This is a genomic window from Mycoplasma razini (assembly GCF_048076865.1).
In the GTDB taxonomy this organism is placed as follows: Bacteria; Bacillota_I; Bacilli_A; order Mycoplasmatales; family Metamycoplasmataceae; genus Mycoplasmopsis.
The window spans coordinates 461,374-576,716 of record NZ_CP182212.1 but is presented as its reverse complement, the minus strand read 5'-3'; the positions used below and the strand labels follow the sequence as shown (position 1 = coordinate 576,716).

Sequence of the window (115,343 nt, the reverse complement as noted above, 5' to 3'; positions counted from 1 at the left end):
TATTCAATATCGTATTTTTCAATTTCATTAATGAAGTCATAACTATCAATTGAATCGATTGCATCTTCAACTTTAATAGCTTCTTCATCGAATAAAGTGTCAAGATCTTGCATGTTAATTGCATGTCTTTTAGCTGCAACTTTCTTAACTGCTTTAGCTGTTGAGTTGTTTTCAGAAGCTACTTCATTACCAAATTCATCTAGTCCATGGTTAAAGTTGTTAAATAAAGCATCTGTATCAATGAATGAGTCAAGATTGTTAAGCATTTTTGAAGCTTTTGAGCTCTTGTTTCTTTCAGTTGTTTTGAAGTAGTGAGGTTCAAATTCATCAGCTTTTTTGAATTCAAAACCTCTTTCAATTGCTTCACTTGCTTTAATTACTGTAATTCTGCTGTTTGTTAGTTTTGAAGCAAGTTCGATGTTAATACCTTTTTTACCAATAGCAATGTTAATTTCGTTATCACGTGCAATTGCATAATATTTATCAACACCTTCTTCTTTTACTATGATAACATCTAATACTTTAGCAGGAGCTAAGGCATTTTTAATATATTCTAAGATGTTATCTGAATAGTTAATTAAGTCGATTTTTTCTCCACCTAATAAGTCGGAAATAGCATTAATTCTATTTGAATATTCACCTAATACTGTTCCGATAGTGTCAAAATCAAGTTTTCTATCTGGGTTCTTTCTTAATGCAACTTTAGATCTTGAACCAGCTGATCTTTCAATTGCAACAATTTGTAAGTCATCGTTTTGAATTTCTGGAATTTCATTGAATAATAAATCGAATAATTCAGTATTTGAAGTTGTTGAAACTTGAACAATACTTAATTTTGAGTCTTCATTAATTGCATCAATATATACTGGAATAAATTTTCCTGGTTGTAAGTTAAGTTTTTCATTAACTTTGTTTGCTGGTAAGAAAGCTGTAATTTGGTCTTCAAATGAAACATTATATGAACCATTTTTATTTCTTGTTAATACTTTAGCATCAACTTTTTTGCCTAGTAATTGAGAGTATTTAGCAATAATTTTTGCTTTTTCAATTGCTTTAAATTCTTGTTTGTAATCGTTTAAGATTGCAACATTAATTCTGTTTGGTAAGTCTGCAAAAGTAAACGGAATTTTAATTGCATCACCAATTTCTGCTGATGGATTTAATGTTTGAGCTTGTGCTAATGTCATGCAAATTAGTTTTTCCTCAGGTGTTTCTTCATTGAATTCAAAATCATTTTCAACTACTTCACCATTTGTGTTATACATTTTTACTAATTTATTTTCGTAATCAGCTTCAAGTAAAATTTCTGCACCTTTGTCAATATTTTTAACAAAAGCTCTTTCAGTAGCTTGTCTAAAGATTTCCATAATATCTTCAAATAAGAAATCATTGTGTGTAGCAACTTCATTAATTAATCTAAATAATTGAAATTCTTCAGAATTATTAACTTCTGGGGTTGTTTTTTTAGTAGCCATAATGTCCTCTTAAAATTTTATATATTCGCTAATTTCAGATATATTAGCTTTTTCGATTTTGATTTTTCTGATTCTGCCTTTTTGATTTCATTCAACCAAAATATGATCTTCTTCAACTGATAATAATTTAGCAATTAATTCAAGTAAGCCATCAAAAGGTTTAACTAATTTAATGTCTAAATATTTATCAATAAATTCATTGATGTTATCAAAAGTTACAGACAAGTCTGTTCCTTTAGAAAGCACTTCTAAAGAAAAATCATCTGTGAACCAGTTTTCAGATTCTAAATAAGCTGAAATTGATCTTGAAATTTTTTCAACTTCCTCTAAATTTGTAGAATCAACTGTGATTGAAAGTGTTTTTCCAAACACTGGATCACTTGTTATACTTGCGTATAAAATTTTAGGAAACTGTTCTTTTAATTTGTTTTCGTTAAACATTTTTCCTCCTATGTAAATGATAAAGAGTTGCTGAACCAGCAACTCCTTTCTTTAACAATTTAATTTATACATATATAATACAATAAAAAGTAAAAGTTTTTTAAAAATAATTATTTTTTTAAACCTTATTAGGTAGTTATTTTTGATTTTAAAGCTTTTTATCAAAGGTAATAATTTGCTTATTTGCATCAACATGTGCTTTAATTCCTAACGGAATAATACATCTTGGTGTTGAATGTCCTATATTGACATTATATAAAACAGGAACATTGTTAGGTATTACTTCCTTTAACACTGTTTTATACTCTTGATAATAAGCTTCATCTTGAGGTTTACCTACAAGTACACCTGACACTTTATCAAAGATTCCATAAGACTTTAAAGCCTGTAGCATAGTGAAATAATGTTCCGGAGATGATTTGGTTTCTGCTGTTTCTAATAATAAAATTTTATTTTCTCATTGATCCAAAGTTGGGAAGATTTGATACTTAGAAGTAACCGCATAGGCTGGTGAATTAATATTTAAAAAATTGTCATATATTGATTCTATACATCCACCTAAAATTTCACCTTCAAAATTACTCTTTCCTTGCAATAATTCAAATCCATTTTTATTTGATAAAACTTCACGTTTGGTATTTAGCGCGCTAGGACTAAAATCTTTTCTTTCCTTGTGCCAAGTCTTAGAAGGAGTAATTTGACTAATTGAGCCACTTGTAATTAATTCATCAAAATAATGTTTAGAATAAGGCAGCATATTTGGTTCTAGCTCACAAATATCAGTTAAAAAAGCTTGCCCATAAAATGTTTTTAAACCTAGTTTGTACAGTAAAAAATGGTTAATTGTTGTATCAGAAAAACCTAAAAATACTTTTTCTTTTAAGCAACTAGCTAAAGTATTTTGTTCTATTAAAAAAGGTATTAATCTATAGGTGTCAAAGCCTCCAATAGCACATAAGATCATATCCACTTCAGGATCTTTAAATGCTGTGATCAAGTCTTCTGCTCTAGCTTGTGGATTTTTATCCAAGAAGTCAATTCCTTTTAAGGCATTTGGCATAATTTTGACTTTTAATCCCATTTGTTCAAGGCGTTGTACTCCAAGATCTAGTTCATGTTTGGCGAAAGCTTCTCCTAGAATACCACTTGAAAGTGATACTAATGCAATTGTTTTTATCATAATTCTTCTTTCTATATTCTTAAATTATAACAAATATTACATTTATATTTTTCTTTTACTAAACTAGAGGTAAATTAATCTTAAATTTTTAGCTTTTGTTTAAAAAGTTTATAGAAATGAATATTGAAACTTTTAACACTATTAGATAGGAACAAAAGGAAAATATTTATCTAAGTAGCTATATTCATTATGAATATAGGTTTTTTTTGCTAAAATATATACTAGTTATGAAAAAGAGATGAAACAAATTTTTAAAATTAAATAATTTTAAGAGATTGATAATCAGTTTCATCACTATAATCTCAGCAATATTAGCAATCGTTTTTGGCAGTGTATTCTACATTAATAAAAACGTTAATAAATCAATTGAGTATGGTGGAGGAATTGAAGTACTTGTCCAAGTTAAAAAAGATGGTCAGAATGCTGACAATCAACTAACTGAACAAGTTAATAGATCTTTATTTGAACGTTTAACTGGTGGTACTGGGCTTAATGGTATAACAGTATCTTCAGAAGGTGAAGGAAAAATTAGAATCACTAAGAGTGGAGCTATAACTGATTCACAGCGTATTGAATTTGAAAAAGAAATAGTTGATAAGCCTATTTTAACCATAACTAATGCTGACTTGCAACCCTTGTTCTATGATGGCATTTTTAAAGTAGGAAATCCAATTAACTCTCTTAATGCAAATGAAGGAAGTCCAATGAACTGGATCCCTCCATTTAAACAAAATTCAGCAGCTGTTTCTTCAAACACACAAAATGGTAAAACATCAGTTAACTTAAGATTAGCTGATAAAGATGCTATTTTCCAATGAACTAAAGCAACTGAATATGTATCTCAGTTGCAAGATCACAGAATGTTAATGTGATTAAATATTGAAAAGTTACTTAAATTAGCTGAGGAAAAATACCCAAGTGATTGAGAAGCCTCAGGTCACAATTTATGAAACTTTATTCACGTTAATAACCAACCATACAGTGTAATTATGGGGATTAATGGGCAACCTCAAAGAGTACCAAACATTTTAAAGGAACATGAATTTAATGCAAGGGAATATTTAATTTCTGACGCAAGTGTTAATGAACCTTTAAATACAGCTGATGTCCAAATCACTGGAAACTTTACACCACAAGAAGCTGGTGAATTAGCTGGAAAAATTAATTTTGGTCTTAGTGATTATGAATTAAGTGTACTTTCAAACATTTATTTAAATCCTAACTTAAATTCAAATGCATTTAATTATGCTATGTATGCAGGTTTAGTAATCTTTAGTTTAATTTCAATCTTTATGATGGTTAACTATGGATTGCTAGGGGCCTTAAGTACAATTTCAATTGCACTATATATATTCTTAACTTTATTACTATTTACAGTACTTCGTGGTGAATATTCACCAGCTACAATTGCTGCTTTAATTATTGGGATCGGAATTAGTGTGGATGCTAATGTTATTACTTATGAAAGATTAAAACGTCAAGTATACACAGGCGACTCACTGAAGAAATCCTTTAGAAATGCTAATAAACTATCATTATCATCGATTTTAGATGCCAATGTGACAACTATTATTGTTGGGTTTATTCTCTTCTACTTCGGAACTAAAGAAGTTAGAGGATTCTCTGTTACATTAGTACTTTCTATTCTATTTACATTACTAGTTATGTTGCTATTTTCTAGATTCTTAGCAACTATGTTGGTTAACTCTGGTTTACTAGATAACAAACTTTATTTACTAGGAATTAGAAAAAGATACATTAATAATAAAACTAAATTAGGTGTTGCTGTTGAAAACAACAATTACCTTAAACAATCTAAATGATTTGCTTTAGGATCATTAACCTTTATGCTAATTGGTGTTATCGTCTTTGCATCAATTTCAGGAGCCAACAAAGACATTTGAGCAGGATTCAATCGTTCATTAGAATTTTCAGGTGGAACAAACATTACCATTACATCTGATGTTGGTGGACAATTAACTCAAGCTCAGGCTCAAGCTATTCAACAAGCTTTATTAAACAATAGTCAAACTCTAAATATTCAAAATGTAGGCTCAATTATTTCACTGAATAAAGTAAATTCATCAAGTGATAACTGAGCTATCTCAATTAAAACAGCTCAAGAGTTTTCATTAGCTGAATTACAAAAAATTAAAGAACTAATTTTAGGACAAGATTCAGCACTTAAAATCATTGATTACTCAATTTCATCTTCTGAAGCTCAAAAATTAGTACTTAATGCAGTAATTGCCACAGCAATTTCTTTTGCAGGTATTGTACTTTACTTATTATTCAGAATGAGCTGAACTTATTCAATTGCAGCTATTATTGGTTTATTACACGACTTCTTAATGGTTATGGCATTTATTGTTATAACAAGATTACAAGTTTCAACTATTATTGTGGCAGCTATGCTTTCAATTTTAGGATTAAGTATCAATGATACTGTGGTTACATTTGACAAAATTAGAGAAACAATTAAAACACAATATGTAAATCAAATTTTAGGTAAAGCAGAAATTACTAAAATCGTTAACAGTTCAATTGCTGAAACATTGAAGAGAAGTTTATATACTTCAGGAACAACTATTTTAGCAATCATTGTGTTATTATGTTTCCACAATGCAACTGATTTCTCATTTAACATTGTTATGTTATTTGGAATTAGCATTGGGGTATATTCATCAATTTATATTTGTTCATGAATCTGATCTAAACTTGAATTACATCGTCAAAGAGTTAGAGCAAAAAGAATTCAAACTGGATACTGAGATATCAACCATCCAGATGAACAAACTTTTGTTGGAATTAACGACTATATCTAATAAAATCAATGAATAAAAACAGCAGACTGTATTGCTGTTTTTATAATCTTGACAAAAATATATAATATTAACAAATAATAAAAAACAATACATATACATAATTAATCCAAGGAGGGAAATATGGCTAAATTTATCGATGAAGTTTATGTAAGCATTCAAGCCGGACGTGGTGGTGATGGAATGGTCTCATTCCGTAGAGAAGCCCACGTTGATAAAGGTGGACCTGATGGTGGAGATGGTGGACGTGGAGGAAACGTCTACTTTATTGGTGATAGTGGTAAAAACACTCTCTTAGCCTTTTATAAAAATAAACACATTGTAGCTAAAGATGGTATCAAGGGTGGACCAAAAAACTTATATGGCGCTAATGCTGAAGATACTTTTATCAAGGTACCTGTTGGTACATTAGTTTACAATGGTAAAAAATTAATTGCTGATGTTATTGAAGCAAACGTTCCATACTTAATTGCTAAAGGTGGAAAAGGTGGAAGAGGAAATACTAAGTTTAAAACTGCCAAAAATACAGCACCAAGAATTAGTGAAAATGGTATGCCTGGTGAAAAATTTGAAGCTCACATTGTTTTAAAAATTCTTAGTGATGTTGGAGTAGTTGGAAAACCATCTGCTGGAAAATCAACATTCTTAAATGCTATTTCTAATGCTAAAGCTAAAGTTGCTGATTATGAATTCACCACATTAGTACCACAACTTGGAATGGTGCAATTCCATGACGATTCCTTTACTGTAGCTGACTTACCTGGATTAATTAAAGGTGCAGCTTTAGGGAAAGGACTTGGAATCCAATTCCTTAAGCACATTGAGCGTTGTAGAGTTATAGCACACATTATCGACTTTGGTTCTGAAGAAAAAGATCCAATTGAAGATTTTGAAGTAATTAATAACGAATTAAAATCATATAACTTAAAACTTGAAAACAAACCTCAATTAGTAATTGCTAATAAATCAGATTTAGATGCATTTGATGCTCACTTTAAGGCTTTTAAAGCTAAATATCCTAACATTGAAGTTGTTACAATATCAGCTATTTTCCGTGAAAATTTAGAAGAAGTTAAAGCTAAATTATGAGACATGATTACTAAACACAATTACGAAACAATTGAGGAAGAACAAGAAGAAGAAACAGTTATTGAATATGAACCTGACTATGTAATTAAGAATCCATACAAAGGATACTTTGAAATTGAAGGTAAAAAGGTAGAAGAATTATACAATCGTATTCCAATTAATACTTTTGACAATTTAGTTAGATTTAATAATATCTTGAAAAAGATGGGTGTTTGAGATGAACTAGTTCGTATGGGCATTGAAATTGGTGATACCGTAAGTATTTATGGTTTCCAATTTGAATGAACTGATGAAAGATAATTTTAAAGAAGCTAATTTGCTGCTAGTAAAAACTAGCAGCTTTTTTGTTGTATCTTTAAAAAGCAGTAAAAGAAAAAATGTGGAACAAAAAATTTCCATATTTTGCAATATTTGCTTATATCACAAAAATAAATCTATAATTAAGGTAATAAGGAACTAATTATGAATGAAAAAATCACTAAAGTACAAGAAATTTCAAAAGCTTTTTTAGCTGATTTAGAAAAGCAATCAGAAAAAGTTGAACTGTTTCAAGCTGTTGAAACTAGACAATTTGACTTGCCGAAATTAATAACTATTCAAAATGTAAGTAAAGAATTTTCACTACGTCATAATAAGAAGTTTTATGCAGTAAAAGATATGAATTTAACTTTATATCAAGGTCAAAATGTTGCTTTATTAGGTTCAAATGGAGCTGGAAAAACTACAACTGTTGAAATGATTGTTGGGATCTCAAATCCAACTAGTGGGCAAATTATTTATAATATGCAGGAAAATAGCAAAATTAGCAATGCGCTAATTGGAATACAATTTCAAGATTCTTCTTACCCGCAAGGGCTAAATGTTAAAGATGTAATTGTTTCGATGAAAAAAATTTATGGTTCAGCTTTAGCTGATAGTGATATTGAAAATTTGATTAAAATTTTTGGAATAGATGAGTTTATTTATAATAAAGCCTCTGCTCTTTCAGGCGGACAGCAACAAAGGCTTAATGCTTTATTAGCAATTATTCACTGTCCAAAATTAATTATTTTAGATGAATTAAGCACTGGGCTAGATATAAAAATTAAATCTCGCTTAATCCATTTCATTAAAAAGTTTGCCATCGCAAATGAATCTTCAATTTTATTAATCTCGCATGATGTTAATGAAGTTGAAATTATAGCAGATCGAATAGTTATTATGCATAAGGGTAAAATCATTTATGACGCTTTAACCGAAGAAACCATAGAGCAATTTGGATCAATAGCTAAATGTTTGGATAAATATATAGGATAAATATGAAAGCAAAAAGAATTAAATCACAATCTGAAAACACTTTTAATGGAATATTTTCATTAATTAATATTCATTTTTGAAAAGCCTTCGTTGGTCCATTTTTTGCTTTTGGCTACCCAATTATCTTTATTGTTGTCTGTGGTTTGATCTTTAATTACCCTATGATTGCCTCATCTTCATTAACAATTGGCCCAGTAGCCATTGCTTGTGTTTCACTTCCAACTGCTATCTTTGAGTTTAAAAAGTCAACCTTACTTAAAAGAATTGGAGCAACAAAAATAAAGCCACTAGTATTCTTGCTCTATGTGTCTAGCTATTACTTTATTATTATGTTTTTATCCGGCTTATGAACTTTGTTTTTCACTTTTATTATTTTTGGACCAGATTACTTCATTGAAGGAAAAGTTGTATATAGTAAAGTAATAGGAGGCATAAATTATCATGTTTCATTAGCTTCATTAAAAGAAATATTTGCACAAATTGAAGTTGGCGGACTAATTTATTCATTATTAACTTTAACATTAGTATCCTTAGCAGTTGGGCTATTTATTGTTTCAGTTTCAAAATCTATCTTAATGATTCAAGCTCTTGGATCAACGTTATTAATTATTTCAATGTTTTTAACAGGACAAGTATTCCCAATGGTAGCTGTTTCAGAAGTTAAAGGGATGTGATGATTTTCATATATATCACCATTTAAATCATCAATAACTCAAAATAAAATGGCTTTTGAAGGTAGTGCTTATTTAACATCAATTATGCCAGTTGGTGGTAGATACATAAACTTTGCAAGCAAAGATGCTCCTGCTATTTATGCACTAAATGATTACATGTCTTATTTAGAATCAGTAGCTAAATATACACAAGCTTTAAAACGCTTTCCATTACTCCAAGGGAATGAAATTAAACCAGAAATTGATCAATTATTGCATCATATGCATAATATTGCAACTAGTGAATTTCACACTATAGCTTTTGAAAAATATAATATCTTTGATGTTAATAAAACTTATTATTCAGTCAATTCACTTAAAACTATTCAACCTTTAGTAGTGCCTTTTGAATCAGTGCTTACTGAAACAGTTAATAATAGTTTAAAAGACATTTTAGCCAATGGGCAAGGTATGAATGACAATAATATATTGTTTATACAAAACCTAGCATTAGGTGCAAATGCTCCAGTAGAACATCAAGATTCATTTAAACAAGTAATTCAAAATTTAAATGCTAATAATTTAAATGAAAGCACTCATCAAATTGTTGAATGAATTAAACTTCGTGCTGACTTTAGTCATGATTTACATTCATATATCTTAATGAGCAATAAAGCGATTTCTCAAGATGATTTAATTCAAATAGGTTCAAAAGCTGAAAATATTGTAAACTTGATTTTACCTTATGTATGAAGCGTCTTACTATTTGGACTTTCATCTAAATCATTTAAATGATCAACACGTTAATTAAAGTGCTTAGGCACTTTTTTATATAAAAAAACACCAATTAAAATCAATTGGTGCATAAATAGTTCTATTTATTATTGTTTTTGAAGTGCATCAACTAGTTCAACTGCAAATTTAAGTGAGTCTTGTAGTTCATCATTGTCAAGTTTACTGAAATCAACATTTGCAGCTTTTACCTTTTCGTTATCCTTGTATTTATTTGATTCAAGGAAGATAGATGTTGATAATTCCTCAGCTTTTTCTTTATCTGAGTAGTTTTGAGCAATAAATTTTGCAATTTTTTTGTCAATTGAATCCCCATCAACATTCTTAATTTTGGCAACAATTGCTTCAATACTTTCTACTTCCTCAACAGCTGCAAGTTTTTCTTCAGTTATACCTTCTGCAAGTTTAATTTCTTTTTCGCTTTGAAGTTTTAAGTTTTCTTCTTTATAGTGATTGTTTATTTTTTCTAATTCTTCAATTTTTTTAGTTAATTTTTCAAGTTCAATATTGTGTAAGCTTTTAGCACTTTCTAATTCAGCTTTTGAAGATTTAGTTAATTCTTCTTTTTCATTTGTAACTTTTAATAGTTCAGCTTCTTTTGCTGCTTTTTCAACTAAAAGGCTTGATTTTTCTTGGTTTAATTGTTCTTTTTCAGCTTTAAGTTTGCTGATTTCTTCATCTTTTGATTTAGTATCGTTACATGCAACAGCAGCTAATGGAGCTAAAACTACACCAGTAACTAAAGGCAGTGAAAAAAATCATTTTGGTTTTTTCATTTGTCTCCTAGATTGTAATATTTTTAATTGAGATATGTTATAAACCTAAAGGCTCATAACATATTAATTGTATCAATTTAATTAATTTTTTTATGCTTTTTGAATTGAATTGGTTATTACACCTATATTATAGTGTTAATTTCTTTATTTTTTAATTGACTTTTTGCATCAAAAATACTTATAAAATATTACTTTTTATTCATATTAAAAATAAATATTTTTAAATATACAAATAAATTATTGAACACTAAGATTTTTTCTTGTAGATTCTTTTCTTATTGTGTTTAGTTTTTTTATCTTACTTTAGTAAGATATAAACTGAAAAAAGTATTATAATTTCACTAATTTAAGGAGAAACAATGAAAGCAAATAAACTTTTAAATCACACAACAAGTCACTTACTTGGCGCAGCAGTAGAAAAACTTTATCCAAATGTTAAATTAGGATTTGGTCCTGCTACAGATGAAGGATTCTACTATGATTTCGAATTTGAAACACCATTAAGTGAAACTGAATTATCTAAAATTGAAAAATACATGAAAAAACTTGCTTCACGTAATTTAGTTATGAAACAAGTTTCAATTAATGAATATGATTTTACCAATAAACCTTATAAACAAGAATTATATGATGAACTAGTGGCAGCGGGGAAAAATGTTACTTTCTACGCACTAGTTGATCCACTTAATAATGAAACTGTTTTTGTTGACTTATGTGCGGGTGGGCATGTAGAAGACACTAAAAAAATTAAATACTTTAAACTTCTTTCTCTTGCTGGTGCATACTGAAGAGGAAATAGTGATAATATCCAATTAACAAGAATTTATGGTACTTCATGAGAAAGTCAAGCTGAACTAGATGCTTACTTAGAAATATTAAAAGACAGAAAAGAAAGAGACCACAGAAAAATTGGTAAAGAACTTAAACTTTTTACTTTCAATAAATTAGGTGGTCAAGGACTACCATTCTGACTTGAAGATGGAATGTACATTCACAACGAAATTAGAAATCTTGTTCTTAAAATGGACAGAAAATATGGATTTACCGAAGTTTTAACTCCACACTTTGGTGAAGAAGAACTTTATGAAATTTCAGGTCACTTAGCTCACTATAAAGATGATATGTTTAGACCTATAGTAGTTGAAAATGAACGTTTAATTCCACGTCCAATGACATGTCCACACCACATTTTATGTTACAACACAGAAAAACGTTCATATCGTGATTTACCAATTAGATATTCTGAACAATCACAACTATATAGATATGAAAAATCAGGTGCTTTAACAGGACTTGAACGTGTTAGAGGAATGCTTCTTACAGAAGGACACTTATTTGTAAGAAAAGACCAAATCGCTGAAGAATTTAAATCAATGTACCAATTAATTAAAGAAACTTTAGAAATCTTTAAAATACAAATTTCATATGTTTCACTTTCATTAAGAGATCCAGAAAATAAAGAAAAATACTATGAAGATGATCACATGTGAAATGAAGCTGAAAATCAACTTCGTGAAGTGCTTAATGAACTTGGTGTTAAATATGAAGAAAAAATTGGTGAAGCAGCTTTCTATGGACCTAAAATGGACATTCAAATATTTACAGCTTTAGGACATGAAATCACTGTTTCAACATTACAACTTGATTTCTTATTACCAGAACGTTTCCAAATTACATTTACAAACCAAAACAATGAAGAAGAACGTCCAGTTATGATTCACCGTGGACTAATTGGAACATATGAACGTTTTGTTGCTATTTTATTGGAACAAACTAAAGGTGTTTTACCATTTTGACTTGCTCCTAAACAATTTACAGTTATTCCAGCAACTAACAATGCTGAAGATGTTAAATATGCACAAGAAATCAACAAAATCTTATTTAATGCAGACTTTAGATCAAAAATCGATGATAGAGATGAAAGACTTGGTAAAAAAGTTCGTGAAGCTCAAATGTCTAAATCTAAATACCAAATTATTTTAGGTGAAAAAGAAAGACTTAGTGAAACTGTTTCATATAGAGAATATGGAAAAGAAGAAACTGTTACATTACCATTAGCTGATTTCATTTTAAAAATGATGAGATTGAGAGATTCTCGTGGATAAGCAAAAAACTGCCACTAAACATTCTAAAAAAAGAAATTGATATATAACATCATTTTATATTTACTTAATATTATTTAGCTTATTACTAATTTTATCTAGTGGTATTATTATCCCTTGAAATGTCTTTATTACTGATGCTAATTATCATTTACCATTATGAGCAAGAATTATTATGTCATTAGTTTATGGATTTAGTGTAGTAATATTTGGTTTTGCATTAGCTTGAAAGAAAAAGCTATCTATTTATCGCTTTTCAAATTATGTTTTTATTATAGGGATTGTATTAACTTTATTTTGAATTCCACAATCTCATACTATTAAAGGACCAGATAATAAAGAAACTTTTCAAACTGAATGATTAGTATTCCCGTTTGACACTGTTTTGGTTTTCTTACTATGTGCTGTAGCATATTTAGCTGCTACATTCACATTAAATGAAAAATTAATGGATAAATTAAGACAAATGTTTGGAAAACAAAAAACTTTTTTAGAAACTAATAATTCAAATCTTAATAAGCAAGCCACTATATTAAATACTACTCATGATCAGAAGAAAGAACTTATTCAAGAGTTAGATCTTACTAAACAAGAAATAGAAAATACTGATAATAAATAATTCATCCTTCGGGGTGAACCTGAGTTTCAAATACATTCAACACCCTATATAATATTTATATTGGGTGTTTTTTGCTTACTTTTGCCTAAGAAAAACACCCTATTTATTGCAAAACTAACTACTTTGATAATTATTATAAGTGTAATGAAAATTACAAATGATTATCTAAAAAGAGAGCATTGAGATTTTACGCTTCATTAGTCACCTATTCATAAGAGATGTTGTTAAAATGATTAATAGAAATTCCTCAACCATTTCAAGTTAACTAAAGAGTAGCGCTCTATAAAAGTGATATAATAATATGTGGAATATTTTCCATAAGGATAAAATGATTCATATTATTTTGATGTAGGAAATAAAAAACTGTGAATATGCTTGATGCAGATTATAGTAAATATTTTCGAAAAGAATGATGATACACATATGGCATTAGTATGCATGGTACAAGAGTAGCATCTATTATAGGAGGAAAACCAGGTATATATCCTTTTGCTCGTATTATAGTTACTATCTAAATCCAAGGTATAACGGACTTATTGATGAATTAAAATATTTTAAGAATAATGATGTAAATATAATAAATAACAGTCGAGAAATCGATGCAAAATATATAACAAATGAAAATTGCACAGATTATCAAAAGCATAAAAATAATTACCGTGCCAATTATATAAATGAATATATTTATAATTATCCAGAAACAATTTTTACTATATCAGCCCATAATGAAAATAATTCACCTGATCATGGGAGAAATATTTATTCAATGAAGCTATAGCTTATAATACAATTGTTGTTGGCTCACATAGTAAAATGATCAACAATCTTTATTTTCTACATATCTGTCAAAAACAGGTAGAAGAGCCAATATGTAGCAAATGTAGAACCATATCAATTTAAAAAAGAGATGATTCAATAATAAGTATGCACCCTGTTAACAAGTTCTTATAATTTAAGCGAAAAGAATTTAGATGTTTTATCTCATGATGGCACAGGCATTCTTGATGCTAGAAAAATGGAAGAATCTATCCTTTTACTAAAATATTTAAAGTTTACAAAAGAAACTAATCAGCATCTATGGCTAAAAATGAATACAAATTTGTAAAAGAATGACAAAAAAGTTGAAGTAGTTCAACTGGACAAAAATTATATTGTTAGAGTGGGCATTGCATGATTAAAAACCCAAACAAAACAGAAATTGATGATTTTGATTTAGCTATTATCGATGAAAATGGCAATGAGCTTATAAAAAATAACAGAACTAAACAAAATTTAGAATTAATAAAATTCAAAGCTCGAGCCTCTGAAAAAGTACAAAGTAAACATTAGATACTATGAGGAAACAAAATGAAGATATTCATGTATCCTATACAAAAACAATTCAAGGAGAATTAAGTGACTAAGAATATTAAAAAATATATCTTTTTATCTATTTCTATAGCTCTTTATTTTACATTATTTAGTATTTTTGGAGTTCTTGCTAAAGAAGGAACAAGATATGACTTTGATAGTGGTGAGAAAGCTAGAGTAATAGCAACCTATATTATTGTTTCAGGTTTAATAGCAACAATATCAGGTTTCTTGATGTCTCAATATTTATTAAAGATAAGATTTATCAGCAATCTATTTAAAAAAGAATTAGATACACCTCAAGTGAAAAAGACTATTCAAATAACATCATTATTTATTGCGATATTAGTTATTTTAATTATGATAATTAGCATTTGTGTCATGGCATGAACTTTATCAATAACAAGTGTATCTGGTGTTCAGACAACTAAAAACAATAATATGATCGATAATGGTATTGCTAACTTAAACAATTTGATTATTATTTACTTCATTATAAGTTACATTGTTTCATATGTAGGAACAATAATCTCAACATTATCAATCAAATTATTTATTACTACTAAATTAAATTAAAATTCATTTTATATTTAAGTTTAAAGGCTTCAATATGAAGATCTCTTTATTAAGAGGTGCTTTGAACCTTAAATATAGTGTGACACCCTATATAATATTTATATTGGGTGTTTTTACTTACTTTTGGATAAGAAAAATACCCTGTTTATTACAAAACTAACTACTTTATATTTATGTAAGTATGATAATAAAAGAAATGAAATTGACTGTACTATGCCATTTGTGGGCAGAATTTATAGATGATAGACTATTATAAATATAATTAAAATCATAGATATAAAGTACATACTCAAAGCGCAAGGCTGAAATTCAATGGTTAATTCATAACAAGTGTGCTTTTACGATTAGGGTTAGATCACAATCATTAATGGCAGAAGTGAATTTGAGTATTGAGAAATAAACTTAATTATAAGTAAAAAGCGCTAATTCATGATCATTTATTCATGCTAGTGAAATAAGAAATAATATTAATAAAAATGTTAAAAGTGCGTCAAAAAATCATTTGAAATTAATAAAAAATTTCGAAAAGAAAAGCAATAAGCACTAAGCCCTTTTGAAATTTAAATAATAAATGCAAGAAAAAATCTATGCCCTAACAATAGGCATAGATTTTTAGTATTGCACTGTACAGAAGAATACAGTATTCTTCCTTCTGAATTAATTTTTATTATCAATTTATAAAAAACCTATGCACAGCATAGGCAAAAAATTATAATCCTTTTTCATTAAGCAATTGAGCAATTTGTGGGTTTGTTGTATTGTGTAAAATAGCCATGCTATAAGGTTGTTGCTTAATATCGCCATATTTATTTTGCAACTTATCAAAACCTGTATATGGATTTGCTTTATGATCTGGTCATGATTTTTTAGAAAGTTGCAGTTTAATAAATTTGTATTCTAATTGACTAAATGACTTATCATCAAGGGCATTAAAGTATATTTCAGGTGCTTGATCACTAGCTATAAATGGAACTATAAATTCAAATTGTTTTAAAGGAGTTGTAGAAGCTTCGTATAGTGCTTCTTTTGATAATTGATTTGTAGTTAAATCATTGTATAAAGCTTTTGAATATGCTTCTACAGTAGCTTTTTTATTGTTAGAAAATCTTTCAAATTGTTTTTCATATGTATTCTTAAAATGACTTACGTAAGCATCAAATGTTTCAAATAATTCACGCTTATCATCTTGTGCTCTTTTTGCTGGCATATAGTTTATAAAAAGTTTATTATCTTCACCATAAACTTTATAAACCCTTGGAGTTTCATACAAATTAGATACATAAACTGGAATAGTTATTTTGTAGAATTTTAAGGTTTTATTAAAATCAATGTTTTTAATTTTATTAATATCATAATCAAATTTATCGTAATTATCTCCAAAGAAATATTCAAGATCAGTTGTAGCAATAATTGAATTCTTGACTGCATTAATTTCATTTGCTATTATTGTAGGTAGGTCTTTTAGTTTCATTAATTCAGCAAGATTATTTCCTTTTTCAAATGATACTTCTTGAATGGTGTAGTCAGAGATTGCATCAACAGTTTTGCCTTCTTTATTTAGATATGATAATGGTGCAACAAATTCAGGATTTTTGCTTTTTCCTAAATATTCTGCCATATTATTTCATACTGAGTTAAGTCCATTGAATTTTAATGCATTGTAACCATTAATATTTTCTTTCATAAAGGTATCTTCAGCAGCTCAACCATCAAGAAGTTTTCCATTAGTAGTTTGAGATTTTTGAAGTTCAGATAAATCCAATGATTTAACGATGTCAAGTCCATAAACAAGATTATTATTAATCATGTCCTTGTGAATTTTGGCATATGTATCTCAATTTATAGAATTCTTTTTACTTAAAATTTGATCTACTATCTTGATGCTTTTTTCCTTATCCACAGACTTAAACAGTTTAGCTTCGTTAAACACTGGAGACATTTCACTATATAAGCTGTGTGTAATAATTTTAGGCTCAGGAATACCGATGTAATCACTTGATATTTTGTCTTTTACTACACCATTTGCATTTTGCACATCAGTATTTAAATAACTTATATAAGTATTTACTAAGGATAATGCTACTCATGAGTCTTTATTAACTTCTTGATTTTTGTTAAAAGTGTTAGAATGTGCATTAATAACTTTAATTATACTTTGAATAGATTTTTTGAAGTTTGATGCTGTATGTGAGTCTAATCCTTTTAGATATTTTTTAACAGCTACATTTAATCCTTGTAAATCAAAATGTTTGCTTGGATTAATCTTAATTAATTCGTCAATTCCTTCAATTTTAGATAAATTGTCATTTAATTCGCTTTTTTCATATAAGTCCATTTTTTGGTTTAATTTATTTGGATCTTTTTGTTCAGTTTTATGACAAGATACAACTGCACATAATGGTAATAATGCTGTTGCACCTAATGTTAGAAATTTTCAAGTTTTTTTCATAATAATTAGTCCTTTTTCTTTTCTAATTAGATTATAGCTAATAATAATAATAATAATAATAATAACGAGAAAAACAAAAATGTGGAAATTTTATCCTTGTTCCACATTTGCATAAAAAAACACCCCAAAGGGTGTTGTATTAGTTCTAGAATTTATAACCTGTAAAGATATCTTCTAAATCATCTTCATCAAGTAGTTCATCTTCAAAATCTTCATTATTGTATAAATTAGATCCTGAGTTTGCAAAACAGTTTCTAGAGTCTAAGTGGTAAGCTGCTCCGTCATTTTGAATACTGTATTGTATTTTATTTTTTTCTAAAAAGGTTTCTAAAGCAGCTTTTAATGTACCAGTACCATTTCCAGTTATGAATAATACTGAGTCTGTTTTATTTCTTTTTAAATCGTATAAGTGTTTAACAACTTCAATCATCGCTTGTTCAGATGTTAAACCATGTAAATCTACTGTTCTCATGTTTTTATAATTACTCCTGCATTTTGTAAGGCTTTTAAGCCAATTTCAGTATACTCTGTAGCATTATGTTCTTTGCTGTCATATGTGGCAAGTGCATTTTGAAGCACAATAACATTTTTATCTGAGTGAATTTTGTTTAAATATGTTTTTAATGTCACACCCAATTGTAAAATACAAATATCTGTACAGCATCCTACTAAATAAAATTCATCATATAAATCTCAAGTTTTAGTAGGTATATCTCAAAAAGCATTAGTGGTATTTTTGAAAACAATTTCTTGTGCATATGGTGCTAATTCTGGCACTATTTCTGACTCAACATCATTAGCTAAACAATGAATTGGGTACAATTGCATTTCTAAATCGTCTGTTGAATGATGATCACATACAAATAAGTTATGATCAAATTCAGGTAAAATACGAGCAATTTGAGGGACGATTTTAGCTATATTTTGACTAGCTAAAGCTCCGTTATAAGCAAAACCATTTAACATGTCAACTACTATTAGAAGTTTTTTATCCATTTACTTCCTTTTGACAATTTGGACAAAAGCTTGTTCCTCTTCCATTTTGCTTATAATCTAATTTTACTTTTTTTATTAAAGAAAGTTTACATGTGGAACAAAGTTTCCCATCTTTTCCATAAACTTCTAATTTATTCTGATAAGTCCCTCTCTTAGAGTTAACAGATACATATGTGTGAACTGAAGAACCACCATGAGCAACTGAATCATTCATAATATCTCCAGCTGCTTGAAGTAATTCAGCTAATCTGGCTTTTGAAACCTTGTTACATTTGAGCATTGGATACATTTTAACTCGATGTAAAGCTTCATCAGCATAGATATTTCCTACACCTAAAACTAATGATTGATCAAGTAGAATTGCTTTGATACTTATATTTTTCCGTTGCAATTTATTTCAAAGCTCATCAACATTAACTTGATGTGGTAATTGAGCTAAATTTTTGATTTCATAAATTGAGCGTGTATCAGATGCTGGGATGATTTCAAATGATCCAAACATACGTGCATCGTTATATATCATCACAGTGTGATTTTCGAGATAGAAATATATATAGTTATGGATTTCCTGTGCCATTGGGTTTAAACTGTTAACATCAAGCACAAAATATTTACCAGACATTCTTAAGTGAGAAATCATTCGAGAATTGTCTTCAAAAGTAAAAAGAATAAATTTTCCGTAATTGCATACTTCTTTAATTGTTTTGTTTATAAGAAAATTTGAAAATTCTTCTTCTGTAGCATTTTTAATAAGTTTGTCTTTTAAAACTTTAACAGCAATAATTTTATGTCCACTAGTTAGTGAGTTTAAAGTATTTGTTACAACTGTTACTTCAGGATATTCTGGCATTAGTTTCCTCCTTTTATCTTAGTATTCTTTAATATATTTATAACTTGTTGCAAGGTAACTGCACTTTGGCGTTTGTAACCAAGCAACTCTAATGCTATTTTAGCTAATTCATCGTAATTGATTTCTTCATTAAATTCTTTTGCTTTACTAATAAAGTGCATTCACTCATCTGGGTGCAATCATGTGATTTCTCTTCGATCATCATCATAAGCAGTTTTAAAAGTGATTTCTTTATTGTTTTGAGCTGTATTATATGCAAATCCATCAATAATCTTAAAATGAATATTGTCTAATACTAAATCAATATTCTTAGGGTTCTTATAAACTTTAGCAACTAAATTTTTAAGTTCTTTAAGTGAGATAACATTAATGTTATCTTGAAGATATGTAGCTTTATCTTTAATTAAAGTATTCTTTCTCACTTCCTTTAGATTAATCAAAGGATTAAAACATGATTTGAAGTCAGTTTTTGAAACTTGTTCAATTAAATTTTGACTTTGATCTATTTGATTTAAACGAGGTGTTAAGCTTCCTGTAGCTGAAATATGTTTTTGAATAAAATTAGTTAATTGTTCCATTTCAAAGTCTTTATTTTTAAATCAGTCAGTTGACCACATACGATAAATGATTCAACCACGACTTTGTAAAACATTGCTACGTAAGAAGTCACGATCTTTTGCTACTCGTGAGGATGCAAATGTAGTACCATCACATTCTAGACCTAGAACATATTTATTTTTATCTTTATTGTAAATGGCTAAATCAATTTTAAAATCACTAGCACCTACATTAGTATGAATGATATAACCTAAATTAGTTAACTCTTGAGCTAATTGAGCTTTAAATGCTTGTGTTATAGAGTTATTGGTATTAACGCTTTTAACTCCTAGTTCAGCATTTTTTAATAAATCTTTTAAGAAAGCTACACCACGTGCAGGTGTTTTAGTAGTATCAATATCACTATATTTTAATGAAGAAACAATAAACATTGCTTCTTTAGCCCGAGAAGCAGCAACATTTAAACGTTTATGTCCTGCATCTTGGTTAATTGCACCAAAATTATGAGAGATTCTGCCTTGTGAGTTAGGCCCAAATCCAATAACAAGAATAATAATATCTCTTTCATCACCTTGGACATTTTCGATATTCTTAATAAAGAATTTTGTTTTAGATTTTGGATTTAAATATGCTTGATATTTAGGATTTGAACTTAAGAATTTATTCAACTGTTTATCTAAAAAGTTAGCCATTGTGATATTTAGAGTAATAACACCAATTGTTTTATTTTCACCAAACTTATCAACTATTTGAGCTAATTTTTTAATTGTAGCATCTGCATCAAGTAAATTTTGTCTATCTTCATAAATACCATTAGTGTAAATAAATTTTAATCCAGTAAAGCGATCTCCTGTAGAAGCATTTGGAAACGAAACTAAATTATTTTCATAAACATTAGTATTTGAAGAATAAATAAGTGATTCATATTTTGAACGATAGTGTCATCTTAATGAAATTGATTTAAGGAAAGAAGCACCAGCAGAAAGTACTGATTCATATGCATCTAAGTCGTAGAAGTTTTCGTCATCAGCTTCATCTAAATCGGATTTTTGCTCAAAGAAACTAGTTGGTGGCAATTGTTCAACATCACCACAAATAATATATTGATGAGCTCTAAATATTGAAGTTAAAGCATTTTCGGTTTTTATTTGACTAGCTTCGTCAATTATCAAGACGTCAAACATAGCATCCGTGTCTTTTAAATATGTTGAAACTGAAAGAGGAGACATCATTAAGCAACGCTTCATTTCTAAGATTGCATCACTTGCTTCGGAAATAACACTTTTAACTGATTTTAGTTTCCGTGATTTAGATGCTTCAGCTTTTAGAAGTAAATAACTGCGCTCAGTTCCTAAGAAATTTGGCACTTGTTTACTGCAAGCTTCTAATGCATTAGCATAGGCATTTTTGTTTAAAATAGCAATATCATTTTTATATCTTTCATGCAAGTCTTTTAACTTAACTAGATCACTTGCTAAATTATTACGAACTAATATGTTTTTAATATTTCAGTTAGCATATGATCATTTAAAAGTGTTAACAAATAAGGTAGTATAATGACCTGAATTTAAAAAGCTTAAATAATTTTCAAGTCCAAATTCAACAAGTTTTATTTCTAAATTATTTTTAGTTACAATTACAAAACCATTGTTTTGCTCATTAAGCAAGCTATCAACAAAGTTAATAATCGCATAATAATTTTCAGCATCTAATTCCACATTAAAACTACTAAATAAATGATTGTAATTACTACTAATATCAATTATCATTTCTTGTAGTTGATCAAAAGAGAAACGAGCTACTGGAGCAACTTCTTTTGTATAGTTTACAGCAAAGCTAAATTCTGAATCTGTAAAACTTTTTGATAAAGTTTCAAAGTTTTGAATTAATATATCAACTAGCATAATATCTTCTATGCTAAATTGGAATGTTAGCGATGGAAGAATGTCTTGAATTTTGTCAAAAAGTTTTTGAGCTTTTAATGATGCTTTATAAAGTTTTTTAGCTTTCTTATAATTATTGATTTTTGCCTCAAAACCAAAATCATTAAGGGATAAAGCTTCTTTATTTTGTTTATAGTGCTTAGAAAATGATCTAAAGAAAATATTTTTATTATTTGCAAGTCACTTTTGCAAGAAATCTAAATTAGTTTGATTCATTGCGACAGTGACATCGCTAAGATATAAAAGCTTTTTAATTTGACTATAAATTTTTGAAATTTCTTTTAAAGTCTTAAGTTCTGAGCTAAAGGTAAAATTGTTTTTCTTGTTCCATGTAGTTTTGGTTAAAATAAAAGTGATGTTTTTAACTTTTTCAATTTCACTAAATAATTCATTATTTTTAATAAAGATATAATCACTATTACCAAGTAAATAATTTAACTGAGATAAGTTATTTTTTAATACATTTAAAGAATTTATAACTTTATTAAAATCAATCTCACTAGTATGCTTTATTGCAAATCATTTTGAATAATTTATTTTAGTAAATGAATTCAAGATTCCTTGATAATTTTTTAATAAATCATATATATCCCTAAGTTCTTCTTCAGAATAACTTCTCATAAAGTTAAATGACTCTGAAATAGGTAAGTGATCAGTAATTTCAAGATAATTATTAAATAAAGTGAATAAAGGGACTTGATTTTTATCAGTTTCAACAAGCACATTTTCATAATTATTTATTAATCTAACATATTCAGAAATGTTCCGATTCATTTCGTCTCTAAATGAATTATTTAATTTTGGATAAGTTTTAGTTTCCTCATAATCAGCAAGCAGTTTTTTAGCAAACTCTTTGTTATTATCATCGCTGTGTAATCTTAAAATAAATTTTTCAAATCCTTTTGATGCTAATGTATTATAAACAACATCAACAGCAGCTGTTTTTTCAGCAACAAACAAGATCTTTTTACCACGAGACATTAATTCGGTAATAATATTACTAATAGTTTGTGATTTTCCAGTTCCAGGAGGACCTTGTAACACAAAACTATGACCTTGAATAGCAGCTTGAATTGCTTTTTCTTGCGATCCATCAGAATCTAAACAGTGGTAATAATTTAAGTAATCAATTTTCTCGTCAATATCTTTATCAGAAATCAACTCGAAATTAAAGTTTTGCATTTCGCCATTTAGTTGTTTATAAAAAGGAGAAATATCTAAACGTTCTTTATTTTGAATTAAGTCATTATAAATACTAATTTTTGAATATGTAAATACCCCAAAATACATTAAATTTGAGATTGAAATTTGGTCAGAATCCAATTTTAGAGCACTAAGTAATTGCTCTTGTAAACTAGTTAAGTTTGCTAATACTTCATTAAAATTTGAATGTGACTCTAAATATTGTTGCAATATAGTAAGTAAATCAAAATTATAGTCAGTTTTAAATTTGAAAGCCAATGTATAATTTGGCTCAATATTTGGAAAAGAAGCATTAATATAATAATTATCTTTTTCGTTATTTAATTCACAATTTACAGTAAATAATGGTGAATTAAGCAAGTTATTTTCACGATCTTTTCATCTTAAAATTCCTAAGGTTAAATTTAAGATATTAATCCCGGTTTCTTCAACTGATAAACGATTAAATTTGATGAATTTATCAGCCATTTTAGCAAGTTCAATATTTGGCATATTAGTATACATAACATTTTGCTTAGGTGTTGCTAGTTTAATGTTATTTGTTAATAAAAATAAGCCATCACTAGTTTCGTTAATTGAATCAATAAGTAAAAACTTTTCAGGCTTAATTTTTACTAAATTATTACGCAGTGAAGTATCAAGTAGTTTATTTAGAATGTTTCCGAACATATGTCTCCTATTTTAATGGGGTTTTTATTTAATTACTATGTAATTAAAGTTTATCAAACTTTAGACCTTTTATCGAAATTTTAGTTAAAAAGCTAACGTATTCCATAATTTCCACAATTATAACTATATTACATTAAAGCAATAAAATAAAATTAAAATAGAATATAATATTACCTATGAAAAAACTACGTAATTTATTATTAATATCTGGTGTTGCGCTAGGTGGACTATTGTCAATGGTTTCGTCCTCTTGCGATATCTTTGAAACAAAAGAGTCAGAAACACAAAAACTACTTGATAAAATTAATAAACTTGAGCAAGACAATAAAACTGCTCAGGATGCTTTAAATGCGCAAATTTCAAATTTAAATAATGCAAAAAAGAGTTATGAATTGCAAATTGCTCAAAAAAATAATGCAATTCAAAATTATGAAGCAAAAATTACAAGTCTAAATGAAGAGCTAATTAAACTAACTAATCAAAATAAAATCGTCATAACTAACTTAGAGCAAAAGATTAAGTCATTACAAGACGAAATTAAAAATATGAATGATGCTAAGCTAAATTATGAAAAGGACATCAAAGTTAATGAAGTCCAAATTTTAGATTTAAAAAATTCAGAGAGTGAAAAGCAAGCTGAAATTCATGCACTATCAGAAGATAACCGAGCGAAAAAACAATATGTCTTCGAATTAGAAGAACATCTTGCACATCTTACTGATCATTTGGAAGATCTAAGAAACAGAATTGATCAAAAAGATGAACAATTAGCCAAAAAGCAAGAAATTATCAAGCAAAATGAAGAAATAGTGGCTGCTTTAAATGCTCAAAAAAATGATTTAAATAAACAGATTGGTGAATTAAAAAACCAAAACATGCGTTTAATATTAAATCATCAAAACGAACTTGCGAAAAAGAATGAGCAAATTAGTTCATTACAAGTTTTATTAGCTGAAAAAAATAATCAACCTGATCATTTAACTACAAATGCTAATATTTTAATCAATATTTATGATAGAAATTCTGAGTTGGAACAAGTCTATACATCTGAATTTAATGCCTTAAAGCAGGCACTAAAAGATTTTCAAGACGACAATAAAAGCACTGATAAACTTCATGCATTATCAACTGCTTATTCAAATGCAATAACTTCAGCTATTAGCTTATATTCAACTGCCATTAGAAAGCTAAATGTTATTAATGCTGAATTAGAAAGTCCTTTAATTCCTTTACCAACTGATAACTTAAACAATTTAACTGAATATTTAAAAGAATTAATTTTACTAATTTCACGTAATAAAGCACAAGTTCTTGAACAATATAATACAAAATTAGAAAGTTATGCAAGGGCATTTAATTTAATTTCTAGGTATCAAATTCAATATAACCCAATTAATAACGCCGAAAGCTTAAACTTAGCAGAGTTAATTGCTAAAACAAAAGACCAATTAAAATCTAATATCTGGCACTATATTAGTGAAATTATTAATCATTGTGATGAAATGAATATTTCAGGTGTTGAGCCTGCAATTAAATCAAAATATCAAAGCCTTAAAAACGAAATTACAAAAGGGAGCTACTTAAATTTAAGCTTTGAATATTTATTAAGTTCATTACAAGAATTGATTAAATTTGAAAATCAATTTAGCGTAGTTAGTGCAGAAGTGAAAAAGCAAGTTTATGAAAACAAAGCAAACTTATTAAAAGCAATTAAAGAGTTTGAGGATCAAAATTCTGATTTTAAAAATTATGCTAACTTCTTGCCAGAGTATAAAGAAATAATCAACTTAAAAGATGCGATTACAAAGAACAAAAATAATTATGAAGAATTACTTGACCTTATTAAAAACGCAAATAACAAGTTAAATAAAGTAAAGAGCGAAGTAACGAACTTTAAAATTCAATATAATGGGCTAAAAACTCATTCAGAGCATATTTTAACTAAATTAAAAGAGCTAAATAAGCAATTATTAGAAGCGAGCCAACAAAGCACTTATTATAAGCAAAATCCTGAAATACAGGCACTTTTGGAACAATCCAGTGAATCAATTCAAGTTTTAAACTCTATAAGTTGAACAAATGAAGATCTTTCTAGCATTAATTCCAAAGTCAAAAAAGTTGAGCAAATTAATAAGAATGTAGAAAAATTATGAGCTAAATTTGAAAGCAATATGAATGCTATTCGAAGTGGTGATGAAATAGACAGTTTTTACCAAAATAACAGTGAGCTAGTGAAAAAACTTTCAATTCTTAATAAAGGATTTCGCAATACTGCATTAAGTAACTTTGATATTTATGATTCAATTTTTAAACGTACTTTTAAAATTGTTTTTTGGAATAGAGATGACAATAAACCACGTGAATATGTAATTTCTTCTGGTACAGCTTGATTATTAGACTACGCCAGTTTAGGAGATAATAAATATCGTTTATATTTAGCAACTAATGCCCATGTTGCAGCTTCAAATATTAATCCAGATGCTTATTCTGATGTCAAACAAGTTAATAAACTTAAACAAGGTTCTCATACATTTGATTACTTTATTGGGTTTGATCCAAATTGAGCTAATCATGAGAATGAATATTACATGTTTGAATTTAGCAAGCAAGTAAAAGAACATGAAAAATACATACCAAAGAATTTTTATGTAGCTAAAAATTTCATGTCAGATAAAAAAGTTAATGGCCCAGTTGCAGCTGATTTTGCTGTCATGGAGTGATATGTTGATTTAAATGAATTTGCTAACTGAAACTATAATAACTTTATAAACACACTTAGCTACTATAAGCCAGGTATAGATATAAGTAGTGATTACAAAACACAAAATGAATATAGCACATTAATTAGAAGAAAAACCTTACAGGCTGCATTTGTGCAACATATCAAGGACGCAATAGAAGAAATAGATAAGAGCAAAAAGTCAATTAGCAGTAAAGAAATAGCTAACTTTAATACTTCTTTACCTTACATCTCAGTTGATTATATGTCTACTAAAAAGATTTTGCGTGAATACAATTTAATGTATCCAAATAACAGAATAAACGACTATACTAAACCTTTAAATTATAAATCTGCTATTTATTTAGATAGTTTTATGAATACTAAACTTGGAAATTCTAAATTTAATGAACAACCAAACAATGTTTTTATAGCAGGATACCCAGCTAAAGGTGGTGAAAAAACAGAAATTAATGGTGACTGAAGTAAACTATATGAAGCTAAAGATAATATTCATAATTATAATTTAACCGATACTATGGCTAAGTATGAAATAGGTGTAAATCGTGGATATAAAATTAATTATGATAATGTAGACTATGAATCATACATGCTTCAATTTTATGTTTCTAGTTCCAATGATCTAACAGGTGGAGCTTCAGGTTCACTTGCAGTGAATGAAGATGGCTTACCTGTAGGAATAAAATGAGGTTCTACTATTGATGGTGATAACAAATATTATGATAGTAGTAACCAATTAGTACATAGTTATAGAGATGTTGCTCTTTCATTTGTTAATACTTTTGATGTACCTTTAGCATATACTAATATTTCTGATAAACTTTATGCATATAATTTAATAGATGGTACCGATAAAAGCAAATATCCTTATCAAGTTAGTTCCTATCGTCATGCTTTAATCAAACATTATGGTCCAAAATATAAAACAGCTTTATTTAATAAATAATTACTTTCACTTTATAGCACTTCTTTGTTTGAAGCAATGAGGTGCTTTTTTATACCTATCACAATGGGATAAAAAGTAAATATAGTCAAAAGATATATAAAAAATGCTCAAAGTTGAGCATTATTTTTTTACTTAAATTCAATTGAAAAAGCTGAATTAGGATCACTAGTTTCTAATTGTTTTGCTAACTTAGCAATTTTATCCTTTTCCTCTTTAGTTAAAGGTTCATATGCTTTAGCAACATTTTTAGTTGAAGCAATCAATTGTGCTTTTAATAATTGTATTACTACTTTTATTTGTTCATTTGCTGCTTCAGGATTTGTACCTTCAGGAAGTTTATCTTTTGTAATTTTTGAATACATATCTAAATAATAATCGAATATTGAGTTAATGTAATTTTCAATAGTTAGATTTTTATCGATAGTTAATTTTAATTTAACATTTAAAGCTAATTTTATAATGAATTTCTCTGTTTTAGATTCGGAAGCAAATGCTTCTGTCACTTTATTTGTAAAATCTTGATAAAGTTGAAGTGCTGAATCAATTGTTTGTTTAGTTACATTTCCTAAATCTAAGTTATATGTCCCTAAATTAATGATTTGAGCCTTGGCAACAAAATCAGCATCAATTGGTGAAGCATTAACAAGATCTCCAATCATAGATATTAGTCATTTTAAAATAACAGTATTATTGTCAACTTTAACATTTAATAAATCAGCTGGAATAGTTAATAATTTGCTGTATAGTGCATTAATTTTTGCTAAGTCATCCTCTGTTACATCATTTGCTGTTGGAAACATACTATTGATTCCATTACTTAAAAGGGCAGAGCTTTTAAAAATGCTCATTGAATCTGCTTCCACATTTTTATCTAAGGGCGTTTGGAATTTCAATGCTACATTAATATCAAAAGTTTGTTTCTCTTGTTTTTGATCTAACATAAAGCCATCAACTTTATTTGTTAGAGTTACAAGTCCACTTTGACTTTTGCTTTCATTTGCATTTCTGTTTTCTTCTTGATTATCTGTTGTACCACATTGAGCAGCTACTAAAGGAATTAAAGTAGTACTTGAGAGTGCTCCAGGTAATAGTAGTTTAGTTAATTTTTTCATTTTGTCCTTATGAGTTTGCATTTATTTTATTAAAAATTAGAGTTCTTATAATCCGAGCTTATAGTAATTGTTTTACTTGTTAATCCACGTAAACATCCAGGGCAGCAGCAATTAATAGCATTTGGAATGTGAGTTGCATTATTTTGTTTTGTGACAGCGCTAGCTGAAAAAGCTATAGCTGTATAAACCAGTGGAATAGCTATAGCACTAGTTGCTAAAATACTAAGTAAAACTTTATTTTTTATTCGCATCTTGTCTCCTTTTTTAACATAAAAATTATATAAAATTTGCTATTTATTTAGAAATTAAAAGCAAAGATTTTAGATTGAATTTTTATCGAAAAATTAAAATAATTAATTTAGCAAAACTGTTAAAAACTATTTTTATAGCTAAATTATAAAGCTCTTTACCTTTTTGATATATTTAGCCTTATTTATTAATAAATAATACTTTTAATATATAATTATCATGATAAATACATCATAAGTATTTTATTCACACATTTCAAAAGATAATAATTAATTTAAATGAAACTATTTTTTCATTATCTTAATTTCACATAAATTTAAGGAGCTATTATGAAACAGAAACAACCTACAGAAATTTTTGCTCTAGGTGGTGTTGAAGAAATTGGTAAATCAACTTTAGTTGTTGATCACCACAATCACTTATTTATTATAGATTCAGGAATTAAGTTTGCTGACACATTTAACACAGGGGTTAAAGGAATTATTCCTGATTATTCATACCTTAATAGACCAGAAAAAAAGATTGAAGGTTTATTTATCACTCATGGTCACGAAGATCACATTGGTGGAGTTGTATATTTAGTTCAACAAACAAGAGTTAAAAAGATTTTTGCCCCAAGAATTGCAATTCAGTACTTAAAACTTAAATTCGAGGAAAATAGAATTAAAAAAGATATCGAGTTTATCGAAATTGAAAAGAATGAAGTTTATAAATTCCCTCTTGGATGTCGTGCAGACTTTTGAACAGCTCAACACTCAATTCCGGATGCTTTTGGAGTTAGACTAACTACTCCTAATGGTTCAATTATGTGTACAGGTGATTTTAGATTTGACTATACACCAATTGGAAACTATACTGACTTTGCAAGATTGGATGAAATTGGAAAAGAAGGTTTAACAGCTTTACTTTCAGATTCAACTAATGCAATGCGTCCAAATCACTCTCCAAGTGAATCTGATATTTTAACTGACATTGAACGTCACATGCGTTCAGCTAAAAAGAAAATTATTATTACTGCATTTGCTTCAAACCTAACTCGTGTTAAAGTAATTATTGAGCTTGCTGCTAAATTGAATAAAAAAGTTATTACTTTTGGACGTTCAATGATACAGGGAGTTAAAATTGGTCGTAAATTAGGGTATATTAATGTTGGTAATGATGTAATTATTGATAAAAAAGACCTTCCAAATGTTAAAGATTCAGATTTAGTAATTTTAACAACTGGTTCGCAAGGAGAACAGCTTGCAGCTTTATCTAGAATGAGTTATGGGAAACATGCAACAATAAAAATTACTAAAGGAGATTTAATCATTTTCTCTTCTAGTCCGATCCCTGGGAATAGAATGGTAGTTGAACTACTTGTTAATAGACTTTACAAATTAGGCGCAATTATTAAAGAAAATGGTGTAGATGGTTATTTACATACATCAGGTCATGCTTATCAATGAGAACATGACAAAATCTTTACTTTAACTAAACCTAAATACTTTTTACCATATCATGGTGATTATAGAATGTCATTAGTTCATGGTCAAACAGCAGTAGCTAATGGTGTTAAAAAAGAAAATGTTATGATCCCTCAAAAAGGTCAAATTTTCGAAATGCTAAATAATGTAATTACCCCTACTGATCGTTTTGTTGAATATGGTCCAATTTATATTGATGGTAATACAGTTTTAAGTGTTTCTGAACATATTTTAGCTGATAGAGCACAACTAAAAGATTCAGGATTTGTTAACATTATTTTCTTATTAGATAAAAATAAAAATGCAATTTTAGCTCGTCCTCAAATTGTAACTCGTGGTAGTTTCTTTGTTAAAACATCAAAGGAATTAATTGAAGAAGCTAAAAGAGTTGCTCATGGAGCTGTGCTATATCACATTAAAAATAATGAAAACTGAACAACACAAGAACTTGAAGATATCGTTCGTGAGCGTTTAGCAACTTTATTCTATAAAGAAAAACGTAGAGAACCAATAATTGTTCCAACAATTATTTATACAGATGAGCCTCAAGATCCAAAATTAAACAGAGCAAAAATTAAATTCCTTAATAATAAAGAAGAAGTTGAAGCTGAAGGTGAAAATAATGGCAAAAAACTTCGTAAATCACTTGCTCAAGAGCTTGAAAAAACTAAGAAGTCAATCTTTGGTGAAGTTGAAAACGATGAACTAGATATCGATGAAGAAGATGAAATTTAATCACTTATCCATACTTAAAAAAGTATGGATATTTTTATTTTTACCCCTTAATATTAGGACAAAAACACATAAAGTAAATAAAATAAACACTGTATAATATAAATATGTTAAATATAGTATTATATCAACCAGAAATATGCCCTAATACAGGGAACATTATACGTACTTGCTTCGCTTTAGGAGCTAAATTACACATCATTAAACCAATTGGATTTGACTTGCACCCAAAATGATTAAGAAGATATGGTGCAGGTAGAATGCTTTCAGATATTCCTCATGAAGTACATAAGTCTTATGCAGATTTTGCAGCTAAATATGGAGATAAAAGAATTTTTTACATTACAAGATATGGACTTAAGTCATATACAGATGTAAACTATAAAGAACAATTTGAAAATAGTGGTGAAATCTGATTAATGTTTGGAAGAGAATCTACAGGAATTGATAAAAAAGTATTACAAGATCATTTAGATGATTGCTTAAGAATTCCTATGGTTTCAGCTATGCGCTCAATTAATCTTGGAAATTGTGTTAGCATCCTTGGATTTGAAGTGATGAGACAACTAGATTTCCGTGATTTATCACTATATGAAGTTGAAAAAGGAAAGTATTTCTTAAGAGACTATGTTGAAGAAGATCACAAGTAAAAGCAATCCAACTATCAAAGAATTAAAAAAACTACAAGACAAAAAGTATCGTGCTAAAGAAGGAAAATTTTTAGTTGAAGGTTATCATCTAGTTTATGAAGCTCAAGAAGCAGGATTATTACTAGAAACATTTGAAAGTAATCCTGAACATGTGCAATATCCAAATTCGACATTAGTAACTAATGAAATCATTAAAGAGCTTAGTGACACTAATACTCCTCAAAGTATTATTGGAGTATGCTCAATTCCTACTAAAAGTACAATTGGTCAAAAAGTTTTATTTTTAGATGAATTACAGGATCCTGGCAATGTGGGGACAATTATTCGTCTTGCTAAATCTTTTGATATTGACACAGTAATTATTAATAAGTTTGATTATTTTAATCCTAAAACTATTCGTTCATCTCAAGGAGCTTTCTTTAAAACTGATTTAGTCTCAACAAAAGATGGTACAAAGGTGTTGGAAGAATTAAAGTCTCAAGGTTATTATGTCTATGCCACAGTTTTAAATACACAAGCTAAAGAACTAAATCAAGTTGTGTTTGATAAGGAAAAATTTGTTTTAGTAGTAGGGAACGAAGGAAATGGAGTATCAAATCAAGTTCAAGATTTAAGCGATGAATTTATTTATATTCCGATTTCATTTGAGAGTTTAAATGTAGCTTGCGCAACTGCGATAGTGTTAGATAAAATCAGAAATAAAGGATAAAAATGAATAATAAAGTAAATGACTTATGTGAAAAAATTAAAAGTCAAACTTTTAGTTTAAATCTCGAAGGCTATAATAAAAAAGAAGTTGATGATTTTATGCAACTGATTTTTGCTAATTTAATTGATGAGCAAAGTCAAAAAGAATCCTTAGTTGCTGAAGTAGAAAAATATAAAGAGCTTTATAAAGAAGAACTAGTAAAAAATCAAATGCTTGAACGTGAAAATGATCGATTATCAAAAGAGGTGGAAAAAATATATGAATAATGCTGATAATGAAAATAAATACCAAAATCTAATTCAATGATATCCTGGACACATGGCAAAAGCTATGAAGGATTTAAAAGAGAATGCTAACTTAGCAGATCTCTTTATAGTTGTACTTGATGCTAGATGCCCAATTAGTTCATATAATGAAGATTTTGATAAAATTGCTCCACAAAAACCGAGATTATTTATTATTACTAAATCTGATTTAATGGATAAAAGCAAAAAAGATAAAATTCAAGCAAGATTTAAAGGCGAAAACTTATTGTGATTAGATTTAAGAAAGCAATCTTCAAAGAAAATAATTTTAAATAAAATTCAAACTGTTATGAAGGAAAAGATTGCTCGCAATCGTGCTAAGGGAATGTTGATTACCAGAATTAAATCATTTGTAGTTGGGGTTCCAAACTGTGGTAAAAGTACTTTAATAAACCTAGTATCAGATAAGAAAACGCTAAAGGTAGCTAATTATCCAGGTGTTACTCGTGAAAAGAAATGAGTGGTAAATGGTGAATTCTTATTCTTGGATACACCAGGGATTTTACTACCTAAGTTTGATAATCAAGAAAATGCTATTAAATTGCTTGTTACCGGAGCTATTAAATTAGAAAATTTCCCACAAGAATTCTGTGCCACAAAGATTTATGCTTTAATTTCTGATTATTATCCTGAAAAAATTCAAGCCTTAGGATTAGTTCCAAGTCAAAATGAAGTTGAAATTTATGCTCAATTCCACCAGTATGCTACATTAAATAATATTTTTAAAGATGGTGGAAAAGTTGATCTTACACGAGCTTATACATTATTTATTAACTGAGCTAAAAATTTAAATGATGTAACTTATGATTAAACAACCTTTGGGTTGTTTTTTTATCTTAATAAAAAAATATCTACACTTATAGTGCAGATATAAAAGTTTGAAATTAAAGTTTTTCACCTTCTGTGTAATAACAAGCAAAAACCTTAGCTTTAATCACAATAAGCTCGTCTAAGTTTTGAGGTGGATTTTCATAAATAACTTTAATATTGTTGTTAGAAGCTAAATTTATAATGTTGATGCAGTCAAAATACACTTTTGTACTATTTAAGTTTTTTGTTACTTTTTCGCCTATGACAATGGCTTTTAATTTTGTATCATTAATAATATTAATTAAAGCTTTATCAATTTCATCAATATATAAAGCTGTTGGGATTGAATTTCTAAAATTATCCTCAATTTTACGTTTTAGCTTTAAGTGATCAAAGACGTTGTTATATGCATAAATTAAACAAATTGGTGAGTCTTTGGTATTGTTTAATTCTTTATTTAAATAAACTTCTTGACTAATTTTGACTAATAAGTTATTATTAGCTTTGTCTGAATTCTTTTCAACATATTCATATCAATATTTTTCATATTCATAGTTTAAAATAGGGATGTTTCTATAGAAGTTATTTCACTTATTATCATTAATATCATATGAGTCATTTGAGACAGAAGCGATGATTAAATTGGATGATTTTTGTGATTTATAGTTTTTGATTGGAAAGAAATTAATATGCATATTATTTAAGTCTTTATTTAAAAGCGAATTTTCATTCCGATATCTAATTAATTGACTATTAAACTCCTTAAATTCAGAGGTATTGATAAAATCTAATGATAAGTCAATATAGTTAGAATAATTATTGAAATCATTCAAGATGTTAAATAAAGAGTATGCAATTTTAGCTAGCAGCATTTCACGAGAAAACTCAGTAGCAAGTTTTGCATTTTTAAATATAGTTGCAGCAATAAAACATTTATTAAAGTTAATATTGTTATTAATATTTTGAATTTTGTTTAAGTAATTGTTGTAAAGGTGTTTATTTTTATCCTTGACAATAATGAATAAAAATCCATTTTGTCTAAAAATTGCTGTCTTTTTTGGCGAGAATTCAAATTGATTATATAAGTCTTCTAAATATTCAGGTTCAATATTGCGTGTAATGTAATATGGTTTTAAAGCAAAAGCTATAACAATACTGTTATCTTGCTTAAATTCGACTTCAAAAAAGTCATTTTTATCATTTAACAATTGTTGATTAATTCAGTTAAATTTGTTATTACTTTTTTGTCATGAAATGGTGCAATTATATTGACCATTCCCAACTGGATAAATTTTCAAGACATAAGAACTTGAAATTTTAGCAATGCGATCAAATCAATGAATTAAACGTTCAAATGGTGTTAGTACAGATCTGATATTTGAACTAAATGTAAATGGTATTTCTTGTTTTCTAGTTAAGCCCTCTTCTATATAAGATTCAATGTATTGTTTAGTTTCGCTATCTAAGACATCTAAAAGTGCATCTTGTGGAATGAACTTATATTCTTGAAATTTTAATTTTTTAGCGTCAAAAATAGTTGAAAAAGCATAGTTTTTTTCACTAAGACGTAAAACACGCTTGTTACTTGAATCTAGCATGAAAAGTATAATTCCGGATGAAGAACGAGCATAAAAGAAATATAAAGTTAGAATAAAAAGGAATGTAAGTAGGATGATTGCAACAAAAACACCTATTACGACTCCGATAATAGATGATGTTGGCATTATTTACCTATAACCTTAATTGCAGAGTGATTTTTATTTAGTGTTCTAACTTTTTTGTCTTTAATAAATTCAACCACAATTTCACTTGGCATGACTTCTAAGACTTCACCTTCTCCAAACATGATGTGGCTAATAATATCTCCAACTATAATGTGGTTGTTGGTGATGTTTTCTTCTTCACTATTAAAGTTATTGTAAAAACGATTTTTAGCATTAATAATAGTTTCGTTTACATCTAGACCCATTTCAGTAATAAATCTAGAAGGCACTTTATCAATGTTAGTTCCAATTATTTTTCCACTAGAATCTGAAATGAAAAGTTTATTTTTAGCTCTAGTTACAGCTACATAAGCTAGACGTCTTTCATCTTCTAATGTATTTGAATATCTTCCTTTAGCTGAGAATTTAGAATTATTATCACTTTCTAATGATCTTCTGTTTGGGAAGATTCCTTCTGACATACCTACAATAAAGACATTATCAAATTCTAACCCTTTTGCTGAGTGAATAGTCATTAATGAGACATAGTTAGGTACATTATCATATTCATCTGAAACAGACATTAAAGCTACCATGTTTAAATAGTCTGAAACAGTTTTGTCTTTGTTTTTTTCTTCTCAGTTAGCAATAGAGTTGATTAATTCTTTAACATTATCTTCAGCTGATCCACGTAAGTTTTCGTTTAAAGCAATGTGTTCATAGTATTTAATTTCTTCAAGGAATTTATTTAAAGTAACACTAATTTTGTTATGTTGGAGAGCTTTAGCATACTTAATTACTAAAACCATAAAAGGATAAATTGATTTCACAATTTTTTCGTTTGATACAGGTAATGTTCTAATATCTTCTTGTAAAGTTCTGAATAATGATTTACCTTGTTTCTTAGCATATTCTTTTAGCTTACCTAATGTGACATCACCAATTCCACGATTAGGAACATTAATGATACGTTCTAGTGCAATGTCTTTTTGTTCAGCAATAACTCTTAAGAAAGCTAAAGCATCTTTAACTTCTGAACGTTCAAAGAATTTTGTTCCATTAAATATTTTATGGTTAATATTTTCTTCAATTAAAGCTTCTTCAAATGGACGTGAGTAGTAGTTTGAACGATATAAAATAGCTATTTCTTTTAATTGATTTTTTTGCTTTTTAAGTTCATTAATTTTTTGAATAACTCATCTAGCTTCAGCTTCTGGAGAGAATCCGTGATAGAATTCGACATCATCTCCTAAATCATTGGCTGTAACTAAATCCTTATGTAATCTGTTTGTATTTTTAGCAATTAATTTATTGGCAGCATCAAGAATTTTTTGAGTTGAACGATAGTTAATATCGAGAATAATAGTTTTTGCATCTGGGAATTCTTTATCAAAATTTAAAATTAAATTAACATCTGCTCCCCGTCAGTTATAAATTGTTTGGTCCGGATCACCAACAATTGTAAAATGAGTATTTTTACCAACTAAAAGTTTGATTAAGTCATATTGAATACGAGAAGTATCTTGAAACTCGTCAACTAAAACATATTCAAATTGTTTTTGATAAATAGCAGCTACTTCAGGGTGAGTTTCAAGAAGCATCTTAGTTAAAGCAACCAAATCATCAAAATCCAATGAGCCTTTTGACACTAACTCATTTAAGTATTCTTGATATACGTCAGCTATAGTTTTTGAATATTCTAAACTTTTGAGTTCATCACGTAATTCTTTGTATGTAAGTTCCATATTTTTAGCATATGAAATGTATTCAATCATACTTTTATAACTAATATCATGGACTGAAATCCCAAGTTTATTATAAATATTACCTAAGATTTGAATTTTGTCTGGTTCATCAATGATTAAGAAATCATTATGAAAGCCAAGTAATCTAATGTGTTTTCTGAGTAATTCTGCGCAGAAAGAGTGGAATGTGGAGATCTTTAACTCATTTTTTAAACTTTTACTGGTGTATTGTAGCACCCTTTGTTTCATTTCATTTGCAGCTTTATTTGTAAAAGTCATAGCTAAAATGTTTTTAGGTCTAACACCTAAATCATTTATTAAGTAAGCAATTTTCCGAGTTAGCACTCTAGTTTTACCGGAACCAGCTCCTGCAATAATCCGTAAAGAAGTATCGAAATATTCAACAGCTTCACGTTGGTTTGCGTTTAAATCGCTAAGTAAGTCAGCTTTAATTAAGTCCATAGTTAATCTCCTTGTGTTTCGTTTATTTCATTGTAGTATTTAAATGTTCTTTCTGTGTAGTAGTAAGGAATTAAGATAATATCCTTACTTGCAATTATTTCAAGGTATTTATCTTCAACAACACGTGAAGAAAATGCAATGTCAATAATTGTTAATCTTTTTTTGTAAAAGATTAACAAGACATATCCTAGTGTTTGAAGTAAAAATCAAGTTCCCATTAGTGCAGTAATAATTGCAGTGATAATTTGAATATTTACATTTTCATTAGCTTGTTTTATATCTTTAAACTGATTTAAATCAATAGAAGCAGTAGCTATAAGAACAATAATAAAATTTAATGTGACAAATAAGCAACCTAAGATGTTGCGTTTTAAAATTAAGGTGTAATGAAATTTCTTATCTACATTTGATAGTAACTTTAGATTAAAGATTCACATGCCAGGAGTTTTACCTCCAATTAAAAATGGAAATAAAATATAGTAGCAGTTTAGTCAAATCATAATTAAGATCATAGAGAGATAGTAGTATTTAGAATTTGTTGTTATGTCATTTGGTTTACCAATGAAGATAATGGCAATTGCAATTGCTATAAAAAGAACAAAATCAATTAAATTCGAAAAGAATCTTTTAAAGAACCCTGCATTTTTATACATTATTCTAGATTATCCAAAATTTTAGTTTTAATTAATTTACTGTAGTTTTCTCTTAACATGCTGGTTTCAATATTGTCTACAAGCATATACATGTTTGTGGTTAAAAATGTTTTAAAATCAGCACTGTCTTCGATTTTATTTAGCATTTCATCATGCTTTTGAATTAGCAACTTACTTCTTTTTTCTTCAAGTTGTTCCTTATCATTTTTTGAAAAATGTCTATATACAAAATATGTTTCAGAAAGGAAACCTGTTAGAAGTAGTTTAATGAAGTAGTATTTAGCATACTTTAATTCTTCTTGAATTTTAAGATTGTTACGTTTTGCATTATCTTCAATCACTCTAAATGAGTCTAATGCAGTTTTAGTATTAAATCAAGTGTCAGAAGAAATAAATTCACGAATAATTCTAAAGTCTAAATATTTATATTTTTTAGCTTCCATCATTAGAAGGTAATTGATTTCAAGACACATAACTGTATCATTTGAAATTCTTGGCTTATATTTAGCAACTTTCTTAACTAATGATTTCTTAAAAATCTTATTGAAGATAAAAGGGAAAGTGTAAGCAAGTACATTAGGATTTTTAGCAATCTCAAGCACTTTATCAAATTCACCTCTTTCTTTAGGTTTAAAGCGCACAGTTCCAACTAGTCTTGGTTTGAATTCTAAAATGTCAACATTAAAACGTTGAGCATGTTCGATCATATCTCCAATAAAATATCTTTTAATACTTGAATCAGAATTAATTACAGTAACATAATCACCTTTAACAATTCTAAAGGCACTAACTAAATTGTGTTGGTATGAATTATTTTTTGAGTTAGTAACTAAAACTAACCGACTACCGAAAAATTCATAATATTTTCTTGCAACTTTGAAGATATTTTTAGCTTCTGAGTTTTTATTAACACATAAAATAACTTCAAAACTTTGTGTTTCTTGTTCTTTTAATGAAGCTAAAAATGTATCAACATTAGCTGCATCATCCCCAACAAGAGAAATTATTGATAATCTCATATTTTTACTCCTTAAATTTATACTTAAATTTTATCATATTTAAATATTTCATATTTAAACTATTTCAAATATAGTATTTTTGGCAGTTTACTTGCAATAAATTAACCAAATAAAGCAAAAATTCTAATTAAAGTATTCATCTTGTTTTCCAAATTGAATAAAAAAGGCAAAGGTGTAAAGGAATTTTTATCCATTATACCTTTGTCATAGGGATATTAGTTTAACGATTAAAGAACATCAAGAATTTTATCTGTTACATGTTCTTTTAGTTGATCTGGTTTAATATCAGCAGTTGGTTTAACTTTTGTACCATATCATTTAATGTGTTTAACTTCTTGTGCTCCTAAAAACTTAAATGTACCTTCAAGTCATGAAGCATGTGCTCCTCATGGGTATCACCCTTCTGGAGCCCCTTGAGTAGATACAACAATAACTTTTTTAAGGTTAGTTAATAAACCAATTGCGTCACCTTTATTAGAATATTTGTAACTAAATGTTTTGTTAGCTACAGAAATTGAATCAATAAAGTTTTTAACAATAACTGGTGCAGAGAAGTTAATCATTGGGTTTGAAATAACTAAAACATCAGTGTTTTTTACTAATTCAATCCATTTATCTGATTCTACATCTTGTCAGTATGTTGACATGTTATCACTAGTCATGAAAACTTTAGATAAAATTGTTTCATTTAAATCGATTCTAGTAATTTCGTTGTTTGAATCTTTTTGGTATTCTTCTTGTACTAAGTCAAGTATTTTGTGTGATATTGAGTTTTCTTTAGAAACCACGTGTGCATCTAAAAGTAGTATTTTTTGCATATTTTTACACTCCTTTTTAACTTTTTAATAATTTTACATTATTTTTTAATTTTTCCAAGAGTAATAAAAAAGCAAGTAAGCTAGCAATGAAATTAATTTTCAATACTAATTTTCTTGCGAGCTTAAATGCCTTTCTTATTTATATGTAATAAGATTTGAATTGCTTCTATAACTACGACCTTCTTTAGCTTGAGGTTTACCATTTAAAATGGTTGCATCAGCAGAAAAAGAATTATTTAATTTAAAGATACTTTGTCCAACTCCATAATAATCTACTGGGACATTTAATTCTTCAAACATTTGTATTTTTTCGGCATTAAACCCTGAAGATACTACAATTTTATAATTCTTAGCACCAGCTTGATCTAGAGCTTTTCTCAGTCTAAAAATTTGTTCAGGATTTACTCCATATTGAGGTTCTTCACCATCAAACATGTGGTCAACCATGTTTTTAGAAGTGTCTATTCTAACACCTCAAACCTTATTCCCAAGTGCGTTTCAGACTTTTAAAGCATCTGTTATCACATCATTATGATAATCGATTAGAGCAATAAGTTTATTATTTGGGAAAAGTTCATGATATGCCTTAGTAGCTGCAACTACATCTCCATTAAACCCTTGAATTAGAACGTGAGGCATTGATCCAAAAACTGCTTCTTCTTTAATTTGAGGGTCTTTTTGAGCTAAGGTTGATACTAAAGTAATTCCACCTACTCGTGCTGCATAGCCATCAATTTCTTGGTTTATATAATGGTCAGCTCTATCTCCCATGAAAATGACTTCTTTTCCTTTTGCAGCTTGTACACAGTGGTAAGCGTTTGTAGCAATTGAGGTATTACGAGTTAAAATACCATCAATTAAGCCTTCTCAAATTCCGAATTCTTGATATTGACCTTCTAATTCTAGAACAATATCTAAATTATTAATGTGGCTTCCTTCTGGTAAATATCTAATGGTGTATTTGCTAGTATCTGTTTGAGCTTTTAAAATATCTAAAACTTCATTGATTCCACATAAAATAGCATTGTCTTTACGTTGGAAAAATTGCATTACTATCTTATTTTGTGGTAATTTAGTTGCAAGGATATCTTTAGTTTTTTGAAAATATGAAGCAATATATTTTTCTTTTTCTTGCATAATTCTCCTATTTATAGTTATAGAAAACAAACTAATGAACTTAGTTTGTTTGATCTTGATTATTATCTTCAAGAGTTGCAGGAGTTTGATTTATTTGACTACCTGCAAGTATTTTTTGATTCTTTTTATCTAATTTAGCTTGTTTAATTTCAGCTTTTTGTTTTGCAATAGCTTCTCGTGACTCAGGACGAATAAAGTAGACTTTTCTTGGTTTCTTTTGTCTAGGTAATAAGATTCTTAAGACCTTACGAAGAGTAAACCCAATAGCTGGAGCTGTAAGTATAGCACATAATACCATAATGACATCTAGCACTATAACTACAAAAAAGCTATCACCTTTGTAACCAATTGGGTGGTAGAAGGAAACAACACCATAAATTGTTACACCTCTTTGTAATTCAGTTCCTCCAAATGGAGCCATAAATTTATATCCTATAAAATAGATTGCTATTGTAAATAATAAATAAGCAATTGGTCAAGCTGCAAAGAATCAAATTGATCGTGTAGAAATTCTAATTCTTTTACGTTCATAGGCAAATAATGTAAATAAGCCTAAAAATGGTGCACCAGCATGCATGATTAATGTTTTAATCATTTCAAATGGGCGATTTTGAGTGATGATGCTATTGTCAAAAATAACACCTCCTCAGTAACCAAGCATAACAATGATAATATATACCATTGAAGCAAAGTAGAATGTTTGAGCTCTACGTGACTTTTGGTAAAATGGGTAAATAAACAAGGTTACACCCATTAAAACGTTTGACATAAAGGTAAATCAATAAGTTGATCCACCTCAGAATAAATAAGTAGCATTTGGGTATACTAATTCATTTATTACACGTTGCGCATTTGGATCAGCTGCATTATAAATTTCTTTTATATCATCAAGAATAGTTTTGCCACCTGGACCAATAATTTTATAAGCCTCTAATACTCAAAGACTTCTGTAGTGTCACTCTAAAACAGTGATAGTTATATATGTAACAATTAAAGTAAACCCAACTGCACAAGTTAATCAATCTTGTCACTTAAATGTGCCAAATAACCTTGAAAAATATTTTTTAAGACGAGTATTTTCCATAAAACTTCTTTTATAGCAATATAGCAAGCAGAATAATAGTAATAATAACCACTAAAAAGATAATTCCAAATAAGATTGCTCATGGACGATTACGTAAAAAAGCATGCTCTCTTTTTAATCTTTTAAATAGCACTTTGTTTGGAATTAAATCATTATCAGCAATTTTATGCTCGCGTAATTCAGTTAGCAATTTATTAATTTGATCTAAATATTTATCAGTTGCCTTGCTATATCTTGATTTGTTTAATTTTGTAAATTTATCTATTTCGCTTTTTACTTCATTGCTAAAAAGCTTTCGGTAAAAAGACATTTTTTCTTTAGGAAATTCTTTGCGTTGCATTTTAATAAATGTCCATTAAAACAACTTGCACATTTTGGGGTTTTTTATCAATTAGACTCTTAACACTTTCTTCAATTTTATATGTTAATTCTTTAATTATCGCATATGGATCAATTTCGTTGCTTTGTGCTCCACGAATTTTAACATCTATGTAAATTTGTACATTAGAATGATCATCGTCAAAGCTAAGTCTCATATTTGAGAGATTGCTTTTAACGTATTTTGTACTTTCTATGGCGTTAGATACAGCATCTACAATAGCAGATTCCTGTACGATATAACTTTGATTAGAATTGTACGGTACTGTAATTCAGTTCATTATTTATTTGATTTTCCAACGTATTTTCCAGAATCTGTTGAAACTGAAATAACGTCACCTTCTTTGATGAACATAGGTGTTTCTAATTCAAATCCTGTTTCAACTGTAACTTTCTTTTGAGGGTTAGTTGTTGTATTTCCTTTAACAGCGTCAGGTGCTTCTGTTACAAGTAAGTCAACGTTTGCTGGTAATTCAACGTCTAATACTTCTTCTTGGAATTTTCTAATTTGTACTTCTTGTCCTTCTTTTAAGAAGTTTAATTCTCATTCAACATGTGAAACTGGAATTTCAACTTGTTCAAATGTTTCATTATCCATTAAAATAATGTTTTCACCATCTGAGTATAAGAAATTCATCCTTCTTTTATCGATGTGAGCAGGTTTAACTTTGTCTCCACCTGTGAATGATTTGATTGTAGTAGAACCTGTTCTTAAGTTTTTAACTTTAGCTTTAACGTTAGCTTGACCACGTCCTTGTTTTGAGTGTTGTGCATCTAAGACAACAAAGATTTCACCTTCATCTTCGAATGTGATACCTGGTTTAAATTCGTTAACATTAATCATTTTTTTCTCCTTTTTTGACTATTTTAGCCTTGTTATATATATTTTTAATTAAATTAATCTAATTATATAAAAATTGGTTTATTTTTTATAAAAAAATAAGTCTAATTCTAATTATTTATTTTTGCAGGTAAAATGAATTAGCAAAAAATGTTTTTTCTGTAATTAAGTATAACAAAAATGAAAATATGGAAATTTCCACAAAATGTGGAAAAATGTGGAACAACTAACAAAATAGACAATAAACTTGAAATCTTATTTATAATAAGTATGTAAGGTGCAAAACATCTTACAAACAAATTACAAAAACGTGTTTTTAGTATGACAATAAAATACTAACTATTATTATTAATTTACATAGCTAATGTTACTTAGCAATTATTATTTCAACATACTAAAATACAACACTTTATCCGTCCATTTGATAAAGTATGATAGTCTCGTCAACTATCGAGTTTAGTAATCATCCAGATTTTGTTGTTTTTTATTTAAAAAAAGATTTAAACTTTTACGCACGAAAGTGCGTTTTTCTATGATGGTAGAATATACTTAATGAACAAAGAGGTATTAGTATTATGCAAAAAAGTAAGTTTAAAAAACTATCAGTAATTTTTACATTAATAGTACTTGCACTTGGTATAGGTGGTGTTACTTATGGTGTAACAGTAGGTATACAAAATTATGTTCGGGAAAATAAATGAGAGCGCCAAAATAATGCTAAAATCCTCGCCATCAAAAATAAATATGTTCAAATTTTAGCCAAAGCTAAAGAAAGCAATTATAGTTATATGGTTCATGAGATGGATAAATTGATTTCAGAAATTAACAAAATGATTAATGACACAAAATTATTAAGATACATAAACCCAAGTGGGTCATATTTTGATTTCTATGAAAATATAACAAAAATCCATCAAGAAGATCTTGATAATTATATTGAACATGATAAAAACACTCTCGAGCAAAAATTGCAAATAGTTAATCAATTAGAAAAATGAGCACATAAGCAATCAAAAGAATATAAGGCTATATTGCTTAATAGTGAATTTTGAACTAAAATAATTGACTGAAAAGAACATATCAATAATTCTTCTGCTAAGTGAGCAATTATTAAAACTTATTTTTGATATAAGCTTCCTGATATTTTGGTTTTATATATAAATAATAACGAAAAACTTGATGTTAATATTTATAGTGAAGTTTATCAAACAGTTAAAAGTCGAAATAATATTAATAATGCAAAGGGTGGAAGTGATATAAAAAATAAATTGCAAAAATTTTTAGACATTATGGAATCAAAAACAAAACTTACTAGCCTTACTCAAAGTGATTTTGATGAGTTTATTTCTGCTGCATTATCATATTTAGAACTATATAAAACTTCAAAATAATTCTTATTTGTGTATTTGATTTAATTAAATAAAAAAGAAACAATTTAATATTCATTTTTTTCTTATAAAAACATATAGCTTAAAGGCAATTTAAAATAATATAACCACATTATGTGGTTTTTATTTTGCTAAAAATAAAATATTTAAATAAAGTAACTAGAATGTTAAAATTATTTAAAGGATAAATATTAAGGAAAATATATGAAACGATGAAAATGAGTATTAGGATTAATGAGCACTTCATTATTAATTCCATTAACAGCTATTTCTTGTAATGATGATAAGGCTCAAATAGCTCAAAAAGATCAACAAATAGCAGACTTAAATATTAAAATTAAAGAGTTAAATATTGCTTTAAATAATAAAGAATCTGATTTACAAGCTCTTAATGGCACTTTATCAAAAGTTAGCAGCAAAGTAATAAATTTACAAGCAAAATTAAAAGAATCTGAAACTACGAGTGCTAATTTAAACTTGCAAATTCAAGATTTAAATAGTCAGAACACTAAATTAAATGCGCAAATTCAAGCTAATTTATCTGCAATTAAGACTTATCAAGATAAAGCAGCTAGTTTAGAAGCAGATTTAAAAGCCCAACCTACCAAATATGAACTATCTCAGCAAAAAGAAAGAATTAAAGCTCTTGAACAAGAAAAAACAAAATTAGAACAAGAACTTGCGCAAGCTAGAGAAAGCAATCAATCTAATGAAGCAAAAATTGCTCAACTCAATGAACAAATTTTACAAGTAAATAATAGCAAACAAGTCTTGCAGCAAGATTTAGAAGATAAAAACAATAAACTAACTACAGCGCAAAATCAATTGCAAGAATTGAAAAACCAGGTGCAACAACTTACAAATACAAATGAACAATTAAATACTACCATTGCTGCTAATAATGAAACTATTGGCAAAAATCAAGCAACCATCACTTCTTTAAATGAACAAATTTCTACTAGCCAAAAAGCTTTAAATGACTTGCATGCGGAAGAAAACAAATTAACTCAACAAGTAAAACAACTTTCAGAGCAATTATTAAATGCTCAAGCTGCATTAAATAATGCAAACAAGACTAATGCTGATTTAGTCAAGCAAAATGAAAAATTACGAGAAGAAATAGCTAAACTAAAGCAAGAATCTTCAGGTTCTTCAGATGATAAGGAGCAAAATAAAGATAAGGTATTATCTACTGCTGAAATTGAACAATATTATCTAGATCACCCTAATTTAAAGCAATTTAAGCTTGATAAACAAACTCAAGGCAAACTTGAAAATAATAAAGCTTACATTAATTCATTATTTAATCGTACATTCTCATTAATTTGAGATTTTGATGATGGAACAAATACAGCAGGTACAATTTGACTACTAGACTACCATAAAGAATCCAACAATAAATATAAGCTATTTTTTGCAACTAATTATCATGTTGCTGTTGAATTATATTCTGATAAAGATTTTGACTTTAATGCACAGCCAAATCGCACTAAAAAAATTACTAATATTCGTTTAGGAGCAGTTAAAAATTGAACAAATCAACGTCTTGAGTATAACTATAAAAGCTTAGAACGCACGATGTGACCTAAAAATTTATTCTTGGGACATAATTTTATGGATCAAGAAGTTTCTAAATTGTATAATGGGCGCTATTATACAGAATTCTCAGTAATTGAATTCGACTATGATATAGAACAATTCAATCAATTACCAGCTTTGGATCCAAATTTAAGTGAAGGTGAAAGAAGAGTTCGTATCGAGCAACTCAAACAAATGCGTAAAGCAAATAGTGCCCTAAGTTTGCAATTAAATTTAGCTATTGAGGAACTGAATTCTTCAATTGATAAATTTAAGCAAGGTAATTATGCAATGCAAAATTCCACATTACCATATGCTGGAGTTGATTATGGATCTGTTACATTGTTTATTAATAATGTTTTAGGAATAGAAGAGGATGATACTATTAAATTACCAAACACAATTAATAAAATAAATAAAGTAAGTAATGATATTGAAAAATATTTTGGCAATTCAAAATTACAAAGTCAACCTCAATGAGACTTTTTTGCAGGTTATCCATTTGTTAACCGTAGCAGAAATCAACTCTTATATAATGTTCAAAATTCTATGCTTGGTTCAAGTCAAGGACTTATGCCAGATATTGATAAAAACTATTGAAGAACGATTGATTGGTATAATGGTAGTGCAATAGCAGATCATGGTGCTGAGTTCAATAATGAACCACGAAGCAAATTTTATGGTTTAGCTTATGAAAATTTAGTACCAAATGATGTTATTGGTGGTGCTTCAGGTTCTTTAGTAGTTAATGAATCTAATTTACCAATCGGATTACTATTTGGACATAGTGGTAAGCAACCTTTAATTAATAATAAAAATGTTAGTGTTTCATTAGAAAAAGCATTAACTGTTGGATATGCTTTAAATATGCCTTTTTACTCAAGTAAAATAAATGGTTATGTCCAACCTTATAACATTATAGATGGTAGTGATAAGGACAAATATCCACACCAAGTTAATTCATATCGTGAGACTCTAGCAACAGTTTATGGTCCAGAATATAAAACTGCTTTATTTAAATAAAAAATGCCCAATTTCATTATGAAATTGGATGTTTTTTATTTATCAAAAATCATTTTTTTCTCAGCTATCTTAATGGTTTACTAATGCAATTGTTAATAATTGGGCTTTTAAAGTTCATGAAAAGAATTTCTTTCCAAAAATTTTGATCCTGCATTTAGTATATTTTGGATTAAAGTCATTTTCTGATAATCCATTTGCCCTTAATATTGTATGAATAATTACTTTATTAACTATTAGAATAGAAAATCCAGCTAGAATTAAAAATAATAAAATCAGAAATAAATAAGTTATAAATGAATTGGAAAATTGATCATTTGCAACAGATTTAAAATTAATCCTAATCCTGTCAAAATTAAAACTAAATTAAATATTGGTAAAAGATTAATAATACTTGCCATTAATTTCTGATTAGGTTGTTTTAAAACAGTAATTTCATTTTCTAAATCATAACTTGGTTTAACATAAATGTTCTTATATAGAAATGAAAGAATTTTACTTTTTTGTTCTGGAAAACGATGGATTGGTTCATTGCTACAGATAAGTACCCTAATTCAAAAGTTAAAAGCAAATTTTAACACTGAAAAGAATAATAATTGCGCAATTAAAATCATTCAAACTGCATAAAATATTACTGTCCCTTTAAAGAATGTTATTTCATCTGGATTTTTTATATCTATCATAAAATCATTTAGGATATATAGAAGAAATAAAATTATGATGAGAAATCTTTTAGCTAACTATAAAACAGAATTTATTTTCACATTTTTTCCCATTTGTAAAAAAATATTATAAAAATCGATTTTTTTCTTTACTCTTGTATGCAATAAGCATAAATTTTTTTATTATGCTGATTTATATGAAATACTTTTTAGAAACATTTACCCCTATGAGATAGTAAAAAATAGCAATATAAAAATATCTATTTTTTAGATTATGAAATCTAAAATAGGATAAAATTAAATTAATATTTTAAATAAGGAGATCTTATGTTTGAAAACATAAAAAATAACGAAATTAGTCAAAAAGACTTATGCAATTTAGCTGCTATTATTGATGCTTTTGGTGGCTTTGACAATATTTTAGCTTTTAACAACTCAGTATCTCAATTAAGATACGATGTTAAAAATATTGCATTGGTAAATGTTGAAGAATTAAAAAGACTTGGAGCAAGTGATATTAAAGTATTTGATGCTGCAAGACACGTGCAAGTATCTTTTCCATATGCTGAAGAATTAAACTGCCTTATCAAATGCAGTAAAGAAGAATTAAAACCTTTATGTTCATCAGTTGAAGCTAACAGCAATAACCACTGTGGTTGTGCAACTAAAAATGATTCAAATGCACAAGCTGTAACTGAATTAGAAGTATTAGCTCCTGTTACAGGTACTACATTTGCATTAGAATCACTAAAAGATGGTGTATTCTCTAATGGACTAGTTGGTAAAGGATTTGGAATCAAATTAACTAATGAAACAAAAGCTGAAGTAGTTGCTCCATTTGATGGAAAAATTGCTATGATGCCAGCTAATAAATCTCAAATCATTTTATCTAACTCAAGCAATGGTGTAGAAGCTGTGATCTTATTTGGAAAAGATAGTTACAAACTTGATGGAATTGGATTTAAAGCTTTTGTTGCTTTAAATGATTCAGTTAAAGCTGGGGATAAATTATTTGAATTAGACTTAAACAGATTCAACAACGAAAACATTAATAAAGATGTATTATTTGTATTAACACAAGATTCAAAATTCCAAGAAATTACTAATTTAGAAGCTAAAGCAACAGTTGGAAAGAAATTATTTACTTTAAAATAACTTACATTTAATAATCAACACAGGGCAACCTGTGTTCTGTATTCTTATGTATAGCGCAACATTAAAAATCTATGCCTATTATGAGTGCATAGATTTTTTACATTTCTTATTTAATTTTATTAAAGCACTTGCTTTGGTAATAAGCTGGGTTCTTTTTAAACAAGAGTAAACAAACACAGCATAAATATTATATAGGGTGTTACATTGTATTTAAGAATGCAAGAGCCTTATTTTAAGGCTTTTTCTTTATCGTTTTAATAATTTATATTGAAAAAATATTAAAAAAGCATTTTTACTTCATTTTTAGTTCAATAAAAAAATTATTTAGCGCATAAAAATAGGGGAAAAAGTTTCATTTAGCTAAAATTTGTGAAATATGGAACAAAAATAGACTTATTTCCATATTTCTGATTTTAAGTCTTCTAATTCTATATAATAATAGTGAACAAATTAGTACTAATAAAAATCAAAAGTGCTTTGTTCGGAAATTAATTAATTAATTATATATCGGAGAATTATGAAAAAATTTAAATCATTATTAATGGCCTTTGCCGGAATCTCAGCAGCTGTATTACCTATTGTAGCTGCTTCATGTGGTGATAACCACCCAGTTGGTTACATTAAAAGTTCAGACCGTGTAGGTGCTGTAAAAACTGATAGCAATCTTACATATAATACTTTACAAGATGCTGTTTCTAAAAACAAGAAAGTATTATCTGTAAAAGTTGTTACTGATACAGGATTTGTAACAGATAGATCATTTAATCAATCAACATGAGAGGGAGCATTAACATTAGCAGACCAAATTCAAAAAATTAATGATGCACAAAAAGAAAATAAAGGATTCAAACCAATTGAATTCAAATATTCTAAATTAGAACCTGGAAAAAATGGAGCTTCAGAGGCTACATTCAAGACATTAGCTGCATCATCTGATACTGTTTGAATATTATCTGGTTTTACATATGCTAGTCCATTATCATCTTATTTGGCTAATGAACAAAATGTGAAGGCATTAAATGATAAAGGTGTAGTTATTATTGGTGTTGACTTCGGAATGACACCAGAAAGCTTACATGGATTTAAGAATTTCTATGGATTAGAATACATCGCAGGACAAGCTGCTTACGTTGTAGGTCAATCTGTTGCTGAAGTATATACTAATAACAAGGCAATTACAAACAAAACTGTAGCTGCATTCGGTGGAATGGATATCTTCCCTGTAGATTCATTTATAATCGGTTACTTACAAGGTATTCTAGACTATAATACTAAAAATAATAAATCAGAAGTTAAAGTTAAAACAACAAATAATGGTGGTATAAATTTAGATGCTACATTCGCACCTGGAAATGACATGAATGCTGCTGTTAACCAAACAATAGGGCTAAAGAGTCAATCAATTATGCCAGTAGCAGGATCTGGAACATCAGTATTACTTAATGCTTTAAGTCAAGGAAACTATAGTCAAACTGTTATTGGTGTTGATGTTAACCAAGCTTTAGCTTTCCCAGCACACAGTGGTAGATTTGTTACATCAGTAACAAAGAATATTACACAATCAGTTTACGATACACTTTTATATGTATTATTTGGATTAGATAGTAAAAATGCATTCGCAAATAGAGTAGAAGGTCAACCACTCAATGTAAAAGGAACTTTAAAAATGGATTGAGTAGGTACTTCACAAAGTACATTAACTGATGCTGCACAAAGAGAGGCTATAAATACAGCGTTAGCAAAATATACAGCTGAATTTAAGGCTTTAAATGATGAAGAAATTAAATATATTGGAACATTCCAAGCTACTAAATCTAGTGAAGCTGATAAACAAGGAAGTGCAACACTTAAGACACTAGCAAAAATGATTAACGATGGTGCTGCAAAGACAACAACTGATGGTGCACAACCAGCTGCTTCTACCGAAGCAACATCTTCAAAATAAAAACTTTAACAATACTTAAATTTAATATAAAAACATAGCTGATCGCTATGTTTTTCATTTTTTATTACATAAAATATAGTAAAATAAAAGTGCTTAAATATTAAGAAAACTATTTATATAGTTTATCAAATTTTTTATTTTATAAAAATAAAAAAATAGAAGGAAAATATGCAAAAAAAGAAAGAAAATGCAATTGAGTTTATTAATATCTCAAAGTCTTTTGGTTCTATAAAAGCTAATAGAAATATTAGTTTTGAAGTTCGGAAAGGCACCATTCATGCTTTAATAGGTGAAAATGGTGCAGGAAAAAGTACGTTAATGTCAATACTTTTCGGGCTCTATGAACCGGATGAGGGTATTATTAAGGTCAATGATAAAGAAGTGTTAATTAAAGGACCGAATGATGCTAACAAGCTCGGTATCGGTATGGTACATCAACACTTCAAACTAGTAGATGTATATTCGAACTTAGAAAATATTGTTTTAGGTGATGAAGATTATAATTCAATTTCTAGAGTTATTGATTACAAACCTGCTATTAAAAAAATTAAAACTATTCAAGAAACCTTTGAATTACATTTTGATTTAAACAAATTAACTGGTAAAGAAACAGTTGCAACTCAACAAAAAGTTGAAATCATGAAGATGTTATATCGTGATTCAGAAATTTTAATTTTTGATGAGCCTACTGCTGTTTTAACTGATCAGGAAATTCAAGGACTTCTTAATACATTTAAGCTTTTTAGAGAACAAGGTAAAACAATTTTGTTTATCTCTCACAAGCTTGCTGAAATAAAAGAAGTTGCTGATAATGCTACTGTAATAAGATACGGTGAAGTTAAAGGTAATTTTAAAGTTGCTGATGTTTCTATTGAAGAAATGGCAAATAAAATGGTTGGTGGTGAAGTGGAGGTTGTCAGAAATGAATATACTGACACATCTAAAAATCCAGTTATATTTAGGCTGGAAAATGTAACTACAAACGGAGAAAAGCCTTTAAAGAATGTTTCTTTAGATGTAAGGGCTGGGGAAATAGTTGCTATTGCCGGAGTTGAAGGTAATGGTCAACACGATCTAGAAAAAGTCGTCAGCGGGATGATAAAACCTGTGACAGGAGATGTTTTTTATAAAAAAACTAATTTTGTGAAAGAAAGATATAATTGAATCGCAAAATCACAAAAGATTAAAAATATTACATTATTTTTACTTACTATATTATTTATATGAGTATCTATAGTCTTGTATACAGCCCCTACTTATGAAAAAGATAAATCTGCAATTTACTTAATTTTAGGTATTTGCTTTGATATATTTGCTTTTGTGTCATTTATGGTGCTAAATGTATCATTATTTGGCTCAAACATAAGAGAGTATATAACAAAACATAAAGAACCTATAAAGAAAGAGTTTAATAAGAGCGAAAAGAAAGTTTCCAAACTGTTTTTATTTAGTGTTCTAATAACAAATATTATATTATTTGGATTAAGTTTTGATGTGATGTATGCTCAAGAATATGTTTTATCAGTTTCTTGATGAGTATCATTGGCATTCTTTGCAGTTCAATTAGTATTATTTAGTTCATTTATTATATATATTGTTAAAAAAATAAAATTCTTTTTTGATAAGAAAAATAAAAACTTTTTAAGAAATATAACTTTTATAATTTTATTTTCAATAACAATCTTATTAAACATATTGACATTAGTATTTTTTAACTTTATTATCCCATTAGTTTCTCTAATATTATTTGCTTTTATGTTATTAATATTTTTTGCTATGACTAAAGAAGAAGAAAGTGTTAAAAAAGATGTAAACGATGACTTTATTAAGTTAAATGATCTAAGTGTATATGAAATATCAAAACTCGGTTTATCATTTATCCCTAGTGATAGACATAAACATGGTTTAGTACTAGACTATAATATTAAGAATAATACAATTCTTCGTAGATTATGAGATAAAAAATATCAATTTTTTGGCATTATCAAAAATAAAAATGTCATAAAAGAAAATAATGAAATTATTTCAAAATATGATGTTAGAGGGGCAAGAAAAGGATATTCAATTGCGCGTTCTTTATCAGGTGGTAACCAACAAAAATTCATTGTTGGACGTGAAATGAATTCACCTCATGACTTTATTTTGATCCTACAACCAACTCGTGGATTGGATGTTGGTGCTATTAAAAACATTCACGAAAGAATTCTTGAAGAAAAAAAACAAGGCAAAGCTATTTTATTAATTTCATATGAATTAGATGAAGTTTTAGCATTAGCAGATAGAATTGCTGTATTAAATACAGGAGAAATATTAACTGTTAAAGATGCTAAAAACTTAACTAGAACCGAAATTGGTATGTACATGGCACATAAAGGAGGCAATAATGATGGAAAGTAATACCAAGAAACACGATTCCACATTTATCAAAAAAACAGTCTCAATAGTAGATAATACTAAGAAATTCCTCATGATGGATGATAAACGTGTTTCAAGAAGAAAATTATATTCATCTATTTGAGCTGTAATTTTTGGCCTTATATTTGCGTCTATTATTTATGTCATAATGGGTGCAGTACAAAATAAGCCTGTTGGTTTCTTTGATTTTGTACAAAATATTTTTGCTTTTGGATTTAATTCCGAAAAAATAGATACATCTGCAATATTCTTTATATTTTTTGGATTTGCTGGACTTGCTGTAGCTATTGGTTTCAAATCAGGACTATTTAATATCGGTATATCTGGACAAATGACTTTTCCAACCATTTTGTTTTTTGCGATATTAATTCTATCAGGTCAAGATACAAAAAACATTAGTTCATCATATTTCATTGGAATGTTTATTATTTTTATAATGGGTGGAGCTATTATTGGTTCTATTTCAGGTATATTAAAAGCATTCTTTAATGTGCATGAAGTTATTTCAACGATCTTCTTAAATTGAATATTAGTTTTTGTTTGTGCAACATTGTTTAATACATCAAAAGGTGCTTTCCCACTTGAAAAAATTCAAGTCTTAGAAGCAAATGGTTCAATTGTAAATGGAAAATTATCTGAAATACAAATTGATAAAATGCTAGAGTATAATTTCATTTACTTTGGAATAACATTATTTATAGTTATTGCTATTGGAATGTGATTCATTTATTCAAAAACTACATTAGGTTATAAAATTAAAATGGTTGGGCTAAACAAAACAAATGCTAAGTATGTAGGTATTAATGAAAAACTTGTAACTATAGCTGTTATGTTTTTCTCAGGTGCTTTAGCTGGTATTGGTGGTTTCTTCTACATTATATTTAAATTAAAGACACCAAGCATAGAAGAGGCACCATTAGCAATAGGTTTTGAATCAATAGCTATTGCTCTTATTGCTTTAAACAACCCAATTGGAATTATCCCAACAGCTGGTTTATACGGACTTTTATATTCATCTCAAGATTTATTCTCAATAGGGCTAAATAATACTCCTGAGTTAGATAGTAAATATTTCCCAATTGTAACCGGAATTATCATTTTTATGACAGCGTTATCTATAGTGTTTTATAAATTTAGAGTAATTGACGGAATACGTAAATATTTAGTGCTATTTTTACATAAGGAATATTGAGAAAACTTTAAGATATATCACAAACTAACATTGAAAAATAAAAAGCAAAAAACATGATCAAAAGAAAAAGCTTTATTTAATGCACAGTTTATCTCTAGCCACGATAACAATGATGCTATTCTAAAAACAAAAGAATATAAACAAGCATTAAGAGATTATAAAAAAGATTGATTATCTAAATACAACATAGAAAAGAAAAATAATCTTGCTCAAATCAAAGAGCTTCAAAAACAATATCATGATGAATTATCTAAATTAAAAAATGATTTTGAACAAAATGTTTCATCAATTAACAAAGAAGCTCAATCTGAAGAATATTATTCATATTGAACTGAATATTTATCAAGTGTAAATAATTTATCATCTAATTTTAATGATCAGTATTTTGAACTATATAATAAGTTCCATACAATGTCTCACAAGAAAGAACTTTCAATTGTTAAAAAAACTTTAAAACCAAGACGTATTGAATATAACTACTATAAAAAACAATATGATACAAAAGTTGCTAAGTTAATAGTCGAAAACAAAACATCAGATACTAAACAATTAATGAACATGTATGATGAAATTTCTAAGTTAAAATTTGATCTTCAAAGAAAAAGAATTGAACTTGGATTAAACCAATATCAAGATTTAATTAATAAATACAAAGCTCAATCTAAGAATGCTAAGATTGTATATAGAACTATTAAAAATGATATTTTTAACAAATTTGAAATTAAATATTTCAAAAATCCATATCACAATTTAACTGTAAAATATACACCAATACTTAATGAGAAAGGGGAAGAAATCTAATGAATGTTCTTACTCAATTAGAACCCATTATAACATTTGCTGTTTTCTACTTCTGCATATTAGTATTGGGTTCAACCTCTGGTATTTTCTCAGAAAGAGCCGGAATAGTTAACATTGCTATTGCTGGTTTTATGGTTTTTGGTGCAACAATGTATTTATTATCAAGTTATGTTGTATCAAATGTCATTTTAGATCAAGATGGTGGAAGTGAATGACTTCAAATTCCTCTAACCATTGTCGCAGTTCTTCTCACAGCACTATTTTCTCTACTATTTGGATTTAGTACTATTAAACTAAAATCTGACCAAACTATTTCTGGTTTTGCTATCAATATTTTAGCTACTGGTATTGCTACTTTAATGATGTTTGTACTAGTAAGCTTACAAGGTAGTTTCTCATTTGAATTATATGGACGTAATGAATTGGCCTTAAGTGGTTCACCAATGAAATTTGGTAATATCTTATCATTTAAAACTTTTGTTACTGTTCTCATAGTGTTTTTCTCATGATTCGCTATAAGAAAGACTCGCTGAGGGCTTAGATTCAGAGCTATTGGTGAAAACCCTCAAGCAGCTGACGTTGCCGGAATAAACGTTAATAAAATTAAATGAGAAGCAATTATTATTGCAGGTTCAATAGCAGGTACAGCTGGAGCATTCTTTGCACAAACTCAAACTGCTATTTTCTCAAACACATATGATACTAATGGATTTGGATTCTTAGCTCTTGCTATTATGATTACTTCTAGATGAAGAGTTTCATTGTCTGTAGTTATTTCCTTAGTATTTTCATTCTTATTATCATTCTCATTTAATGGTAATAATTTATCTTCAAATCAAGCGCTATTGGGATTCTTAAAAGTTATTCCATATGCTGCAACACTAGTGATAATGGTTCTAACTTCAAAAAATTCTGCAGGTCCTGCAGCTGCCGGAATTCCTTACGACAAATCAAAAAGATAATTGCCGTAAAGCAACCACACTATTATGCACACAGTGCAACACTAAAAATCTATGCTTATCATTAGCATAGATTTTTTTCTTGCATTTATTGTTTCGCTTTATTATAGACAGTTGATAAATACATCTTTTTGGACTGTTTTAAAGAGATCTAAACTTTATTTTAAGTCAAATTTTACTTAGTTGAAATTGATTTATCTATAAATTAGGACATTAATGCCAAATGCAATTTTATTTATTTTTAACTTTGTATGATTTGCTTGTATTCAAATTAATACTCTTGAATTTAGCTCTTTTGAAATGGCTTTGGGTTTGACATATACTTCTAGCAATACCTCTAATAATAGGTGACTAGTAATGTATAAAACCTTAATATTTTTTCTATCTTATTCAAAGAATGGTTGTTTTTTTATCATACTTATTTAATTTTATTAAAGCACTTGCTTTGGTAATAAGCTGGGTGCTTTTTAAGCAAGAGTAAGCAAACACATCATAAATGTTATATAAGGTGTTACGCTGCATTTAATAATGGATGAAATAGTAAGAGATGTTTTCTTGCTATTTATTATTGTTTCAAGAGATTCTTTGCTTATAGTCGAATTATTCTAAATTATATTAGAAACTGTTGCTGTTAAATTAAGTGTGCTTAAGATTTTATCTTGCATATATCATAATAAATATTACATTTTATAAATTGTAAAAATATTTAACTGCATTAATTTTGTTTATATAAAAATCCACTCAAAGAGTGAATTAGTTAAATGATACAATAGCAAAGCGATCTTTACCTGCCATATCTTTATGTATTTCAATTTGATATTGATTTTTAAGTTGATCTCAATATTGTTTGTGAAATGGGTTAATTTCAAAAAAGATTTTTCCACCTGGGTTTAAGTAGTTTTGACCTTGCTTAATAATTGTTTGATAAAAGAAAAAGCCATCTTGTGGAGCATATAAAGCATGTAAAGGTTCAAAATTAATAACACTAGCATCCAGCTGCTCGCTTTCTTGAATGTAAGGTGGATTGGATACTATTACATCAAATTTTTGAGTTATATTATTAAATAAATCACTTTGAATGATCTTAATGTCTACTTGATTATTTAAAGCATTTTCTTTACTTTGTGCTATAGCTTCTGGATCTATATCACTAGCTGTTAGGTTTCAAGTTAAATTAGCTTTTTTTAAGGCAATAGCAATGAAACCTGAGCCAGTACATAAATCTAGCACTTGCAAGTTTTTTACATTTTTGTATGCTTGTTCTACAAGTAAAATTAATTCTTCCGTTTCATAACGTGGAATAAGCACTTTATGGTTAATGTTAATTCTAACATCATGCATATCTACATATCCCATAATTTTTTGCACTGGCATTCCTTGCTCAAGGAGCTCTAATTCAAAAGAAGATACAGTTTGAGGCAAACCATATCTTCTTTTTTCAAGTAATAAATCAGCTTTTGTAGGCATTAATTAAATTCCTGCTTCAGCAATTTTTTCATTTTGCTCTTCAGCAAGTAGTGCATCAATAATTGAATTCAACTTACCTTCCATAACTGGAAGTAAGCTAGTTGAATAAGAAACTCTATGATCTGTAACTCTATCTTGTGGGTAGTTGTATGTTCTAATTTTTTCACTTCTAGCTCCAGAACCAGCTAATTTACGGTATCCTGATTCTTCAGCTTGTTTCTTTTGAAGTTCAATGTCATATAACTTAGATTTAAGCACTCTAAAAGCAATGTCTTTGTTTTGAATTTGGTTTTTACCTTCTTGACAAGTAACAACAATTCCAGTTGGTAAGTGAGTAATTCTAACTGCTGAATCAGTTGTGTTAACTGATTGTCCACCATTACCACTTGAACGATAAACATCAATTCTTACGTCTTCTGATTTGATTTCAATATTGATATCATCATCAATTTCAGGCATAACTGTAACTGTAGCTGTTGAAGTATGAACTCTTCCTTTAGTTTCAGTTACTGGAATTCTTTGTACTCTATGTACCCCTGATTCAAACTTAAGTTTTGAATAAGGTTTGTCTCCTTTAACTGAAAAGACAACTAGAGTAAATCCACCAGCTTCAGCTGCAGAAGATTCAAGTAAAGTAAGTTTCATATCATTTTGCCCTGCTCATTTTGAATACATTCTAAATAAGTCTCCAGCAAAAATGTTAGCTTCATCCCCACCAGCTGCTCCACGGATTTCAACAATAACGTCCTTATCATCGTTTTCATCTTTAGGAAGAATTAAAATCTTTAATTCATCAGTTAATTTTTCCATTTTGCTTTCAGCTTCAGCAATTTCCATTTTAGCTAATGAAACAAGTTCATCATCATTTTCTTTAAGCATTTCTTTAGCATTTTTTAAGTTGCTTTCTGCTTCTAGATAGCTATTAAAAGCATCTACGATATCTTGAATTGAGTTAATCTCCTTATTTAACTTTGTGTACTTTTTAATGTCATTAATAACTTCAGGATCTTGAAGTTGTTTTTCAAATTCTTCGTGTTTTTGTTTGATTTGCATCAATGAGTTATACATAGTTGTTTCCATAATTGTATATTTTAACATATAGCTTAATTTTTAAGACTATTTTTTGCACCTATTATATAGAAAGTGAGATAAAAATCTCTTTGCAGTTAAATGTTAGACATTTAAACAAATAAAAAATATAGCTGCTAAAATAGCAACTATATTAACAAAACATTTTTTCTAGTAATCCTTGTTTGATATTGTTTAGTTTTTCAAGTTTTGTTTCTTGAGCAGTAATGAGAGTGTCTATGCTATAAAATAGTTTTCCAATTAATTCTCTTTCATTACCTTTGGATGGTATATATATTTTTGTGTTTGAAATGATAGAAATATAATGTCTAGCATGACCTTGATTTTCGAATGTTGTTTTATTTAACAAACAAAAATAATAATAAAGATTATCCGATTTGCTTTTTGGTGTAAGAATTTTTATAGCTGATGATGCTACCATAAATGGAAAGTCTACATATTTTGAATCAAGTGTAAAATCATCAAATATTATGCATCTGCCTTTATTATATTTTTTCTGATTTTCATTAGAATAACCTAATATAAATGACTTATTCGCTGTTAAAACTGGAATTAAGCCATGCTTTTGTAAGGGCGAATTTTCTATGTATTTATCAGGTCTTTCATATTCTAAAATATTTTTTAATGTTACTAATTCTAATTGCTCATGAAATGCCTTAAATCTAATTTTAGGAACTTTTTCATTATTAGAAGCAAACATTTTATCTAATAATGATTGTTTTACTGCTTGAAGTTTTTGGAGTTTTAATTCTTGAGAAGTGATAAGAGAGTCTAAGCTAGAAAATAGTAAGCCTATTTTTTCTTGTTCTTTTATAGAAGGATTCTTAATTTGGATTATATCAAGTGCACTTGCATTTAATTTCGATCTATCTCCACCTGTGAGCAATGGTTTAAAATTAAAATTTTTAATAGCAAAACTTAAAAACTTATTATCTAAAATATTTTCCTTACCTTGAATAACATGCACATGATTATTAGCTCAAAATTTACCATTTACATATTTGGAAGGATAATTATTTAAATCATTAGCACCATCTTCAGCAACTAAAACAAATTCCCCATCATGAGTGTATCCAGATACATAATCTTGAATTCCATTAGCTCCATAATAAGGAATGTCTCCAGCTTTTCTTAGCTTCTCAGATACTGGAATTCTTAAATTATCAAATTTATTTGCTAATTCATTTAAAATTTTATATCTTCACTCTTCTTCAAAACCTTTGAATCTAATTTGAGGCACTAACTTCTTTGCATGCATAGACTTATTCCATTCCTTTAAAATTGTTTTATAAATTAATTTTATCATAGCTAAATAATTAGTTAGCAAAATGTAGCAATTTTATGTCAGAATGCTATTAAGAAATAATTTTGTAATATAATTGTTTTAATACTTTTTTATAAAGGAGTTGAAATGAAAATTTTAATTAAAAATGCAACAGTAGTTACTATGGAGGAACAAAATAAAGTTATTCCGCATGGTAATGTTTATATTCAAGATAAATATATAGTAAAAGTAACTTCAGATTTAGATCCTGAATTTGTAGCTGATAAAGTGATTGATGCTAAAGGGAATGTTTTAATGCCTGGATTAATTAACTGTCATACACATATTGCAATGACAATGTTAAGAAATCATGCTGATGATGTTAATTTGGAAGATTGATTATTTAATAACATTTTCCCAATTGAAAGTAAAATGACTCCAAAGGATGTTTACTATGGAGCTAAATTAGGAATGCTAGAAATGATTTCTAGTGGAACTACAACCTTTTTAGATATGTACTTTTATGAAGACCAAGTAGCACGTGCTGCTAGTGAAGTAAATATTAGAGCTTACTTAGGAATTGGAATTACTAAAGATTCACTTCAACGTAATTTAAAAGAAACTAAAGAGTTATATGAACAATATAAGGATAATGATTTAATTCAAGCAGTAGTAGCTCCTCACTCAGTGTATACTAATGATGAAAGTGATTTAGTAGCTTGCGGTAACTTACATAAAGAATTACAAAACTTACATACAATTCACTTAAATGAATCTAAAGCAGAAGTTCAAAATGCTATTGCTAAATATGGTATGAATTCATTACAAGAAGCATATAAGACAGGTAACTTAACTAGTCAAACAGTAATTGGACACGGGGTACATTTAACTGACCAAGATATTGAATTAATTAAAAAAGTTGGTTGCTCAATTGCTCATAATCCATGTTCAAACTTAAAACTTGCTTCAGGTGTTTTACCAGCAAGTAAATTATTAGCTGAAGGAATTAATATTTGTTTAGGTACTGATGGCGCAGCCTCAAATAATAATTTAGACATGTTTGAAGAAATGAAATTTGCTTCATTAATTCAAAAAGGTGTCTATGATAATCCAATTAACTTACCAGCTTGAGAAACATTAAAGATGGCTACAGTTAATGGAGCAAAAGCTTTACATATGCAAGATAGATTAGGAAAAGTTAAAGCTGGATATTTAGCAGACTTAATTTTAGTTGATATCCATAACATTAACCACACACCAAGTGCTAATGTTATTAACTCATTAGTTTACTCAACTAATAGTAAAGATGTTTATACAACTATTATTAATGGAAAAATAGTTTATGAAGATCATCAATTCAAAACAGCTAATGCTAATGAATTGATGTCTCAAGTCAATGCAGTTTATCAAGAACTGATTAAATAAATGCTTAGTAGGCATTTTTCTTTATCTTTTTAATTATTAAATAAATAATTAAGGGTAAAGATTTTGAGAAAATCTAAAAAAATATTTATAAATTTTAAAAAATAAGGGTATAGTTATAAATAATTATGGGAACAAAAAATTTAATTATTGTCGAATCACCTAATAAGGTAAATACAATTCAAAAATATGTTGGAGATGACTTTGAAGTTATCGCCAGTGTAGGTCACATTTTAAAAATGAAGACTACTGGGACTTATGGTTTTGGAATTGATATGGAAAATTGAGAGCCTGAATATAGTGCTGACTCAACAAAGAAAAAAGTAATTTCACAATTAAAAGCTGCAGTTAAAAATGCTAAACACATTTATATTGCAACTGACCCGGATCGTGAAGGGGAAGCGATCGGATATCATCTGGTTGAATATTTAAAGCTACAGGATAGATATTCTCGTATTAAATATAATGAAATTACTAAAGATGCAATTTTAAAAGCTTTAGCCAAACCTCAAGAGTTAGACTACAACTTAATTGATGCTCAAAAAGCACGTAGAATGCTTGATAGAATTATTGGGTTTAGACTTTCTAAACTAATGCGTACTAAATTAAAACAAGCACCAGGAACTCCAACTGCTGGTAGAGTCCAAAGTATTGCTTTAAAATTAATTGTTGATCGTGAAAATGAAATTAGAGCCTTTGTGCCTGAAAAGTATGCAACTTTAGCAGCTAAATTAGGATCTGAAAACTTAGCTTACTATTTTGATCCAGAAGTTGTTGGAGATAGAAAAGACTGAATTATTGGGGACAAATTAGATCAATTTAAAGATTACTTTAAAACAGCTAAAAAAGAATTAATTGTAACTGATATTAAGGTGACTGAAAGAAAAGTGCCTACAATGCAGCCATTTAAACAAGCTGTAATTTATCGTAAGTCACCATTATCTTCACAAACTACACAATACGTCTTACAAAAACTTTATGAAGGATTTGGTGATGGTGGGTTAATTTCATATCCAAGAACCGATTCTACTCGTCTTTCTCAAGACTTTATAGACCAAGCACATAGTTATATAGCTCAAAAATGAGGTGCTAGTTATATTGCAAGTGAAGTTAAAGGATTTAGTGGAGATCAAGATGCCCATGAGGCAATTAGACCAACTCGAATTGAGTTAACTCCATCAGCAGCTAAGGCCTTATATAATTTAACTGAGTCTGAATTTAAGATTTATAAAATGATTTATGAAAACACTTTACAAGCTTTAATTAAACAACCAATTAGAGAAGTAACTTCATATACTTATTTAAATGGAAGCCATAATTTTAGAAATTCATATTCTAAAATTAAATACGATGGATACTATGTGGTAACTGGAAAAGAATTAGAAGATGTAAATCCAAATTATCAATTAAATCAAGTTATTCCAGTAGAAGAATTTGTTTTTGAAGATCATGAAACTAAACCAGTTGCAAGATACAATGATGGGTCTTTAATTGAAGCTTTAGATAACATTAAAGTGGGTAGACCTTCAACATTCGCTGCTACTGTTAAAATTGTTAAAGATAGAAATTTTGCAATTAAAGAAGCTAATGCTTTAGTGCCAACTCAATTTGGTGAAATTGTGCTTAAAGATTTAATTTCAGGATTCCCAACAATTATTAATGAAGATTATACAGCGAGAGTTGAAGGGGAATTAGACTTAATTGCTGAGGCACAAATTAGTAAAGATGTTGTTATGCAAGACTTCTGAGATAAGTTTGTTACTGAATTTGAAGAAGCTGATAGCAAGATTGAAACTTATACATTCCCATTAAAAGAATTTGACACTCCTTGTCCTGAAGATGGAGGAGTATTAGTTCAAAGATATAATAAGAAAAATCAAGCCTTTGTTGCATGTAAAAACTTCCCTAAATGTAAATATACAGCTAGCTTACCTGAACAAGATAAAGATGATGAAGATAGTGAAGAAGCTACATACATTAATGATATTGAGTTAGATTAAAAAACACCACCTGTTAAAGTGGTGTTTTTTTATTTATTTTTTCTATGTTTTCTTGCAGCACCAAATAAACCACATATTGCAGTAATTGTTGCAATGATTAAAGTAGGTAATCAATATCAAATTGATGGACCATAATCAATTTTATTAATAATAATATCTGGTTGCTTGGTTGTGGTATTTTTATAATTTTTTAATAAGTTATTTAAGTTGTAAGCAGCTTGATTGATTTTAGCTGACAATCCTGACAAATTCTTATCTTGCTTAGTTAATGTTTCAACTTGATTATAAGCAGCTTCAATTGTTGATATTGTTTTATTATTTGCTCCCTCAAAGGCATTAATGCTTTGCATGCTTTTATAATTATTCATAGACCCAAATGCATTGTTAAGTGCCACATAAAGATTAGTTGCTTGTCCTAAATAAGTTTCGATATCTGAACGATCATAGTAGTCAACAGAACGGATAGTTTTTTCAAAATAATCCATTTGATTTTTTGTTAAATAGTTAAATGTTTTTATCTTATTAATTGCAAGTGATTGCATATTTTGTAATATTCATGTTTCTAATTTGCTATAAAGTCTATCTAAATCACCAGTATTAACATTAATTTGAAGTTGATTTGATCCATTTAAAATGTTTTTAGAAATATTTTTAAGTATGCCATTTAACTCTTCTTCAGATGCTTTTGATGCTAAAGGATCTTTTTTCGCCTTATCCATAAGGTCTATTAGGTATTTAGTTTTATATTGCAAATTATTGGTGTAATTCATTATGTTTCCTAAAAAGTTATCACCTACAGTTATTTCTTTTATCATTTGTTTTAAAAGTTCATTAGATAAATTTGGATATTTTTGTTGAGAAAATAATGCTTCATAATAATCTTTTGTAATTGTGTTAAAGCTATCTAAAAAAGCATAATAATAAGGTGCTGTTTTTAAAGACATAGTATCAGAATATTTCATAATATCATCATTTAAATTATTAATTTTGACCATTATTGTTTCGTTTCCATATCTCTTAAGTTCATTTATAGCTAGCGCAACTAAACCATTTAGTCCAGTTCAAAGACCACGTAAATCAGTATTGTTATTATATGCTGTTGTAACATGATTTATAAAGTCTAAAATTTTATTTGCATTAGCCACCTTAATTTTTCTTATGCTTGGATCGTATATTGCATTATATTCGGGTGCAAATTCGCTTATACTTTTTTTAGCTCAAGAGTAAGAGTAGGATTCTGATAAACTTTTTTGATATTGAGAATAATTTTCATATCCTGCAACATCAAACATTGTTTTATAATCATAATTACTTATTTTTTTAATGGTTTGATAAATTCCAGTATTAATAAAATTATTAAATTTTGTAATGGCTGAAGACAGATTATAAATTTCTTCAATAAAGATTTGGGTTTGGTCATAATCTTGTAAATTGTTTAATCTTTGTGTTAGTTCTTCAATTGAACTATCAATTAATAATCCATCAAGGTTCTTAATTGATTTTTGAATTTGTTGAAAAACTTTTATTCCATTTAAACCATTAATTGCCATAATTAAATTAGAATTTAATTGATTCATAACGCTGCTTGAAAAGCTTGTTGTGGCATTGTTTTGTATTCCTGAGATAAAATTTTGTACATCGTTTCTAGCATAAAGAAATTCAGTTTGCTTATTGATTGAAGATAATTTGAAATTTAATTTCAAATTTTTATTTTCTTCTAATTCCTGTGTGCTTAAGTTTTCAGGTGTTGTATTAATTGTAGTGATTAATAATTTCTTTTTTAAATCATCATAAGTTTGAAATAAAAGCTTATTTGCTTTAATTTGTTGATTTACTTGTTGGCTTCATTTTTGAGCATTAGCTAATTCAAAATTAGGAATTGAATTCATTGAATTTTGATATGTTCAATTAATTGCATTAGGATTTGAAGGATTTTGAGGAAAAGCATTTGTTAAAATATCACTAGTTACATTTTGCAATGATTGCTCTAAATTATTTTGGTATTGAGTAATTAATTCAAGAGCATTATTTGCGTTTGGATCAACGTCCTTATATTGATTATATTGCTCTTGTAAAGCTTTATATGAATCTTGGCAGTACTCAATTAAATCTTGTTCTTTTATGACATCTAGAAATTGAGCAATATTCTTGATATATTGTATCCCTTGATAAATTGCTAATAATTTATTATATGGCGTATAAACATTTAATATATCTGTCAATGAATTAGCATGAGTTATTCATTTTTCTATAAATTCATTTGCTATATTTGCGGAATAAATATTATTTTGAACTTGTAAGTTTACTGCAAAAGTTAAAAATTTTTTAGCTGCATCAATTGTATTAGTGATAGCAGTTGCTATATTTTCTTCAATTGATGCTATTTTTTGAGCATTATATTGTTCGGAACCTGATGGGAATGAATTACTCAATGTTTGAATTGCATTATTTAATTCAGCAGCTTGTGAACTTGAGTCTAAACCAGGATACATAGAATTGTTTGTTAACATAATTGAAATTCGAGGTTGGAATACACTAAATTCTTGACTTTGATTATTCATTAATGATAAATTATTATAGGTATCAACAAATTGTTGAGCACTCATTGGTGGAACAGCTAATCATGAATTTATATTTTGAAAAATATTATTATTTAATCAAGGTAAACTTTCAGAATTTAGTGTTCCCATAGCATTTTGCATATATTGGCGAAATTCATTTGCTTTTGGATTAAAGTCATTTTGCACGAAATTGTTAATCTCATTATCAAGATTTGTCACTGGTGCATTATTAAATTGACTTAATGATTGGTTGATTGCATTATAAAAGCTGTCAATCTTTTTGTTTATTTCAGGTAAATATTGGCCTGTAATATTATAAAGTGCTCTAGATTTATATCATGCTATTTTGCGTGCTAGGCCCAAGTCATTTTGAATTACATTAGAAATTTTATCAAGTTCTTCATCAGAAACATTTGGTATTGAGTTAATGGCTTTTTCAAATGCTGCAATATCAATTGGGTATTCTTTTAGATCGACATTTTTTAAAGTTTGATGTCATTGCTCTTGGAGTTTTTTAACATTTTCACTAGGATTATTATTAATTTCAGAATTTGTAGTAGCAGAAATAATGCTTATTGGTAAAACGATATTTAAAGGTAAAAGACCAGATAAAATTAAAATATTTTTTGCTTTCATTTTCAATCCTTTCATATATATCTCTATTCTACTACTTTAAAAATATAAAAATCTGGTAATAAATTTAAAATTCTTTTAAAAATATTCTTTTAATTGTTCACTCGATAAGGGCAAATTAATGTTAATAAAAAATCAAGCCCGAAGGCTTGAAATTATTGTTTAACAGTTTGACTAAGTTTCATCTTTTCTTTGATTTTATGTGAAACATTATATTGATATCAAGCTTTCAATATAAATCCAAATAAAACAAAGACTAAGTAAGAAACAAGTGCCACAGTGTTTTTAATTCCTCAAGTGTCGCCAATAATTCATGGACAGTAGAATAATACAATTAAGAAAATAATCGCAATAAGATCTAAACCATAAACAATTTTCTCTCAGAGTGGGATTCTTGGAATACGTTTTTTGCGTTCAAGAACAAAAGCTGTATTAAAGGTAATAATATCTTCGATAAATAGAGCTGTTGAACAAGCAATAATGGTTCCATCAAAGAAATCGCTCTTATCTTGAGGATTGGTCATAATTGAAGGTATTATTCATAAAATGACCATTGAGACTAAAATAATAACTGTAGTAAATACAATTGCATTTTTAAATTCATGATTTTTATTTCTTTTAGCAAGTGAAGCTGGGAAATATCCATCTTCAGCTAAAGGAACTACCCGACGAGCTGTTGAAGCACTTTGGAATAGTTTAAAGCTTAAATCATTGCATAAAAATCCAATAACAAAGAGTATTACACCAGAGCTTCCGAGTCCATAAGTATAAATTTTTGAAATACTTGAACTAGAGCTATCGGTTAAACTTTTTAAATTTGTTGGTAAGAAGAGATACAATGAAAAGAATACTAAATAAAAGGCAAAAATTACAGCAAATGAAATTAGCAGAATTTTTCTAAAATTCTTAAATTTAACATCTTTAACCATTGCAGAAACATCTTCTATTCCAGCGAAAGCGTACATAAAGAGTAAAGTGTTAGAAATAATTAATCTAGGTGAAATAACGTTTAGTTTAGGATCATCGCTGATTGCTAAAGTTGGATCACTTGGCTCTTTTGTAACTGCAATTATCATAATAATAAGGGCTAAAATTAGAATAAATCATTTAAAAGATGAAGCAATTAAAATGATTTTTTTATTTGTTTTCAGTCCAATTGTTGAAATTGCCACAATTGCAATAAATAGTGCAATTGAAACACCACGGGTTATTCACATTACTAAATCGTATTGTGGAAAGTTCTCTGGTGCAGGTAATAATAATTCAATTGCATCAACAAGGAATAAAGGTGCAATTGCGGATAATAAAGGCATCTGAATAAATTGATTTCAACCAACAAAGAATACTAAGTTATCTAAAAGTTTATTTTTAGAACGGGTAGCATTCTTTTTTGCTACTTGATCATCAATATGACGAGCAAAAGAATATGAGCCTCCATAATGATCATTATAAGTGTTGGCTAATCTTGAATAAGCTAAAGCTATTCCAAAGACACAAAATCCAGCTAGTAGTAAAACTAAATAACCTCAGTAGGAAATTTTGAGTACAGTTGAAATAGTTGTGATAAATCCAACACCAATAACAAAATTAATTGTAAAAAAGGTGAAACTTTTCTCTGTGAATTGTTTTTCCATAAAAATTATTTATTAAAAGTGATAATTTCTTTTGGTTCTTTTCCTTCAAAAATGACTGAATAAATTTCTTCATAATTTTTAACAGGAATATATTCTAATTTTTCTTTAATTTCTAAAGGAATGTCTTTTAGATTTTTTACATTTCCAGCAGGAATAAAGATACGTTTTAAGCCTTTAGATGAGGCTGCGAATGATTTTTCTTTTAAGCCACCAATTTCTAATACTTTACCACGTAAGGTAATTTCTCCAGTCATACCAATTTCGTTTGAAACTGCTCTTTTAGAAAGAGCTGAAATAATGGCAGTTGTAAAGGTTACTCCAGCTGATGGACCATCTTTTGGCACTGCACCTTCAGGTACGTGGATATGAATTGTGTTAGCTTCGAAGTCAAAATTATCTATACCAAAATGTTTAGCATTAGCTCTAACATATGTTAATGCAATTTGTGCTGATTCTTGCATTACTTCTTTTAAGGAACCAGTTAATTTAATTTCTGATTTTCCTTCATAAGTTGTAACTTCAATTGGAAGTGTTGAACCACCATATGATGTATATGCTAAACCTGTAACAATACCTGGTAATTGATCTTCTTCTTTTTCTTCGTCTTTAAATTTGATTACACCAAGTAAATCTTCAAGACCTTTAATTTGAACTTTAAATGATGTTAGTTTAGGGTTGTTTAATTTTTTAAGCACTATTTTACGTGCAATTTTATCTAGAATACGTTTAAGTCCACGCACTCCAGCTTCCATAGTGTAATGTTTAATAATGTATTCTAAAGTTTGTTCATCAATGCTAAACATTTTTGCATCTAGACCTGCTTGTTGTAATACTTTAGGTACTAAGTATTTCTTAGCAATATTTACTTTTTCACTTACTGTGTAAGAAGAAAGTTCAATAATTTCCACTCTATCTACTAATGCAGGTGGTATGTTTTCAAAATAGTTAGCAGTTGCGATGAAAATACATTTTGAAAGATCATATTCATGTTCTAAATAGTGATCTTGGAATTTTGTATTTTGTTCAGGGTCTAATACTTCTAGCATAGCACTAGCAGGATCACCTTTAAAATCAGAAGCCATTTTGTCAATTTCATCAAGTAAGATAACTGGGTTTGAAACACCAGCCTTAGTAATACCTTTAATAATTTTTCCAGGCATTGCTCCTACATATGTTCTTCTGTGACCTCTAATTTCAGATTCATCATGTACCCCTCCAAGTGAGATTTTTAAGAATTCTCTGCCTAAAGCTTCAGCAATTGCTTTTGAAAGAGAAGTTTTACCTGTTCCAGGAGGACCAACTAAAGTTAAAATAGGTACATTGTTATATTTTTCTTGTAAATTCTTACCATCTTCTTTGAATAAGTCATTATCGATTAAGTATTTATCATCGATTTCTTCATATTCGTCTTTATCTTTGTTTTGTTTTTTAACATTAATTAAAACTGCAAGATATTCAAGAATTCTTTCCTTGATTTCGTCTAAACCATAGTGGTATTGATCTAAAATTTCTTTAGCATGTTTAATTTCTAATAATTCACGTTGAACTTTTCTTCAAGGAAGTTTCTTTAAGATGTTTGTATAGTTTTTAGAAATAGCAGCTTCAGGAGATGCAGGCATCATTTCTGAAGATCTTTTTTCTTCATCAGCAATTAATTTGATAACTGATTCAGGGTAAATTTTTCTTAATTTAGTATTTTTAAGAGTTTTAGTGTAGTCATCATCTTCAACACTTCCACCCATTTCTTCAAGATATTCTTGTAATTGTTTGATTTTTTCTCTAACAATAAATTCTTGTTGTTGGCGTCCTAATTTTTGAGAAAGGCGACCATCAATATCATTATTTATCTCTAGTTGCATTGTTAGCATATGGGTTAATTGAGAAATAATGTATCTAAGTGGAGTTTCTCTATCTTGCATATATATGTCAAGTAAATCATATTTAATAGTGAATGCTTCACAATCTAAGAAGTTAATAATAGTTTCTAATAATTCATAAGTATATTGAGCTGATAATTTAGGAATTTTTGGATCAACATATTTTGAAAATAGCTCTGCAACCTCAACCATTGTAAATCTTTTTCCGTTAAGGTGTTTTTTCAAAGGTACAAAATTACGATCAATTGGACTAAGTGGATCTTCAACTACACCATCAGGTAATTTACCACCAGGTTTGCTCATTTCAACTAGTGTATTAACAAAGTCAGCAGTATTTTGTACATCATCAGCTGTAGTAGCGAAATTGTCTCATGGTAAGATAGCAGGGTTTTTATAAGCACCTGTTGCAATCATTTTTGGTAATGGGTAATTTACGCCATCAATTTTTAATTTATCTACATCAATTGTTTGTAGAATTTTAAAGTTTTCTAAAGGTTTGTAGACAAATCTATATAGTGAATTTTCTTCATCTAGTTCCATGTTAAGAGGTTTTACAATAACTGTTGGACTATCAAAAGGTTTCATTGAAGCATTGCCTTCTTGTCTTCAGTATTTAGTCATGTCATAACAAATTACAATATTATTTGCATTGTCATTCATATCAACATGTTGGAAGAAATCATAAAGTCTTTGGAATTGAGGATCATTAATTGAACCTTCAATTGCAGCTACTCCATCAATAGCAGTAATGTTTTGTTCATCAGATCACAAGACAAAAGCTCTTGTAATTTTTTGGATACTTAATGGATCAATACTTTCAAAATCGATATCTTTGTCGTATTTTTCAAAGAAGTTATTCTTTTCTAAGGTATTTAAAATTTCCTTAGCAGAATGTAATACAACTTTCTTTGTTGTGTTTTCTTCTGGGTTTGATTTTTTTGGCATTATTTCTCCTTTATTTAATTACTAAGTTAACAATTTTGCCAGGGACAAAAATTTCTTTAACGATTTCTTTGCCTTCTAGTCATTTTGCAACAATAGTTTTGGCTTGAAGTAGAACTTCATCCTTACTTGCAGTTTTATCAATTTTTAATTCTGCTCTAACTTTTCCATTAATTGTAATTCCGTATGTTACTTCATCTAGCTCTAAAGCTTTGGCATCAATACTGAAGTCTTTTAAGTTTTCTAAGTTAAAGTATTTATCAGAAATTTCTCATGCAAAGTGAGGGATAAATGGTTCAAGAATGTTTAATAAGACATAAAACATTTCAGTAATTAAAGCTGGTTGTTTAATTTGATCATATTCATTTAATGTTTCCATAGTTCATGAAACTAAAGTATTAAATGAATAGTTATTACTTCTATCTTCAAAAGTAGCAATTTGTTTTTGCATACCTAAATATAGTTTGTATCTAGCTTTCTTTTCTTCACTAGTTAAAGTAGAAGTATCAATATTTTTATAGTTTGAATTTACATCAATTTCTTTTGAACGTTCGAAAAGACGATTGATAAATTTAAAGCAACCTACAACACCTGAATCACTTCATTCAAGTTCTTTTTGTGGTGGAGCTGCAAATAAAATAAATAATCTTGAAGTATCAGCACCATAAGTATTGATCATTTCACCAGGTTCTACAACATTACCTTTTGATTTTGACATTTTAGCACCATCTTTTAGCACCATTCCTTGAGTAATTAAGTTATTAAATGGTTCTCTAAAACTTACAAGTCCTACATCTGCTAAAGCTTTGGTAAAGAATCTTGCATAAAGTAAGTGTAAAATGGCATGTTCAATTCCACCGATATATTCATCAACTGAATTTCAGTAAGCAAGATGTTGAGGCTCAATTGCATAATCTTGTCTTAAGTATGTTGGGGTAGTGTAACGCAAGAAATATCAACTTGATTCAAAGAAAGTATCAAGCGTATCAGTTTCTCTTTGTGCATATTCTCCACATTTAGGACATTTAACTAAACGTCATTCTTCATTAGTGTTTAATGGATTTCCTTGACCTGAAAATGTTACTTTTTCAGGGAGTAAGACTGGAAGCGAACTTAAAGCAACTGGGTGAGTACCACATTTGCTGCAGTTTACAAGTGGAATTGGTGTTCCTCAATATCTTTGACGTGAGATACCTCAGTCTCTTAAGTTATATTTAACTTCAGTTTCAAGCATTGAAGCATCTACATCTGGATTTATTTGAAATTGGTAAGCTAAATTATTAAAGTCCATAAAAGTTTTTTGAGTTTCATTAGTTGCTGAAACTAAACTAACTTCTTTATTTGGGTTATTTGATGCAAAGTCTGAAATAATAACACTAATTTCTTGTTTAGAAAATGGGTTAATAACTACAAAAGGAGTTGCTAACATTATTTTTTTAGAAAAATCTTTTTTAACAAAGTTAAGGTTGATTTCTTCAAGTAATGCTAAGTCATTGTCGCTAAAGTAGTTAGCTTGTTTTAGTTCTTCAACTAAGGGGTGTTTATTTGAAATAGCAATATAGTCAATATTAGATATTGTGCTTAAATTGCTTTCGTAAGCTACCAATGAGTTTACATTTGTAAATTTGTTAGCTTTTAGTTCAAATGTAAGTTTAAAATCTTCACTTCTTCCAATTCAGTTCTTTTGCATTGTTAAAACTTGTTGTGGTCAGTGCCCTTCAAGTTTTTCTAAGTCAGCTAATAATTCATCTGCATAAGCTGTAATTTTTAAATAGTAAGTATCCATTTCTTTTTGAATAACTTCACCATCACATCTTCAACATTTGTTATCAATAACTTGTTCATTAGCTAAAACAGTATTATCATTTTCACATCAGTTAAGTTGTGATTTCTTTTTGTAAATTAAACATTTTTCTCATAGTTTAATAAAAATAAATTGTTCTCATTTTGTGTAATCATAATCTGCTGTGATACATTCATAATTTCATGCAAATGAGATCCCTAGTTTTTGAACTTCCTTATCCATTGATTCAATGTTTTCATAAGTCCATTTTCTTGGGTGAATTCCGTGCTTAATAGCTGCATTTTCAGCAGGCAATCCAAAAGCATCCCAGCCAAATGGGTGTAATACATTGTATCCTCTACGGCGATAGTATCTAGCAATAGCATCACCGATTGAATAGTTTCTAACATGCCCCATGTGTAATTTACCACTTGGATATGGGAACATACTTAAAATGTATTTTTTAGGAAGAGTAAAATCTTCTTTAGGTTCAAAGTAATTTGATTCTTGTCAATTATCTTGTCATTTTTTATCGATAAATTTAAAATCAAACTTGTCCATTTTAACTCCTTTTGTTTAATAAATATTTTTATGGCTAATTTTATTTATAAAATTAGTCTTATATTCTCATGTAATAAATATATAAATTATAATGCAATTTATTAATATGTTTGCTAAATTAAAAATAAAATATAGTGTAAAGGATCCAGCGTAGTAATTTGGTATACCAAAAAAGAATCCTTTAAAACTTGTTGGATAACGAGTGACGATTTCTTGTAAGCTTATTGAGTTAATTAAGCCTAAAATTTTAAAATAAATTAGGTTAAAAAGAAATGTGTTCAAAAGAGGCATAATAATGCTTACTGCAAGAGCTGAAAATATCATTGAAAATAGGATTTTCAGTAGTAATGAATTGATTTGAAGCTTACTAAACCCTCTATATAATAAATAAAAAAATACTAAAAAGAACAATTGTGAAACAAACACAATAAAATTCCCTAAATATTCAACAGCAAGTCCCGCATTTAAGGAAATTGCTGTTGATATAAAAGGCATAATTAAAAAGCGAGATACAATTAGTAATAAAGCATAGTTTAATCCCATATAAGTAAAAACTAAAAAAGCAGGAATAAGTGAAAAATTAAAACTTAAAAATGCATTAAATTTCAAAAATCCACTAAGTATAGAAAAAACAATTGCTAGCGCTAACATAATGCCAGTAAAAGCAATTTTATAGGTTGGTCTTAAATGTGTTTTTCAATAAAAACGATCTCATTTTTGATTTGCTAATTCTGTATTTTGATTTAAGTTGTGTGTCATATTTATCCTTATTTTATATTAAGTTAAATTATAACTTTAATTCTTTAAAGCTGACTAAAAAAATAAAAAAGTTGATTATTTGCTTGAAAATTAAGCATTTTTGCTACTTTTTAGTTAATTTTATTTACTAATATTATAAATTACTAGAAAGTAATATAAAAGTTCAAAAATTATGATATAAATTATTTGCAAGTATAAATGTAAAATTTAGTAAAATTTTAGATATTTTCAATATTAAAATATCAGAGGTTAGTATGAGTAAAATCACAAGATACGAAAATAACAAGCCTGTTTATGACAAACAAGCAGCTCTAGAATACTTAGAAGTTATTAAAAATTTCTTACAAGACTATTTAGCTAAGTCAAAAGCTGAAGGCTTTGTAGTAGGTATATCAGGTGGAATTGATTCAGCCTTAGTTTATGCTATTGCTAAAAATTTGATGCCTGAACGTACATTTGGAATTGTTATGCCAGTTGGACAAATGCTTGAAAGTGATCTTAGCGATATTGCTAAATTAGAAGCAACATTTTATGACAAATTTGAAGTTGTAGATCTTTCAAAAGCATTTAATGCTATGTATGAGGCAGTTTCAGTAAGCAATCCACTTGCAATTGCTAATATCAAACCAAGATTAAGAATGACAACTTTGTATGCTAAAGCACAAGACAAAAATGCTTTAGTGCTTGGAACTGATAATTTAGATGAAACATACATTGGTTACTTTACAAAATATGGAGATGGTGGAGTTGATTTGCTTCCTATTTCTAGATTAACAAAAGGTGAAGTGCGTTTTATGGCTCAATTATTAAATGTACCAAACGAGATTATCTCAAAAGCACCTTCTGCAGGACTTTGAGAAAATCAAACTGATGAAAGTGAACTAGGATTTTCATACGCTCAACTTGATTTTTACTTAGATAACATTGAAAATAAGGAATTAATATCTAAAGTTTTATCACAAGATACAATTGATAAAATTGAACACAAGCACAAGATCTCTCAACACAAAAGAGATGCTATATATAAACCATCAGAAATTAAATAAAGGAGAAATTATGGCAGGACACTCACACGCAGCCAACATTATGCACCGTAAAGGTGCCCAAGATGCAGCAAGAGGAAAAGTATTCCAAAAATTATCAAAAGAAATTTATGTAGCTGCACAAAAAGGGCCAGATCCAGAATCAAACCCAGCTTTAAAACTAGCAATCGCAAAAGCTAAAGCAAAAAATATGCCAAAAGACAATATCGAAAGAGCTATTAAAAAAGCTGCCGGAGATAAAAACTCAAATGCATTCGTTGAAACAGTATTCAATGCAACAGTTAGCGGTGGAGCAACATTTATTGTTGTAACACTTTCAGATAACTTAAACAGAGTTAAATCAAACATTCAAGCTTACTTTAACAAGCAAAATGCAACACTAGGAAAAACTGGACAAATTCCATTTGCCTTTGACAAAAAAGGAATTATTGAAATTTCTAAACAATACGTATCAGAAGACGACATCATGATGGTCGCTCTTGAAAATGGAGCTGACGATGTTGAGGTTGCTGAAGAATCATTCGTTATTACTACAGCTCCTGAAAACTTCTCAGACTTAAAATCAGCTATCGAATCTTCACTTGGTGTTAATGAATACCTTCAATGTGAAGTTACTTATTTACCAAATATGTATGTAGAATATGATGCTGAAAAAGAACAAAAACTTCTTGATTTTGTTGAAAAATTAAAAGATGATGATGATGTTCAAGATGTTTATCACAATATTGATGTTAAAGAAGAATAATGTCTCTACAAGATTTATATCTTAGATTAACTGATTCTGTAGGAGGAAATGAAAATGTAGCAACATTTATAGTAGTTTTGGTAACATTATTAATTCTACTTGCTATTCCTACATTGCTTTCATTCATTTTACCCCTATTTCACAGACTCAAAGATCGTAAATTTAAAACTTTTACATTTTACTTATATGCATTTTCAACAGGCTTCTTTATCGCACTAGCTTTATTCGGGTTCTTACGTGAAAGTATTGAAACTTCTAGTCATGGTGCAGCTGATAATTTTCCAGGTGCATTAGAGAATAAAAATATCATTTATGGCTTAAACATAGCCACAGTAGTAACTGGACTCATTGTCGGATTACTCTTTTCATTCACTTTAAAATTTGTGATTACTTATCGAATTAATAAAGCCTTAAAGAAAGATAAAGCTATGAGTATATTTGTTCACGAACATGGTGCTCATGATCATAACCATGCTGGCGGGCATTTACACTCTAAGAATAATGCCAAAACATTAAAACTTGAAAGTAAAAATAGTTTATTTAAGGATAAAACACTATACACAGGTGATAAATACATTCATCACCACGATCATGATAATCACCATCATGATCATTCACACCCAGACTATATTTTTGGCCAAGAAGAAAATTTAGCACAAGCAGAAGAAGCAATTATTTATAAAACATCACCTAAAATGAAGGTTATTGCTTTACTTTTACTACTTACACATAGAATACCTGAAGGAATTTTACTTGGATACAACTTATCCTTAGCGATGGCTGGAAGATCAAATAATCTTTCAACAGCTTACTTCATTTCATTAATCCTTCACCTATTCCCAGAAGAATCAATTTTCTACTTCAGATTAAGAGAGGCTGGATTTGGTAAAATTAAGTCCTTATTACTCTCATTTTTAGGACTATCACTCTTTTTACCATTTATGTTAATAGGTGCTTATGCAGGTGTAGAAATTAACGCATTGTGATGATTAAAAGCTGCTATGTTTGCAGCAATTGCAGGTATTTTCTTATTTACTTCAATTGTTGAATTTATTCCAGAGTTTTATCACAACCACATAGAAAAAAGAAAATGATTCTTTATTCTATTTTCGTTATTTATTGGAATCATTGTAGCAGTGTTTATTCTTTCATTCCACTCTCATTAGAGTGGATTTTTTGTACTTTTTTTACTTAATTAACCTATGGTTAATTGTAAAAAAAGATTAAAGTAATTTGCCCCTTTAATTAGAATTAATTTATAATTTAAATAATTGAAAGGAAGCAATGCAAAAGAAACAAAAAGTTTGAATTTATTCAGGATTAATAACATTATTTGTTATTATGTTTATTCTCTTAATTTGAGCATTAGTTAATCTTCATACTGATAAATTGACAGGTATCTTGACAATTATTGGTATGTTTGTGGTGCTTGGAATTGTTATTATGCTGCTATATTTTGCAGTTTATAACTTTGCAAAGTCCAGAGAACTGATTAATAAATCGTTTAATGGATTTCTAGAAAAAATTATGACTAATAACAATATTGGTTTAATTATTTATGACATTGATCAAAATATTGTTTGAACAAGTAATTTTATTAAAAACAAGTTTCATAAAGACTTTATTAATGTGTCTGTTAATGAGTTTTTCCAAAAGATAGACAAAGGATACAAAAAAGAAGTTGATATGAACCAAACTAAGATTGAGTTTGAAAATAATAAAAATATTTATGAAGCTCAATTCTGGCCATTATCAAATACCATTGTTATTCGTGATATAACAACTGAGCACTTATTTAAAGTGGAATCATGAGAACAAAAACCAGTAGTAGGGGAAATCGAAATTGATAATTATCAAATGTATCAATCAATTTTATCTGAAGAACAAATTTTCTTAATTAATAAAATTGTTATCGATACTATTAAAGAGTATATGGAAAAATACAACTTGATTTATCGGCAATATACTAATGGAAAATTTGTTGTTATTACTAATGAAAAGTCATTAAATGAAATGTCATTAGACCAATTTAGTCTATTTACTAATATCCACCAAAATATTACCGATCCTTCAATTAATAAACTATCATTAAGTGTTGGTTTTGCAAGGGGATGATCTTCATTAAAAGAAAAACTTGAACAAGCTAAAAAAGCTTTAGTGCAAGCGCAAAACAGAGGTGGGGATCAAATTGCAATTTTTTCAAACACTAAGCCTGCAGTTTATTATGGGTCAAATAGTGAAATTATGGCAAATAATAATCGAACTAAAATTAAATCAGTTGCTATTGAATTTGCTAAACGTCTAGAAGAAGAAAACATTACACAAGTTATTGTTTATGGACACCAATTAGCAGATTTAGATGCTTTAGGTTCAGCCTATGCAGTAGTTGAAATTGCTCGTAGCTTTGGTAAGAAAGCTTATATATGTAATGTAACTTTTGATCAAACAACTGAAAAATATTTAGAAGAGCTCAAAGCAAGTGGATTTGATGAAAAAGTTTTTATCAAACCTGCATATGCAACTAAGATTACAGATGGAAATACGCTAGTTGTTTTAGTTGATAACAATGATGTAGCTCGTACTGATAATAAAGATGCAATAATTAATGCTGCTAGAAATAATATATTTATTTTTGACCACCACCGGGTAGGTAAAAGTATTGACTATTGTCCAATTACTAATATTTATATTGATACCACTGCTTCCTCAGCTTCAGAAATTGTGACCGAAATTATGACCTTTATTGAATATCGATTAAATATCAGTCAAATTTGTGCTCAATTGCTTCTAAGTGGTATTTTCCTTGATACTGCACAATTTTCAAAATCAGTTACAACACGTACTTTTGAAGCTAGTGCTTGGCTAGAATCAAAAGGTGCTAATGTTATTAAATCAGGTAACTTACTTAAAATAGATGATGAAACTGAAGAGCAAATTCAAGAAATTTTAAGTAATACTCAAGAAGTTAAAAAAGGTTACTTCCTAGCCTATAGTGATTTAGAAGTTCCCAATGATGTTATTTCAATGGCAGCTAATGAAATCTTAAAAATTAAAGGAAGAGTAGCTAGCTTTGTAGTGGCTAGATTAAAAGGAACAAAATATTATAAACTTAGTGCTAGAGGAATTGGTACTAACGTGCAAATAATTTGTGAACAAGTTGGAGGTGGAGGACACTTCTCAACAGCTGCAGCTGTCTCAGATGAAGAATTAGAAACATTTGTTGACAACATAAGACATGCAATTATAACTAGTGAAAGAGAGATTAGAGATGAAAGTAATATTAATTAAAGATTGTAAAGATGGAAAAGCAAATACAGTAGTAGAAGTATCAAATGGATACGGATCTAACTACTTAATTAAAAATGGTTTTGGTGTCCCATACAATGACCAAACTGTACACCAATTAAATAAAAGATTAAATAATTTAGTGGCAAATGAACATGAACATAGAACTAATGCTTTAGAACTTAAAGAAAAACTTGAAAAGTTAGTTCTAAAATATACTTTGGAAGCTAATACTGATGCAAATGGGAACTTAAATGTTCATGGTTCAGTATCAACTAAGGATGTAGATAAAAAATTAACAGCCTTAGGATTTAAATTAGACAAACATGCTTTAAGTAAAGTACGTTTAGTATCAGAAGGCCCACATGATGTAGAAGCTGTGCTTTATAAAGATATTAAAGCTAATATTAGAGTAGAAATTACTATCCAACATGTCAAGAAATAGACGTTTTTTAGAAGATAAACCATTTCGTAATATTTCTAGCGATTTAGCTCCACTAAAAGATACTTTATTTTATAGTGAAAGCATTGAGAGAGAAATATTAAGTAATATATTAAATGATTTAGATAAACAAGGTTTAGCATTTGATTATCTAACCCCACAAGCCTTCTTTAATCAAGCATACCACCAATTATTTAAGCTTATTAAAACTACTCGTAATGCTTCAAATAATAAAACAATAACATTTGATTATAATGATGTTAAAAAATTAATTGATGATCACAATACTGAGTTTGAATATAGTGCACTATCTTTAGCTGTACTAAATAAAGTAGCTTCTTCATTCTACAATGATGAGAACTTTGTACCAAATATTGAAAAGTTAATCGAGTTGCAAAAGATGCGTAACTTAGAATCATTTTATGCTGAATATGTTAAAGTATTTGGACATAATAAAGACATTGATTGAGATAGTAGTATTCAAGATTTACAAAATTTCATTATTATGAATAATAATATGTCAATTAAGAATTCTGAATTTATTCCACTAGATCAAGCAGCTTTTGAACTAGCAGAACACATTAATTCAGTTTTACAAAACAAAGACCACCAAGACAAATTTTTATACACAGGATTTTATTCAATTGACAAGTATGTCAAAGGGATTAAGCCTGGGCAATTAATTATTCTAGCTGCTCGTCCAGGAGTTGGAAAAACTGCTTTAGCCTTAAATATAGCAAAAAACATCATAGATGAAGCTAATATGAATGGCGAAGTGAAAAACGTTGCTTTTATTTCACTTGAAATGCCAACTAGTGAACTTACTAGTCGTTATTTATCCACTTCAAGTGGAATTGAACTTTATAAGATTCAAAATCCAAAACTAATTAGCAATAGTGATGAAGCATTAAAACTATTTCATACAATTGAAAATATGAAAAAAGAAAGTGTTGTTTGATTCGATGATGAACCAAAAAGCAACATTACTGAAATTATCTTTAAAATTCGTCACTTAGCAAAGAATCTTGAAGGAAAACTTAATTTAGTCGTAGTTGATTATTTACAACTACTTTCAGCAGGTGATACTGGAGGAAATAGACAACAAGAAGTTGCAACAATTTCACGTTCATTAAAAACACTTGCATTAGAACTTAAAATCCCAATTTTAGCACTTTCACAGCTATCTCGTAATGTTGAAAATAGAGAAGACAAACGTCCTCAACTAAATGACTTACGTGAATCGGGACAAATTGAAAACGATGCCGATGCTGTTATTTTCTTAAATAGAAAACCTCTAAAAAAGGGAGTATCAGAAGAAGAAAATAACACAAATGAACATATTCCAGTGGTTGTTACAGTTGCTAAAAACAGAAATGGGCAACCTGGTAGCGATACTTTAATTTATACTGGTAAATATGTTAAATTTACAGATGAAAATGAAGGGAACAGATATTAAACCATGGACAGTTATTCCAGTCTTATAACTAATTTACAAAAAACATTAGAAACAACAACTAATAATGATGTCAATAAGCCAGTTATCACTGGTATTGTGGCAGCTGTATTAATTTTATTGTTCTTACTTAGCAGCATTTTTTCTGGATCAGAAACTGCTTACAGCACAATTTCACCAGCCAAATTGCATGATATGCAAGATAAAAAGAAAAAATTTGCTGAATTAATTAACAAACAAGTCAAAAAATACAATCAGCTTCTTAGCACAATTTTAATAGGAAATAATTTAGTTAATGTTGCATCCTCAGCTTTAACTTCTTATGTACTTTCACTTTATTTTACTGAAGGTGACCCGATGACAGTAGTAATCTCTACAGTAGTTGTTACACCAATTTTAGTTTTATTTGGAGAAATAACCCCAAAACTAATTGCTAAAAGTAACCCAGAAAAATACCTAACAATCTTTTGTATCTTTAATGAAGTGATGTTTTGATTATTTTTCCCACTTACATATCCAATTAGTAAGTTGTCAAAAAATGTTTATGTAACCAATTCAGAGGAAGATATCAAATCAATGCTTTCTTTAGCTCAAGAAGAAGGGGTATTGCAAACCGGAGAAAGCATATTGGCTCAAAATGCTTTAGATTTAGATTCAACTAAAGTTTCACAACACTACATCAGAATGAAAGAAGTAACAACTATTTCATCAAAAAGTAATATTGCAGATGCTTTAGAAATTTTTAAGGAAACTAATTATTCTAGAATCCCGGTTGAAAAAGATGGGCAATTAATTGGAATTGTGCTTTTAAAAGATATCTTTAACCTGAAAAAAGGTCGGATCATAGATTATATGAAACCTGTGCCTTTAATTTCAGCAAATTCAATTTTATCTTCAGCTCTTGAAAAAATGCGTTCTGCACGTGCACAAATGGCTTTTGTGGTTGAAAACAACAATAGTACAGATGTTTTAGGAATTATAACTATTGAAGATATTATTGAAGAAATTGTTGGTGAAATCTATGATGAGTTTGATGATGATGAAGAAATTTATGAAGTATCTTTAGAAAAAGCTAGAGTACAATCAAACGTTAAAATGAGCGATTTATTCAAGCAACTTGAAATTGATGATGAACTCATTTCACCAGAAGAAGAAGATATGGATTTACGCAGCTTTTTACTCAAACGTACTGGGACTAAACGTCTTTACAAGAACTCTCGTTATACTCTAGATGATGAAGTGACTTTTAAGGTTGTTGAAATTGTTAAAAACAAAAAATTCTCTGCATTCATTGAAGTAAATAAACTTTAAAAAATAAAAAATGTACTATTTTAAGATAGTACATTTTTAATTAGGCTTTGCAATTAGAAAATTAATATTTTTTCCTTTTGCAGCTCATTTTTGTTCATAACCTGTAGCAATGTTTTCACTATTATATTTAGAAGCATGTAAGTCTCTGGTGTAGTCTAAAACAGTTCAATTATTTGCTTGTAATGATTCAAGTGAATAATCAAACAATTTATCATTATCAGTTTTAAATTTTAGTACACCATTGCTTGATAAAATATTTTTATATTGCTCTAAAAAAGTTTTATATGTTAGTCTTCTTTTTTCGTGAGCATTTTTAGGTCATGGATCAGAAAAGGTTAATCAAATAGTATCAATCTTCCCTGTAAATAATTCATTTAAGTTAGCAGCATCTTTAGTAACAATGTATAAATTGCTTAGATCCATTTCTTTTATTTTTTTCAGAATCTTATTTGCTACTGTTGGATACTTCTCAAAAGCAATATATCTAATACTTGGATTAGCTTTGGCCATTTGAGTAATCATCTCTCCCTTACCAGCTCCAATTTCAAGTACGTCATCATTTCTTAAACTAATAGGGAATTGTGTTATTAAATATTTTGAAGCTGCTAATTCAGCTTCTGCATTTTTATCAAATCTAAGTCTCATAGTAATTATTATATAAGGAAATTACATTTTAATCCCGTGAGAAAAAATATTTTTTAATTTTGATTTTTTTCAAAAAAGTGTATATTTTAAATAAATTATGCTGTTTTCAGCTACTTTTTCTTTTTTATAGTCGAATGGAGAAACATGAAGAAAAAAATTTTAGTTAGTATTTTAATGGCAGGATCTCTAATTGGGATTGCTGCTCCTAGCGCCTTAATTTCAGCTAGTACTGAAGCAAATGTTGCAGGCGACAATTTAGAACAACAAAAACAAGAACTTATTAATTATCTAGAGGGATTAAAATTCAAATTCGGTGTTGGTGGTTTTAGAAATCGTGACATTCCTGAATTAACAGAAAAAATTAATTCAGCTAATAGCGTTCAAGAATTACAAAGTGTTAAAGAAACAATTGACACATTTTATGGATATTTAGTTAAATATTATAATGCGGAACAAGGATATGCCTTTGGTGATCCTTATTTATTTAAAGGGATTGATACATTGAACTCTACTCACTACAATGGTGGAGTATGAGGTAATCTTGATGATATGTATAGTCGAACAGCACTTAATAATTCATATACCGATATGGTTCGTTATTTTATCAAATTTTATTACCCAGACTCAACAGATCGTATTTGATGAGGAGCTGGTGAAAAACAATTTATTGATAAATTCAAACAATACAAAAAAGATGCTGATAATGCATTAAGAAACACACCTATGTGATCAAGATGGTGAGGTGATAAATCATATCAAAGTTTAATCACTCCAATTAAGAATGTTAATACACAAATGGATACACCAAGCATGGATCTAGACAATATAACATACACGCACATTGGTCCTATTACTGTTTTCTTTACAGCAATTGCAGCACCTCATGGTAACGTAGGTGGTGGAGGTGGTGATACAAACGCCAGCCCAGCAAGTAGAGATAGACTTATTAGAGGTGTTAAGGAATATAAAAAGTTATTCCAAAAAATACTTGACAATGTTAATAGTTTGGATGATTATCAAAATTCTGATTTTTACAAAAACTTGAACAATAATGATCAAAGAAACAGATTAGCAGATGTTATTGGTTACTATAAGTGGATGATAAATATGAACAAAAATATCACAACTTTAAGTACAGGTATACATAAGTTATTAGGATACACAAGTGGACAAGTTCCAAACCTTGTTTCTGATTTATTTGGTCTTGATAATTTAAGCCAATCAGAAAGACAAAGTAATCCAGAATTACCAACAATGTCAAAGGTTAGAGAAGTATATAACAAATTCCAAGTTACAGCTAATGATGCAAGAGTGAATTTTGACCGTGCAAGAAATCACACTCAACCAGAAGCTCTTGATACCGTTAGAGATTTAGTATCAAGTGATGTTTACTCTCAACTTGAAAGTGAAATTAATGCAAAAACAAACTTTACTGACATTACTGCAAACGCGGATAAAATTAAAGCATTTGCTACAAAAGTTAGTGAAATTAAACGTGAGTTAGATGCATACAACAGTAGAAAGCAAGACAAGAATTATTTAAAAGCTGACCCTGAATTAAAACAAGCTTATGATCAAGCTGTGAGCGCATTTGAAAATGCTTTCTTAGATCAAGAAGGTAAAGCTAAAGTTGCTCAAATTAACGAGGAACAATTAGCTCAATTAAAACAAGAAGTTCAAAGAGCTTATGATGCACTTAATGGAACAACTTTAGAAACCGAAGCTTTAGGAAAACTAGAAAACAACCCTGAAGATATTATTTCAACACAAGCTATTGAAACAATTAGAAATAACATTAATACAAATGATGCAAATCATGATGTTTTAACCAATGTTATTAATGATTATGACAATTACTTACAAAATGCTCAAAATGTTTTAGATAAGTTAAATGCAATTTCTACTGATCCGGAAGCTAGAAATCTAGAAAAATTAATACCAAATCCAGAACAAAGAGCTAAAGTTCAAAAAGCTTTACAAGATGCTAGAGCTATTACTAATGAAGGTAAAATTACAAGTGATAATTTTGCAACTGTTAATTCAGCTGCTGATGCATTAGAAGAAGCAAGCAGAATTATTGAAGATAACAGATGAAGAAGAAATGATGAAGAAGAAAAACTTTATCAACAACTTTTAGCTAAAAAGAATCTTGTACAAAGTATTATTGATACAGAAGATAAATCATCAATGGTTCCAAATAATTTAGAAGCCTTAAGAAAATTAAATAACGACTTTGATAATAAAGTTTATAAAGCTGATAAAGCAAAAATGCAAGAAATGCTAGAAGAATACAATAAAGCATTAGAAAAAGCTAAAGCAGAAGCTATTAAACCATTTAATGATAAACTTCAAGCAACTGAATTACCTGAAACTGTTAAAACTAAAGTTAATGAAGAATTTAACAAATTTACTTTTGAAGGTGCAAATAATTTACAAAATGAATTAAATAAAGCTAATGAATTAAATTCAACTTACAAAGCTGCTAAAGCATATAAAGAACAACTTGAAGCAAAATTAAATACAGCTGATTATAAATTAGCTTCAAGTAACTTACAAGAAGCTTATAAAGCTGAAATTGAAAAAGTTAACAATTTCATTAATAACTTTAATAATGACAGTACAGAAGAACAATTAAATACATTAAAACAATCAGCTGATGCAGCATTTAAAAATTTAGATGGTGATGTTAAAAATCAAGAAATCACTAATGCAATAAAAGGATTAAACTTAAGTCAATCAGTTAAAAGTGAATTAACTACAAAACAAAATGCATTAGAAAATAGAACTCAAGCTGATGAATTATTAGCTCAAATAGCAGAATTAAAATCATATCAAACTCAAATTAATGCCTTGGAGAATTTAACTCCAGAACAAAAGCAACAAGAAATAAGCAAACTAAGAACGCGTTCTCAAATTAGCACAGTTAAAGAAGCTTTTGAAGAAAGTAAACTTTTAGATAAATCCATGAAAACATTGCGCGATGTTTTACATGATTATGAATCAATAGATAAAAATTCTCCAGCATATAAATATGCTGATGAAGCTATAAAAAGTCAATTGTCTATAGAAGCATATGCTGCAGGAGTTATATTAGACACTCCTGGAGGCGTTCATTATAGAGCTTTTAATTCCGTGGCAGAGAATATAAAATACTTTATTTCTGAATTAAATGGAGAGACAAAACTTGTAACTTATAAGTCAGAAGCTAAAAGAGAACTTTTAAATAATAACAGTGGCGATAACGCTTTAAGTGAAAAACAAATAAATGATATTGATTCAATTTTAGAACCATTAAAATCTAAAGAAGAAGTTGATGCAATTAAAAATAAAGCAAAAGAACTTCAAGCAGCCTTAGCTGAAGCTAAAAAATATCAAAAAGAACAAAACTCAGCTAAAACAGGAAATAACTATATCCTATCTGAAAAAGATAAGAAAGACACTTTTGACAGCAAGCTTGATGAATTAACTAAAGCAATTACTGAAGTTCAAAATGCTCCAATTCCAAATGCTAATGCTATTGATGAATTGATTTCAAAACTTAAAACTGCTCAAGCAAACTTAAAACAAGCTGCTGATGCTTTAGATGGAGATTCTACATTAGATCAAAAGAAACAATCTGTACGTGATGCTATTGATAAGGCTCAGAATTTATCTCAAGAATATAAAGATGCATTAAAACAACAAGTTAATGATGCAACTTCAATTGAACAACTTAATAATATTGCAACTAAAGCTAATACATTAAACCAAAAAGCTGGTGAGCTTGCTGAATTAGAGCAAAAAATCAATGAAGCTATTGCAAATCCAATGCATCCAGCTTTAACATCTGGTACTGCTCAAAAACTACAAGAAGCCAAAGCTAAAGCAGAAGAATTATTGAAAAATGCTTTACTAAAAAACAATGTTGAAGAATCAACTTTAAATCAAGCTATTGAAGCAGCAACTGAAGCTAAAAACAGTTCAGATCGTGAATACATGATTTTAGATGCACTTAAAGCAACAGCTAAATCATTAATTAATAATTCAGAAAACTTATCTACTAGTCAAAAAGCAGCTTTAGTTGAAAAACTACAAAAAGCAACTTCATATCAAGATATTACTGCTGTACAAGATCAAGCTAATGAGTTAAACCAAGCTATGGGAGAATTACTTTCATCAGCACAAAAAGCAAAAGAAACTAAAAATACTAAGAATTACTCTCTTGCTGATCAAGAACCAAAAGCAAACTTTGATCAATTAACTACTCCAGAAGCTTTACAAGCCCTTGAAAAAGAAAATGTCACAACTTTAGATGTTAATGAAATTAAGTCTAAATCAGGTGCTTTAAAAGGAGCAATTGCTGCATTAAATGGTGATGCAAACTTAACAAAAGCTAAAGCTACTGAATTAAACAACTTATCTCAAGATCAAAAAGCAGCATTAACAAATGCATTAGAAAGTGCAAATAATCTTGATGAATTAAACAAGACTGCCCAAAATGCTAAAAAATTAGATACAGCAATTGAACAATTAAATCAACAAGCCAACAATGCAAATACTACTGCAAAAGGTGATAATTACTTAAAAGCTTCTCAAGATAAAAAACAAGCTTTTGACCAAGCTAAAAATGGTATTGATACTTTAGTAGCAGATTTAAAAGCAAAAACAGACTTTAATAATTTAGATGATAAATTAGCACAAGTAACTACAGCTGCAACTGCTTTAGAAACAGCTACAAACCAATTAGATGGATTAGCTAATATTACAGCAGATCGAGAAGCAATTAAGGCAAAAATCGATCAATTAGCAACATTAAGCCCTGCAGTAAAAGATATTTACAAAGCTCAAGTTGATAAGTTAAATGATAAACAAGCTATGGAACAAGTATTAAACATGGCAACTGAACTTAATACAGCTGCAAAAGAATTACTTGATCAAATTACACCAGTTAATACAATCTTAACAAGCAAGAAAGCTAACTACATCACACCAGCTAATAAAGCTCAATTAGATGAAGTAGTTGCTCAAATCAATGCTAAAATTCAAGACAACTTATTGACTAGTGATTCTACAGCTCAAGCATTAAATGAATTAAAAGCTCAATTACAAAATGCTTTAACTCCTGCACAACAAGATATTGCTCAAATGGAATCTGCTATAGCAGAAGCAATTAAACAAGTTCAAGCACTTTCAGAATTAAGTGAAGAACAAAAAACAGCTGCAATTAACAAAATTCAAGCTGCTACAACTCTTGCACAAGTTAATGCTAATGTAAATGATGCTAAAGACTTAAATAGCGCTATTGCTCAATTAAAACAAAGTATTAAACAAGCAAATGAATTAATGCCAAATGCTCAACAATACAAATATGCTACTCCAAATAAAGCTAATGATTTTGCTAGCGCATTAACACAAGCAAACAAAACACAAAATGATTTAAATAAATATTCAGCTGAACAAATTAAATCAATGACAGCTCAATTAAATAATGCTTTACAAGCTTTAGATGGAACAAACAACTTTAATCAAGTAGTTAATAATGTTAAAACAAATCTAAATTCATTAACTCCTGAAATTAAAGCACAATTAGTTGAACAATTAAATAGTGCTCAAAACTTTGCACAGCTACAAGAATTAAACACACAATTTACTTCTTTAAACACACAAGCAGGTAACTTAGTAACTATTAATAAACAAATTAAAGATGCATTTAATACAGATACAATGCAAAAGAATATTAGCCCAGAAGCTAAAGAAAAAGTTAAAGCAGCATTAAGTGATGCAAATAATGCTTTAGCTCAAGATCAAACATTAGTAAATATTTCAAACCAAAATGAAGTAGAAAAACTTATAAAAGAATTACAAGACGCACTTCAAGCTGCAAAAGACAGTATTAAAGAAAATTCACCATACTGATGATGAATTGCTGTCTTAGTTCTTTCAGTTATAACATTTATTTCTGGTCTTGGATTATATATTTCTAAGAAATAAGTAGCATAAGCTACTTTTTCTTTTATCTTTTTAGCTTGAAAGTTAAAAATTATTATTTTATAGGGCTAGAATTTTTGATTTTATCCTAAAAGATAAGTTAAAAGCTATATAATAATTTAAAGGAGATAAAATGTCAAATTTATTTAATAACTCAGAAGTAAAAAATCCACAAGGATTAGAACCAGTTGCTGACAATACACCTGTTACAGCAACAGCATCATTAGGTGGGAAAATAGTGATATATGCATCATTTATTCTTATTATTCCACTTGTTTGATACATTATACGTAGAAACAATTTCCTTAGAATGCAAAATGATATCAATGAAGCTGCATCAGGAATTGACACACAACTACAAAAACGTTCAGATACTTTAAACAAGATTGTAGCACAAGTAAAATCTTACAAGATCCACGAAGAAAAAGTATTTGAAGATGTTGCTAAATTACGTGCTTTAACTTTATCTGGAAACACAGCTGCAAATAGCCAAGAAATTGAAAGTTTAAATAACTCAATTTTTGGACGTTTAATGGCTGTGGGTGAAAACTACCCAGAACTTAAAGCTGATAGTTTATATAAAGAATTAATGGAAGAAACAGTTTATCTAGAAAGAGAAATTGCTGCAGCCAGAAGATTATATAACTCAAAAGCAAATGCATTTAATATGCAAATTATGACTTGACCAGACAATGTTGTTTCATCAAATATGAAATTAACAACAGTACCTCTATTCCAAGCTTCTGCAAAAGCTAGATTAGATGTAAATATGAATGATTTAGGATTATAGAAATATATGAAACGTGTAGCTGACTTTTTAAACTATACAGACTTTAAAAGTGAAGCTGATAACAAAGTATTCCCTACTATTAAAAAAATAGTAGATGATGCTTTTAAATTACCCCTTTATGATCAATATAAAAAGAATAAGAAGCTTTTTATAATTGTTGCATCAATTACATTAGCATTGTTTATTATTACATTAGCCATTATTATTCCTTCTGCTTTTAATGAAAGTGTTGCTGGATTAATTGTGGGTGTAATTATTGCTATTTTAAATCTTCCAGTCTTTATTTTTGCTTGTGTCTTTTTTGGAAAAGCTGTAAGCATAGCAAAAGATATCTCAAAAATTATTAAAGAAAAAACGTCAAAAGCTGACTTATATAAAGCTGCTATTGGTATTTTACAGCCTAACTGAAATTTTGAGGGACAAAATTATGATACCACTTCAGCAGGAATCAAATATTCATTTGATCCTCAAACACATGTATTTACAATGGCTGAATATAAAAACTGTATGCCTACATCTATTCCAAATGGATCAAGATTGGTGCAAGCAAAGCCTTGTCAAACTTTAATTATTGATGAAAAATACCCAACACACTTTTCAAATACCCATTGAATTCACGAAACAACTTATACAGATTCAAAAGGTAATGTACATCACAGCGAAACTCATTATTATGCTACATTATTAAAAATTGATGCCAGAGCATTAGATTCAAAACATTGAACATCATTCACATTTTTTGAATCATTTGCTGGTAGAATGAAAAAGATTAAATTAGAAAACCCAGAATTTAATAAGATTTTTAAATTAAGATGTAATGATGAATTAAAAGCTCGTATGATGTTTACCCCATTAGCAATGGAAAATTTAACTAAAATGTGAAATAATAATTATAAGTTAACTAATACAAAATCTATAAACCTAGAAGCTGATGATGATTTGATCTATATGTCATTTATTTCACCTGAAGGTTTTGGTTTAATTGATGTTCCTTTATATGCAACAAAGCCTGAAAAAATTACAAAAGCAATTTATAATGATATTTTAAAGGATATATTTTCACTTTACTTCTTACTTGAACTAGTTTATATTCCTAACTATTTATACTAAAAATATAGCTGTAAAAAGCTATATTTTTTAATTTATTTTACTCAAAATAAAATATAATTTCAAAAGATAACATAGAGGAGATATCGATGAAAAAAACAATTGATGACCTTAATTTAAAAGGTAAAAAAGTATTAGTTAGAGTTGACTTTAACGTACCAGTTAAAAATGGTGTTATTACATCAACAAAGAGAATCGTTTCAGCTTTACCAACAATTAATAAAATTATTGCTGAAGGTGGAAAAGTTATTTTATTCTCACACTTAGGAAGAATTAAATCAGCTGATGATTTAGCTTCTAAAACACTTAGACCAGTAGCTGTAGAACTTGCAAATGAATTACAACGTCCAGTTACATTTGTGCCTGAAACAAGAGGTGAATTATTAGAAAAAACAGTTGCAAACATGCAACCTGGTGATGTTGTTTTAGTTGAAAACACACGTTTTGAAGACTTAAATGACAAAGCTGAATCTAAGAACAACCCAGAACTTGGAGCTTACTGAGCTTCTTTAGGTGATGTATTTATTAATGACGCCTTTGGAACAGCCCATAGAGCACACGCTTCAAACGTTGGAATTTCTTCAAACATTAAAGAATCTGCACTTGGTTACTTAATGCAAAAAGAAGTTGAATCACTTAACAAAGTGATCACAAACCCAGAACACCCATATGTTGCAATTATTGGTGGAGCTAAAGTTTCAGATAAAATTCAAGTACTTGAAAACTTAGCAAAAATCGCTGATAAAATGATCATTGGTGGAGCTATGGCTTACACATTTATGGTTGCAAGAGGAGAAAGTGCTGGAACTTCATTAGTAGAAAATGACTATGTAGAACTAGCTAAAGAATTTTTAGCTAAATATGGTGACAAAGTTATTTTACCAGTTGACCATGCTTGTGCTAAAGAATTCAAAGATGTTGAACCTGAAATTCAAGAAGGATCAATCAAAGATGGTTACATGGGACTTGATCTTGGGCCTAAATCAATTGAGAACATTAAAAATGCATTAAAAGATGCTAAAACAGTTGTTTGAAATGGACCTATGGGAGTGGCAGAATTTGTTAACTACGAAAAAGGAACACTTGCTGTTTGTGAATCTATTGCACAACTTAAAGGTGCTTACTCAGTAGTTGGTGGTGGTGATTCTGTTGCTGCTGTTGAAAAATTAGGAATGGAAGATAAGTTTACACACGTGTCAACAGGTGGTGGAGCTTCACTTGAATTACTTCAAGGACTTAAATTACCTGGGGTTGAAGCAGTTCAAGACAAATAATTTTGGTAAGAAGCGTAAGCTTCTTATTTTTTTATTATTCAAAGTTTTTATTTACATATTTATAAGAAAACAATATAATTTTTTTAATTAATTTAAAAGGAGAAATAATGAAAAAAACTGTACTTATAGTTATTGATGGATTAGGACTTAGAGCTGAAAAACAAGGTAATGCCTTTGCTTTAGCTAACACTCCTACTTTTGATAATTTACTTGCAAATTACCCTAACTCAGTGCTTCAAGCTTCTGGTGAATATGTAGGGCTTCCAAAAGGACAAATGGGAAACTCAGAAGTTGGGCACTTAAACATTGGGGCTGGAACTGTTGTATATACAGGACTATCTTTAATTCAAAAAGCTTTAGATGATGGTACATTTGGCGAAAACAAAGCCTTTATTGAAGCTTTTGAAGCTGTTAAGAAAAATAATAAAACATTACACGTAATGGGACTTCTATCTCCTGGTGGAGTTCACTCACTTGAAAATCACTTATTTGAGTTGCTAAAATCAGCTCATGCTCATGGAGTTAAAAAAGTTGCAATTCACGCCTTTGGTGATGGTCGTGATGTTGCTCCAAGAAGCATTAAACCTTCATTTGAAAAATTAGATGCTTTATGCAAGGAATATGGTTACAATGTAGCTTCTATTTCTGGAAGATTTTACGCTATGGATAGAGACTCAATGTTTGATAGAGTTGAAAAAGCTTATGAAGCTATTTTAGGTAACTCAGATCACACATTTAATACACCACTTGAATATGTTGAAAACCAATATAGTCAAGATATTAGTGATGAATTCTTTGTCCCTGCAATTAATGCTAACTTAAGTAAAGAAGATTTTGTACAAGATGGAGACTCAATTATCTTCTTTAACTTTAGACCTGACAGAGCAAGACAACTAACTCACTTATTTATTGGATCACCATTATATGATGTCAAACCAGTTCGCCCAAGAAACATTGATAAATTTGTTTCAATGATGAAATATGAAGGAATTAATACAATTATTGCTTTTGATGAAATGCAAATAACAATGCCAATTGGTAGAGTACTTGAACTAGCTGGCTTAAAACAATTAAGAATTGCTGAAACTCAAAAATATGCTCACGTTACTTACTTTATGGATGGTGGTAATGATATTGAGTTTAAAAATTCAAAACGTATTATGGTTGATTCTCTTAAAGTTGAATCATATGCAGATGCACCTCAAATGTCTGCACAAGGAATTACTGATGAATTACTTGCTAACGCGCTTGATTTTGATGTAACTATTATGAATTATGCTAACCCTGATATGGTTGGTCACACCGGAAACTTACAAGCTGCTATTAAAGCTGTTGAATTCTTAGATGAGCAAATTGCTAGAGTAATTAAATGAGCTCAAGAAAACGATGTAACAATCTTTATTACAGCTGATCACGGAAATGCAGAAATCACTGAAGATGCAAATGGCAAACCAGCAACAAAACACACTTCAAGTCCTGTAATGCTTGTATGTAGTGATAAAAGTGTTAAATTAGCAGATGGTAAGCTTGCTAATGTAGCTCCAACTGTATTAGACTACATTCATGTAGCACAACCAAAAGAAATGGATGAACCATCTTTATTAGTTAAATAATATATATTTCGCCTATAAGGTACATTTTCTATAAATGCTTTTTGTGAATCTGTGAAAGATTTAAATGAATATTTAAGCCTAGATGTAGATATTCCCAATAATATTGAATGAATATCTTTTGTAGGTAAAAATAGTAAGCATTATATTGTTAAAATTTATACACCAGCTATAAAAAAATTAACGAAGCTACGCGCTAGGTAGTTTCGTTTTTTCTTTGCTTTATTAAAATTGAAATTAATGATTTAGATCATTTATCATTCGAACATATCATTTAAAAATCTTATTAAAAGTTCATTAATGCGCTTATTTATTTTACTTGCTTTCTAAGTTTAAAGTATTTAAAGCTCAGAAATCTGAAAAAAGGAAAAAATGTGGAAACTTCCACATGAAATCAAATTCTATAATGTACGTAAGAACATTAGTCTATAATTATTGTATATACATTTATTTTATGTACATAAATTAAAGAGGTGAAATGAAAAAAACATAAATCATTATTATTACTTTTTGGTGCATTAATTACAAATAGTATGGTAGTTGTGCCAATAGTATCAACTAATACAGCAAAATCGACTGTTAATGATGATAATATAATAAATATGAGTTTTGGTCCACAAAATATTTTTGAAATGAACAAAATTGATTATTTAAATTGAAGAAATATAGAAGATAATTTTATAGAAAATATAAATGAATCTGATTCGTGAAAATATATAGTTACAGCAGCTGACAAAATTACTCCAATTATAAATAATATGAGAACAGATAAAATTTATTTAAAAAAATTAGCAGATAAGTATAAAAATATATTCTATGCACTTGAAATTATGAAATTAGCCTCAGATGATAATTTACTAAAATTGAAAGGGTATAATGAATTAATTGAAGAATATGCAACTAAGTATGGGATGATATTTGTAAAGGCTTCAGGGAATGAAAATGATTTTAGAAAGATTCTTAATGATACAATCAATTACATAAGAAATATAAACTATGAAGAATTTAAACAAGAGATGCTATTGCTATACAACTACTTATGCAAGGACGATCGTTATTCAGGATATTTAGTTCATGACATTTTGAAAAATTTGGATAAAGAATGCTTACAGCAATATAACGAATTGAAATATGCATTAATTTATGCTCATCATAATAATCAAATAGTTTCTGACTTATTTAAAAATATAAAATCTAATATTTTCAATATGTTAAAAATGATCCATGATGAAAAAATAAAGACAGTAAATTTATCTCCAAATAAACTATCAAATATGATAGGTACAGGGTACAATTTCTTTACAATAAAACAAGATTGAGATCTTAAACATATTAAGCACATAGAAAGATTAGATTATAAACTTGCTTTTAAAACACCTTCACTGCATACTCTTATTGACTTTTTTGAAAAGTGAAGTGCTGAATCCGGCAATAGTGTAAAAATTAAAGCAGTTAAATCAATATCTGGTATATTGACGGAGTATCAAAGCAAACATAATAATAAGGATTTTGATAATTTTGCTGATATAGCTTCTACATTATATTTAAAATTTGGTGATGATAAAAGAACTCCTAGATATAAGGAAAGCACAGCATTTAATGCGCCTGTGGAAAATGTATACTATGGAGAATACGAAAAAGATGGCTTAGAATTAGAAGTGATGTTAATTATGAAACAATATGGTGCTATGCTTGAGGCATTAGAAAAGGAATATCTAAATTCATGATATGGCTCTTGAAAAGCGATTGGGTATCCTGATTTAGCGACATTAAAATCTGTTTTTAAGGAATATTATTTTAAATATATAGATGAAGTTGCTGAAGTCAAATATATTCTAAAAATAAACGAATAGAAAGGATTAATGTGAAAAAATATATAAAGTTAACATTATTTGGCCCAATATCCTTTTTACCATTTTGCTCACTTGTATCATGCCATCAAACAGAAAAAAGTGAATTGAATGATAATTTGAATAAAATTAAAGGTATTAAAGAATTAATTTGAGTAAATCCAAACAAAAGCTTTGATCTTGATGGGCTAAATAAAGCAGTATTAAAATTTATTCCAGCACAGGATCATGAAATTTACTATCCTTCAGAAACCTATTTAAAGTCGCTTAATTTAATTATTCAAACCATAAATAGAAATCCAAAGATATACAACAATGATGGAACAATAAATAAAACAGCTTGAGTAAATATTAATTTAGTGAATAATTACTTAAACTATATGAATAGTTCTGATTGCTATTTTATAAAAAAAGAAGAGAAAAAAAGTAAACCAGGAGATATGGTGCCAGCTGTTTATATAGCATATAAGAATATCACTATACCTTTATATAAGCAAATGGATTTATTAAATAAAGATATTGGATTTTTTGCTCCTATAGGAGAAAGCAAAAACATAAATTTTTTACAAAATATTTTACAAAGTAAAAATAAAATTAATTTAGCTGAATATAGCAATGAACACAAGAAGCTTGTGCAGGATAATAGAAAATATGGACTAGATTTGGTCTCTTCTCTTAGTCTTGTTCAATTAGAAGATAATCAAAAAACAGAAATGATACCTGCTTGAAATGTTGAAGAAGAGATTTTTAATAAGCTTTACCCAAATTATGAATTTAATATTTCAAGTTTTTTAGCACAAGCGTGAAATAACAAGCTAGAATTTAGTGCTAAAAGTAAGGACTCAGAGTTTAATGCCCCTTTATCATACTTAAATAAAGATAAACTTGTGCAAGCTATAAATGGTTATACAGTACAAGAATTGTCATACGCAAATAATAAACTATCTACATTATTGGAAGATAAGAAACTATCAAACAGCATGCATGAATCATTAGTTGCTTTAAAAAACAGTTTTTTATCTAAGTATGATTTAGCGTACTTAGATAACGATAAACTATATATCGACTATAAGCCAGAATTTGAAAAGAATAAATTAGAGGAATTAAATCCTAATGTACACTTTTATAAAATTTCTATTCCTGTAAATGTTCAACATAGCAAATTTAAGCCGGAATTATATATGGTTTATGGTATAACAAATAAGGTTTTTATTAACTATCAGCCAATAAAACATGTACCAGCAAGTCATGCATATACACATAGCTCTTTTGAAAGTTTTAAATTATATTATCAAAAAGTCTTTAGCGATCAATTTGATAGATATCAAACAAAACCAAGTAATGAGCAAGCTTACATTGATCAATTATATGATTCAATAAAAGGTGACCAACTAAGCATGGATATACAAAATACTATAGCGAATGAAACAGTTGAAACATTTGACTTCATTGTCCCACTAATCTTACAAGATAATGAACCTGAATTTGTTATAAATAAGGTTCCAAATGATTTTATTACAAGTCTAGTATATAGAACTTTTGATTACTTTAAACTTGATTCTCGTTTAAAATGACAGCCACATATGGCTATGACTGTAGATGACTTTGATAAACGCATTAATAAAACTTATTTAAATGAAAATCCTTATGACTTAGCTACATTGTATAATTTATCAATACCTGAAATTGCTGCTTTATTAAGCAAAAAATAATTGCAAAATGCTCTACTTTACAGTAGGGCATTTTTTAATTAAAATATTATAAAACTAAGGGATAATAAAACAGCCTAGGTATTAGCTAGACTGTTTGACAAGGAAAATTGTTAGTTACTTCAAGTCTTCTTAACATCGACTATTTTGAAATAAATCAACTAGTTTCTTCTTGTTCATCTGTTAATGAAGTTTCATCAATATCAAAGTATGAGTTCAATTCTTTTGTTTGAGCATATTTAACTTCCTCAGCAGCATGTAATAATGCATTAGAGTCAGCTTCTAAAGTATTTTTGATCATTGTATTATTTTCTTCTTGTTCAAGCATAACTTCTTCAGTATCTTCAATTTCAGGTTGCAAGTCTGTAATTGAATCAATCTTAGAAGCTGGTTTTTCTTCTTGCACATCAGCTGTAGTTGCATCTACACCTGAGGCAATAATAGAAACTTTGAAAATTTGTTTGTTATCTTCAGTTTCAACGATTTCTTGACCAATTTTGCAATCATTGATAAAGCCACCTTGACCTGAAAGAATTTCATGTATTGCAGAAACTGCATTTCTAATTTCTTTATTTGTCACTAATTTGTCATGTTGAATGTTGATTAAAAGCTTAGATGCATGTTTGATATCATATTCGTATAAGTTTGTTTCAAAAGCTTTTTTGACAGCTTTTTCAGCACGATTTTCACCAGTAGCTTGTCCAATACCAACAATAGTTAGTCCTGAATCTTTTAGTGTGTGCTTAATGTCAGCAAAATCAATATTGATTGTGCCAACACGATTTAAAACATCATGAATTGCCATAATAATATTTTTTAAGGTTACGTTTGATAATTTAAGTGAGTCAGCAAATGGAACGTCTGGATTTTCATCTGATAATTTTTCGTTTGAAAGGACAATATATGAATCAACAGTTTGTTTAAGCTGTTCAATACCATTTTGTGCAACAAGCATACGATTAACACCTTCGTAAATAAATGGAGTTGTAACCAGACCAATAGTTAATGCTCCACTTTCTTTAGCGATTTGTGCAATTTTTGGACTGGCACCTGTACCGGTTCCACCTCCAAAACCTGCAGTAATGATTACTACATCAGCGTCTTTTAAGGCTTCTTTGACTTCTGTTGTAGATTCATCAACTGCTTTGGCTCCTAGTTTAGGATCAGACCCTGCACCAAAACCACGATTTTCTTTACCTAAAGCAACCTTATGTGTACATTTACTTTTTTCAAGTGATTGAAGATCTGTATTGGCAACAATAAAATCTACATTTGGTAAATTTTCATCAAACATCATGTTAACTGCATTGTTTCCTGCACCACCTACCCCTATGACCTTTAGGGAAATGGCTGTTTTGTATGATGCTGCATTGTTATCTAATTCGTTATTCATTTTGTCTCCTATCTTAAGTTAAATCTACTAAATAATTTGCTTAAAAGATTTGTTTTAGCTTTAGGGTGTGTGTAATCAATTTTGCTTAACACAGTGTTGTTTTGTATTGTTTCAGCCTTATTTTCATTAGTTACTAAGACAACTTGTTCTAAAATTGAGTCATCTAAAGTAAATAATCTAAAGTTGTTATCATTATTAAGACTTTGAATAGTCATGTTATGTTCATTAAAACGAGAGAAGAACATTTCTTCAATATCCTTAACCATTCATGCAAGTTGACCAGTAAATGCAATGTGGCTTAGTTGTGTTATAAGAGGATTTTTGAAACTTATCATAGTGTATTTTAATAATTCATTAAGTAAGGAGTTTTTGAACGCACTATATTGCTTTGAAATTCCATTAAGAGTTGGAACTAATGAAGGTTCTTCCTCTAGATCGTTTTCATTTATGAACTGATTTTTTACTTGATATTTAATAATTTGAAGATTATTAAATTCATTATCATTATCAAGCATGTTGTAACCAAAAGGCATTTTTTTATAAGTTAAAATTGCCCCATTTTTAACTACAAAGAAAGTAATATAGTCAGCTTGTAAATCCACCACTAGGCTTGAGGTAGGAATATTTTTCATACTTGCTGCTAAGATTTGACTTTGTAAAAAGTAGTTTGTTTTGCAATTTAAGATGTTAGCTGAAAAAATTGCTTTAAAATCATTGAGTGAAGACAAAGGTAAATTTGTTTTGAAAACTGATAAGTATTGGGTAATTGTTTCAGCTATACGATTTTTTGGAATATCTTTATATTCCTTAATGATTTCATTTTTTTGCATAGTGTAATTGATTGGAAAATCATTTAAGAAATCCTCAATTACATGAGCTTTTATTAATGTGTCATTTTTTTGAGTAAATAATTCTGAAAGAATTTTTGAATCATAACTTGTGTTTTGACAATTTAATTTATTAACCATGATTTTTTGCTCTAAATTTGGGAATAAATTATCATCAAAAACATAGTTTAATGTCACATTGTCTTTTTTGACAACTTCTTTTACTTGAGTTAGAACTTGTTCATGTCAAGTTAAAAGATCGCTAGGGTGTGAGTAAGAAATTTGATTTTGAGCAGCTAATTTAACATTTAAGTAGTTATCATTGTAATTATTTACAAAAGCAAAAGAACATTCATTGGTACGAATGTGAAAGTTTATAAAATACTTTTTCATAACTACTCCTTTATTAAGCATACTTTGCTAAATTAATTTCTTTATTACACGTAATTTTGCGCTACGAGAGCGATTATTTTCTTCAATTTCTTGTTTTGAAGGTTTGACCTGTTTAACTAGGAATTTTTTCTCTTCCATAACAGGCATTTTGCTTGGCAAGTCACTTTTGGTTAATTCTTTGATAAAGTCTTTAACCATTTTATCTTCAAGTGAGTGAAAAGTAATGATACTTAATGTTCCATCCTTATTTAATAATTCAGTTGCATCAAGTAATAACTGTTGAAGCGAATCAAGTTCATTATTAACTTCAATTCTGATTGCTTGAAAGATTGCTTTAGCAGGATTTTTTTGTCTTAATAAAGCTGCAGGATAGGCAGATTTGACAACATCAACTAACTGCATGGTGGTTGAAATTGGCCGAGCATTCACGATGGCTTTCGCAACTTTTTTGTTCAGTTTTACATCAGCGTATTTTCATAAAATGTCAGCCAATTTCTCTTCAGAGTATGAATTTACAACATCATAAGCACTTAGCTCTTGTTGCTGATTCATCCGCATATCTAATTTAGCATCTTTGTTATAACTAAATCCCCGCTCAGCTTGATCTATTTGAGGTGATGAAATTCCTAAATCAGCAATAATACCATCTACCTTATATATACCTAGTTGGTGCAATTTATCTTTAATATCTTTAAAATCGCTTTTAACTAGAATAAAGTTTGAAGCAATTGCACTTAATCTATTTTGAGATTGTGCTAAAGCATAATCATCTTTATCAAATGCAATTAATTTTCCATTTGGTATTTTAGCTAGAATGGCTGAAGAGTGACCTCCCATGCCAACTGTTAAATCGACATAGATACCATCAGGTTTGATGTTTAGTGAATCAACAGTTTCTTCTAGCATAACTGAGTAATGTAATTTATTTTGAGACATCTTGTGACAAGAATTGTGCTAATTCTGCCATATCCTCCACTGTATATTGATTTTGAATTTCATCATATTTTTCTTTAGCTCAGAGTTCAACAATTGAACCAACTCCGATAAAGAGCACTTCTTTTTGGATAGTTAATTTTTCAATTATTGGTTTAGGTAAAGGTATTCTGTTTTGGTTATCAAGTACCACTTCGAAAGTGTTTCCAAAAATATATCTAGCTAATGTTCTGGTTTTGACATCAAATCTAGATTTGTTTTCAATCATCGCAATGTATGATTGAAAACCTTCTTGAGAACGAATTTCAGCATTACCATCAAATCCGATGGTAATGTAAAGTTTGCTTCCGAGTTCATCTCTAAAAACAGGTGGTAATACTACTCTGTTTTTATCATCGATATTTCGTGTTTGTGATCCGTACATTTTTACCACTTCCTCCCACTATCCACCATAATTCTACCATTTATTAATACCACAAAACAAAAAAAATAAATTTTTTCTTTTATTTTTATTAATTACATCTTATAAGCACCTTGATTTAATAACATTTTTATATTTTTATAAAAGTTTAATATACAAAAATCTAGATTATTCTTTTATTTGCCCATTATATTTTTGATAAGTTATGAAGAATATTTTTATTCTTCATAATAGAATGTTTGGTTGTGATATGTAGTAAAATACTTTTATCAAAAATTAAGAAAAAAATACTCAAGATAATTTCTTGAGTTTAAAAAAATGTATTAATAAAATATTATTTGAATATATAACTTTATTTACTAAATCTTTTAGAAATATAAAATTAAAATAAAATCTAACTTTTGTCTAAATTCAAGATTTTATGATCAATTTTATGATTTTTAATTTCAACTTCATAATTAGTAGTTATAGAATATATTCTCCATCTATTATATTAATATAGATAGACAAGGACACATAATAATAGAGGAGAAAGAATGATTTTAAAGAAGTTACCAAAAACCAGTTATGATAATTATATCAGCGGTTGAGAAGCATTAAATCTTAATTTTAATCGATCAAGTAATGGTGCTGATTGACATAGTAGTGAATTTTTCTATGATAATAAAATCAGTTATCTAAAAACATATGAGAAAAATCCAATTTTAAAAAATCTTGGAATATCAAAACAAACAATTACTTGAGATAATAATAAAGTTGAAATTTATGTGGCTAATTACGGTCGGGCAATTTATGATTTAATTCACTTACAAAGCGAAAGATTATTTAATATCCATTGAATTAATGACTTTTGTTTAAATCAAATCAATTTAAATAATCTCAAGCGTTATTTATTAAAATGCCATTGCGATAAGTGTAACTGATATTTAGATCATTTTAATGAATTACAAAACTTTAAAAACATTTAATATAGAGGAGAAGATATGACTAATATAGAAAAAACAATTAATGATTATAATGATGAATATTTTGACTTTGAGGTGTTACCTGAATATATTTGTGTAACCTTTTTTCAAGATAAAACTAACCAAAGAACCATTTTTGAATTTTCAATTGATGATATTAATTTAGACCAAAAATTGTTCCAGTTTAAAAATTGAATACAAAATACAAGTGAGAACAATATTTTCATCGGATGAAATGTTTTCTATGATAAAACAATTTTATATCACATTTTAGAATTTGCTAAAAATCGTCGTAGTAATAATAAATTAATCATTAACGATGCTAATTTTATAAGAAAAAATAATCAACCATTTTTTGACCAAATCTTTAATATATCCAAAAGTATTGTTAATGATACTTATCAAGGGTACCCAAGGTTTGATAAAAACTTTATTTTTTACGATGCTTCAAAATACAGATTACCAGTATCCCTAAAAGTTGCTGCTGGTGAAATGGGACTTAATATTGAAGAAAGTAGTGTTCCCTGAGATAAGAAAAACTTAACTAACGTCGAAAAAAACGAACTTTTAAAATATAACATCAACGACGTGGATGTTTTATATCGGATTAATCAAAAATATTATGAAGCATTTAATATTAGAAAAGAATTAGTTAATGAGTTTAGTAGTAATTATCTACCAGCGGTAGAATATAAAAATAACTACTTCTTTAATAAAATCTTTGACTTACAAGGTAATAAAAAACCTGAAGTTGATGAGCAAGATGATCAAGAGTTTAATAACGGATTAAAAGGTGAGTATAATTTTTATGAAAGTGTCAAAGATAATGAAAAATACGTTCAAGCCATTGAATACTTTTATAAAGATAAACCTAATTTAAGCCCAGAATTAAAAGAATTATATGATTTATTCTTTATCAAAAAAATTAACATCCCTCTTGATCCTGCTAAATTCAAAGACCCACGGAGTGTTTTAAAACCCAAAAAAGGAATCACATTTAAATATTTAAATATGGATGTAACTTTTGCTTTAGGAGATATTTATGAATAACTAGTTGAGTGTCCCCGGGATTTGTCATAATAGCGCTGTTTTTAATATGGTTATATGAAAAAATTGCTACTAGCACAATAGCAAGATTAGCAATAACACAAAGAGATGATAAAACTAACGTTGCAATTCCTAATTTTCTTGACTTCATAATAATTATCTCCTTTCTTAATATAATCATATCATAAAATTAATAAAAAAGCAGTATTTATACTACTTTTAGATACTAAAATGAATACGACTTTCAGCAATAAAATTATCAATAATATTTAATGTTAAAAAGTCAATGTTTTTATTTTCTCCATTAGCAATTGGTAAAAAAATTTTATCAAAATCCCCTTCTTCTCAGAAATGAGGTGTTTCTCACATACCTTGTTCTTTTAATTCTTGAACCATTGCTGGTGAGTAATTTTCTTTATTGTAAGATGATTTAAATGAAAACCCTGTAGTAAAATTATTTAATTCATCTTGGCTAACTCCGTATTCTTTATTTTTTAATAGTTCAACATATAATTTAGCCATGTTTTGAATTTTAGCAACATCAACATGACCACCAGGTTGAAAGTTTTTAATCATGGTGTATAAAGGTTTGGTTATGTTATCACCAATATATTTTCTAAATTCAAACTTAGATTTAAATTCTGGTATAGTATTTTCTTTAATTTCTGGATTTACTTTTTTATCAGTTTCTCCTTTATCATTTGGATTTTTATCATCCTTGTTTTCATTTACGCAAGACATTGCTACTAATGGTAAAATACTTGTTGTAGCAATGCTTCCTAAAGTAATAAATAATTTATTAATTCTTTTCATAATTTTCTCCTATATATGAATATTATATTACATTTTAAAATAAACAAATAATGGTTGACAGAAACTCTACAATATACAGCTATGTATATTGTAGAGTTTCTGTAGTATAATCTATATCAAACTATTTAATACTTGAAATATATTTCTTATTTGATTATAAAATCATAAAATAAGAAATATATTCCAAAATTTTAGAAGTGTATAAATCGATTTAATTTTAAATTAATAAAACTGCATCAGCAGTAATTTCATATGAATGATCTAACTATTTAATTTAAAAACAATATAAAAATAGTAAAGTTATTATATCCAAAAATATGATTATAATATATTGCACTAGGATTATAAAATAATTAATAAGAAGTGTATTTAATAAAACATCAATAATTATTTCAATCATTCTGAACTAGTGCAAGAACAAAATAATATGAAAATGAATTTTTGTTTAAACTAGTAGTCAAAGTTTAAACAAAAATTTTAATATTAAAATTAAGACATGTAAAATTGCAAATAAAACTAAAAAACATAAATAAAAAAGTAATAATAAGTCGGATAAAAAAATGCTGAATTAATGGATTTTCACTATTATTAAAAATGATAAAATATGCCTATTTATTAATACCATATTCTGATTAGAAGAATCCAGTAACTGTGATATTTAGTTTTATGTGATTTTAATGAAATAAATACTTTTAGAAAACAATTTTAATGTGCATAAAAAACAACACTTTTATTATTTGATAATAAAAGTGTTAGATAAAAACCTTGATAATGAAAAAAGTATATTAATTATATTATTTTATTTATTTTTTATATCAAGATTATAGTGCTAAGGTGATGAAATATTTTTATTACTTCACACAAAATTTTATAAAGTAAATAATTATTTAAATAATAATTTGAAAATTTCTTCATAATTTTTAACAGAATAGATTTTTATTTTATCTAATATTATTGAGTCAATTGTATTGATATCTCTTTTGTTTTCATAAGGAATTATGAAGTTTGTTATTCCATCTTCAAATGCTGCTTCGATTTTATCTTTAATTCCACCAACAACTTGAACGTTACCTTTTAAATCTATAGAACCTGTAATAGCTCAGTTTGATGGAACTTTTTTATTTAATAAATCTGATACAATTGCGGTTGCAAAGGCGATTCCTGCTGAATCACCATCGCTAGGAATATAAATTTGATCAAATGAAATTGTAAATAGTAAGTTTTGTGTTTCGGTATTTATTTCAAATAATTCTTTATTAGCAAGAACATATCTTAATGCTATTTTAGCAGAATTTAGTGTAGTTGATGATACTTCCGATAAAAATTCGATATGTGGTGTATCAGTTTTTACTATTGAATGAATACAAGTTATATTATGAATTCCTGAATGGAGCTTATAGCTTGAAACAGCTAGTCCATTAACCATGCCGGGAAATTTTTCTTTATTTTTATAAAGTTTCTTGTAATATTTGTAATCCTCTAAAAATTTAGAATAATATTCTCTCAAATTTGCTTCTTCTATATTTTTGATGTTATGTGATATTGCGTAAAAAATCAATGATTCAATTTCTTGTTTTAACTTTCTAACACCCGATTCATTTGTTATATACATGATAATAATTTTTAAGGCCTCAGGGCTAAAAGTTACATAATTTTTTTCAATGATGCCATATTGGTTTTGGAAATCTATTGCTATATTCTGGGCGATTTGAATCTTTTCATCAATGGTATAAGGATTTATCTGTAAAAATTTAACCCTAGATATTATTTCGCTAGGTAAATTTTGAAAATAATTACTAGTTCCAATAAAGATAATTTTCGATAAATCATATTCTACATTTAAATAGTTATCATAAAAATGATCATTTTGTTTTTTATCTAATATATCGAGTAACTCAGCAAATAAACTTGGATGAATTTTGTCAATTTCATCCAATAAAATTACCGGATTAGAAACTCCTACTTCTAACAATTTTTGCAGAATAATGCTTGGCCCATTACTATTACCTCTAAAATATCCTATTTCTGAGAGGTTCCCTAAGGAAATCTTAATAAACTTTCTACCAATTTTATTGGCTAATTTTTCAGCAAAATATGTTTTTCCAGTTCCTGGTTCACCATTTAAAATGTATAATGGTGCTTCTATGCTTTTACTTGTTAATTCACTGAATGCATAATCATCAACAACTATTGATGCAGAATTATATAATTCATTATTATTTTTACGTTGTTTTGTTAAAGTAGTTAATGTCCCAATATAATTATAAAAATCTTTATAAATTGGACTATATGTGGAATTCATATCACTAGAAGTTATATTTGATTTTACCAATTCATTTGTTATTTTTTTTCATGGAAGCTTTATCAAAATTTCATTACGTTTGTTTAACTCTTCCATAAAGGGCTCAAGATTTCCGTTATTAATAGTTTTATTAATTAATATGTTTACTTTCGTTCTTTTATATCTTTCTAAGATATTTTCAGGAATATTTTTAAATTCAGAATAATTTAGATAAGATAAATGTGAATCTAATTTATTTTTAAGTTCATTAAGCTGACTATAAATAGAGTTATTTACAAAGTGATCTGAATAATATTTGATGTTAAAAAGGTTAAATTCTGTATTAACTTTTTCTATAAGATTTATATATTTATCATATGTTACAATCGTTTTTGGAAATTTGATATCACTTTTTAAATCATCTAATAAACAATTTATATCAGTTACAACTTTGTGAATTGATTGTGTATCATTTATCTCATATTTATTTAAAGGATGAAATAATACTTTATAAAATATATTGTTATTAGTAAAACCTATAATTTTTGCGTTAACTTTATAAAGGAAAGTGTTATTGTCGTAAATTTCAAAAACGATACTAGAATTTATTTCCGGTTTTTCTAAAAATGTATAAGAAAACTTAGAACCTCTATAAATAAATTTTTGTGTTTTAATTATATTCATGGTAAACCTCAAATTGATTAGTTTCAAAGCTAAAATATGCTTTAATAGTTTTAATGTTATCAGTAATATCTTTTGCAAAATTATAAAAATGTGAATTCATTAATGAAATATAATATCTCAAAGTATTATATGGATCTCCAACTTTAAATAATGATTCTATATATTCATTTTTATTAATTAATATAATGTTGTAATTTTTAGATAATTCATCTAATTTTAATAATAAAATGTCTTTTAAATCATATTTTCTTAATGGGTTAAAGTACACAAATTCATCTAGATTATTTATAAAATCATTTCCAAAATATGAAGATAATAATGAAAATATTTGTTTATTATTAAATTTGTACTTTGTTAAATCCGAACTATATAAATTGCTTGTGAATGAAAAAATTGTATTTGTAATTTTTAATTTATCACCAGCAATAGAAATAATTTCTTTGGTGGATAACATCGAACCCAAAAATGTTGCTTTAGATAAATAAGCTGATTTTTCAATTTCATCAAACAACACAAAACAATTTGAATTATTTTTTAAATAGTTAAACAAGCTCCTTGAATTTTTTGGATCATCATCTATGATGAAATTCACAAATGATTTATAATCTTGTATTTTTGTGCAATCTATTATTAAAAGTCTATTATTATAAAATGTTTTTGCAATTTGTTTGGACAATTCAGTCTTTCCAACTCCACTCTCTCCTAAAAATAAAAAAGAATGAGTATTTATATAATAATTATTCAAGTTCAAAAATAAATATTTTGAAATAATATTAATCACTTCTTTCTGTGACTTTATATTTCTATTTAGTAATGATTTAATTTCTTCATATGAATATTTATTATTGTTAACAGCAAAATATCGATTTAACTCTTTATTCAGTTTTGAATATGTTAAATCAATTGTTGGATCAATTAGCTTTTCACAATCACGATAAATGGCAGTTGAATATTGTCTTATGTATTTAGTTGTTAGTTTTATATTTTTGTCCGATTTGATCCTGATTTTGCGAGGCAAATTAAATTCAAAAAACTTGTTAATGTTTTCATCTATATTATCAATGATTGATGGTACAGAAATTTTATCGAAGTATGAAAATATTTCACATTCTTTAGCAAATAAATTCATTGCATGATCTGTTGAATATATGATTATTTTAATATAAGGATTGTGCAAAACTTGTTTTATTAATTCAAAATTTCCATAATTAAGAAATCCATTGTTTGAATTGGTGAAACTTAAATCAAAGAAATTTTTAATTACTAAAACTATATTTTTATTTGATAATGAAATGAAATTTAAATATGTCAAAAATTGTTCAATTACATCTTCATAATCACCTCATTTATTTGTTTTTTCTATCTGATAAATTGTTTTTATATCAAAAGTTATGAAATTATATTTATTTTTTTTACTTAGGTTAGAAATAATTTCTTTAATTGTGTTTGAGTTTATTGTATTTAGGAAAACATTTTTATTATTTCTAAAGGATTTCTCTATTTCTTTTGTAGTAGAAAAATATTTTGGAAATTTATATTTTGAACGACTACTTCAAGAGCTAAAATTAATTAGGAATTCATTATTTATATCGAAATTTATTATTTGAGATTTTTTATGAACTGAACCTTCTAAATTTAAAAATAGTAAATCGAATTCTGTTAAACTATCGAAATTAATGTCATTATTCTTTTGGATAGATTTATTTTCATTTTTTAATAAGATTTTTTTATAAAGATCTTTATATTTGTTGAATAATATTAAATCCGTTTTATTTTGCATGTGTATCTTCCTTTTTTTCATACTTAATTCTTATGTTTCCGTATTCGCAAAAAATAATTATTTTACCAGTATTGTATTTGATTAAAAATGGATGCATTTTTTTTAAAATTTCAAATTTTAAATTATTTAATTTCGCATCAGAATATAAATAATTGCCAATATTACGTTTAATTGAATCATAATTAAAAATAATTTTAATATCACTTTCATGTTTTATGCTTTGAATAAAATCGTTAATAAATTTATCTACAACAGGTATATCTATTTCACTATCGTTTAGTATAGTATCTGTAAATCTGGCAATAAATTCTGGTGGGTAAAAATAAGTTAGGAAATCATTTAAAAAACAATTATTTTGAAGATTAAAAGCTTGAATTTTATCATTATCAGAATCGATAAGTATAAATGTATTTAAATAGCAATAATATTTTTGATTATTATTATCAACTAGATAACCTTCATCTAAAATATTTAAGAATTTATTTATTACTGATTTTGGCGCTTTTTGAATGTTGTTAAAACATATAATTGCATTAGGATGATTCTTTATTATATTTATTAGTGAATCCGAAATAAGTGGATTTGAATCAAAAAGAGCTATTGGATTTATTTTATCCAAATCAAGTTCGTAAAAAATCTTATAATTTGATATATTGTTAAAAATATTAGTATCTATATTATTGCCCAATACCATTACCGAGTAAGGTTTAGTTTTTTTTATTTTTTTAGGATCATTAATAATCAACAATGCTTTTGAGATAATTTTTCGAAAATTTTCATTCATATTTATATTTTTCATATCGTTGATTAAATTTGGTATTTTGATATCTCCAAACTCATTATTTAATTTATTTATTAGGAAGGTTGTATATTCATTTTTTTGACAATTATATTCATTTAAAATATCTTCTAATAAAAAATCAGAAAGATAATCATTGCAGAATTTAATGAATGGTATAGTATCATAGATTGGTAAATTTATTTTATCAGCAATAGAATTAGCAATTTTATCAATTGGGATTTCATTTAAATAAATATATTCACAATCACTCGAATCTTTATAATTTATAATATTTTTACAAAAGTTAAATAATCCAACCTTCATTCATATTATATTCGAAGCTTTATAAAACATTTTTTGTGATAACATTTCATCAAAAGTCTCGCTTGTTAGTTTAGTATCATTGCTTGTACCAAAAAATATTATTGGCTCTCAATTTTCAAATCAATAGCATACTTGTTCTTTTGTGGTGAATGAACTTAGCATTTTTTTGAGCTCAATAACCAATGCACCTGTTCTGCCGATATTTTTTGATTCAGTCATTGTTAGAAGCGCTTCAGAACTATGCAATTTAAGATTATGAATGTTATTTATGTTTAGAAAATTATTTATTATGCCTTGCCATATATTCTTATGCAAATTATTATCATAAATGAGTACCAAATTCTTTTTGCTTTGTAAAGCATTAAAAATTTTCTTTAATATTTCATTATCTACATTATTAGAATCTATATTGAATTTAAATTGGTAAAATTCAGTAAAAAGCAATTTAATAAATTTAAAGAAGAATCCCGAGCACTCTTTTAAAACTTCAGCATTTTTTTCTAACGCAGAAATTTTTGAATTTTTATTTATATCATCAATTTTTTTTGAAAAATCAAAATCATATGTTGAATAAAAAAGTCTGTTGCTATAATCATCAGATTGTGGGCGAAAAATATCATCTTTCTTCAGAAATGATAAATTCAAAAATTCTTGATCTAATTTAAATTCACACATTTCATCTTCGTAATCATGTTTTAAAAATAAATAAAATAATTCACTTTTAAAAAAATCATCACGATCATCATTATTAAACAAATTTATTTCAATTTTTTTGGTAATTTTTTCTAGATTTAAGAAGAAGAAAAGAGTTAAAATTTCATTTGTTAAAATTTTATTTTCTAGTCCTTGATTTTTAATAAATAATAAGATGTTATTAATTTGTTTAGTGGCTTGCATAGGGTAAAAACGATCTTCGTATACTATATTTGAATTAATTTCAACATTATTGATGCTATTTATTAATGTTTTTTTAAATTCATTTAATGAACTTATGTATTTTTCTATATCTGCATAAATATTGCAAAATTCTAAAAAAGAAATTTTTTTATTTAACATTTGTCCTCCAAAATACAATTTAATTATATTTTTAATTTTTTTCATAAATACTTTATATCTTCGGAACCAAATATACAAAGAATTATTGATGATAAATATTGAGAACATAGTTCTTCATTATTCATTGTAAATTTATATTTAATAATTAGATTAAGTCATTCTATAATAAAATTATGTAATTTTGAAAAATTTAATGCTTGCATATCACTAATATGAAGTAACTTAAATAAAATACATGAATCTATAGAGTAACTATACTGTTTTATATTGTCATTATATTCTGCTGATAAGAATTTGTTATATTCAATTAAATCATAATCAACGAATAACAAAAATGTTTCTAAATTATCATCTATACTGTTTACTATATTTTGATCAAAATCGTTAGTGTTAAACTCTTTTATTAAATTTTTTAATTCTTTTTTATTTAAAAAAGTCATTTTTTTCTCATTTTTATTAAAGTTAAATATTTTATAGGATTTTAATGAATCCAATATAGATAGAACTGACTCATCACCTGTATATTGGTCTCAAGTTGTTCAAAATTTATCTACAGAAATAAAAAGACTTTTATAATTTTCGATATTTGTAATAAATAAATACATTGATGTTATATTAAGACAATTCAATCAAATTTTAAATAATTTTTCAATTATCTGGATTATTTGTTCTAAGTAATTTAAATATTGATTATATTCATTTTTGTAATTTATTTTATTAATATAAGTTGCGATATCATCTTGTATCTTTTCCATTTCTAAATGAAAGTCTGTTGATATCGATTCTTTAAATTTATTTATTTTTTTTAATAAATTATATGCTTCACCTCTCTTATTGATGAAGTTATTTCTTGTTTTAATTTCAAAAAGGTCAAAAGATTTTTGAAACAAATCAACAATATTTATTAAAAGTGGGGGTTTGCTTTCTGTTTGTAACTCTTCTTTGCCTTCAATTTTTTTTGCTAAAAATAGCGCAATATCTTTATTACTATCAGTTTGGATAAGCTCATTATTAAGTACATAATTTTCAAACTCTAAATATGAACGATAATCATTTATATTTTTAACAATATAATTAGATAATTTATCCCAAAGCATTATTGTAGGTCTTTCTGTCTTTAAATTTGGGATTTCAGAAGAGTTATTATCTAAAAATGATCTAATATTTTTCACCAATTCTTTGTCTATGAAAGCATTGTGCAATCTAGAATTATGAAATTTTAAAACTATATCAAAAAACTTATTTTTTTCATTTTTGTTTTCAAATACACTATCGCTCATAACATAGATAAATTTTATTTGTTTATTTTTCATTTTTAAACTTTTAGAGTTTTCAAGGTATAAATTTAATTCATAGTTTAATTTGTGTAATGAGTTAAATATATTTTTATTTGATAACCTATCTAAGTCTTCAAAAATAATGATTTCTGATTTATTCATTGAAATTAAAGAAAAAATAGTGTGTTTTTGAATTTCAAAAGGTGTTTTTTCATTTTCGGATTCAAATGTAGCAAATGAAGTACCGAAACTTTTTAATTTTATTTTTAAATATTTTTTATTTCGTATGAAATCAATAAGTTTTACAAAAATAAAAGCAATCAATACAAAAAATGTTATAAATGAAAAGATATAAAATGCCATTACATAATATTTAATATTAGGGTTTATATCATTGTCGATGATTACTGAACCCAATGGATTTTTGTCAGGATTCAAAATGGTAATGTTTTGCGATTCACTGCCAAAAATATCCATAGGTATATTTGCTATTTTTAACGCTATGAAGCCTATAATAGAAATAACAGTACAAGAAATTATTATTGATATTATTAGGGCTTTAATTCATGATTTTGTTGTAGCTGTGTTAGAAAAAGTATTTTTAAAAATATTTTTATTTGTTTGGTAGATTAATGAATTTAATATCGTTTTTTGAATGTCAACTTCTGAAATTGTTGTACGTCTCTCTTCTGTCGTGATGGATTTGAATTCTGGAGTAGAAATAAATAGTGGTAGTTTTTTAGTAACATTAGTTATAGCTTGTATTAATTTGGAACATATATATAAATTAGTAAAAATATACTGTATGTTTTTTTTATTTTTAAATAAATCAAGCCCATTTTTTTGACCAAATATTTTGGTGAAATTTTCAAGTTGGATGTCATCATCATCATTATAAAAATTCTTCTCTATAAAAATGATTAATTTCTTTCTTAATAAGAAATTTTTTAATAAAGGATAAAACTTTTCAAAAATATTTTCATTCAGTTGATTATAATAGAATATTTGATTCTTATACTCTTTCTTTGATTCTACCATATCTGCTGTTAATGTTTCATCATCGTAATAATCTTCTTCTTCATCATCATCATTATTATGATAATGAGTAATCTCAGGATTTAGACTCTCATTATTTTCTAAATCTTCTCTATATATAACTTCATCTAAGTATTTTCTAATTCAAGTATCAAAAATTTGCTTTGGAACAATTCTTTTAAATTCATTATTTATATAGAAAGTATTTAAAAATGAAGATTTACCAAACCCAAATTCTGAAATAAATGCCACATTTTTAATATATCTGTTTTCTTTGATAATGCTTTTTGCGTTTTCAGAATTTTCTTCAAAACTAGGAAATGTTTCAATGAAAGTATTATATATATCTTTAATTACATTAGGACTTAAAAACATGGAAGATATATAATGATTTAATTTAGGATATGACTTTGCACTGTATGTTTTTTGATTATTCATTTAATCTGTCTCCTGTAAAATTTCTATAATGTTTTTAGCTATTTCGGAATCTTTATATTTATTTTCTAAAAGGTGAAATTGGTCATATAAATATTTAATAATAGTTATTGGCTCAGAACAATTATGATTTTGCAACAAATACTGATCCAATGTAAAAATATTATTTACTTTACCGCAAATTTCTCTTTGTAAATCTGAAACAAAAGATAAATAATTTTTTATTATAAAAATTAATAATTGAGATTTTAATAATTTATAAAGAAAGTAATAAGTAAATATTTTTGGTTTGCGGTAGGTTAGTTTATATGAATTATTAATTTTGCCTTCAAATTCATACATATTAAACACTAAAAAATATTCTTTATTATCATTGCTTGAATATAATTCAAATAAATTAGGTAAATAATAATTTGTACTTAGTTTAAAAATAAAGTTAGTATTTTCTTTAGTAAAGAATTCACTTAAAGATGGGTATAAATCTTCATGTGTTGAAAAAAATGGCACTTTATTATTTTCATCGATTGAAAGTCAGTAATTTCAACATTCAGATGCTTCATCTAAAAGTTCTCATATTGAATTTGCATATTTTTCATATTCTTTTTTTGAGTTTGAATTTAATAGATTTTTATTGGACGTTGGAAACATTTTTTGGCTTGTACACATTTCACTTGAAATATAATACTTTTGAAAATATGTTAACTCAGAAATATATTTAATATTTAAGAACAATGATAAAAAGAAATAATTATTTTCATTAAAAAATATTAAAAAAATATTATTTTGTTTATCATCTTCATCGATTTGCCAAGAGAAATAATTAAATGACTTAGTATTCATTATTTTTTCATAAATAGCAGAATTATGTTTTTTTATAAAATTATATATTTGTGAATTTTGTTCATTATTTTTAGACCTATATTTATCATCAAGACAAATAAAAGGCATATTATCATTTGCAGTGATATCTGGAGAATCAATTTGATTTATACCCCTCATATCTATATCATTTAATTTTAATAAGTGCAAAATATTAATGGATTTACTATTTCGCATATTTTTTAATAATTCATCTGAAATTAATATAAATGGGTTAATATTGCATAATGAATCTGTATTGTTGTGTTCTATCTTTAACGAATTATTATTAATAAAAGACCAA

General features: G+C 27.8%; 80 protein-coding genes (2 of these 80 only partly in view). 39 read left to right on the top strand and 41 right to left on the bottom strand.

Annotated elements, in window-relative coordinates:
• The 3 genes from ACM0L0_RS02260 to ACM0L0_RS02250 form a co-directional block, all read right to left on the bottom strand.
• On the bottom strand, positions 1 to 1,475 hold the 5' portion of the coding sequence (locus ACM0L0_RS02260) for a NusA N-terminal domain-containing protein (protein ID WP_416738361.1). It extends 205 nt beyond the left edge of the window; 1,475 of the gene's 1,680 nt are visible here — the first part of the coding sequence; the start codon lies at positions 1,473 to 1,475; the stop codon falls past the left edge of the window.
• Between the two features lie 9 nt (positions 1,476 to 1,484).
• Positions 1,485 to 1,916: a hypothetical protein gene (locus ACM0L0_RS02255; protein ID WP_416738360.1), complete on the bottom strand. Its 432-nt coding sequence runs from the start codon at positions 1,914 to 1,916 to the stop codon at positions 1,485 to 1,487.
• A gap of 148 nt (positions 1,917 to 2,064) precedes the next feature.
• Positions 2,065 to 3,096 (bottom strand): S66 family peptidase, encoded by a 1,032-nt coding sequence (locus ACM0L0_RS02250; RefSeq protein ID WP_416738359.1) that lies wholly within the window; start codon positions 3,094 to 3,096, stop codon positions 2,065 to 2,067.
• A gap of 227 nt (positions 3,097 to 3,323) precedes the next feature.
• Between ACM0L0_RS02250 and secDF the strand changes: the two genes are divergently transcribed.
• The 4 genes from secDF to ACM0L0_RS02230 all read left to right on the top strand — a co-directional run bounded on the left by secDF (position 3,324) and on the right by ACM0L0_RS02230 (position 9,763).
• A complete protein-coding gene (secDF, locus tag ACM0L0_RS02245) occupies positions 3,324 to 5,921 on the top strand; it encodes a protein translocase subunit SecDF (protein WP_416738358.1) in 2,598 nt (865 codons plus the stop codon).
• A 120-nt stretch (positions 5,922 to 6,041) separates the two neighbouring features.
• Entirely contained in the window at positions 6,042 to 7,307 is a 1,266-nt protein-coding gene (gene obgE / locus ACM0L0_RS02240) for a GTPase ObgE (RefSeq protein WP_416738357.1), read from the top strand.
• A gap of 162 nt (positions 7,308 to 7,469) precedes the next feature.
• Positions 7,470 to 8,303, top strand: coding sequence for an ABC transporter ATP-binding protein (locus ACM0L0_RS02235; RefSeq protein WP_416738356.1), 834 nt, complete (start codon positions 7,470 to 7,472; stop codon positions 8,301 to 8,303).
• A gap of 2 nt (positions 8,304 to 8,305) precedes the next feature.
• Positions 8,306 to 9,763 (top strand): hypothetical protein, encoded by a 1,458-nt coding sequence (locus tag ACM0L0_RS02230; protein ID WP_416738355.1) that lies wholly within the window; start codon positions 8,306 to 8,308, stop codon positions 9,761 to 9,763.
• Between the two features lie 74 nt (positions 9,764 to 9,837).
• Here the strand turns inward: ACM0L0_RS02230 and ACM0L0_RS02225 are convergent, their stop codons facing one another.
• Positions 9,838 to 10,524, bottom strand: a complete 687-nt coding sequence (locus ACM0L0_RS02225; protein ID WP_416738354.1) for a hypothetical protein — start codon at positions 10,522 to 10,524, stop codon at positions 9,838 to 9,840.
• Between the two features lie 359 nt (positions 10,525 to 10,883).
• Here ACM0L0_RS02225 and thrS point away from each other — a divergent pair, with 359 nt between their 5' ends.
• From thrS to ACM0L0_RS02205, 4 genes are all read left to right on the top strand, one after another.
• Complete coding sequence (thrS, locus tag ACM0L0_RS02220) at positions 10,884 to 12,629, top strand: threonine--tRNA ligase (protein ID WP_416738353.1); 1,746 nt, start codon at positions 10,884 to 10,886, stop codon at positions 12,627 to 12,629.
• Positions 12,622 to 13,245 carry a hypothetical protein gene (locus ACM0L0_RS02215; RefSeq protein WP_416738352.1) on the top strand — a complete coding sequence of 208 codons (624 nt, stop codon included), beginning with the start codon at positions 12,622 to 12,624 and terminating at the stop codon, positions 13,243 to 13,245. Before thrS ends, ACM0L0_RS02215 begins: the two co-directional genes overlap by 8 nt.
• Before the next feature lie 1,170 nt (positions 13,246 to 14,415).
• On the top strand, positions 14,416 to 14,574 hold the full coding sequence (locus tag ACM0L0_RS02210; protein WP_416738351.1) for a hypothetical protein: 159 nt from the start codon (positions 14,416 to 14,418) through the stop codon (positions 14,572 to 14,574).
• Positions 14,575 to 14,640: 66 nt separating this feature from the next.
• Positions 14,641 to 15,171, top strand: coding sequence for a hypothetical protein (locus ACM0L0_RS02205; protein ID WP_416738350.1), 531 nt, complete (start codon positions 14,641 to 14,643; stop codon positions 15,169 to 15,171).
• Positions 15,172 to 15,880: 709 nt separating this feature from the next.
• On the opposite strand, the gene ACM0L0_RS02200 is transcribed toward ACM0L0_RS02205, so the two are convergent.
• The 5 genes from ACM0L0_RS02200 to ACM0L0_RS02180 all read right to left on the bottom strand — a co-directional run bounded on the left by ACM0L0_RS02200 (position 15,881) and on the right by ACM0L0_RS02180 (position 23,839).
• On the bottom strand, positions 15,881 to 17,620 hold the full coding sequence (locus ACM0L0_RS02200) for a hypothetical protein (RefSeq protein WP_416738349.1): 1,740 nt from the start codon (positions 17,618 to 17,620) through the stop codon (positions 15,881 to 15,883).
• A gap of 145 nt (positions 17,621 to 17,765) precedes the next feature.
• Positions 17,766 to 18,092 carry a Smr/MutS family protein gene (locus ACM0L0_RS02195; protein ID WP_416738348.1) on the bottom strand — a complete coding sequence of 109 codons (327 nt, stop codon included), beginning with the start codon at positions 18,090 to 18,092 and terminating at the stop codon, positions 17,766 to 17,768.
• Complete coding sequence (locus ACM0L0_RS02190) at positions 18,080 to 18,616, bottom strand: cysteine hydrolase family protein (RefSeq protein ID WP_416738347.1); 537 nt, start codon at positions 18,614 to 18,616, stop codon at positions 18,080 to 18,082. The genes ACM0L0_RS02195 and ACM0L0_RS02190 overlap by 13 nt, the downstream gene beginning before the upstream one ends.
• The gene (gene mutM, locus ACM0L0_RS02185) at positions 18,609 to 19,466 is read right to left on the bottom strand and encodes a bifunctional DNA-formamidopyrimidine glycosylase/DNA-(apurinic or apyrimidinic site) lyase (RefSeq protein ID WP_416738346.1); all 858 of its coding nucleotides are present in this window, start codon (positions 19,464 to 19,466) and stop codon (positions 18,609 to 18,611) included. The genes ACM0L0_RS02190 and mutM overlap by 8 nt, the downstream gene beginning before the upstream one ends.
• Entirely contained in the window at positions 19,466 to 23,839 is a 4,374-nt protein-coding gene (locus ACM0L0_RS02180) for an AAA domain-containing protein (protein WP_416738345.1), read from the bottom strand. Before ACM0L0_RS02180 ends, mutM begins: the two co-directional genes overlap by 1 nt.
• Before the next feature lie 176 nt (positions 23,840 to 24,015).
• Between ACM0L0_RS02180 and ACM0L0_RS02175 the strand changes: the two genes are divergently transcribed.
• Complete coding sequence (locus tag ACM0L0_RS02175; RefSeq protein WP_416738344.1) at positions 24,016 to 27,525, top strand: MIP family Ig-specific serine endopeptidase; 3,510 nt, start codon at positions 24,016 to 24,018, stop codon at positions 27,523 to 27,525.
• A gap of 128 nt (positions 27,526 to 27,653) precedes the next feature.
• Here ACM0L0_RS02175 and ACM0L0_RS02170 read toward each other — a convergent pair whose 3' ends face one another.
• Positions 27,654 to 28,637, bottom strand: coding sequence for a hypothetical protein (locus ACM0L0_RS02170; RefSeq protein ID WP_416738343.1), 984 nt, complete (start codon positions 28,635 to 28,637; stop codon positions 27,654 to 27,656).
• A gap of 29 nt (positions 28,638 to 28,666) precedes the next feature.
• Positions 28,667 to 28,888, bottom strand: a complete 222-nt coding sequence (locus ACM0L0_RS02165) for a hypothetical protein (protein ID WP_416738342.1) — start codon at positions 28,886 to 28,888, stop codon at positions 28,667 to 28,669.
• A gap of 327 nt (positions 28,889 to 29,215) precedes the next feature.
• Between ACM0L0_RS02165 and ACM0L0_RS02160 the strand changes: the two genes are divergently transcribed.
• The 5 genes from ACM0L0_RS02160 to ylqF all read left to right on the top strand — a co-directional run bounded on the left by ACM0L0_RS02160 (position 29,216) and on the right by ylqF (position 33,559).
• Positions 29,216 to 31,087 (top strand): ribonuclease J, encoded by a 1,872-nt coding sequence (locus ACM0L0_RS02160; protein WP_416738341.1) that lies wholly within the window; start codon positions 29,216 to 29,218, stop codon positions 31,085 to 31,087.
• Positions 31,088 to 31,191: 104 nt separating this feature from the next.
• Entirely contained in the window at positions 31,192 to 31,734 is a 543-nt protein-coding gene (locus ACM0L0_RS02155) for a tRNA (cytidine(34)-2'-O)-methyltransferase (protein WP_416738340.1), read from the top strand.
• Positions 31,712 to 32,443, top strand: coding sequence for a TrmH family RNA methyltransferase (locus ACM0L0_RS02150; RefSeq protein WP_416738339.1), 732 nt, complete (start codon positions 31,712 to 31,714; stop codon positions 32,441 to 32,443). The genes ACM0L0_RS02155 and ACM0L0_RS02150 overlap by 23 nt, the downstream gene beginning before the upstream one ends.
• A 2-nt stretch (positions 32,444 to 32,445) precedes the next feature.
• Positions 32,446 to 32,709: a DivIVA domain-containing protein gene (locus ACM0L0_RS02145; protein ID WP_416738338.1), complete on the top strand. Its 264-nt coding sequence runs from the start codon at positions 32,446 to 32,448 to the stop codon at positions 32,707 to 32,709.
• The gene (ylqF, locus tag ACM0L0_RS02140) at positions 32,702 to 33,559 is read left to right on the top strand and encodes a ribosome biogenesis GTPase YlqF (RefSeq protein ID WP_416738337.1); all 858 of its coding nucleotides are present in this window, start codon (positions 32,702 to 32,704) and stop codon (positions 33,557 to 33,559) included. The genes ACM0L0_RS02145 and ylqF overlap by 8 nt, the downstream gene beginning before the upstream one ends.
• 73 nt (positions 33,560 to 33,632) lie before the next feature.
• On the opposite strand, the gene ACM0L0_RS02135 is transcribed toward ylqF, so the two are convergent.
• From ACM0L0_RS02135 to efp, 10 genes are all read right to left on the bottom strand, one after another.
• Entirely contained in the window at positions 33,633 to 35,282 is a 1,650-nt protein-coding gene (locus tag ACM0L0_RS02135) for an MHO_4530 family protein (RefSeq protein ID WP_416738336.1), read from the bottom strand.
• Positions 35,282 to 37,468, bottom strand: coding sequence for an ATP-dependent helicase (locus ACM0L0_RS02130; protein ID WP_416738335.1), 2,187 nt, complete (start codon positions 37,466 to 37,468; stop codon positions 35,282 to 35,284). The genes ACM0L0_RS02135 and ACM0L0_RS02130 overlap by 1 nt, the downstream gene beginning before the upstream one ends.
• 2 nt (positions 37,469 to 37,470) lie before the next feature.
• The gene (locus ACM0L0_RS02125) at positions 37,471 to 38,121 is read right to left on the bottom strand and encodes an RDD family protein (RefSeq protein WP_416738334.1); all 651 of its coding nucleotides are present in this window, start codon (positions 38,119 to 38,121) and stop codon (positions 37,471 to 37,473) included.
• On the bottom strand, positions 38,121 to 39,140 hold the full coding sequence (locus ACM0L0_RS02120; RefSeq protein ID WP_416738333.1) for a glycosyltransferase: 1,020 nt from the start codon (positions 39,138 to 39,140) through the stop codon (positions 38,121 to 38,123). Before ACM0L0_RS02120 ends, ACM0L0_RS02125 begins: the two co-directional genes overlap by 1 nt.
• Positions 39,141 to 39,367: 227 nt before the next feature.
• On the bottom strand, positions 39,368 to 39,958 hold the full coding sequence (locus ACM0L0_RS02115; protein ID WP_416738332.1) for an FMN-dependent NADH-azoreductase: 591 nt from the start codon (positions 39,956 to 39,958) through the stop codon (positions 39,368 to 39,370).
• Between the two features lie 135 nt (positions 39,959 to 40,093).
• Positions 40,094 to 41,095, bottom strand: a complete 1,002-nt coding sequence (locus ACM0L0_RS02110) for a nicotinate phosphoribosyltransferase (RefSeq protein ID WP_416738331.1) — start codon at positions 41,093 to 41,095, stop codon at positions 40,094 to 40,096.
• A gap of 40 nt (positions 41,096 to 41,135) precedes the next feature.
• Positions 41,136 to 42,179, bottom strand: a complete 1,044-nt coding sequence (locus ACM0L0_RS02105; RefSeq protein ID WP_416738330.1) for an MAGa3780 family membrane protein — start codon at positions 42,177 to 42,179, stop codon at positions 41,136 to 41,138.
• A 10-nt stretch (positions 42,180 to 42,189) separates the two neighbouring features.
• Positions 42,190 to 42,519, bottom strand: a complete 330-nt coding sequence (locus ACM0L0_RS02100) for a hypothetical protein (protein WP_416738329.1) — start codon at positions 42,517 to 42,519, stop codon at positions 42,190 to 42,192.
• Position 42,520: 1 nt separating this feature from the next.
• Positions 42,521 to 42,838 carry an MMB_0454 family protein gene (locus ACM0L0_RS02095; protein ID WP_416738328.1) on the bottom strand — a complete coding sequence of 106 codons (318 nt, stop codon included), beginning with the start codon at positions 42,836 to 42,838 and terminating at the stop codon, positions 42,521 to 42,523.
• Positions 42,838 to 43,401: an elongation factor P gene (gene efp, locus ACM0L0_RS02090; protein WP_416738327.1), complete on the bottom strand. Its 564-nt coding sequence runs from the start codon at positions 43,399 to 43,401 to the stop codon at positions 42,838 to 42,840. The genes ACM0L0_RS02095 and efp overlap by 1 nt, the downstream gene beginning before the upstream one ends.
• Positions 43,402 to 43,973: 572 nt before the next feature.
• On the opposite strand from efp, the gene ACM0L0_RS02085 reads away from it, so the two are divergent.
• On the top strand, positions 43,974 to 44,789 hold the full coding sequence (locus tag ACM0L0_RS02085; RefSeq protein WP_416738326.1) for a hypothetical protein: 816 nt from the start codon (positions 43,974 to 43,976) through the stop codon (positions 44,787 to 44,789).
• A gap of 201 nt (positions 44,790 to 44,990) precedes the next feature.
• On the top strand, positions 44,991 to 47,387 hold the full coding sequence (locus ACM0L0_RS02080; protein ID WP_416738325.1) for an MIP family Ig-specific serine endopeptidase: 2,397 nt from the start codon (positions 44,991 to 44,993) through the stop codon (positions 47,385 to 47,387).
• A 287-nt stretch (positions 47,388 to 47,674) separates the two neighbouring features.
• Here the strand turns inward: ACM0L0_RS02080 and ACM0L0_RS02075 are convergent, their stop codons facing one another.
• On the bottom strand, positions 47,675 to 48,067 hold the full coding sequence (locus ACM0L0_RS02075) for a hypothetical protein (RefSeq protein WP_416738324.1): 393 nt from the start codon (positions 48,065 to 48,067) through the stop codon (positions 47,675 to 47,677).
• 306 nt (positions 48,068 to 48,373) lie between these two features.
• On the opposite strand from ACM0L0_RS02075, the gene ACM0L0_RS02070 reads away from it, so the two are divergent.
• The 5 genes from ACM0L0_RS02070 (at position 48,374) to ACM0L0_RS02050 (ending at position 56,516) form a co-directional block, all read left to right on the top strand.
• A complete protein-coding gene (locus ACM0L0_RS02070) occupies positions 48,374 to 49,201 on the top strand; it encodes a PTS glucose transporter subunit IIA (RefSeq protein WP_416738323.1) in 828 nt (275 codons plus the stop codon).
• A 517-nt stretch (positions 49,202 to 49,718) separates the two neighbouring features.
• Positions 49,719 to 51,146 carry a BMP family ABC transporter substrate-binding protein gene (locus ACM0L0_RS02065; RefSeq protein WP_416738322.1) on the top strand — a complete coding sequence of 476 codons (1,428 nt, stop codon included), beginning with the start codon at positions 49,719 to 49,721 and terminating at the stop codon, positions 51,144 to 51,146.
• A gap of 168 nt (positions 51,147 to 51,314) precedes the next feature.
• Positions 51,315 to 53,543: an ATP-binding cassette domain-containing protein gene (locus ACM0L0_RS02060; protein WP_416738321.1), complete on the top strand. Its 2,229-nt coding sequence runs from the start codon at positions 51,315 to 51,317 to the stop codon at positions 53,541 to 53,543.
• The gene (locus ACM0L0_RS02055) at positions 53,530 to 55,554 is read left to right on the top strand and encodes an ABC transporter permease subunit (RefSeq protein ID WP_416738320.1); all 2,025 of its coding nucleotides are present in this window, start codon (positions 53,530 to 53,532) and stop codon (positions 55,552 to 55,554) included. Before ACM0L0_RS02060 ends, ACM0L0_RS02055 begins: the two co-directional genes overlap by 14 nt.
• Positions 55,554 to 56,516, top strand: a complete 963-nt coding sequence (locus ACM0L0_RS02050) for an ABC transporter permease (RefSeq protein ID WP_416738319.1) — start codon at positions 55,554 to 55,556, stop codon at positions 56,514 to 56,516. The genes ACM0L0_RS02055 and ACM0L0_RS02050 overlap by 1 nt, the downstream gene beginning before the upstream one ends.
• 750 nt (positions 56,517 to 57,266) lie before the next feature.
• On the opposite strand, the gene prmC is transcribed toward ACM0L0_RS02050, so the two are convergent.
• The 3 genes from prmC to ACM0L0_RS02035 form a co-directional block, all read right to left on the bottom strand.
• Positions 57,267 to 57,980, bottom strand: coding sequence for a peptide chain release factor N(5)-glutamine methyltransferase (gene prmC, locus ACM0L0_RS02045; protein ID WP_416738318.1), 714 nt, complete (start codon positions 57,978 to 57,980; stop codon positions 57,267 to 57,269).
• A gap of 3 nt (positions 57,981 to 57,983) precedes the next feature.
• A complete protein-coding gene (gene prfA / locus ACM0L0_RS02040) occupies positions 57,984 to 59,048 on the bottom strand; it encodes a peptide chain release factor 1 (protein WP_416738849.1) in 1,065 nt (354 codons plus the stop codon).
• 154 nt (positions 59,049 to 59,202) lie between these two features.
• Complete coding sequence (locus tag ACM0L0_RS02035) at positions 59,203 to 60,327, bottom strand: restriction endonuclease subunit S (protein WP_416738317.1); 1,125 nt, start codon at positions 60,325 to 60,327, stop codon at positions 59,203 to 59,205.
• A 153-nt stretch (positions 60,328 to 60,480) separates the two neighbouring features.
• Here ACM0L0_RS02035 and ACM0L0_RS02030 point away from each other — a divergent pair, with 153 nt between their 5' ends.
• Both ACM0L0_RS02030 and topA read left to right on the top strand, forming a co-directional pair.
• The gene (locus tag ACM0L0_RS02030; protein ID WP_416738316.1) at positions 60,481 to 61,758 is read left to right on the top strand and encodes an amidohydrolase; all 1,278 of its coding nucleotides are present in this window, start codon (positions 60,481 to 60,483) and stop codon (positions 61,756 to 61,758) included.
• Positions 61,759 to 61,883: 125 nt separating this feature from the next.
• A complete protein-coding gene (topA, locus tag ACM0L0_RS02025; protein WP_416738315.1) occupies positions 61,884 to 63,755 on the top strand; it encodes a type I DNA topoisomerase in 1,872 nt (623 codons plus the stop codon).
• Positions 63,756 to 63,784: 29 nt separating this feature from the next.
• Here topA and ACM0L0_RS02020 read toward each other — a convergent pair whose 3' ends face one another.
• From ACM0L0_RS02020 to ACM0L0_RS02000, 5 genes are all read right to left on the bottom strand, one after another.
• Positions 63,785 to 66,952: a hypothetical protein gene (locus ACM0L0_RS02020; protein ID WP_416738314.1), complete on the bottom strand. Its 3,168-nt coding sequence runs from the start codon at positions 66,950 to 66,952 to the stop codon at positions 63,785 to 63,787.
• 152 nt (positions 66,953 to 67,104) lie between these two features.
• On the bottom strand, positions 67,105 to 68,583 hold the full coding sequence (locus ACM0L0_RS02015) for an APC family permease (RefSeq protein ID WP_416738313.1): 1,479 nt from the start codon (positions 68,581 to 68,583) through the stop codon (positions 67,105 to 67,107).
• A gap of 5 nt (positions 68,584 to 68,588) precedes the next feature.
• A complete protein-coding gene (gene lon / locus ACM0L0_RS02010; RefSeq protein WP_416738312.1) occupies positions 68,589 to 71,405 on the bottom strand; it encodes an endopeptidase La in 2,817 nt (938 codons plus the stop codon).
• A gap of 10 nt (positions 71,406 to 71,415) precedes the next feature.
• The gene (locus tag ACM0L0_RS02005) at positions 71,416 to 73,746 is read right to left on the bottom strand and encodes a class I tRNA ligase family protein (RefSeq protein ID WP_416738311.1); all 2,331 of its coding nucleotides are present in this window, start codon (positions 73,744 to 73,746) and stop codon (positions 71,416 to 71,418) included.
• 15 nt (positions 73,747 to 73,761) lie between these two features.
• The gene (locus tag ACM0L0_RS02000) at positions 73,762 to 74,505 is read right to left on the bottom strand and encodes an MPN527 family putative ECF transporter permease subunit (RefSeq protein WP_416738310.1); all 744 of its coding nucleotides are present in this window, start codon (positions 74,503 to 74,505) and stop codon (positions 73,762 to 73,764) included.
• 254 nt (positions 74,506 to 74,759) lie between these two features.
• Between ACM0L0_RS02000 and nadE the strand changes: the two genes are divergently transcribed.
• From nadE to ACM0L0_RS01965, 7 genes are all read left to right on the top strand, one after another.
• Positions 74,760 to 75,551 carry an NAD(+) synthase gene (gene nadE / locus ACM0L0_RS01995; RefSeq protein ID WP_416738309.1) on the top strand — a complete coding sequence of 264 codons (792 nt, stop codon included), beginning with the start codon at positions 74,760 to 74,762 and terminating at the stop codon, positions 75,549 to 75,551.
• A 10-nt stretch (positions 75,552 to 75,561) separates the two neighbouring features.
• Positions 75,562 to 76,293 carry a YebC/PmpR family DNA-binding transcriptional regulator gene (locus tag ACM0L0_RS01990; RefSeq protein WP_416738308.1) on the top strand — a complete coding sequence of 244 codons (732 nt, stop codon included), beginning with the start codon at positions 75,562 to 75,564 and terminating at the stop codon, positions 76,291 to 76,293.
• Complete coding sequence (locus tag ACM0L0_RS01985) at positions 76,293 to 77,459, top strand: ZIP family metal transporter (protein ID WP_416738307.1); 1,167 nt, start codon at positions 76,293 to 76,295, stop codon at positions 77,457 to 77,459. The genes ACM0L0_RS01990 and ACM0L0_RS01985 overlap by 1 nt, the downstream gene beginning before the upstream one ends.
• Positions 77,460 to 77,577: 118 nt before the next feature.
• Positions 77,578 to 79,581 (top strand): DHH family phosphoesterase, encoded by a 2,004-nt coding sequence (locus ACM0L0_RS01980; RefSeq protein WP_416738306.1) that lies wholly within the window; start codon positions 77,578 to 77,580, stop codon positions 79,579 to 79,581.
• On the top strand, positions 79,562 to 80,023 hold the full coding sequence (gene rplI, locus ACM0L0_RS01975; RefSeq protein ID WP_416738305.1) for a 50S ribosomal protein L9: 462 nt from the start codon (positions 79,562 to 79,564) through the stop codon (positions 80,021 to 80,023). The genes ACM0L0_RS01980 and rplI overlap by 20 nt, the downstream gene beginning before the upstream one ends.
• Positions 80,010 to 81,476, top strand: a complete 1,467-nt coding sequence (locus ACM0L0_RS01970) for a DnaB-like helicase C-terminal domain-containing protein (RefSeq protein ID WP_416738304.1) — start codon at positions 80,010 to 80,012, stop codon at positions 81,474 to 81,476. The genes rplI and ACM0L0_RS01970 overlap by 14 nt, the downstream gene beginning before the upstream one ends.
• Before the next feature lie 3 nt (positions 81,477 to 81,479).
• Positions 81,480 to 82,784 carry a CNNM domain-containing protein gene (locus tag ACM0L0_RS01965; RefSeq protein ID WP_416738303.1) on the top strand — a complete coding sequence of 435 codons (1,305 nt, stop codon included), beginning with the start codon at positions 81,480 to 81,482 and terminating at the stop codon, positions 82,782 to 82,784.
• Positions 82,785 to 82,820: 36 nt separating this feature from the next.
• Here the strand turns inward: ACM0L0_RS01965 and trmB are convergent, their stop codons facing one another.
• Positions 82,821 to 83,429: a tRNA (guanosine(46)-N7)-methyltransferase TrmB gene (gene trmB / locus ACM0L0_RS01960; RefSeq protein WP_416738302.1), complete on the bottom strand. Its 609-nt coding sequence runs from the start codon at positions 83,427 to 83,429 to the stop codon at positions 82,821 to 82,823.
• Positions 83,430 to 83,573: 144 nt separating this feature from the next.
• Between trmB and ACM0L0_RS01955 the strand changes: the two genes are divergently transcribed.
• The 7 genes from ACM0L0_RS01955 (at position 83,574) to ACM0L0_RS01925 (ending at position 97,739) form a co-directional block, all read left to right on the top strand.
• Positions 83,574 to 89,399, top strand: coding sequence for a hypothetical protein (locus ACM0L0_RS01955; RefSeq protein WP_416738301.1), 5,826 nt, complete (start codon positions 83,574 to 83,576; stop codon positions 89,397 to 89,399).
• A gap of 130 nt (positions 89,400 to 89,529) precedes the next feature.
• A complete protein-coding gene (locus ACM0L0_RS01950; protein WP_416738300.1) occupies positions 89,530 to 90,186 on the top strand; it encodes a LemA family protein in 657 nt (218 codons plus the stop codon).
• 6 nt (positions 90,187 to 90,192) lie between these two features.
• Positions 90,193 to 91,296: a DUF3137 domain-containing protein gene (locus ACM0L0_RS01945; protein WP_416738299.1), complete on the top strand. Its 1,104-nt coding sequence runs from the start codon at positions 90,193 to 90,195 to the stop codon at positions 91,294 to 91,296.
• Between the two features lie 86 nt (positions 91,297 to 91,382).
• Positions 91,383 to 92,567: a phosphoglycerate kinase gene (locus ACM0L0_RS01940; RefSeq protein WP_416738298.1), complete on the top strand. Its 1,185-nt coding sequence runs from the start codon at positions 91,383 to 91,385 to the stop codon at positions 92,565 to 92,567.
• Positions 92,568 to 92,674: 107 nt separating this feature from the next.
• A complete protein-coding gene (gpmI, locus tag ACM0L0_RS01935) occupies positions 92,675 to 94,180 on the top strand; it encodes a 2,3-bisphosphoglycerate-independent phosphoglycerate mutase (RefSeq protein WP_416738297.1) in 1,506 nt (501 codons plus the stop codon).
• A 470-nt stretch (positions 94,181 to 94,650) separates the two neighbouring features.
• Positions 94,651 to 96,030, top strand: a complete 1,380-nt coding sequence (locus ACM0L0_RS01930) for a hypothetical protein (RefSeq protein ID WP_416738296.1) — start codon at positions 94,651 to 94,653, stop codon at positions 96,028 to 96,030.
• An 11-nt stretch (positions 96,031 to 96,041) separates the two neighbouring features.
• Positions 96,042 to 97,739 carry a hypothetical protein gene (locus ACM0L0_RS01925; RefSeq protein ID WP_416738295.1) on the top strand — a complete coding sequence of 566 codons (1,698 nt, stop codon included), beginning with the start codon at positions 96,042 to 96,044 and terminating at the stop codon, positions 97,737 to 97,739.
• Between the two features lie 139 nt (positions 97,740 to 97,878).
• Here ACM0L0_RS01925 and ACM0L0_RS01920 read toward each other — a convergent pair whose 3' ends face one another.
• Genes ACM0L0_RS01920 through ACM0L0_RS01905 form a run of 4 tightly spaced genes read right to left on the bottom strand, consistent with a single transcriptional unit; the run spans position 97,879 to position 101,706 of the window.
• Entirely contained in the window at positions 97,879 to 99,129 is a 1,251-nt protein-coding gene (locus ACM0L0_RS01920; protein ID WP_416738294.1) for a cell division protein FtsZ, read from the bottom strand.
• A gap of 8 nt (positions 99,130 to 99,137) precedes the next feature.
• Positions 99,138 to 100,349 (bottom strand): MAG3720 family protein, encoded by a 1,212-nt coding sequence (locus ACM0L0_RS01915; RefSeq protein ID WP_416738293.1) that lies wholly within the window; start codon positions 100,347 to 100,349, stop codon positions 99,138 to 99,140.
• 27 nt (positions 100,350 to 100,376) lie between these two features.
• Positions 100,377 to 101,285, bottom strand: coding sequence for a 16S rRNA (cytosine(1402)-N(4))-methyltransferase RsmH (gene rsmH / locus ACM0L0_RS01910; protein WP_416738292.1), 909 nt, complete (start codon positions 101,283 to 101,285; stop codon positions 100,377 to 100,379).
• Entirely contained in the window at positions 101,272 to 101,706 is a 435-nt protein-coding gene (locus tag ACM0L0_RS01905) for a division/cell wall cluster transcriptional repressor MraZ (RefSeq protein WP_416738291.1), read from the bottom strand. Before ACM0L0_RS01905 ends, rsmH begins: the two co-directional genes overlap by 14 nt.
• A 533-nt stretch (positions 101,707 to 102,239) precedes the next feature.
• Here ACM0L0_RS01905 and ACM0L0_RS01900 point away from each other — a divergent pair.
• Together ACM0L0_RS01900 and ACM0L0_RS01895 are read left to right on the top strand one after the other, a co-directional pair.
• Positions 102,240 to 102,671, top strand: a complete 432-nt coding sequence (locus tag ACM0L0_RS01900; RefSeq protein WP_416738290.1) for a hypothetical protein — start codon at positions 102,240 to 102,242, stop codon at positions 102,669 to 102,671.
• A gap of 15 nt (positions 102,672 to 102,686) precedes the next feature.
• Positions 102,687 to 103,718, top strand: a complete 1,032-nt coding sequence (locus tag ACM0L0_RS01895) for a hypothetical protein (protein ID WP_416738289.1) — start codon at positions 102,687 to 102,689, stop codon at positions 103,716 to 103,718.
• Positions 103,719 to 103,934: 216 nt separating this feature from the next.
• On the opposite strand, the gene ACM0L0_RS01890 is transcribed toward ACM0L0_RS01895, so the two are convergent.
• The 6 genes from ACM0L0_RS01890 to ACM0L0_RS01865 all read right to left on the bottom strand — a co-directional run.
• The gene (locus ACM0L0_RS01890; protein ID WP_416738288.1) at positions 103,935 to 104,528 is read right to left on the bottom strand and encodes a variable surface lipoprotein; all 594 of its coding nucleotides are present in this window, start codon (positions 104,526 to 104,528) and stop codon (positions 103,935 to 103,937) included.
• An 883-nt stretch (positions 104,529 to 105,411) separates the two neighbouring features.
• A complete protein-coding gene (locus ACM0L0_RS01885) occupies positions 105,412 to 107,493 on the bottom strand; it encodes a S16 family serine protease (protein WP_416738287.1) in 2,082 nt (693 codons plus the stop codon).
• A complete protein-coding gene (locus tag ACM0L0_RS01880; protein WP_416738286.1) occupies positions 107,480 to 109,273 on the bottom strand; it encodes an AAA family ATPase in 1,794 nt (597 codons plus the stop codon). The genes ACM0L0_RS01885 and ACM0L0_RS01880 overlap by 14 nt, the downstream gene beginning before the upstream one ends.
• On the bottom strand, positions 109,263 to 111,479 hold the full coding sequence (locus tag ACM0L0_RS01875; RefSeq protein ID WP_416738285.1) for an AAA family ATPase: 2,217 nt from the start codon (positions 111,477 to 111,479) through the stop codon (positions 109,263 to 109,265). Before ACM0L0_RS01875 ends, ACM0L0_RS01880 begins: the two co-directional genes overlap by 11 nt.
• Positions 111,458 to 114,184, bottom strand: coding sequence for a hypothetical protein (locus ACM0L0_RS01870; RefSeq protein WP_416738284.1), 2,727 nt, complete (start codon positions 114,182 to 114,184; stop codon positions 111,458 to 111,460). Before ACM0L0_RS01870 ends, ACM0L0_RS01875 begins: the two co-directional genes overlap by 22 nt.
• Positions 114,185 to 115,343: the 3' portion of a hypothetical protein gene (locus tag ACM0L0_RS01865; RefSeq protein ID WP_416738282.1), read on the bottom strand. It continues 1,388 nt past the right edge of the window; only the last 1,159 of its 2,547 coding nucleotides appear in the window; its start codon lies off the right edge, out of view; its stop codon occupies positions 114,185 to 114,187.